This window comes from Pseudomonas taiwanensis, from assembly GCF_013393345.1.
Lineage (GTDB): Bacteria > Pseudomonadota > Gammaproteobacteria > Pseudomonadales > Pseudomonadaceae > Metapseudomonas > Metapseudomonas resinovorans_C.
The window spans coordinates 1-113,611 of the sequence record NZ_QJRF01000048.1 but is presented as its reverse complement, the minus strand read 5'-3'; the positions used below and the strand labels follow the sequence as shown (position 1 = coordinate 113,611).

Below are 113,611 nucleotides of genomic sequence, written 5' to 3'. Positions count from 1 at the left end.
CCCTCGGCCTGCAGCCAGGGGGCCCGCTCCGGGCAAAGCCGCGCGGCTTCGGCCTGGCTGATCAGGGGAAAGAAGTGGGAGTGGATATCGATCTTCATACGGGGTGGAGCTCGTTCAGGGTCCGGTGCCAGGTCTGCCAGTCGCGGCCGGGGTGGATATCACCGCATTGGCTGCAGCGACGCTCTTCCTCGGAGGTGGCGTAGAACTGTTCGTAGACGGGGGGAAGGTCGTTGACGATGCTTTGCAGCTGCATCTCGTAGCGCTTGACCAGGGTGCCGCAGCGGGCGCAGGACCATTGCAGGGCATCATGCATGCCGACCGGGCGCTGGCGCTCGATCACCAGGCACAGGCTGCCGGGCTCGGGGCGCTGGGGGGAATGGATCACATGGGGCGCCATCAGGTAGATGTCGCCTTCCTTCAGCTCCACGCGGTCGTAGCGGCCGCGGTCCCAGATGTTCAGGTAGGCGTTGCCCTTGAACTGGTAGAAGAACTCTTCCACCGGGTCGTCGTGGAAGTCGGTGCGCTGGTTCGGCCCACCGACCACCGTGACCATGAAATCGCTGTCTTGCCAGATCTGCTGATTGCCCACCGGCGGTTTCAGCAAGTGGGCGTTTTCCTCGATCCAGCGATTGAAATTGAGTGGGGGACTGAAGTGGTTCTTGTGCATTGTTCTGTGCTCAGTGGTTGCGGGGGGAGTAGGCGATGGCCTTGATCTCGATGCGCAGGTGCGGGTGCGGAAGCTGGTGTACGGCAACGGTGGTCCGAGTCGGACCGGACTCGTCGAAGTACTCGGCATACACCTCGTTGTAGCCACCGAAGTCATTCATATCGACCAGGAAGCTGTTGATTTCCACCAGGTCATCCAGGCTCGCACCTTCACTGGCGAGGATGTCGCGTATGTTCTCGATCACGGCCCGGGTCTGGGTGCGGATATCCAGGTTGGTGGTGCCCAAGGCATCCACTTCGACGCCTGCGAAGCTGTTGTCCGGGCGGCGCGAGCTGGTACCGGAGACGAAGAGCAAGTCGCCCGCGCGCTTGATGTGGGGGAAGCGGCCACGGGGCTTGGCCTTGCCGGGGACGACGGTGGAGCGGTTGTCGGTCATGAGGGATTCCTTGTGGGCTCGTCGTGAGGTCATGGGCGCACGCTGAAGCTGCTTTCTCCAAAACCGAGGATCTCGACGCTGACATAGGCGCCGGGGTACAGGGCTTCCGCCGCGGTGGCGGCTCCGGCCATCACCAGGCTGCCTGCCGGCAGCACGCATTCAGAGTCGTGCAGCAGGTGCGATGCCTGCACCAGGCTGCGCAGGGGCTGGCCGAGGATGGCGGCAGTGGAGCCGGTCTGGACCGGGCGACCGTCCAGGCGCATGACCACTCCGGCGTTGGCCAGCCCGGCGAAGTCACGGGACCAGGGGCCGACGGTGAGACCGGAGGAAGAGCAGTTGTCGGCCACGACGTCTTCCAGGCTGAACTTGAAGGCCTGGTAGCGCGAATCGATGATTTCCAGCGCTGGGGCCACCGCTTCGATGTAGTCGGCCGCTTCCAGCAGGGTCAGCGGGCGGTCGATGTCCCGGCGAGTCAGGAAGCAGACCTCGGGTTCGACGCGAGGGTGAATGTACCGCGACAGGTCCACCAGGCCGCCGTCCTCTTCCAGCATGGTGTCGGTGAGCCAGCCCCAGATCAGGCTGTCCACACCCATCTGGATCATCTTGGCGCGGCTGGTAAAGCCCAGCTTGATGCCGATGGACTGTTCGCCATCGTTGTAGCGGCGCTGCATGGAGGCGCGCTGGATCCGGTAGGCCTCGTCCAGCGAGAAGGGGGACGTGGCGCTGAATTGCGGCAGGGGTTCGGCGCGGCGCGCGGCCTGGTCGAGGGCGGCAGCGATGCGGGAGATATCGGTGCTCATGGGCGGCTCTCCTGTTCGCGGGCCAGCAGGTCCAGGGCAACGTCGACGATCATGTCCTCCTGGCCGCCGACCATCCGGCGTTTGCCCAGTTCGACGAGGATGTCGAGGGTTTTCAGTCCGTACTTGGCCGCCGCCACTTCGGCGTGGCGCAGGAAGCTCGAATACACGCCGGCATACCCGAGGCCGAGGGTCTCGCGGTCCACCCGCACCGGACGGTCCTGCAGTGGCCGCACCAGGTCGTCGGCGGCGTCCATCAGCCGGTAGAGGTCGGTGCCGTGGTTCCAGCCCAGGCGCTCGGCGGCGGCGATGAACACTTCCAGCGGCGCGTTGCCGGCGCCCGCGCCCATGCCGGCCAGACTGGCGTCGATGCGATCGCAGCCCTCTTCTACGGCGACGATGGAGTTGGCCACGCCGAGGCTGAGGTTGTGGTGGGCGTGCATGCCGGTCTGGGTTTCGGGCTTGAGCACCGCCTTGAAGGCGCGCATGCGGTCACGAATGTCCTGCATGCTCATCGCGCCGCCAGAGTCGGCCATGTAGATGCACTGGGCGCCGTAGCTTTCCATCAGCTTGCCCTGCGCGGCCAACTGCTCGGCCGGGATCATGTGGCTCATCATCAGGAAGCCGACGGTGTCCATACCGAGGCTGCGGGCGTATTCGATGTGCTGCTTCGACACGTCCGCCTCGGTGCAGTGGGTGGCCACCCGCACACTACGGGCGCCAGCGTCGTAGGCGGCTTTCAGGTCATGCACGGTGCCGATGCCGGGCAGCAGCAGCACAGTGAGCCGCGCATGCTCGACCACGTCGGCCGCCGCCTCGATCCACTCCAGGTCGCTGTGGGCGCCAAAGCCGTAGTTGAAGCTGGAGCCTTGCAGGCCGTCGCCGTGGGTGACTTCGATGGCGTCGACCTTGGCCTCATCCAGGGCGCGGGCGATGGCCTGCACCTGCGGGATGGAGTACTGGTGGCGGATCGCGTGGCTGCCGTCGCGCAGGGTTACGTCGGAGATATAGAGTTTCTTGCTCATGCCGAGGCCCCCATTGCTTGCGCCATGCGCTCGGCGGTGGCCAGCGCGGCGGAGGTCATGATGTCGAGGTTGCCGGCGTAGCTCGGCAGGTAGTGGGCGGCGCCTTCCACCTCCAGGAAGATGGAGGTCTTCAGCCCGCTGAAGCGGCCGTGGCCGGGGATGTTCAGGTCGTGGACTTCGTCGAACTGCACCTTCTGCTTAAGGCGATAGCCCGGCACATAGGCCTGCACGGCAGCGGCCATTTCTTCGATGCTCGCCTCGACCTTGGCCTGATCGGCCGCCGCGCTTAGCACGAACACGGTGTCACGCATCATCAGCGGCGGCTCTGCCGGGTTCATCACGATGATCGCCTTGCCCTTGGCCGCCCCGCCGATCACTTCGATGGCCTTGGAGGTGGTCTCGGTGAACTCGTCGATATTGGCGCGGGTGCCGGGACCGGCGGACTTGCTGGCAATCGACGCGATGATCTCGGCGTAGTGCACCTTCGCCACGCGGGACACGGCGGCGACCATCGGGATGGTGGCCTGACCGCCGCAGGTGACCATGTTGACGTTGAGCTGCTGGAGGTTCTGCTCCAGGTTCACCACCGGCACACAGTACGGGCCAATGGCGGCCGGGGTCAGGTCGATCAGGCGAATCCCCGGCTTCTCGCTGCGCAGGAAGGCGTCGTTCTTCACATGAGCCGAGGCCGAGGTGGCATCGAAGACGAAGTCGATCTCGGAGAAGATCGGCAGGCGGGTCAGGCCTTCCACGCCTTCATGGGTAGTGGCCACGCCCAGTCGTGCTGCGCGGGCCAGGCCGTCGGACGCCGGGTCGATACCGACCATGACGCCCATTTCCAGGTGTTGCGCGTTGCGCAGCACCTTGATCATCAGGTCGGTGCCGATGTTGCCGGAGCCGACGATGGCGACTTTGAGTTTCTTGCGCATGGGAACTCCTGTCAGTCCTGTTGGTCGAAGGCGGCGCTGACGCTGCCTAGGCCCTGGATATGGGCAGTGAACACGTCGCCCGGTTGCGCGGTGACCATCGGGCCCAGGGCTCCGGTGAGGACAATGTCGCCAGCCCGCAGGGGGTCGCCCAGGCGGACCATGGTGTCGGCCAGCCAAATGGCGGCGTTGAGCGGGTTGTCCAGGCAGGCGGCGCCGGCGCCGACGGACACCGGCTCGCCGCGCAGGGTCATGCTCATGCCGCAGCGAACCAGATCCAGCTCGGACAACCGCACCGGGCGGGTGCCGAGCACGAACAGTCCGGCAGAGGCGTTGTCGGCGATGGTGTCGACGAGGCGAATGTCCCAGTTGGCGATGCGGCTGCCGACCACCTCGATGGCTGGCAGGGCGAAGGCCGTGGCGCGGATCAGGTCGGCGACGGTGTGGCGTTCGTGGGGCAGGTCGTGCTCCAGGACCAGGGCTATTTCTGCCTCGACCTTGGGCTGGTGGGTGTCCGCCCAGGCGATGGGCTGTCCGTCGCCACGCGCCCGGTCGGCGAACAGCAGGCCGAAGTCCGGCTGGTCGACGCCCAGTTGCTTCTGCACGGCGTGGGAGGTCAGGCCGATCTTGCGGCCCACCGGGCGCAGGCCGGCTTCGATAGCCGCCTGGGTGTTGTAGCGCTGGACCGCGTAGGCCAGGGCGACGGGATCCTGCCCTGGATGCTCTTCCAGGGCGCGCGCGATCAGATCGCGAACCGGGGCGCAAGCCTGGCCGCTGCGTTCCGCCTGGCGCAGGTGGCTGGCCGCTTCGATGAGTGCTGCATGCATGGGGGGCTCCCGGTCAGGCGTTGACGCAGACGGTGGTGGTTTCGGAATAGAAGTCCAGGGAATGGCGCCCTCCCTCTCGGCCGAGCCCGGACAGGCGAGCGCCGCCGAAGGGCGTGCGCAGGTCGCGCAGGAACCAGGTGTTCACCCAGACCATGCCGACATGCAGGCGCCGGGACACCTTGTGGGCGCGCTTGAGATCGCGGGTCCAGACCGCGGCGGCGAGGCCGTAGGCAGAATCGTTGACCCGTGCGACGACTTCGTCGTCGCGGTCGAAGGGGGCGACGTGGCAGACCGGGCCGAAGACTTCCTCGCGCATGCAACGCGCATCGTCGGACAATCCGGTCCAGATGGTCGGTCGCACGTAGGCGCCGTTGTCGCGCTCGTCGCCGAAGCACGGGACGTCGCCGCCGGTGACCAGGGTCGCCCCTTCGCCACGGGCCAGCTCGAAGTAGCCGAGCACCTTGTCGCGGTGCTTGTGGGAAATCAGCGAGCCCATGTCGACGCCCGGTTCGTCGGGGTAGCCGATCTTCAGATTCTCGGCGCCGGCTTTCAGTGCGGCGACGAAGCGTTCGAAGATCGGCCGCTCTACATAAACCCGTTCCGAGCACAGGCAGACCTGGCCGGAGTTGGTGAAGCTCGAACGCAGCACCCCGGCGACGGCGGCATCGAAGTCGCAGTCGGCGAAGACCACGGCGGCGTTCTTTCCGCCCAGTTCGAAGGACACCTCGCGCACGCCCTCGGCGGCAGCCTTCATGATGGTGGCGCCGGTGCGGGATTCGCCGGTAAAGGTGATGGCATCCACATCCGGGTGGCGGGTCAGGAATTCGCCGGCGGAGTTCGGCCCGAAGCCATGCACCAGGTTGAACACGCCCGCTGGAACCCCGGCTTCCTGCATCACCTCCGCCAGCAGCGTGGCGGAGGAGGGCGAGTCTTCCGAGGGCTTGACCACCACCGAGTTGCCGCAAGCAAGGGCGGGCGCCACTTTCCAGGTGAGCAGCAACATCGGCAGGTTCCAGGGCGAGATGATCGCCACCACGCCATGGGGCTTGCGCACGGTGTAGCTGAAGACATCGCTGCCGTCGGCCGTGCGCATCTCGTAATACTCGCCGCCGGCTTGCCGGATCAGTTCGGCGAAGGTGCGGAAGTTATGCACGCCCCGGGCGATGTCCAGGGTCCTGGCCTGCTGCACGGGACGTCCTGTGTCGGCGACTTCGGCGGCGACGAAGTCCTCGAAGCGACGCTCGATACCCTCGGCGACGCGCAGCAGCAGGTCGGCCCGCTGGGTGGCGCTGTAGCCGGCCCAGGGCCCCTGCTGCGCGGCCTTGGCGGCCGCGACCGCCTGGTCCACCAAGGCGGCATCAGCCTCGCAGACCTGGCCGAGCAGGCGGCCGTCGATGGGCGACACATTGTCGAAGGTCCTGGAGGTGGCGACGAACTCGCCGTTCACGAAGTGGCGTAGCAGGGATGGGGGAGTGGACACGACAACCTCCGATTATTGGATTTTCGGAGGAGTCTAGGGATTCGCCGTATAAGCGAATAATAAAAGGATCGCTCTCTGGTATTGCTATCTGGAATGGCTGGATTCAATTCATCTGCATGCCATGCTGCTCCTGCCCGGCCTGATCCAAGCATTCCTGGAACAGCCTCGCCGCCGGCCCTAGTTCGCGGGTTGCAGAGCGGAAGTAGCCGATGTCGCCGAATTGCAGGCGGCTGCCGAGGTCAAGGGTGCCCAGCAGTCCGGCCCCGGTGAACTGACGGGCCGCCTCCAGTGGCATGACGGCCACGGTCTGTTGGTCCTGCATGAGGCTGATGTTGGTCAGGATCGACAGGGATTCCACCACGTTGGTCGGAGGTTCCAGGCCTGCTTCGTCGAACAGCAGGTCGACAGTCCTGCGCAGCAGCGAGTCCCGCGTGGGCAACACCCAGGGGAAGTCGAACAGGGCCTCGAGGCGGATCGGCGCCGTGCTGACCAGAGGGTGACGGGCTCCCGCCACGATCGCCAGTTGCTCGCCGTACAGCACCTTCATCTCCAGCATCGAGGACTCATGGTGCCAGCGCCAGTCATCGGGGACGCGACCCACTACCAGGTCCACCTCGCCCACCGCCAGCGCTGGGAATAGCTGGTCCATCTGGCCCACTCGCAGCGACACCAGCACCTTCGGCGCACGTTGCTTGAGCAGTTGCAGTGCCCGCGGCAGCAGGGAGCTCGATGCGGAAATCAGGGTGCCGACCATCACCTGGCCCGAAGTGCCTTCCTGGTAAGCGTTGACCTCGTCGGTCAGCGAGCGTAGCTCCGCCAGCAGCGACTTCGCCCGCCGCACCACCAGTTCCCCCAGAGGCGTAGCGCTGACGCCGCGGTTGCTTCGCACCAGCAAGGGAGCATCGAAGTAGAACTCCAGCTCATGGATGATCTTGGTGACCGCCGGCTGGGTGAGGTTCAGCGCTTGCGCCGCACGCAGCAACGAACCGCTCTGCAAAACCTGATCGAAGACCACCAACTGGTAGAACTTGAGTTTGCGGGCGACGGACAAGTGAGTGAACTGCATGCGAGGCCTTCATGTGCGGTGACGAAACGGACCATCAGCATCTCATGACTGATGAGTGGACTGGCAAGATGGCCAGGGTTGCCAGGCCGCCTGGTAGCGGTGATGGCGGCTGGCAGGCGCCTGCCACAGAACACCCGAACCTTCATCGACTTCCTGGTGGAGGAGATGAGCCTGGCGGGACTGCATGGGGCAACTGCGTTGCCCAAAGCGAATGAATTCGCCCCCACAGGGGATGGGCGCCTGCCGTGGGCCGGGTGCAGGGTGCGGATTGCTTTTCCTGTGGGGGCGATTTCAATCGCTGAGCAGGTCGAAGGTCTGCCCATCGGGATTGCAGGGGGCAACTGCGTTGCCCAAAGCGAATGAATTCGCCCCCACAGGGGATGGGCGCTTGCCGTGGGCCGGGTGCAGGGTGCGGTTTGCTTTTCCTGTGGGGGCGATTTCAATCGCTGAGCAGGTCGAAGGTCTGCCCATCGGGATTGCAGGGGGCAACAGTGTTGCCCTTGGCGAATGAATTCGCCCCTACAGGGGATGGGCGCTTGCCGTGGGCCGGGTGCAGGGTGCGGATTGCTTTTCCTGTGGGGGCGATTTCAATCGCTGAGCAGGTCGAAGGTCTGCCCATCGGGATTGCAGGGGGCAACAGTGTTGCCCTTGGCGAATGAATTCGCCCCTACAAGGGCATTACATCCGACGGCCAATTCCTCACCGCTTCACTTGCCGCAAGGTCTCATCATCCATGTATTGGATCAGCGCCTGGATGTCCTGCTCGCCCAGTTGCAGGTTGGGCATGGCCACCTGGTTGTATTGCTGGAAGAGACTCGTCGCCAGCGGGTCCTTCTCGGCAAGCATGCGGTCGGGTTCCTTGAGCCAGCGGGTCAGCCATTTCGGGTCGCGCTGGTGGGCTACGCCGAGCAGGTCCGGGCCGACGCCGCGCAGGGCGCCGAGTTCGCCGTCCTGCGGACCAAGGGTGTGACAGGCGCTGCAACGGGTGCGGAACAGTTGCTCGCCATTGGACGGCGGTCGAATGACCGGCGCGTCGGCATAGCTGCGGGCGCCGACGTTGCTCTTGCGCCAGTTCTGCAGTTCGTTGCCGAGCTTGTCCGCGAGGATGTAGGGGTTCTCGAAGGGCGAGACCTTCATCCATTCGCCGGTCGCCTGGTTGCCCACCACCAGGCTGAGGTTGTGTTGCTTGAGGTTGCCGGGATCGTCGCCCGGTACCAGCAGGCCGAGCTTTTCGCGCAACCGAGTGATCTCGTCGTAGTCACCAGTGAGGAATTGCCAGCCCGGTGCGACCTGGAACTTTGTCGCATAGGCCTTGAGCACTTCCGGCGTGTCGTGAATGGGGTCGATGCTGATGGAATAGAAGTGGACGTCGCGTCCCACCTGGTCGCCCAGCAGTTTCTGCACCTGGCGCAGGCGCGCGGTTTCCAGCGGGCAGGTGTCGCCGCAGCTGGTGAAGATGAAGTTGATCGCGACCACCTTGCCCTCGATCAGGTCGTCGAAAAAACGCAGATGCTTGCCGTCCTGGTCGATCAGCCCGGTATTGGGGAAGTAGTCGCGGCCCCAGGGGGCGGATGATGCCGTCTGGCTCGCCGGTGCCAGCCAGAAGCCGGCACAGGCGGTGGCCAGCGCCAGCAGGGCGAGGGCCAGCCAGTGGATACCTGGAATTCGCATAGGCTCTCTCCCTGGGGCGGAGCCGGGCTGGCTCCGCCCCGCTCAGGGTCAGCGGCTGGTCTGGCCGTTGCCGTCACCGGTGCGGAAGGTCGGCAGGGCGACCGAGTCCACGTAGCTCACACCGTCCCAGCTGGGCAGTGGCGTGGGCATCAGCTGGACCTGGCCGGGGTGCTCGATGTCCCAGCGCAGCAGCATGGAGTTGTCCTCATGCTGGGTGTTGTGACAGTGCTCCATGTAGGTTCCGGCGAACTCGCGGAAGTGCACGGCCATTTCCACGACCTGCTGGGTCTCGCTGTCTTCGCCGATGCGATAGACGTCCTTGCGCGCCCACTTTTCCCATTCCGGCGGTGGCAAGCCGCCGCGGCTGAGGATGATGCCTTCCTCGAAGTGCACGTGGATCGGGTGCGACCAGCCGCCGCCACCGTTCTTGATCTTCCAGACTTCGAGGGTGCCGGCACCGCTGTAGCCGGCGGGCGTCGGGCCATTGGCCAGTCGCGGGGCGGCAGAGATGCGTCGCGGGTCCATGTTGTAGCCCTGGCCGCCGTCGGTCTTGATGGTCCAGGGGGTTTCGTCGGTGCCGTTGGAGCGGCCGAACTCGAAGCTGCGGTGGCGCGCCTGGCTCAGCAGCTGGCGATCGCTGGCGTTGTCCGCGTGGAGGGTCAGCGGAATCATCACCTTGCCTTCGGCCTTGCCCGGCTTGGCCGGCTCGTAGTCGGCCGGGTTCATGGCCAGGTCCTGGCCGCTGTAGCTCTGCACGCGCAGTTCGAGGAACTTACCCACCCCCGGATCGCCCTTGTCCCAGGCGGGGCCGTTGCTGGTCTGCTTGATCACCGCCTTGTACTTCTCGGAGAGGATGTCGGCGAGGGCGATCTCCTGCTTCGCGCCTTTGCCGGTTTCATGTTCGAGGACGTTGACGAAGTAGAGCTTGTCCCCGGTTTTGATCCCGTTCTTCGCGAAGTTGACGATGATGTCGTAGCGCTCGGCGATGCCCTGGATGGGCAGGACGCCGAAGTGGTCCTTGAGGTTGCCGTCGTGGTCCAGGTCCATGGTGCCGTCGAAGGGCACGGCGTGCTCCATGATGTTGCCGTCGTTGCCGATCATGTGGAACGGCACCCGCACATAGGAGACGCCCGAGCCTTTGGGGCCCTGGAACTCGCCGCTGGTGCCCTTGATTTCACGCACCACGGCCAGCTTGAGGTAGCGCGAGACGGAGCCGTTGAGGATGCGGAAGCGGTAGCTGCGGGCGCGCACGTCGAACCAGGGTTTGTACTGCCAGTTGACCAGCACCTGGTCGCCGAGGAATCCGTCGGTGTTGAAGGGGTTGAACCAGAGCTGACCCTGTTGATCCCAGGCCTTGTCGGCGACCAGCAGGTTCACGTCGTAGTCGCGGTTGCCCCAGGATTCCGCCGTGCCGCTGGGGAAGCGCAGGTTGACGCCATCGTCGAAGGCTTCGTTACCCCGGTCCACCGCGCTGTAGTAGTTCATCATCGCGGCGTTGCCCTTGTAGACGTTCTGCGCGGTGAAATCGAGCATGTGGTCGTGGAACCAGTGGGTGCTCATGGTTTCGCGCCAGTCGCCGCGAATCTGGATCTTGCCGTTCTGGCAGGTCTTCATGCCGGGATGGGCGTCGTTCACCCAGAGGGTCTCGCCGTCATCGCAGGGGAAGGCCGCGCGTGGGTCGCTGGCGGTGGTGTTGATGGTGTCGTAGCCGGCCAGCTGGATCGGCCAGCGGTAGTCGTAGAACTGACCGGGGAAGAAGAAGGCGTTGGCGTAGCCGTCGCTCTCCGCTGGCGTGTGGCCGTTGTGTTCATGGGTGCTGATGGTGTGCAGGCCGAAACCACGGTTGGCTGCCGGGTCGATGGGCAGCGCGTTGTAGTGGCGGAACAGCACCGGCTGGCCGTAGCGGACCATCATCAGCTTGGGCGGGAAGGTGCCGTCGAAGGTCCACAGGGCGTTGTGGTCCTGCACGGGCATGTTGGGGTGGAAGCGCGGCTGGATGCCACGGGTGGTGCCGTTGGTGTAGGACATGCCGGCGGTGTTGTAGTAGAGCCCACCGGGGCCGAACTCGCCTTCGTTGTAAGCGTGGCGCTGATACTGGTCGCGAACACCTCCATTGGTACGGGCGCCGGCCTGGGCCGTCTTGATTTCAACTTGCGGGTAGAACTCGTTCCAGCGCTGGTGCGACCAGCCCATGCCTGGAGGGCGGCCTTCAGCCGAACCGGCGATCTGCCGATGCAGGAAGTCCTCGATCAGAGGACTCCAGGGGTTGCGGTCCAGGGTGTCGGCATATTGCGCCGGAAAAGGCGACAGACCCGGTTGGCCGAGGAAAGCGTCAAGGTCAGCACCGGACGGCCCGCTGCGCGAGGCATCGCTCGGGTCCTGTTCGGGGGCGGAGCCGATGCTCGGCTCGGGGAACGGGATTGATTGCGGCGGCGAGGTGGGGTCGAGTTTTTCCAGGCCGAACACTTCGAACAGCATCATCTGCTGGCTGAAGGGAAGGGCGCCGAACAGCGGGCTTGGCTTGCCATTGGTGGGGTAGTTGAACGAGGTCTGCCGTGCTGGCGGCAACACGTTGTCGACGCGGGTGGCGTCGCGGTCGCCGATCACCCCGTTGGGCAGTTCGATGGCGCCGGCGTTGGCCGGGGCGGCGGACTCAAGCGCTTCAAGCGCCGCCTGGGAATTCTTCGGCGGGCCGGTGAAGTGCGAGGGGTCGTCCGCTGGCGGCGGCCCGAACAGGTCCAGGGGAACGGCGACCGCGGCGTAGAGATCCAGCGCCATCAGTGCACCGATGAAGAAGCCTGAGGATTTGAAGATCTTCGGAACCCTGTTCAGGGCCTTCGAGATCGCACGCGTATTCCGGGCAGACATACCCACCTCGCTATCGAAGAGAGAGGAACACACCAGAGAGAGAATCGGGCCACCGAATGGGCACGGGAGGGGGCGGAGGTCGACGACGCTGCGGACTGGAATTCAGCAGCGAAGCGGCACGCGACATCAGGTGCGAGGCTGTAGTGGCACGTTGGCCTCGTGGGTAATCCTTTTCTTTGTAACAAGGTGTGTCAATGTGCGGAATGAGGCGTTTTCAGCGAAAGGTCAAAATGCTGGCATAAGCGGTAGAAGCCCCAAGAATGGGGGTTTCAGCGTATGTAAGGGCGCTTGTTGGGATTCACTTGGCGCGGCTTTTTGGGCGTGCCGGAATTCTGTCTTGGGCAGAGGTAGCGTTCTTTAAGCCGGTTCAGATGACAGGGGGAAAGCCTGAACTTTCCTCGGAGAGGGGTTATCCACCAAAGGGACAAGGCTTTTCGCAACGCGAGGATGACAACATGAAAATGCCATGCGCCCTGGGCGCCTGCCTGCTCCTGCTGGCGCCGTTCGGAGCCAATGCCGCCTGTACCACTGATGAGGCAGCGGCCAAGGCCGAACAGTTGGCCGCCAAGGTCAAGCAGGTGACCGAGAGCAATCCGCAGAAGGCCCGCGAGATCAACGAAGAGATGAAGGCGCTGAAGCCCGAGAGCCAGACCAAGGGTAGCGAGGACGAGTGCGCCATATACGACAAGCGCATGAAGGAACTGGATGAGGCGGACAGGAAGGCCGAGCAGGATTAGACCGCTGTAGGAGCGGGGGGGACGCCGAGTTCGTGCTTGCGAACAGTCCGAGCTCGGACTGTTCGCGAGCAAGCTCGCTCCTACAGGTCGGTGCAGCGGTCAGGTGCCGAACGCTTCAATGCGCCCCGGCGCCCTTCACCAGGTCGCTTTCATTCCACTCCGTGTAGACACAGGCATCGGCCGCGGCCCAGCGCAGCATGACCGGCGCGCCGGGTTGCAACGGCGCGGTGGTGCCGGAAAGCTCCTTCAGGGTCAGGCTGGTGCCGCCTGCGGTGATCACGCTGCAGGTCAGGCTTTCGCCGAGGAAAACGGTTTCCGCGACCTTGGCCTGGATCTGGTTCCAGCCGGCGGCCAGGGGTTCGCGAGCGGCCTGTTCCGGGGTCAGCACCAGGGCTTTTTCCGGGCGCACCATCAGGACCAGGTCCTGGCCGTCGCGCAGGCCGGCGGTGGGGCGGATGGCCAGGCTCTGCCCTTCGAAGCTGGCTGCGGCGTTGCCCTGTGCTTTCACCTTGAGGAAGTTGGAGTTGCCGAGGAAGGACGCTACGAATGCGTTCGGCGGGCTCTGGTAGAGGTCGTAGCCGCTGCCCAGGCCGACGATCTTGCCGTGGCTGAAGATGGCGATGCGCTGGGACAGACGCATGGCTTCTTCCTGGTCGTGGGTCACGTAGACGATGGTGATGCCGAGGCGGCGGTGCAGGTGGCGCAGCTCATCCTGCAGGTCTTCGCGGAGCTTCTTGTCCAGGGCGCCCAGGGGTTCGTCCATCAGCAGGATGCGCGGCTCGTACACCAGCGCACGAGCGATCGCCACACGCTGCTGCTGGCCACCGGAGAGTTGGGCCGGGCGGCGCTGGGCGAACTTGTCCAGCTGCACCAGCTTGAGCATGGCCTCGACGCGACGCTCGCGTTCGCCGGCGGCCTGCTTGCGGATGTCCAGCGGGAAGCCGATGTTGTCGCGCACGTTGAGGTGCGGGAACAGCGAGTAGCGCTGGAACACCATGCCGATGTCGCGCTTGTGCGGCGGCACGTTCACCAGGGATTTGCCGTCCACGAGGATTTCGCCGGAGGTGGGCGTCTCGAAGCCGGCCAGCATCGACAGGGTGGTGCTCTTGCCTGAGCCGCTGGAGCCGAGGAAGGTGAGGAATTCGCCGTCCTGGATGTCCAGGGAAATGTTGTCCACAGCGGCGAAGTCGCCGTAGTGCTTGTTCAGGTTGCGCAGGCTGACCAGGGTCTTGTTTTCGCGGGTGTCTTGGATCACGGCACTCATTTTCTTACCTCGGCGCTCAGGCGCTTGCAGGGTTGCGCCGGCGCAGCACGGCGGCGATCACCATTACCAGTACGGACAGGCCGATCAGCAGCGTCGAGGCGACGGCGATCACCGGGGTCAGGTCCTGGCGCAGGGTGGTCCACATTTTCACGGGCAGGGTCTGCAGGGTCGGGCTGGCCATCATCACGCTCAGCACCACTTCATCCCAGGAGACCAGGAAGGCGAACAGCGCACCGGCCATCATGCCGGGGCGGATCGCCGGGAAGGTCACCTTGAACACCGCCTGCAGGCGTGAGGCACCGCAGATCACCGCGGCATCCTCGATGGACTGATCGAACAGCTTCAGCGAGTTGATGATCGAGATGATGGTGAAGGGCAGGGCGACGATCACGTGGCTGACCACGAAGGAAAACAGCGTCCCGGTGTAGCCCAGCTTGAGGAACAGCGCGTACACGGCCACGGCGATGATCACCAGCGGCACGATCATCGGCAGGGTGAACAGGCCGTAGAGGAACTCGCGGCCGGGGAACTTACCGCGCACCAGGGCGAATGCGGTGGGCAGGCCCAGGGCCACGGAGCAGATCGTGGTCAGCACGGCGACCTTGAGGCTGGCCAGGGCCGACTCCATCCACTCGGCGTTGGAGAAGAACTGTCCGTACCACTTCAGCGTCCAGCCCGGCGGCGGGAACACCAGCCACTGGGAGGAGCCGAAGGACAGCAGCACGATGAACAGGATCGGCAGCAGCAGAAAAGCCGCGATCACGCCCGTCGTGAGGTACAGGCCGACGCGCAGGCGCAGGCCCATGGCATTGGGTGACAGCAGCATGGCTTACCTCGCAGTGCTAGAAGCCACCGGCGATTCCGGCTGCAGCTTCAGGTAGAGGTAGAACAGGACCAGGGTGATGGCGATCAACAACGCGGCGGCGGCACTGGCCAGGCCCCAGTTGAGGAACGACTGCACCTGCTGGACGATGAACTCCGGCAGCATCATGTTCTGCGCGCCACCCAGCAGGGCCGGGGTGACGTAGTAACCGAGGGACATGACGAAGACCATCAGGCCACCGGAGAACAGACCCGGACGGCACAGCGGCAGGAACACCTTGGTGAAGTTGGTCCAGGGGCTGGCCCCGCAGATCGAGCCGGCCTGCAGCACCATCGGGTCGATGGCCGACATGGTGGCCTGCAGCGGCAGCACGATGAACGGGATCATGATGTAGCTCATGCCGATCACCACGCCGGTGAGGTTGTGCACCATCTCCAGCGGCTGGTCGATGATGCCCAGCGCCATCAGCATCTTGTTGATCACGCCCGAGGCTTGCAGCAGCACGAGCCAGGAGTAGGTGCGTGCCAGCAGGCTGGTCCACATCGACAGCAGCACGATGTTCAGCAGCCAGCGACCCCAGCCACGTGGCACCAGGGTGATCACCCAGGCCAGCGGGAAGCCCAGCAGCAGGCTGATCAGGGTCACCAGGCCACCGACCGCGAAGGTGTTGAACAGCACGCGGGCATAGGCCGAGTTGGCGAACAGCTGCTCGTAGTTGCCCAGTCCCGGCGTGGGTTCGAGCACGCCGCGCAGCAGCAGGCCGATCAGCGGAGCGAGGAAGAACAGGCCGAGGAACAGCAGCGCGGGAATCAGGTTGCGGGCGCCGCGCCAGCGCAGGGTGGTCTCGTTGACTTGGTTCATCGACGCAGCCTTGGAGTCAGTACCCGTGGAAGCGCGGGCTGCGCCTCCACGGGTCTTGGCCGGCGAGTCGGGCTGAATGGCAGCCATCTTCACTTGACCAGCCATTCGTTCCACCGCGCGGCGATTGCCGGGCCGTTCTTGGCCCAGTACGCATAGTCGAGGGTGATCTGATCCTTAGCGTAGGCAGTGGGCAGGTTGGGGGCGAGGTCTTCCTTGAGCTGGCCGACGCTGTCGACGTTCACTGGGGCATAGGCGGTGAGGTTGGCGAACTCGGCCTGGCCCTTGGCGCTGCTGGCGTTGGCCAGGAACTTCATGGCCGCGTCCTTGTTCTTGGCGCCTTTCGGGATGACCAGGAAATCAGCCATGACCAGGTTCTGCTTCCAGCTCACGCCAACCGGTGCGCCGTCCTGCTGCAGGGCGTAGACGCGGCCGTTCCAGAACTGGCCGAGGGTGGCTTCACCGGAGGCAAGCAGTTGCTGGGATTGGGCGCCGCCGCCCCACCAGACGATGTCTTTCTTGATGGTGTCGAGCTTCTTGAAGGCGCGGTCCAGGTCCAGCGGGTAGAGCTTGTCGGCGGGCACGCCGTCGGCCAGCAGCGCCAGTTCCAGCACGCCGGGGCTCGGCCATTTGTAGAGGGCGCGCTTGCCCGGGTAGTTGGCGGTGTCGAACAGCGAGGTCCAGTCCTGCGGGGTCTTGCCGCCGACCTTGCCCTGGTTGTAGCCGAGCACGAAGGAGAAGAAGAAGGAGCCGACACCGTGGTCGGAAACGAAGCGCGGGTCGATCTTGTCGCGCTGGATCACGCCGAAGTCCAGGGGTTCGAGCAGGCCTTCAGCCGCGGCACGCAGGGCGAAGTCGGCCTCGACGTCCACCACGTCCCACTGGACGTTGCCACTTTCGACCATGGCCTTGAGTTTGCCGTAGTCGGTAGGACCGTCCTGCACAACGCGAATGCCGCTGGCTTCGCTGAAGGGCTCGGCCCAGGCCTGTTTCTGCGCATCCTGGGTGGTGCCGCCCCAGCTCACGAAGCTGAGGTTGTCGGCGGCGAGGGCAGCGGTGCTGGTCGCGGCCAGGAATGCTGCGGCGAGTACCGCGGTTGCACGTTTTTTGAACACCATCTTGCTTGCCCTCATTGTTGTGTTTGTACGCAAGCGGGCTTCGCTTTCTACCCGCTTATCAGGAGCAGGGACCCCAGTGGCTGGGGCTTCAAGGGCGGCCGGGACGGGAGGCAGTTCCCGGAAAATTATCTCGGCCTACGGAATGTCATATTATGGTATTCCAAACTTTCTGCAAGTCCTCCGCGAGGGAGTGGGTGACGAGTGGTTGGGGGAGGGCATTTCACCGGGCGCTGGGGGCAGCTGCGCCGCCCTTGACGAATGAATTCGCCCCTACAGGGATGCGTTCGAGGCAGGTCGATTTTCGTAGGTTGCGGCTGAGCCGTGCGAAGCCCAACGTGCCGGCGTTGAGGATCGTTTCGTTGGGCCTCGCTGCGCTGGGTGCCAACCTACGGCAGGCCTTTGGCCTGCTCAGCGAATGAATTCGCCCCCACAGGACTGTGCTGTGGGTGAGCAGGGAGTCACCCCTCTCCTCTTCAGGGAGAGGGGCCGGGGGAGAGGGCAGCCCTTCGGCCTGCTTTGCGATTGAAATCGCCCCCACATGATTGTGCGATGGGAACGAAGTGAGTCAGCCCTCGAACGGCAACGTCTCCACCACTTCCAGGTCGTAGCCGGTCAGGCCCGCGTATTTCAACGGTGCGCCGAGGTGGCGCAGTTTGCCCACGCCCAGGTCCTGGAGGATCTGCGCGCCGGTGCCGACTTCGGAATAGATGCGCGATTGCGAGCGGCTGAACTGGCGGCGTGGCTGAGTGAGTTGCGGCACACGTTCCAGCAGGGCCTGGGAGGATTCGTTGTTGGCCAGTACCACCACCACGCCACGGCCGGCTTCGGCCACTTTTTCCAGGGCGGCCCAGAGCGTCCAGTTCTTCGGCCCCGTGTATTCGGCACCGACCAGGTCGCGCAGTGGGTCGATCACGTGCACCCGCACCAGGGTGGGTTCATCGCGATGGATATCGCCCATCACCATGGCCATGTGCACGCCGCCTTCGATGCGGTCTTCATAGGTGACCAGACGGAAGGTGCCATGCACGGTGGGCAGGTCGCGCTCGCCGATCCGGGTGACGGTGTGTTCGGTGCTGAGGCGGTAGTGGATCAGGTCGGCGATGGTGCCGATCTTGATGCCGTGTTTCTCGGCGAAGGCTTCCAGGTCCGGGCGACGCGCCATGCTGCCGTCGTCATTCATCACTTCAACGATGACCGCGGCCGGGGTGAAACCCGCCAGGCGCGCCAGGTCGCAGCCCGCTTCGGTGTGTCCGGCGCGGGTCAGCACGCCGCCTTCACGAGCGCGCAGGGGGAAGATGTGGCCGGGTTGTACCAGGTCGTCGGGCTGAACCTCGGGAGCCACTGCGGTCAGCACGGTGTGGGCGCGATCGGCGGCAGAGATGCCGGTGGTCACGCCCGTTGCGGCTTCGATGGAAACGGTGAAGGCGGTGGCAAAGGCGCTGCCGTTGGCCGGCACCATCTGTTCCAGGCCGAGGCGTTCGCAGTGCTCGTCGGTCAGGGTCAGGCAAATCAGGCCACGGGCTTCGCGAGCCATGAAGTTGATCGCGGCGGGGGTGCACATCTCCGCTGCCAGCAGCAGGTCGCCTTCGTTCTCGCGGTCCTCGTCGTCCACCAGCAGGACCATCTTGCCCTGGCGGAAGTCTTCGATGATTTCTTCGATGCGATTGAACGGCATGGCGTGACACCTGACTGGATCAAGGGGAAAGGTTTCTGGTATACCATAATACCAATTTAACCGGAACAGCAGAGGTCAACATGAAGGCTTACTGGATCGCCCACGTCGATGTGACGGACCCGGAACGCTACAGCGAATACACCCGGCGCGCCCCGGCGGCGTTCGCCCGATACGGCGGCAGGCTCCTGGCCCGTGGCGGCCGTTCGCAGGCGATGGAAGGCCGCACTACTCCCCAGCGTAGCGTGGTGATCGAGTTCACTTCCTACGAGCAGGCGCTGGCCTGCTACCACTCGGCGGAATACCAGGAGGCCTGTGGATATCGTCAGGGCGTGGCAAAGGCGGAGGTGATCATTGTGGAGGGGGTGGAGCCGTAGGTTGGTGCTCGACCTAATGTGGGAGCGACTTCAGTCGCGAAGCGGCCCGCAGGGCCGCCAGCTTCGGAAATCGCGAATGAATTCGCTGTGTCTGCATTAAGTGTTGCAAGTAGCTGCATTGCCCGTAGGAGCTGGCTTGCCAGCGAATGGCTCCTTTTCGCTAGCAAGCTAGCTCCTACAAGGCGCCTGGACCGACTATTGAATGCTGGCAACAGCTAACGCAGACATAGCCAATAAATTCGCTCCCACAGTCGCATCACATGTGGTTTCAGCGGATGAAATGAATCTTCCCGGTATCGTCATTGCCCATGTAGATGCCGTACACCCCCGCCTCGCGCTCCTCGATATAGCGCTCGAGAATCTGCCGGATGGCGGGGTAGTAGATGGCGTCCCAGGGAATCTCCTCGGGGGCGAAGAAACGGTAGGCCATGGTTTCCGGGCCGTGCTGGCCGGTCACTTCCACGGCGATGGCGCGGAAGATGATGTAGACCTCGCTGATCTTCGGCACGCTGAAGATGGAGTAGGGCGAGACGATCTCGGCGCGCACGCCGCTCTCTTCCCAGACCTCGCGCAGGGCCGCTTCCTCGGTGGTTTCGCCGTTTTCCATGAAGCCGGCGGGGAGCGTCCAGGTGCCGGGGCGCGGTGGGATGGCGCGCTGGCAGAGCAGGTACTTGCCGTCCTGCTCGATGATGCAGCCGGCGATGACCTTCGGGTTTTCGTAGTGGACGTAGCCGCAGCCCGCGCACACCAGTCTTTCATGGGTGTCCCCGGCAGGACGCTGGCGGCTCAGGCCGCCGCTGCCGCAACCGGGACAGAAACGCGGGGCGGGCATGGCGTCAGCGCCCTATGCGCGGCTCTTTGAGGGCGATCGGGTTGGCGATGTCGCGCACCTTGCCCGGTTCGTCCTGCTTGGACTTGAGGTAGTCCAGGGCCACCTTGGCGGCGGCGCGGACGTGGTCCACCGACGCCTGGTGGGCGGCCAGCGAGTCGCCGCTCTTGATGGCTTCGACGATGCGTTCCATTTCCTTGTTGCTGGCGCCGCGACGGTTCTCCTGGGACACGGAGGTGGCGCGCAGGTAGCTGATGCGGGCCTGCAACTGGCGCAGCTGGGTGGCGGCGATATGGTTGCCGGAGCCTTCCAGCAGCACGTCGTAGAAGCCCTGGACCGACTCCAGCACCTGCTGCAGGTCGCCTTCCTCGAGGGCCTCGCGGTTCTCCGCCAGGGCCTTCTCCAGGGCGCGGATGTCTTTGGCCTTGGCGTTGAGGGTGAAGAGCTGGACGATCAGGCCTTCGAGCACGCAACGCAGCTCGTAGATGTCGCAGGCGTCTTCGAGGGTGATGATGGCCACGCGCGGACCCTTGGCATCGGCGAACTCCACCAGGCCTTCCGACTCCAGGTGACGCAGGGCCTCGCGTACCGAGGTGCGGCTGACGCCCAGGCGGTCGCAGAGGTCGCGTTCCACCAGTCGGTCGCCGGGCAGCAGCTGGAAGTTCATGATGGCGCCCCGCAGCTTGTCGAGGACGATCTCGCGCAGGGTGACGGGATTGCGGTTGACCTTGAAGCTGTCGTCGAGGGGCAAGCGTTTCATGTGGTCCGCTCTGGTTATGGCTGTCCGTAGGAAAAACGAAGGAGCACCACGGGGTGCTCCATCATCAGGTGGTGCCGGCGGTCAACCCTGTGCCTCTGCATCGGCCTCGGCGAAGGCTTCGCGGGCGATGCGGAAGCTGTCGACTGCCGCCGGCACACCGCAGTAGATGCCGACTTGCAGAAGGATCTCGCGGATCTGCTCGCGGGTCAGGCCGTTACGCAGGGCACCGCGAACATGCAGCTTCAGCTCGTGGGGGCGGTTGAGCGCCGAAATCATCGCCAAGTTTATCATGCTGCGTTCTTTCAGCGATAAGCCGTCCCGGCCCCAGACATGGCCCCAGCAGTACTCGGTGACCAGCTCCTGCAGCGGGCGCGTGAAGTCGTCCGCGTTCTGGATCGACTTGTTCACATAGGCCTCGCCCAGCACCTGGGTGCGGATTTCCAGGCCCTTTTCGTATTTCTCGTTGCTCATCGTGGGCTCCTTTTTGCTGTAGGAGCTGGCTTGCCAGCGAAGGCTCCTGGAGCAGGTTCGCGAGCAACCTCGCTCCTACAGGTATGGGAATAAAAAAGGGCCGCTGTCGAGAGTGGCGAGCAGCGGCCCTGAAGGTGACTCAGGAAATCTCCGGCAGGGCGCCGAGCTTGCCCTTGTGGTAGACCATCGGCGTGACCTCGTCCTTGGGCAAAATCAGGTTCTTCACCGCCCCGACGATGATCGCGTGGTCTCCGCCGTCGTACTCGCGCCACAGCTCGCACTCGATGATCGCGGTGGCCTTGGAGAGCAGCGGGTTGCCCAGCTCGCTCAGTTGCCAGTCGATACCCTTGGCCTTGTCCTTGCCCTTCTTGGCGAAGGCGTAGGCCTCGGCCTGCTGGTCGGAGCAGAGCAGGTGGATGGCGAACTGCTTGCTGTCGCGCAGGATCGGGTAGGTGTCCGAGGCGTAGTTGGGGCAGAACAGCACCAGGGCCGGGTCGATGGACAGGGCGCTGAAGGCGCTGGCGGTGATGCCGACGATGTCCCCTTCGGCGTCCAGGGTGGTGACCACGGTGACGCCGGAGGGGAAGGAGCCCATCACTTCTTTGTAGATGCCGGGTTCGATCATGGTGGTGCCCTCTCAGCGCATCACGAAGGGGTCGGGCATGGGAGCCTGCGAGAGGTTGATCCACACCGTTTTAAGCTCGGTGTAGGCCAGCACCGAATCGATGCCGCTCTCGCGGCCATAGCCGCTGTTGTGGAAACCGCCGATGGGCGCCATGGCCGAAACCGCGCGGTAGGTGTTGACCCAGATGATCCCGCTGCGAACGTCACGGGCCATGCGGTGGGCACGGCCCAGGTCGCGGGTCCAGATGCCCGCGGCGAGGCCGAACTGGGAGTCGTTGGCGATGGACAGGGCTTCTGCCTCGTCCTTGAAGCGGATGACCGAAGCGACCGGGCCGAAGACTTCTTCCTGCATGATTTTCATCGAGTTGCTGTCGCACTCGAACAGCGTCGGCTCGTAGTACCAGCCTTCGGCATCGATCGCCGGACGCTTGCCGCCCATGCGCAGGCGCGCACCTTCGGCGAGGGCGTCGGCCACCAGGCCTTCCACCACGGCGAGCTGCTGCGCGGTGGCCATGGGGCCCATCTCGCTGCTGTCGTCCTGCGGGTTGCCGATGCGGATGCGCTGGGCGCGGGCGACCAGGCGTTCGACGAATTCATCGTAGATCTCGTCCTGCACCAGCAGGCGCGAACCGGCCACGCAGCTCTGTCCGGAGGCGGCGTAGATGCCGGCCACGGCGCCGTTGATGGCGCTGTCCAGGTCGGCGTCGGCGAAGATGATGTTGGGCGACTTGCCGCCCAGCTCCAGCGACAGCTTGGCGAAGTTCTCCGCGCTGCTGCGCACCACGTGGCGCGCGGTGGCGGCGCCGCCGGTGAAGGCGATCTTGCGCACCAGCGGATGACGGGTCAGTGCCGCGCCGGTGCTCGGACCGAAACCGGTGACCACGTTGACCACGCCCGCCGGGATGCCGGCTTCAAGGGCCAGGCGTGCCAGTTCGAGGATGGTCGCCGAGGCATGCTCGGAAGGCTTGAGGACGATGGTGTTGCCGGCGGCGAGTGCCGGGGCCAGCTTGATCGCGGTGAGGTAGAGCGGGCTGTTCCACGGGATGATCCCGGCGACCACACCCAGCGGCTCGTGCACGGTGTAGGCGAACAGCTCGGGCTTATCCAGCGGCAGGGTGCCGCCTTCCAGCTTGTCCGCGAGGCCGGCGGTGTAGTGGAAGAACTCCGGCAGGTAGCCGACCTGGCCGCGGGTTTCGCGGATCAGCTTGCCGTTGTCGCGGCTTTCCAGCTGGGCCAGATGTTCCTTGTTTTCGGCGATCAGGTCACCCAGGCGGCGCAGCAGTTTGCCCCGCGCGGTGGCGGAAAGGCCGCGCCAGGCCGGGTTCATGAAGGCCTTCTGGGCCGCCTGCACGGCACGCTCGACATCCGCCTCGTCGGCATCGGGCAGTTCCGCCCAAGGCGCGGCGAGCGCCGGGTTGAGGCTTTCGAAGGTCTTGCCGGACAGCGCATCGACCCACTGGCCGTCGATGCACATCTGGAAGCGTGCGAGCGTCATGCGACGATCCCCTTTGCTTGGTTCTGTAAGGTCTGCGCCTGCTGGAGGAAATCCAGCAGCATCTGGTTGACCAGACGCGGCGACTCCACCGGCATCATGTGCCGTTGCTCGTCGAGCACCGCCACCTGGGCACCGGGAATGCGCTCGGCCAGTTGCCGGGCCATTTCGGGCGTCGAGCCCGGGTCCAGTTCGCCGGTGGCGACCAGGGTCGGCACCTGGATGCTGCCGAGGTCGTCGACGCGGTACATGTCCTGGGTGGCGAACAGCTCATAAGTAGTCAGATAGCCCTGCGGATCGTTGCTGGCAAGGGTCTGGCGAATGGCGGCGATCTGCGCCGGGTTGGCTGCCTGGTACTCGCGGCTGAACCAGCGCGACAGGGCCGCTTCGGCGTTGGCGTCGGGGCCGTGTTCGGCGGCCTGGCGGGTGCGTTCGATCACCCCGGCGCGCTGTTCGGCGCTGCGGTTGAACACGCTGTTGAGGATCACCAGCCCTTCAATCTGCTGCGGGTGGTGCAGGGCGAATGCCCGCGCCACCAGTCCACCCATGGAGAAGCCGATCACGGTGGCCCGCTCCAGCTTCAGGTGCTCCAGCAGTTCGCGCAGCTGCTCGGCATAACCCACCAGCCCGGTGCCCGATTCCGGACGCGGGCTGGCGCCGTGGCCGAGCATGTCGTAGGCGATGACCTGGAACTGCGGGGCCAGGCCAACGATCTGGCCGCCCCACATTTCCTTGTTCAGGCCGACACCGTGGATCAGCACCACGGGGTGGCCTTGGCCGGTCGCCAGATAACTGGTGCCGGCCGGTGTGCGTTCAGCGGTGAGCCGAATCATGGATCGCTCCTGCACAAGCCTTGGGATTACTGGGCCTGCTCGGCAGCCAGCTCTTCCAGATCGATGTAGCGGTTGCCGATGCGCGGGTGCAGGCGGCCACCGTCGGCGGCGCCCAGCACGACGATGATTTCGTCGGCACGCGGTGCGTCTTCGATCTGCATTTCAAGGGTGATGTAGTGGGAACGCAGGCCTTCGTCGTCCTTGTGCATCATCGGGATCTGGATAGACGTGCCCGGGCCGCCGCGCTTGTTGGTGAAGCTCAGGTAACTCTTGGCGTTCACTGCCTGGCGGTAGTGGTTGCCGAAACGCAGGGTGTGGATAACCGCGGACGCGTGCTCGATCTCACCGTCGGCGCCGACCACAGCGGCCTTGCCATAGGCTTCGATCTTCGCGGCACCGCCGATGGCGGCGGTCAGACGCTCGACCATCATGGCGCCCAGATCGGAGCAGTTGGCGCGGATTTCGGGCTTGAGGTCTTCGACGAAGCCACGGCCGAGCCACGGGTTCTTCATCACCACGGCCAGACCCACCATGGTCACGGGCTTGTCAGTAGCCTTGCCGCCTTCGATGAAGGTCTCTTCCACGTAGCTGACGATCTTGCGAATTTCGAAGCTCATTGGGCTCTCCTGGGTTGGGAAGTCTCTTGCTGTCTGATGGTATACCATAATATTGAATATGCAAGAGCCAGCCACCGGGGGAGGATGGGGCTCGGCGACGGAAGGTCATCTGGAGAAGGAGGAAGGCCAGGAACGCCGCGCCATGGGGGCGGTAGAAGGGCCGCGAAGGATACGGGAAAACATGGAATACCGTAATACGAGATTCCGTGGCGATATAAGCCAAGACGTCGTTGGGAGATTTAGATGTGGGGGCGAATTCATTCGCTAACCGGACCGTAGGTCCCGCCGAGAGATTTTTCGGGGGCCGCTGCGCGCCCCTTCGCGAATGAATTCGCCCCCACAAGGAGAAGAGGGCTTTTGTAGGTTGTGGCTGAGCTACGCGAAGCCCAACGGACGGAGTTTCCCCGGACGTTGGGCCTCGTTCCTCGGACCAACCTACGGCCGGCCTCCGAATGAATCGGGTTACAAAAGCTGCAGATCGCGCGCGAGACTACGTCGCATCACCCAGTGGTAAGTGAGCGCCGGCACCACCAGCCCTACCACCCAGGCCAGGTCGACACCGTCCAGAGCGTTGGCGATGGGGCCGACATAAAGGGTGGTGTTCATGAACGGAATCTCCAACAGGATCGCCAGCAGGAAACTGCCGCAGGCCACCAGGTTGACCCGGCCGTAGCGGCCGTCCAGGTCGAAGATATCCGCCACGCAGTAGTCGCCTTTCCTCAGGCAGTAGTAGTCCACCAGGTTGATGGCGGTCCACGGGATGAGGAAGTAACTCATGAAGAAGATGAAGTTCAGGAAGTAGCTGATGAAGTCTTCCTGGCTGATGGTGCACAGCGCGGTGGCGATCACGCTGATCGCCAGCATGAAGAGGCCCCGTACCCTCGGTGTCACCTGCAGGCGGGCGAAGGGCTCGATCACCGTGACCGTCGACATGAATGCGCCGTACAGGTTGAACACGTTGATCGCCACCTGGCCGTAGAGGATGAAGGCGAACAGCGGCAAGGCGGCGCTACCGAACAGCAGGGCGAGGTGACTGCCGACATTATCGGAGAAGCCGTCGATGGCCACGCTCAGGATGGCGCCGAGGATCATCATCCATGCCCCACCGGCCACGGTGCCGGCATAGCTGAACCAGAACACCCGCGACATCGGGGTATTGCCCGGCAGGTAGCGCGAGTAGTCGGCGACATAGGGGGCGTAGGACAACTGCCAGGTCACCGCGATGCTCACCGCCACCATGAACTTCGACAGCGAGAAGCCCGCTGGCGACCACTGTCCATCGGGAATCGGCAGGCCCAGGGCTAGCGCGGTGGCGACCAGGAAGACCAGCACTGATAGCAGTGACAACACCTTCTGCAAGCGATGGATCAGCCGATAGCCATAAAGCGCCACTACGAAGCACAGCGCCCCGATCAGGTAGATGTTGGCGTCGCCGCCCAGCGGACTCACCGACTCGATGGCCTGGGCCGCCAGCAGGGTATTGCTGACGAAGAAGCCGAGGTAGATGAGCATCACGAACAGCAATGGCAGCACGGCACCGATCACGCCGAACTGGGCGCGGCTCTGGATCATCTGCGGGATGCCCAGCTTCGGCCCCTGGGCCGAATGCGAGGCCATGAAGATGGCGCCGATCAGTGAGCCGAGGATGATCGCCACGGCGCTCCAGAACAGGTTCAGGCCGATGACCACCGGCAGCACGCCAGAGGCGATGGTGGTGATGTTCATGTTGGCGCCGAACCAGATTGTGAACAGCGAGCCTGGCTTGCCGTGGCGCTCGTTCTCGGGGATGAAATCGATGCTTCTTCTCTCAACGTGCATGGCGATCACTCCTGTTCACGGCGCGGCAGGCCGAGTTCGGTCTGCAGGCGGGCGATGGTGGCGACGAACTGATCGGGGCGATGGGCGAACTGGTCCGGCTCGGTGGGGCGGCAGGAGTGGTGCGCTTGCGCGTTCAGTGCCTTCAGGAACTGCTCGGTGGAGAAGAGTTCGATGGCGTAGACCCAGTTGGCCATGATCAGCAGGGCGGCGTTGTGGGCGGCTTCCGTGGTGCTGGTGCAGGCGTCGGCGATGAGGTCGACGCCGTAACCCAGGGCGAAGGCGTCGAGTGCCGTGGCCAGCACGCAGGCGTCGGTGAGCACGCCGCTGATTGCCAGTCGGCGCACGCCTAGTTGGCGCAACTGCTGGTCAAGGTCGGTGCGGTGGAAGGCGCTGTAGCGCGGTTTATCGATCACCCGTTCGCCCGGTACGGGTGCCAGGCGCTCGATGATTTCCACCTGCTGGGTGCCGGCGCGGTAGCTGAGCGGGCGCCCGGTGGCATCCAGTGGTTCGCCCGGCGGCAGGTCGCTGCCGTCCGCCGCGTTGATGTGGCGGGTGTAGATGACAGGCGTGCCTGCACGCCGGGACGCGTCCAGCAAGCGGCCGGTGTTGTGGATAACTTGATCGAAGCCATGCAGGGGGAAACCATCCTCCTGCTGCATGTCGATGACGAGGAAAGCTCTGTCTGTGTTCATGAGCAACTCTTGTTGTTGTTTGGCCATGAGTGCGCGGCAACAGGCAGCATCGGCCGGGCGCACGAAGGCACCATGGCGCGACGACGCGGTGTCGGACGCGGGCGAAAATCAGCGTTGAGAGTTGATCAGCAGACTATCTGCCAGAAGCCGTTCTGCTTGGCGGTGACGGAGGAGCGCAGGCGCTTGAGGAAGAGATGGGCGGGCGTCCACTTGCCGCGCAGGTAGGCCATGGCGGCCCCGGGCAGTGGCTTGCGGGTGCAGAGGGTGATGCCAGTCTCGTACATGGCGTTCGACCACCTGTGGATGGGTGAAAAGCGGCCGGATCGCCCGACCCGGCCGCTTGCAGCATAAATCAGCGGAACGCCGGCACCACGTGCTTGATGAAGAGTTCCAGGGACTTCTTCTTCTCCGCGTGGGAGAGGCTGTTGTCGGCCCAGAAGCTGAACTCGTCCACGCCCAGTTCCTGGTAGTGACGAATGCGCGTGATCACTTCTTCCGGGGTGCCGATCATGGTGTTCTTGCGGATGTTCTCCAGCTCGAACTCCGGGCGGTCCTTGAACTTCTCTTCCGGGCTCGGCGGCAGGATGCCGTTGACCGGGGTCTGCTTGTTGCCGAACCAGGCATCGAAGGTGCGATAGAAGCGCGAGATGGCCTTGGCGCCGACTTTCCAGCCTTCGGGGTCGTCCGCGCTGTGCACATGGGTGTGACGCAACACCATCAGTTGCGGGCGCGGCACGTCCGGGTTGTTGGCCAGGGCGGCCTCGAACTTGTTCTTCAAGTCCACCACTTCCTCGTCACCCTTCATCAGCGGGGTGACCATCACGTTGCAGCCGTTGGCCACGGCGAAGTTGTGGGAGTCCGGGTCGCGGGCGGCGATCCAGATCGGCGGGTTGGGCTTCTGGATCGGGCGCGGCGAAGAGGTGGAGGTGGGGAACTTCCAGATTTCGCCGTCATGGGCGACATCGCCCTGCCACAGGGCCTTCACCACCGGAACCATTTCACGCAGGGCCTGGCCGCCGCTGGTGGCGGGCATGCCGCCGGCCATGCGGTCGAATTCGTACTGGTAGGCGCCACGGGCGAGCCCGACTTCCATGCGGCCGTTGCTGATCACGTCCAGCAGGGCGCACTCACCGGCAACGCGGATGGGGTGCCAGAAGGGCGCGATGATGGTGCCGGCGCCCAGGCGGATGGTGGTCGTGCGGGCAGCCAGGTAGGAGAGCAGCGGCATGGGGCTCGGCGAGATGGTGTATTCCATCGCATGGTGTTCGCCGATCCAGACAGTACTGAATCCGCCGGCCTCGGCCATCAGCGTCAGCTCGGTCAGATCTTCGAAGAGCTGGCGGTGGCTGATCTGCTCGTCGTAGCGCTCCATGTGCACGAACAAAGAGAATTTCATGTCGCTTACCTCGAACCTTTTTCTGCGTGGCCACGGAGCGGCCGCTGCGGTGGGGTGGCGCCGCCAGAGGCCTTCTGACCCGTTCGGCGGCTTGCTGGATATTGGTATACCATAATACGGAATATCTGCAAGGTCTTTCCGCCAGAACAACCTTGCCGTGGGAATCGCCGAGTGCCCCCAAGCGTTGGGCCTCGTTCCTCGGACCAACCTACGGCAGGACTGTGCCAGAGGCGGGGCGACAGTCACCCCTCTCCTCTTCAGGGAGAGGGGCCGGGGGAGCGGGTTGCCACAGGCTGGCTCGACGCTCGGCTATTTCGCGAATGAATTCGCTCCCACAGGCAAAGGCAGGACTGCGTCCTGCATGGCGAATGAATCGCCCCCCCGATTCGCAGGCAAAAAAAGCCCCCAATCAAGGGGGCGGGAATCAAAGCACACATCAACTTGATGTCAGGCGAAGGCCTGCAGCGCGCCCATCTTGCCGCGGCAGTAGATCATCGGGATCACCTCCTGCTCGGGAACGATGAGGTTCTTCACCGCGCCCACCAGGATGGCGTGGTCGCCGCCTTCGTATTCGCGCCACAGCTCGCACTCGATGATGGCGGTGGCATTGGCCAGGATCGGGTTGCCCAATTCGCTCAGGGTCCAGTCGATGCCCTGGGCCTTGTCTTTGCCTTTCTTCGCGAAGGCGTAGGCCTCGTCGCGCTGGTCGGCGGAAAGCAGGTGGATGGCGAAGCGCTTGCTCTTGATCAGCACCGGGTAGGAATCGGAGCTGTAGTTGGGGCAGAACAGCACCAGGGCCGGGTCCATGGAGAGGGAGCTGAAGGCGCTGGCGGTCAGCCCGACGATCTGCCCGTCGTCATCCAGGGTAGTGATGACGGTGACGCCGGAAGGGAAGGAGCCCATGACTTGTTTGTAGGCATTGGTGTCGATCATTTCGGGGTACCTATCGGGAGCAAGTGGCTGCGACCGGCAGCGCATCTGTGTCTGATGGTATACCGTAATACTTTCAATGCAAGTGGAATTTTTCCTGGGTCTTCGCGTGCCCGACGAACGTTGCAAGGTGCGCTGTAAGCCAATGAATACGGGGCATTGGCAAGATGTGGTGGATCGATTCAGCTGCTCAGAAGCGTCCTTTCAGTACAGTTTGACGTCCAAAAAAGCCTTGTCTGAGTCTTGGAATACCATAATATGGTCTTCGCTTTCGGGTGGCCGCCACTGTCGTCACAACTCCCGATTGCGCCCCTTCGTGGCTTTTCTACAAAGACAATAAGCAAGGCAAGACGATGTCCGAGAATTCCCAGCAGACGCTGATCGAGAACCATACCGTCGACTATGTGCCGCCCGCCGAGCGTCACGGCAAGGCCCGTGACCTGTTCACGCTCTGGTTCAGCACCAATATCGCTCCACTGCCGATCGTCACCGGGGCCATGGTGGTCCAGGTGTTCCACCTCGACCTGCTCTGGGGCCTGCTGGCCATCGTGCTGGGTCACATGATCGGTGGTGTCTTCATTGCATTGGCTTCCGCCCAGGGGCCGCAGATGGGCATCCCGCAGATGGTCCAGAGTCGTGGCCAGTTCGGTCGCTACGGGGCGCTACTGATCGTGCTGTTCGCGGCGGTCATCTATGTCGGCTTCTTCATTTCCAACATCGTCCTGGCGGGTGAGTCCATCCACGGCATTGCCCCCTCCGTGCCGTTGCCAGCCGCGATCATCATCGGCGCCATCAGCGCCACCGCCATTGGCGTGATCGGCTATCGCTTCATCCACACCCTGAACCGCATCGGCACCTGGGTGATGGGCGGCGCGTTGCTGGCCGGCTTCATCACCATCTTCTGCAGCGAGCTGCCGGCCGACTTCTTCAGCCGCGGCGGCTACAACCTGTCGGGCTTCCTGGCCACCATCTGCCTGGGGATCATCTGGCAGCTGAGCTTCTCGCCGTACGTCTCCGATTACTCGCGTTACCTGCCGGCCAGCATCGGCATCGGCAAGCCGTTCTGGGCCACTTATTTCGGCGCGTGCCTGGGCACCATCCTGTCCTTCAGCTTCGGTGCGGTGGCCGTGCTGGCGACGCCCGAGGGAACCGAAGCCATGGCGGCGGTGAAGCAGGCCACCGGTGTGCTCGGTCCGGTGCTGATGGTGCTGTTCCTGCTCAACATCATCAGCCACAACGCCCTCAACCTGTACGGCGCGGTGCTGTCCATCGTCACCTCGATCCAGACCTTCGCCGGCAACTGGACGCCAAGTATCCGCGTGCGGGTAATCCTGTCCGCCGTGGTACTGGCCGGCTGCTGCGTCATGGCGCTGGGCGCCTCGGCCAACTTCATCTCCCACTTCATCGGCCTGATCCTGGCGCTGCTGCTGGTCCTGGTGCCGTGGGCCACCATCAATCTGGTGGACTTCTATCTGATCAAGCGCGGGCGCTACGACATTGCGTCGATCTTCCGGGCCGATGGCGGCATTTACGGTCGCTTCAACCCGCACGCCATCACCGCCTACTTCATCGGCATCCTGGTGCAACTGCCATTCGCCAACACTGCGCTCTATGCCGGGCCCTATGCCAACTACATCGAGGGCGTGGACCTCTCCTGGCTGGCCGGTTTGCTGGTGACCGCGCCGCTATACTACTGCCTGGCCACCCGCAGCAAAGCAGAACCGACTGCAGACCTCAGCCTGGCCGAATGATCGCTTGAGGTAGCCCTTCAGCAACGCCCCAACCTGCCCGGCAGGTCGGGGCGTTGTGCTTTCCGGGGAGCTGCCGAGGGAGATCGAACAGACGCCCCTGCAAGTCGCCAGCCGTCAGCTAGCTTTTACTGATCATGTCCACAACAACGGAGAAGGTCATGGCGAAGGGCAAGAAGAAGGCGTCCGGAAAAGAAGCGGCGGAACAGGAAAGTCTGGGGCGCAAGGAGTACGAGAGCGAGCTCAAGCGCCTGCATGTGGAACTGGTGAAGCTCCAGCAGTGGGTGGTGGACCAGGGACTGAAGGTGTGCATTGTCTTCGAAGGGCGCGACGGCGCCGGCAAGGGCGGGACGATCAAGGCCATCACCGAACGGGTCAGCCCTCGGGTGTTTCGTGTAGTAGCGCTACCGGCGCCGACCGAGCGGGAAAAATCCCAGATGTACATACAGCGCTATCTGGCGCATATGCCGGCGGCCGGTGAAATCGTGATCTTCGACCGCAGCTGGTACAACCGCGCCGGTGTCGAGCGGGTCATGGGCTTCTGCACCGAGGAGCAAACCCACAAGTTCCTCACGGTCACGCCGCTGTTCGAGAAGATGATGGTCGAGTCCGGAATCATCCTGATCAAGTATTGGCTCGAGGTGAGTGCCGAGGAACAGACCCGCCGGCTCAAGGACCGCATCGACGACGGGCGCAAGGTCTGGAAGCTGTCGCCCATGGACCTCAAGTCATACGCTCGCTGGGACGACTACACCCGTGCCCGCGACGACATGTTCGCCGCCACCGACTCTTCGTGGGCGCCCTGGTACATGGCCAATTCGGAAGACAAGCGGCGCGTACGGCTGAACATCATCAACCACCTGGTCAAGCAGATCCCCTACAAGGACCTGACCCGCGACCAGAAGGTGGAGTTGCCCAAACGCGGCAAGCTGGGCAAGTACAAGGCCGCGCCTTATCCATTCCGGTTGGTCGACGAGGTGTTCTGATTCCGCCGCCCTGGGCGGCGAAGGCGGTGTGTCATGAGGTCGATGCGTTGCCTGCTGTTGCTGGTGTTGGCCGTGTTGATGCTGGCGCGGGGAGCCTGGGCTGAGGAGCTCCCTAGCGCGGAGCTGAGCAAGGCCGAGGAGGCGGAGGTCGATGCCTTGGTGCTTCCTTTGCCCAAGGCCTGGAAAGGGGACTTCGAGGGCATGCGCGAGCGACGCCTGGTGCGCATCCTGGTGCCCTACAGCAAGACCTTCTTCGCCGTGGATCGGGGACGCCAGCGGGGCATCGCCTACGAGATCGGCAAGGCGCTGGAGGCCTGGCTGAACAAGAAACACCCCAACAAGAACAAGTCCTTGCAGTGGCGTGTCGCGTTCATTCCGGTCGGTCGCGGCGAACTGCTTTCCAAACTCGTCGAAGGGGAGGGCGACATTGCCGCTGGCGGTCTGTCGATCACCGACAAACGCCAGCAACTGGTGGACTTCACCGCCCCCTTCGCCAGTGGCGTGCGTGAAGTGGTGGTCACCGGGCCGAAGAGCGTGAAGATCGAGACGCTGGATGACCTCGCGGGCAAGGAGGTGATGGTGCGGCCATCCAGCAGTTACTACGAGCACCTGATCGAACTCAATGCCAGTTTCCGGGAAAAGGGACTGGAGCCCATCGTGATCAAGCCGGCGGACGAGAACCTGGAATCCGAGGACCTGCTGGAGATGGTCAACGCCGGCCTGATCAACGCGGTAGTGGTAGACCGCTACATCGCCGAGACCTGGAAGAGCGTGCTCGTCGACCTGGATATCCATGTGGACATGCCCGTCCGTGACGATATCCAGCTCGCCTGGGCCATCCGCAATGAGAGCCCACAGCTCCTCAAGGTGCTGGACGGGTTCGTCAAGACTCACAAGCTGGGGACCACCTTCGGCAACAGCCTGCGCAACAAGTACGTGAAGAACAGCAAGGAGCTGTTCGATGCCACCGATGAGGAGGAGTTGAAGCGCTTTGCCGCGCTGGTTGGCATTTTCGAGAAGCACGCCGGGACCTACGACTTCGATTACCTGATGTTGATGGCCCAGGGTTATCAGGAATCCCAGCTCAACCAGAGCGCCCGCAGTCATCGTGGAGCGGTCGGGGTGATGCAGTTGCTGCCCAGCACGGCAGCCGATCCCAGTGTGGGAATAGCGGAGATCGACAAGGACGCCGACCGCAATATCGAGGCGGGCAGCAAGTACATGCGGTTGCTGGCCGACAAGTACCTGAACGACCCCGAGCTGACCCCGGTGAACCGCACCTTGATGGCCTTCGCTGCCTATAACGCGGGGCCGGGCAACCTGCGCAAGTTCCGGCGGCTGGCGGAGAAGTCGGGGCTGGACAAGAACGTCTGGTTCGGCAACGTCGAACACGCCGCCGCGCGCCTGGTGGGGCGCGAGACGGTCGACTACGTCGGCAACATCTACAAGTACTACGTGGCCTACAAGCTGGCGCGGGACAAGGAGATGGCGAAGGCCCGGAAGTCCTGACTCAGATGGTCACGGCGGTGCCGCTGATGCTCACCATCAGCATGCTGCCGTTCTGGCCGACCACCTCGTAGTCGATATCGATGCCGACCACTGCGTTGGCACCGAGCTTCTCGGCACGCTCGGACAATTCCTCGAAGGCGATTTCACGGGCTTTGGCCAGTTCCTTCTCATAGGCGCCGGAGCGGCCGCCGATGATGTCGCGGATTCCGGCGAACAGGTCACGGAACACGTTGGCGCCGAGAATGGCTTCGCCGACCACGATGCCTTTGTACTCACGAATGGCCCGGCCTTCGAGGGTGGGGGTGGTGGAGAGGATCATGTGGCACTCCTTGACTGGTTTGAAGTGCGTTCAGTGTAGGGGGTGATTTCGACTGGAACTGTGTAGGAGCGAGCTTGCTCGCGAAAGATCGAGCGCACGATGTTCGCGAGCAAGCTCGCTCCTACAAGTCGAATTCCAGCCAATGAAAAAGGGCGGGCACCCCGTTCGGGATGCCCGCCCTTGTTCGTTGCGCGACTCAGACCAGGGTCAGGGTCACGTCGATGTTGCCGCGGGTGGCGTTGGAGTAGGGGCACACGATGTGGGCCTTGTCCACGATGGCGCGGGCTTCTTCACGGTCCAGGCCAGGGATGTCGATGCGCAGCTCCACCTCGATGCCGAAGCCGGTGGGGATGGCGCCGATGCCCACGATGCCTTCGATGGAGGTATCGGCCGGCAGCTTGTGCTTGTCGCGGGCAGCGACGAATTTCAGAGCGCCGAGGAAGCAGGCCGAGTAGCCGGCTGCGAACAGTTGTTCGGGGTTGGTGCCTTCGCCGCCGGCACCGCCCAGCTCGCGCGGGGTGGTCAGGCTGACGTCGAGTACGCCGTCGGAGGAGATGGCGCGGCCGTCACGGCCGCCAGTGGCTTCTGCGTAGGCGCGGTACAGAACGTTTTCGATGCTCATGATGGTTTCCTTTTCAGTCGGTATGGATTGCGTGGTGTGCGTGGGTGGTCGGGTTATCTGGATCAGCCGTCGTGGTTGATCAGCCATTCCGGGTACAGCGCGCCGCTGCGGCGGCTGTCCGGCTTGCCGGTGTCGGCGAAGCTGGCGGAGGAGAACGCGAGGACGGCGGTGAAGGTGATCAGGGCTTTCATGGCGATTCTCCTTGGTTGTTTGTTCGTTAATGTTTTGCGTACTAAGTTGTTTGGTGAGGCAGAAGTTAAGGCTGATTTATTTTGCGCGCAAGATATTTTTTAGAGCATTTCGCGCTAATGCCATTCCGTGGTGGGTATAAGCGTCTGGAATGCGCCTTGGGTGAGATAGGGGGGCCCAAGAGGCCGGGTTATGCTGCGTGCCGCCTTCCCGTCTGGTGGTCTATATGAATGGCAGCGGCCCTCCATGGGCTTTGTCGTTGTAACAACAAGATTTTTGGCGCTTCTTAATGAAATATGAGCGGCGATAAACGTATTGTGGTTTCTATAAATACAAACTCGCCTGCTACCTGGAGTTGAATCCATGCATCCCCGCGTACTTGAGGTAACCCGGCGCCTGGTGGAGCGCAGTCGCGCAACCCGCGAGCGCTACCTGGCGATGATCCAGAAGGCGGCCAGCGATGGTCCGCAGCGCGGCAAGCTGCAGTGCGCCAACTTCGCCCATGGAGTGGCTGGCTGCGGCGGCAGCGACAAGCAGCGCCTGCGCCTGATGGAATCGGCCAACGTGGCGATCGTCACCGCCTACAACGACATGCTCTCGGCCCACCAGCCCTATGAGGACTACCCGGAAAAAATCCGCCAGGCCCTGCGTGATATCGGTTCGGTAGGGCAGGTGGCCGGTGGGGTTCCGGCGATGTGCGACGGGGTCACCCAGGGCGAGCCGGGCATGGAGCTGGGCATCGCCAGTCGCGAGGTGATCGCCATGTCCACCGCTGTGGCGCTGTCTCACAACATGTTCGACGCGGCGCTGTTCCTCGGTATCTGCGACAAGATCGTTCCTGGCCTGATGATGGGCGCGCTGCGCTTCGGCCATCTGCCGTCGATCTTCGTCCCCGCCGGCCCGATGCCGTCAGGCCTCTCCAACAAGGAGAAGGCCGAGGTGCGCCAGCGCTACGCCGAAGGCAAGGCCAGCCGCGACGAACTGCTGGAATCGGAAATGCGCGCCTACCACAGCCCCGGCACCTGCACCTTCTACGGCACCGCCAATACCAACCAGATGCTTATGGAAGTGATGGGCGTGCACCTGCCAGGCGCATCCTTCGTCAATCCGAATACGCCGTTGCGCGAGGCCCTGACCGTGGAAGCGGCGCGCCAGGTGACGCGCCTGACGAAGCAAGGCGGGCAGTTCATGCCCATCGGCGAGATCGTCGACGAGCGCGTGCTGATCAACGCCATCGTGGCCCTGCACGCCACCGGCGGTTCCACCAACCACACCCTGCACATTCCGGCCATTGCCCAGGCCGCCGGCATCCAGCTGACCTGGCAGGACATGGCTGAGCTTTCCGAGGTGGTGCCGACCCTGGCCCACGTCTATCCGAACGGCAAGGCCGATATCAATCACTTCCACGCGGCGGGCGGCGTGGCCTTCCTGGTGCGCGAATTGCTCGATGCCGGCCTGCTCCATGAAGACGTCAACACCGTCGCGGGCCCCGGTCTGCGTCGCTACACCCAGGAGCCTTTCCTCGAGGAGGGGGAACTGGTCTGGCGCGAAGGTTCGGGCAAGAGTCTGGATGACAACATCCTGCGCCCGGTGGCGCGCCCGTTCTCGCCGGAGGGTGGGCTGCGGGTCATGGAAGGCAACCTGGGGCGCGGCGTGATGAAGGTTTCCGCCGTGGCCCCCGAACACCAGGTGGTGGAGGCCCCGGCGCGGGTCTTCCACGACCAGCAGGCGCTTGCCAGCGCCTTCAAGGCAGGCGAGCTGGACCGCGACCTGGTGGCGGTGATGCGCTTCCAGGGGCCGCGCAGCAACGGCATGCCCGAGTTGCACAAGATGACGCCCTTTCTCGGCGTGCTGCAGGACCGTGGCTACAAGGTGGCCCTGGTCACTGACGGACGCATGTCCGGCGCCTCGGGCAAGATTCCCGCCGCCATCCACGTCTGCCCGGAGGCTTTCGACGGCGGCCCGCTGGCACGTGTGCGCGATGGTGATCGGATACGCGTGGATGGCACCACTGGAACCCTGGAAGTGCTAGTGGACGCCGCCGAGTTCGCATCACGCGAGCTGGCGCCGTGGGACCTGGAACCGAACATCGGCACCGGACGCGAACTCTTTGCCTTCATGCGCGAATCCTTCAGCACGGCGGAGCAGGGCGCCAGCGCCTTCACCCGCAATCTGGAAAGCCTCAAGTGAACCTGGCGCTGGTGGGCGACATCGGCGGCACCAATGCCCGCTTTGCCCTGTGGCGTGAGCAGAAGCTGGAGTCGGTGCGCGTGCTCGCCACGGCCGACTTCGCCGGGCCGGAAGAGGCCATCAGGCATTACCTTGCCGGCCTTGGATGTGGGCCGGGCGATATCGGCACCCTGTGCCTGGCTGTGGCCGGGCCGGTGGATGGCGAGCAGTTTTGCTTCACCAACAATCACTGGAAGCTCGACCGCTCTGCGCTCTGTCGGACGTTGCGGGTGGACGAGCTGTTGCTGATCAACGATTTCTCCGCCATGGCACTGGGCATGACCCGCCTGCACGCGCACGAAAAGCTGCAGGTCTGCCCGGGAGTCGCCGACCCGGATTCCCCGGCAGTGGTGATTGGCCCTGGAACCGGACTTGGCGTCGGTATCTTGCTGCCGCTGGGTGAGGGGCGCTGGAAGGCGTTGCCGGGGGAGGGTGGCCATGTCGACCTGCCCATCGGCAATTTGCGCGAGGCAACCCTGTGGCAGCAGCTGCGTGACCAGCTCGGTCACGTCAGTGCGGAAAGCGTGCTCAGTGGCAATGGCCTGCTACAGCTCTATCGAGCCGTCTGCGCAGTGGATGGCCATGCGTCCCGTCTGGCTTCACCCGCCGAAGTGAGCGCGGCGGCATTGGCGGGGGAGCCAATCGCTGAAGACGTGCTGGAGCTGTTCTGCAGTTGGCTAGGCCGGGTTGCCGGCAACATCGTGCTGACCCTTGGCGGCCGTGGTGGCGTCTACATCGTCGGCGGCATGGTCCCGCGCTTCGCCGCGTTCTTCCAGCAGAGCGGCTTCGCGCGCGCCTTCGCCGACAAGGGCCGAATGAGCGGTTACGTCGAAGGCATTCCGGTGTGGCTGGTGACCGCCGAACATCCCGGTTTGGAAGGGGCGGGCGTCGCCCACCAGCAGAGATCGTGATGTTCCCTGGTAGGTTGGGCTTCGCTTAGCTCAGCCTCAACCTACGGACGGTTCGTCATCCGCCGGGTAGCGGCTGGCGTTGAGGCTTTCCTTGATCTTGCGCAGATGCGGCTGGAAGTCGACGCCACGGCGCAAGGTCATGCCGGTGGCGAGGACGTCGAGCACGGTGAGCTGGATGATGCGCGAGGTCATCGGCATGTAGATGTCGGTGTCTTCCGGCAGCGGGATGTTCAGGCTCAAGGTACAGGCCCTGGCCAGCGGCGAGCCGGCTGCGGTGAGGCCGAGTACCGAGGCGCCGTTCTGCCGGGCCAGGCGCGCGACTTCCACTAGCTCGCGGGTGCGGCCGGTGTAGGAAATGATCACGAACAGGTCGCCCGTGTGGGCCACCGAAGCCAGCATGCGCTGCATCAGCACATCGGAATGGGCGGACACGGCGAGGTTGAAGCGGAAGAACTTGTGCTGCGCGTCCAGCGCCACCGAGGACGAGGCGCCGAGGCCGAAGAAGTGGATCTGCCGGGCCTGGATCATCAGGTCCACGGCGCGGCTGATCAGCTGTGCGTCGAGGCTTTGCAGGGCGCTGTCCAGGGAGGCGATGGCACTGCCGAAGATCTTTCGCGTGTAGGCCTCGGGGCCGTCGTCGGCGGCGACCGCCTGGCTCACGTAGGCGGCACCGCTGGCCAGGCTCTGGGCCAGCTGCATCTTCAGTTCCGGATAGCCGTTGACGCCGAACGAGCGGCAGAAGCGGTTCACCGTGGGCTCACTGACCTTGGCCGACTGGGCCAGCGCCGCGATGCTGTAGCGCGTGGCCTGTTGCGGGTCGCGGAGGATGACTTCAGCGACCTTGCGCTCGGCCTTGTTGAGTTCGTCGAGGCGATTCTGGATCTGCTCCAGCAGGTTGTGCACGCGGTCCATTGGGTTTCCTGGAAAGGGGCCTGCAATCGGTGGCCTATCGTACTGAGCGTGCCCAGGGGGAGCCACCGCAATCTCGGATGTCGATAAATGTAGTTTTATTACTACATTTTGTCTTGCTGCGAGGCAGGGCTGGGTGTATTCATAGGCTCATGTTTGATAGAAGAACAAATATCATGGCCTCACAACCTGTCGAACCCTGCACCCTGGCCTTGTTCGGCGGCCTGGGTGACCTGGCACTGCGCAAGCTGTTCCCCGCGCTCTATCAACTGGATCGCGCCGGCCTGCTGCCGGCCGATACGCGCATCCTCGCGCTGGGGCGGGACAGTGGCGATCCGGCCCTGCACATCGCCGCCATCGACGAGCAATTGCGCCAGCGCGTCCCGGCCGGTGACCTGGAACAGGAAGCCCTGCGGCGCTTCTTCGCGCGCCTCGACTACCTGTCCATGAACTTCTTCGACGCCGAGGCCTACCCGAAGCTGGCCGAGCGCATCGGCCCGGTGCCCCAGTTGATCGCGTATTTCGCCACGCCAGCCTCGGTGTATGGCGCCATCTGCGCCGGCCTGGCCGCCGCAGGGCTGGCCGAACGCACCCGCGTCGTGCTGGAGAAACCCATCGGCCACGACCTGGAGTCGTCGCGGGTGGTGAACAACGCCGTGGCGGCGCACTTCCCGGAAGACCGCACCTACCGGATCGACCACTACCTGGGCAAGGAGACGGTGCAGAACCTCATCGCCCTGCGCTTCGCCAACAGCCTGTTCGAGACCCAATGGAACCAGCACCACATCTCCCACGTGGAGATCACCGTGGCCGAGCAGGTGGGCATCGAGGGGCGCTGGGGCTATTTCGATGAAGCCGGGCAACTGCGCGACATGATCCAGAACCACCTGCTGCAGCTGCTCTGCCTGATCGCCATGGACCCGCCCAGTGATCTCTCCGCCGACAGCATCCGCGATGAAAAGGTGAAGGTGCTCAAGGCGCTGGCGCCCATCGGCGTCGAACAACTCAGTCAGCAGGTCGTGCGCGGCCAGTACGTGGCTGGAAACATCCTCGGCAAGCCGGTCCCCGGCTACCTGGAGGAGGACAACGCCAACACCCACAGCGACACCGAAACCTTCGTCGCCCTGCGTGCGGAAATCCGTAACTGGCGCTGGTCCGGCGTGCCCTTCTACCTGCGTACCGGCAAGCGCATGCCGCAGAAGCTTTCGCAGATCGTCATACACTTCAAGGAACCGCCGCACTACATCTTCGCCCCCGAGCAGCGGCCGCTGATCAGCAACCGCCTGGTCATCCGCCTGCAGCCGGACGAGGGCATTTCCCTGCAGGTTATGACCAAGGAACAGGGCCTGGACAAGGGCATGAAGCTGCGTAGCGATCCGCTGCAACTGAGCTTCTCCAACACCTACCGCAGCGCGCGGATTCCGGACGCCTACGAACGGCTGCTGCTGGAAGTGATGAAGGGCAACCAGAACCTCTTCGTGCGCAAGGATGAAATCGAGTACGCCTGGACCTGGTGCGACCGGCTGATCGCCGGCTGGCGGCAGCAGGGCGACGCACCCAAGCCTTACGCGGCGGGAACCTGGGGGCCGGTGGCCTCCATCGCATTGATCACCCGTGAGGGCAGGAGCTGGTATGGCGATCTGTAATCTCGACCTGCCGCCGCAGGTCACCGGGCTCAGTCTCGGCAGCCCGGAACAACTGGCCGGAGAGCTGGCCATCACCGTCGCCAACGCCCTGCGTGATGCCGTCGACACCCGTGGCTCCGCCGTGCTGGTGGTCTCCGGTGGCCGCAGCCCAGTGGCCTTCTTTGAGCGACTTTCCGCAGAGGATCTGGATTGGTCGAAGGTGACCGTCAGCCTCGCCGACGAGCGCTTCGTGCCGGTCAGTCACACCGATAGCAACGAAGGCCTGGTACGTCGCCACCTGTTGCGTGGAGACGCCGCCGATGCGCGGTTGCTCGGTCTTTACCGCAGTGCGCCGACTCTCGATGAGGCGGCGCGCCTGGCCGACGCGGCACTGGCTGAACTGGGCGCCATCGACGTGCTGGTGCTCGGCATGGGCGAGGACGGTCACACCGCATCGCTGTTCCCCGGCAGCCCGACCCTGGAACAGGCGCTGCGCAGCGATTGCCCACAACGTTGCCTGTCGATGCTGGCACCCAGCGTGCCGCGGCAGCGCCTGACGCTGACGCTGCCGCTGCTGCACAGCGCCCACCTGACACTGCTGGCGGTGCAGGGCCAGGCCAAGCTGGCCACTCTGGCTGACGCGCTGGCGGGCGATGACGTGGCGGCAATGCCGATCCGCGCCTTCCTCCGTCGTCCACTGGAAATCCACTGGTGCCCTTGAGCCCGAAGGAACACCCATGACCAGCCCTCCCAGCAATCGGACGACCAGTCGCGAAGCCGTGCCGAACATGGCTGACAAGGCCGCCCTGATCGACATCCTCTGCGGCGCGGCGCGCATCCTCCCGGTGATCACCATCGAACGCGAGCAGGATGTCCTGCCGCTGGCCGATGCCCTGGCCGCCGGTGGCCTGCATACCCTGGAAATCACCCTGCGCTCGGAGCACGGCCTCGCCGCTATCCGCACCCTGCGCGAGCAGCGCCCGGAACTCTGCGTCGGCGCCGGTACCGTGCTGGACGAATGGATGCTCGCCGAGGCCGAGGCCGCCGGCTCGCAGTTCATCGTTACCCCTGGCTGCACCGCGGAGCTGCTGCGTGCGGGTGTCTACAGCCCGTTGCCGCTGTTGCCCGGCATCAGCAGCGCCTCGGAAATCATGCTCGGCTATGCCCTGGGTTACCGCCGCTTCAAGCTGTTCCCGGCAGAAATCTGCGGCGGCGTGAAGGCCCTCAAGGCCTTCGGCGGTCCCTTCCCGGGAATTCGCTTCTGCCCCACCGGCGGCGTGACCCCCGACAACCTGCGCGACTACATGGCACAGCCCAATGTGATGTGCGTGGGCGGCACCTGGATGATGGACAAGGACTGGATCCGCAACGGCGACTGGCAGCGCATCCAGGAAACCACAGCAGCGGCTTTGGAGCTGTTGCACTGAGGTCGGGCCTTGCTCGTTCCGCTTCTGTGTGGGGGCGAATTCATTCGCGAAGGGGCACGTAGTGCCCCCACGAGGCTGAGGGCAGACCTGCGGCCTGCTTAGCGATTGAAATCGCCCCCACAGGATTTCCACCACCCCTCGACACCGAATCCCATGCGGGAACAGATTCCGCCAAACGGTTTGCTGAAACGATTTACCAAGCGACAGAATCAGGCTAAAACCGATCCCCAGTGGTTACGAACCAGAGGAAAGTCCAATGACCGACAACAACAACCTCGATGCCCTGTTCCCCACTGCCGGGCAGATTCCCGAGCGCTACCGTCCCGGTGAGCCCATCGAACAGCGCGAATACCTGGTCAACGGTGAGCTGCTGCGCTGGGACGGCCCGGTGGCCACGGTGCGCAGCCCGATATTCCTGGCTGGCGACAAGGGTGACGAGCAGGTGGTGCTCGGCAGCACGCCGTTGCTGGATGCCGATGCCGCGTTGGCCGCGCTGGAGGCCGCCGTTGCCGCCTACGACCACGGTCAGGGTGCCTGGCCGACCCTGCGCGTGGCTGAACGCATCCAGCATGTGGAGAAGTTCCTCGCCCGCATGCGCGAACAGCGCGAGGCAGTGGTCAGGTTGTTGATGTGGGAGATCGGCAAGAACCTCAAGGATTCCGAGAAGGAGTTCGACCGCACCTGCGACTACATCGTCGATACCATCGAAGCGCTCAAGGAGTTGGATCGACGCTCCAGCCGCTTCGAACTGGAGCAGGGCACCCTCGGTCAGATCCGCCGCGTGCCGCTGGGCGTGGCCCTGTGCATGGGGCCCTACAACTACCCGCTGAACGAGACTTTCACCACGCTGATCCCGGCGTTGATCATGGGCAACACCGTGGTCTTCAAGCCGGCCAAGTTCGGCGTGCTGCTGATCCGTCCGTTGCTGGAGGCCTTCCGCGACAGCTTCCCGGCGGGCGTCATCAACATCATCTACGGCCGTGGCCGCGAGACGGTTAGCGCCATCATGGCCAGCGGCAAGGTGGATGTGTTCGCCTTCATCGGCACCCACTCTGGCGCCGCCGACCTGAAGAAGCTGCACCCGCGCCCACACCGCCTGCGCGCGGCGCTGGGCCTGGACGCCAAGAACCCCGGCATCGTCCTGCCGCAGGTGGACCTGGACAACGCGGTGAGCGAAGCCATCACCGGCGCGCTGTCCTTCAACGGCCAGCGCTGCACCGCGCTGAAGATCCTCTTCGTCCATGAAGACGTGCTCGAACCCTTCCTCGACAAGTTCTGCGCCCGGCTCGCTGCACTCAAGCCCGGTATGCCCTGGGACGACGGCGTGGCCCTTACGCCCCTACCCGAGCCGGGCAAGGTCGATTACCTCAATGCGCTGCTGGAGGACGCCGTTGCCAAGGGCGCGAGGGTGGTCAATCCAGGTGGCGGCAGTCACCGGCAGAGCTTTTTCTATCCCGCCGTGCTGAGCCCGGTAAGCCCGGACATGCGCCTCTACAACGAAGAACAGTTCGGCCCGCTGATCCCGGTGGTGCCGTATCGCGAGGTGGAGGAGGTGATCGACTACGTGCTGCATTCCGACTACGGCCAGCAGCTCAGCCTGTTCGGCAACGACTCGGCCCAGGTCGGCCGGCTGGTGGATGCCTTCGCCAACCAGGTGGGGCGGATCAACATCAACGCCCAGTGCCAGCGCGGCCCGGACACCTTCCCCTTCAACGGCCGCAAGAACTCGGCCGAAGGCACGCTGTCGGTACATGACGCCCTGCGCGTGTTCTCCATCCGCACCCTGGTGGCGACCAAATTCCAGGAAGACAACAAGGCGCTGGTCAGCGAGATCATCCGCAACCGCGAGTCGAACTTCCTGACCACGGATTACATTTTCTGAGGACTCGCGCAGGTACTCCCTTTCCTTGTGGGGGCGAATTCATTCGCTATGCAGACCGAAGGTCTGCCCCAGGGGCACTTCGTGCCCCTTAGCGAATGAATTCGCCCCCACAGAAAAGCCATAGCCCCGCTGCCTAGAACGGAGATCCCAATGCCCCGCCCCATCAGCCGCGACACCCGGCTCTGCATGTCCCTGTCCGGCCGCCCCGGCAATTTCGGCACGCGCTTTCACAACTACCTCTACGAAGTCCTGGACCTGGACTTCGTCTACAAGGCCTTCACCACCACCGACTTGCCGGCGGCCATCGGCGGCATTCGCGCCCTGGGCATTCGCGGTTGTGCGGTGTCCATGCCGTTCAAGGAGGCCTGCATTCCATTGCTGGATGAGCTGGACGCCTCGGCTTCGGCCATCGACTCGGTCAACACCATCGTCGCCGACAACGGCCGGCTGAAGGGCTACAACACCGACTACAGCGCCGTGGCCAGCCTGCTGGCGAGCCACGCAGTGCCGAGCGACATCCGCTTTGCCGTGCGGGGCAGCGGCGGCATGGCCAAGGCCGTGGCCAGCGCCTTTCGCGACAGTGGTTTCCGCCACGGCACGATAGTCGCTCGCAACCCGGAAACCGGTCCGGCGCTGGCTCGTGGCTGTGGATATCTGTGGCGGGCGGAGCTGGGCGACGAGAAGCCGCAGATGTTGGTCAACGTCACCCCACTGGGCATGGAAGGCGGCCCGGAAGCTGACACCCTGGCCTTCACCCGCGAGCAGGTGGAAGCGGCCGATTGGGTTTTCGATGTGGTGGCGCTGCCGGTGGAAACCCCACTGATCCGCCTCGCCCGCGCGCTGGGCAAGCCGGTGATCACTGGCGCTGAAGTCATCGTGCTACAGGCCGTGGAGCAGTTTGTGCTCTACACCGGCGTGCGGCCCGAGGCGGAGTTGATCGAGAAGGCGGCAGAGTTTGCGCGGTGGTAGCGGGCCGAAGCTTTTGTAGGTTGGGCAGAGCGCAGCGAAGCCCAACAATACCAGCTCACATGACGTCCTCTACGTTTCGTTTTTAGACGTGAGTTCGAGGAAAAAGCATCTCTCGATGCAGTCGCCTTATAAGAGATGGATGGAAAAGCGAGGCCAGGCGAGCCTGGCCTCAGTGTTGCTTTAGAACGCAAAACTCATGGAGGCGTAAGCGGTTCTCGCATTGGCGTCATTGCGTAAGGTGTAGCTGTATCCGGTACCCAAGGTCAGCGCACCGCTCTGGTAGCGTAATCCAAGCGTTCCTTCATAACTGTCCCGCCCAGGGACCACACCACGAGTCGCGAAGTTGGTCCCGCCATTCAGGAATGTGCTGGTGACACTGGTGCGGTCACCGACATTGTCGTACCACCCCATAAGGGTTGCCTCTGGCAGCAAGGTACCTGGGCCTGCCGCGTAGCGGCCCGTCAGCTTCAGTCCGGCTCCTAGTTCACCACTCTGATAGCGAGTTGAGTTCACTCGCAATGCGGCCGAGCTGCCTTTCTCCGAGTAGCCGTCCAGCCGCACTTCCGAATACCGAGCGGCCACGCGAGGTTCCAACGTCATGCTGTCCTGCATGGGGAATCGATAGCCTGCCAGGAGGGTCGCGCCAAATTCGCGGCCGTCACCTTCACCTTTGGCCCGGGTGCCAGCGATATAGCGACGGTGATCGTTTTCGAGCCAGCCGAGGGTCAGGTCGCCGGAGACGAAGAAGCGGCCCCAGTGGTGATTACCAAAAAGTCCAAAGAGATGTCCGCGGCTATCCAGCTTGTTTCCGTTGTGGCTGGAGGCATCGCCGCGGTAGTGACCGTAGGCCAGGCCAGCAATGCCGTTGCTGCCGATGCCCCAGTCGATGCCGACTGCAATCCCGCGATTGTCCAGGTCAAAGCCGCGGACGCCCTGGCGGGTGCCACTTTTCAGCTTGCTGCCGATCACCTGGACCCAGGGCTGGACGCCTTCCCTGACGAGGCTGCTGTCCGGGCGGTCGAGAAGGGAGGCTTCGAAGCGACGCAACCCATCCAGAGCGCCCAGAGGCGCGACGCCGTTGGCCTCAGGCGAGAGCTGCTCGGCGATGCGCGTGGTCTGCAATGTGTCGCTGTTGGCCAGGGCCTGGAATACCGGGTCATTCGAATCGAGCTGACCCAGTTGAGTTGAAAAGGCCAGCATGGCGTTCTGGGCATTAAGAGAGGCGCCAGAGTAGGCCACCAAGTCGGCCGCGGCCTGGCCCTGTAGCGGGGCCACCTCAGCGCTGAGGATGCCATTGTCCAGGCTGTAGCGGTTGATCTGCAGCAGGCCTGAGGTACTGACAACCTGGAAATCCTCGGAAGTCAGCGAAGTGTCTTCAGTGTCCAGCGGCGAGGCGCCCAGGTGGTACCAATTGCTGGCTTGGACGAGTTGATAGCGCTGTGTGTCTGCCAAACTGAAGTCATTGGGCGTTGGGGTAACGAGCACGCTGGCACCCGCGCCGGCGTAGACGCTTCCCTGCACATCGAGATAGGGGCGAGCGGTATCTGTGCTGGTATTGAGCATCAGCTCCAGTTGACCGGCTTCTTCGATGTAGAGGCTTCCAGTAAGGGTTCCGTGGGGGCGAGTCAGAGTCAGCTTGCCGTCGATTATGTTGAGAAAGTTCGTATCGATTCGGGATGCGTCCAGTGTGCTGTTTCCATAGACCCGGACAGCTCGCAAGTGATCTAGGTCGCCATGTACCGAACCGCCGATAAGGTCCAGTTGTTGAGTACCAGTGCCCCTGAAGGCCACGGGAGCTTCGATCATGCCCTCGTGTTGCACTGTGGTGGCGAAGAGATCCGTCATTTCCACAGCGACGTTGTCGGAGCGGATCGTGCCGAAGTTGTTCAGTACTGCGCCGTTATCGATTCGGACCGCGATGGCACCCGCGCCGGTGGCGTCTGTGGCGCTGATGGTCCCCGTGTTGTCGATGCGTTGATTCTCCAGAATTACATCGTCCCAGACATGCAAACCAATCGAGTTGGAGCCGCTCGCTTGGATCAGTCCGCTGTTGCTGAGGCTACCGAGGCGGGAGTTAATGATTTCGATCGTCGCTGTATCAGGGCCGCTCGCGCTGATGGTCCCTTCGTTTGTGAATCCGCCCAGGATATTGGAGACGTACACCGAGACAGCGGGTAGGTCAGGGTAGCGCTGGTTGCTCTGCTCGATCAGGCCCTTGTTGATGAATTGACCATCCACCTGCGCAAGGGAAACCGACACATTGGCGTCGTCGATGTTCGAGGTGATCAGGCTGGCGTTGTTGACGACGTTACCGCCGACGTGACTGCCGCGTTCAAGGAACAGAGTTCCATCAAGAATCTTCGAGTGGCTGCCATCCAGAAACATATCTGCGTCGTTGACCAGGTTCCCCGCGACCGAGCCATAGAGGACGGTGGCGGCGTCTGCGTTCGACGTGATGGAGCCCACTAGTCGCAGGTCTCCGTCATAGTGTTGGGTCAGGACGTTGAATTTGGAATTGCTGATATCCAGCACCGTCGATGCCTGAACAGCAGTGGGCAACAGGGCAGTGGCAATGGCTATCGCCAGGTAGTGTTGGGTAAATCTGTCGGGCATTTGAGCCTCCTTGCGAACGAACGGTGGTGTCGAACGCCGGGGAGGCTAGTGATCTTGCGAGGGGGCGGCCTAGAGGCCGGTGAGGGGGCTGATGCAAAAAGGACGGTTCCCAACAGGAGGCGTCCTTTTTCTCAGAATCCGGTCATGAAGGGCTGACAGAGATTGGGCAGCGGCCTACAAGCTAGGGTCGGACGCCCAATCCCGGCTCAACCCTCCGGCAGATTCGCGTAGATCTTTTCCAGCGTGCCGTTGAGCTTGGCGATCTGGGCTTCGGTGAGGTCCTTGAAGCTGTTGGTGAAGATGTGCGCGGTGTTCACCTGGATCTCTTCCACCATGTGCCGGCCCTTTTCGGTGATGGTCACCTGGGTGACGCGGCCGTCGTTGCTGCAGGGGGCGGTGTCCACCAGGCCGTCATCCTTCATGCGGTAGACAATCTTGGTGACGGTGGAGAGCTTGGCGATGGCGTGCTCGGAGATCTCCGAGATGCTCGACTGGCCGTTCTCCTTGAGGATGAAGAGGATGCGCCAGCGCGGGATGTCCAGGTCGATCTTCTTCAGGGTCTTTTCCATGGCCATGTTGTAGCGGCCATAGACGCGGGCGATCCAGTAGAAGGGGAATTCTTCCTTCTTGAAATCGTCGCTGGCGGGGTTGTAGCGGTTGAGGCGCTTTTTCGGGGTGCTCATGCGAGTGGGGCAAGGTTCGTGCTGACAGGGGGAGAGTTATAGGGGGTTGCGCGTGGGCTGTCGACAGCCATCTGTAGGCGGCTTGATCCCGGTCAGCAGGACAGGCCGCTCGAAGAAGCGGCCTGCCCCTGTCAGCCATGCAGGAATCGCTGGGCCAGGTCGAGCTGGGAATTGGCCAACTGGTGCAGTTCCTGGCCGATCTGGGTGCTGCGCTGGGCCTGGCCGGCGCTCTGTTCGGCAAGCCCGGCGATCCGTGCGATCTGCCGGCTGACCTCCTCGGCCACCTGCCCCTGTTCCTCGATGGCCGTGGCCATCTGCAGGCTCATGCCGCTGATCTGGCCCGCTTCATCCTTGATGCGCCGCAGGGCTTCGCGCACGTCCTCCACATCGGCGCTGGATTGCTGCGCCGCCTGCTCGCCCCGTTGTGCGGTGGCCAGGGCCTGGGTGCTGCCGCTGCGCAGGCGTTCGATGGACTGCTGGATCTGTCCGGTGGAGTCGCGGGTGCGCGAGGCGAGGGTACGCACTTCATCCGCCACCACTGCGAAGCCACGACCGGACTCGCCGGCGCGGGCGGCCTCGATGGCGGCGTTCAGCGCCAGCAGATTGGTCTGCTCGGCGATGCTCTGGATCACCTCGGCAATGCCGCTGATGGAATCGATGGACTCGGCGAGCTGGCCGACGGCCTGGCCGATGTCTTCCACCGATCCGCGCAATGCCTGCATCGACACCTGGCTCTGACTGGCCAGCCGCTCGCCGTCACGGGCCAGGTCGTCCACCGCCTGGGTGGCGCCGGCACTGTGCTGGAGATTGCGCGACAGCTCCTGGATGGTGCTGCTCATCTGCTGGATCGCCGCCGCCGACTGCTCGGTTTCTTCCAGCTGGCGTTCCAGCTGGCTGGCCTCGCTGGCTACCAGGGCCGAGGATTCTCCGGCGCGGCTGCGCAGGATGTCGCCGTTGATATGGATGCGCGCCATCACCGTGCGCAGGCGCAGTTGCAGGTTGCCCATGGCCATGTCCAGCAGTGCGTCAGCACCGCCTCGCGGGCTGTAGGCCGGTGCCAGCAACGGATCGCTATAGACCTGTGGATAACTCGCCAGGCCCCGGGTCGCGCCGCGTTGGCGTACATGGGCGGCTTGCAGGCTGATGGCACCAAGCCCGCCGAGCAGGGCCAGGCCGAGGCCAGCGTTCAGTTGACCGGTCAGGGTGGTGATGGCCAGCACCAGGGCGGTCATTGCGGCGACGCTGTGTTCGCCCAGCAGGCGCAGCGCCTGTGTCGCGGTGGGCTCGGCCGGCTTGCCCTGGCGCAGGCGCGCATAAAGGGCGTCGGCGCGCAGGCAACTGGCGCGGTCCATGGGGTGATAGACGGTGCCCAGGGCCACCAACTGGTCGCCCTCGAACAGCGGAACCACGTAGAGGTCGCTCCAGAACACGCCCCCTTCCTGGTGGCGGCCCATCAGCGGACCGTTCCACGGCACCCCGGCGCGCAGCGTTTGCCACATGCGCTCGATGACCACGGCGGGCATGCCGGGGTGGTTGATGCTGCTGAAGGGCTGGTTCAGCAGCTCTTCGCGGCGGTAACCGCACATGTCCAGGTAGGCGTCGTTGCAGTGCAGCAGGCGGCCTTCCGGGTCGAGGCGGGAAATCGGGGGCTCCGCGAAAGCCGGGACGGCCTGCGGGGAGGGAGATGGTTTCATGTTGTCCTCCTTGAACGGGCCCGACCTCGCGGCCGGGCCTAAGCATCGTCAGCTCGCGAGCATCTCCTGGTGCTTGCTGGCCAGGCCCAGGTAGGCCTCGATCACGCGCGGGTCGTCGGCCAGCTGGGCGGCGGGGCCCTGCATGGCGATCTGGCCGGTTTCCAGCACGTAGGCGTAGTCGGCCACACGCAGTGCGGCGCGGGCGTTCTGCTCCACCAGCAGGATGGAAACTCCCTGCTGGCGCAGGGTGGTGATGATGCGGAAGATCTCGCGGGTGATCAGCGGCGCAAGGCCCAGGCTGGGTTCGTCCAGCATCAGCAGCTTGGGCTTGGCCATCAGCGCACGGCCCACGGCAAGCATCTGCCGCTCGCCGCCGGAGAGGGTGGCGGCCAGTTGGTCGCGGCGTTCCCACAGACGCGGGAACAGGTCGTAGACCTCCTTCAGCGTTTCGCCATGGTCGCGTTTGCCGCTGCGGTGGCGCTGGAAGGCGCCCAATAGCAAGTTGTCTGCCACCGTCATGCTGCCGAACAGTTCGCGCTTCTCCGGCACCAGGCCGAGGCCGCGCGACACCATCACTTCCACTTCCGGCACCGCTTCCAGGCTGCCGTCGAACGCGACCCGGCCACGGGAGCCGAGCACACCCATGATGGCGGAGAGCAGGGTGGTCTTGCCGGCGCCGTTGGGGCCGATCACGGTGACGATCTGCCCCTGGCCGACCCGCAGGCTGGCGTTGGACAGGGCTTCCACCTTGCCATAGGCGACGCTCAGGTCGCTGACTTCCAGCACCGGGTTGGCGGCGAGGTTTTCCGGCTGCTTCAGGTCTTGAATCGGCATGTTCATCACTCAGCACCTCCGAGATAGGCTTCCAGCACCGCCGGGTCTTTCTGTACGTCGGCGGGCAGGCCGTAGGCGATGCGCTGGCCGAACTCCATCACCACGACCCGGTCCACCAGGCCCATGACGAAGTCCATGTCGTGCTCCACCAGGAGGATCGCCATGCCTTCGCTGCGCAGACGGCTGAGAAGCACGCCAAGGGCTTCCTTCTCCTTGTGGCGCAGGCCGGCGGCGGGCTCGTCGAGCAGCAGCAGGCAGGGGTTGGCGCAGAGCGCGCGGGCAATTTCCAGGATGCGTTGCTGGCCCAGGGCCAGGCTTCCGGCTTCCACGTGCAGGTAGTCACCCAGGCCGACGCGCTCCAGCTGGCGACGGGCTTCGCCCAGCAGTTCCGCTTCCTCGGCGCGGTCCAGGCGCAGGGAGGCGGCGAGCACGCCCTTGTTGCCGCGCAGGTGGGCGCCGATGGCGACGTTCTCCAGCACGCTCATTTCCGGCAGCAGCTTCACATGCTGGAAGGTGCGGCTCATGCCCATGCGGGCGATCTCGCGGGAGGGGATGCCGTTGATGCGCTGGCCACGGAACAGCACGTCGCCGGAGGTGGGGGTGTCGACGCCGGACAGCTGGTTGAACAGGGTGCTCTTGCCGGCGCCGTTGGGGCCGATCAGGGCGAGGATTTCCCCGGCGCGCACGTCCAGGTTCATCTCGTTGTTGGCCACCAGGCCACCGAAGCGGCGCGTCACGTTGCGGGCTTCCAGCAGCACTTCACCGGCGGCAGGCAGCTCGCGGCGCGGCAGCTCGGCGGCGGCATCCACGGCCTTGAACGACAGGCGCGGTTTCCAGGCATCCGGCACCAGGCGCAGCAGCAGGGGCCAGAGGCCGCCCGGCGCACGTTGCATCAGCAGGATGATGAGCAGGCCGAAGACGATCACCTCGTAGTTGCCGGTGCTGCCGAAGAGGTGCGGCAGCAGATCCTGCAGCCACTGCTTGAGCATGGTCAGCACGCCCGCGCCGAGCAGTGCGCCCCAGACGCTGGCCACGCCGCCGATCAGCGCCATGAACAGGTAGTCGATGCCCATGTGCAGGCCGAAGGGCGTGGGGTTCACGAAGCGCTGGGTATGGGCGTAGAGCCAGCCCGACACAGCGGCGAACAGGGCGGAGATGAGGAAGATCACCATCTTTGCGCGGAAGGTGTTTACGCCCATCGACTCGGCCATCAGTTGGCCGCCCTTGAGGGCGCGGATGGCACGGCCTTCACGGGAATCCAGGAGGTTCTGGGTGATCAGCATGGCGCAGAGCAACACCGCCCAGATCAGGTAATAGATCTCCTCGCCCTTGTTCAGCTCCCAGCCGAACAGCGAGATCGACGGCAGGCCGCTGACGCCGGTGTGGCCGCCGAGGGATTCCAAGGTGCCGAACAGGTAGTAGAGCGACAGGCCCCAGGCGATGGTGCCGAGCGGCAGGTAATGCCCGGAAAGCTTCAGGGTCAGTGCGCCTAGCAGCAGGGCCACCGCGCCGGTCAGCACCAGTCCCACCAGCAGGGTCAGCCAGGGCGATGCGCTGGCCCAGGCCAGCCAGCCCGGCAGGTCCTGCACCGTGGTCAGGTAAGCGCTGGTGTAGGCGCCGAGGCCAACGAAGGCGGCCTGGCCGAAGCTGGTCATGCCGCCGACGCCGGTGAGCAGCACCAGGCCGAGCACCACCAGCGTGTAGAGGCCGATGTAGTTGAGCAGGGTGACGTAGTAGGGCGGCAGCACCAGCGGCGCAACGCCGAGCACGGCCACCAGGGCGAGGATCAGGTAACGCGGTTTCATTCATCGTCCTCCACGTGACGGCTGGTGAGGGAGCGCCAGAGCAGGAAGGGGATGATCAGCGTGAAGACGATGATTTCCTTGTAGGTGCTGGCCCAGAACATCGAGAAGGCCTCGATCAGGCCAACGCCCAGTGCGCCGAGGGCGGCCACCGGGTAGCTCACCAGGCCGCCGATGATGGCGCCGACGAAACCCTTGAGGCTGATGACGAAGCCCGAGTCGAAGTAGAGGGTGGTGATGGGGGCGATGAGGATGCCTGACAGCGCACCGATGAAGGTGGCGAGGGCGAAGGTGGCCTTGCCCGCCAGGGTCGGCGAGATGCCCATCAGCCGAGCGCCCAGGCGGTTCACCGCGGTGGCGCGCAGGGCCTTGCCATAGAGGCTGCGCTCGAAAAACAGGAACAGGCTGATGATGAGCGCCAGGGACACGGCGATCACCCACAGGGTCTGGCTGTTGAAGGTCACGGGGCCTAGGGTCAGGCCGGCCTCGGAGAAGGGCGCAGTGCGCGCGCCTTCTGGGCCGAACATCAGCAGGCCGAGACCGACCATGGCCACGTGCACGGCAATGGAGACGATCAGCAGCACCAGCGAGCTGGCCGAGGCAATCGGCTGGAACACCAGGCGATAGAGTTGCGGACCCAGCGGCACCACCAAGGCCAGCGTCAGCAGGGCCTGGACCGCCATAGGCAGTTCGGCCAGCGGCAGGTTGCGCACCAGGCCAACCATGGCCAGGGCGTAGGCGAGCTTGGGGATTATCCGTTTCGGGAAGCGGAAGCCGCGGCTGGCGCGGGTCGCGTCAAACAGGTCCATGGCGCAGTCCGCCAGGGTCAGGCCGAGCAGCAGCCAGACCAGCGCGGTGGGTTGGCCAGCCTGGAGACTGGCCATGGCCAGGGCGCCGTAGGTGACGAACTCGCCCTGGGGGATCAGCAGGATGCGCGTGACGGTGAAGACCAGCAGGAGCGACAGGGCCAACAGCGCGTAGATGGCGCCGTTGGTGATGCCGTCCTGGCCGAGCAGCAGGGCTATCTGGAGATTCATGGTGGGAACTCATGTTGCGGTACGTAGGGTGGATGACGCTTTTTTCATCCACCATCTGTGCTTGATCCGGACTCCATAGGGTGGACATCAACAGCGATGTCCACCCTATGGAGTGCCTTTCTGTGGGGGCGAATTCATTCGCCAAGGGCGGCGTAGCTGCCCCTGTGGAATCCGAAGGGCGGACCTTCGGCCCGCATAGCGATTGAAATCGCCCCCACAAGGATCAGTTGTGGCCGAGCAGGGTCCAGGTGCCGTTCTTCACCTGGATCAGCTCACGGCCACGCTCGTCGAAACCGCTGTGGTCTTCCGGGGTCATGTTGTAGACGCCCTGGGTGGCAGGCAGCTCGTGGCTCGACTCCAGTGCGTCACGCAGGGCGGCGCGGAACTCCGGGGTGCCCGGTGCGGCTTTGGCGGCGGCCAGCGGAATGGCCTTCTGCAGCAGCAGGCCGGCGTCGTAGGTATTGGCGCCGAAGGTGGCCGGCTTGCTGCCGTTCAACTTCTCGTAGGCGGCCACGTACTCACCGGCGACCTGCTTGGAGGGATGGCTGTCGGGGATCTCGTCCAGTACCAGCATCAGGCTCGCGGCAAGGATGGTGCCTTCCACCTTCTTGCCGCCGAGCTTGAGGAAGTCCGGCAGGGCGGCACCGTGGGTCTGGTACATCTGGCCGCGATAACCCTGGTCGAACAACGTGGTCTGCGGCAGCACCGCAGCACTGCCCGGCGCGGCGACCAGTACGGCGTCAGGACGGGAGGCCAGTACTTTCAGGCTCTGGCCGGTGACGGAGGTGTCCTGGCGCTGGAAACGCTCGTTGGCCACCAGCTTGATGCCGTGTTCGGCGGCCAGCGCGCCCATCACCTTGGACCAGTTCTCGCCGTAAGGATCGGCGGTGCCGATGAAGCCCAGGGTCTTCACGCCGCGTGCGCCCATGTCCTCCACCAGGGCCTTGGCGATCAGGTCATCGTTCTGGGTGGTCTTGAACACCCACTTCTTCTGCTCGTTCATCGGCAGCACCACCGAAGCGGTACCTACCGGCGCCAGCAGCGGCACGCCGGCTTCGGCGACGAACTGGATGACGCCCATGGCATTGGGCGAACCGCTTGGGCCGATGATGGCGTCGACGTTTTCTTCGCTGATCAGCTTCTTCAGCGCCTTGACGGTGGCGGTGGGATCGCTGCCGTCATCCAGGGGGATGTACGTGACCTTCTGGTCCCCGGCCTGGGTAGGCAGCAGCGGCGTCGAGTTCTTCTGGGGAAGCCCGACCAGGGCGAGGGGACCGGTGGAGGAGGTGATGACACCGACTTTCACATCGGCCTGGGCATTGGCCAGGACGGCGGCGCTGAGGAGCAGGGTGGACACGGCTTGTTTGAAGAGCATGACGTTCTCCGAGGGTTGCAAGGCTATTCGAGAGGCAAGGATCCGCAGGTAGCGCCAGGTCCTTGTGGACACCGGTGCACGGATGGCTTGCCGCCTTTTTGTTGTTCTGGCGCCTGGTGGCGCTACCGGCGGGTATCCCGCTCGGCGGGAAGCGAAATTGCAGCTCCCGTGCCAGAAAACCTGCGCCATGCCGGTGCAGCGCCGAGGCAGCCCCGTTGAGCCCTCCCGCTTTCTCCTCGAGTCAGTGCTTGCTGACTCTCCCCTCGGACCTTTCTGCAAACCGACTTCATGCCAGTGGCAATCGGCTTTTCAGCGTCTTTTGCAGGGCGTTGTCCTGGCTGATTCTTGTGGTTTTTCAGGCTAAAAATTCGCTTATTTATCGCCAAAAATCCGCAATAAATTTCAAATATTCCGTTCGATAATCGCTCACTTTGAAGAGGGTGCTACGCGTGATGAATTTCGATGTGTGCGATGTGAATAATTCCTATATCAATTATAAATAATTGAAAATAAAGACTTTTCCATGTTGTTTTGCGTGAAATATCCATTTCCATGCTGTTACCTAAATGCACGGAAGTGGTGCTCTGTTACGTGAAAATGCACCTAATCTACACACTCATTTTCCAGTGATAATTCAATTGACATTTCACGTAATTCTTTCGATTCTGGATTTACGCAATCGACACCCCCGGCGGGGCAGTCGAGCACCAACAAGAACGCCAATGGGTGATGCAAATGACGATAGTGGTCGAGAGGCTGGAGCTGGGTGGCGCGGGGCGAACCGTGATGGTGAAGGACACCATCGATATCGCCGGCCATCCGACCCGCGCTTCCAGCCGTGCGCTGGAAGAAGCGCCCGACGCCGTGCGCCATGCCGATGTGGTCCAGGCACTGCTGGATGCCGGCTGCCGCATCACCGGCAAGACCAGCCTGCATGAGCTGGCCTTCGGCACCACCGGCCTCAACGCCTGGACCGGCACTGCGGAAAACCCGCGTTATCCCGGCCGCGTGCCCGGTGGTTCCTCCAGTGGTTCGGCTGCCGCCGTCGCTGCCGGTCTCTGCGACTTTTCCCTGGGCACCGATACCGGCGGTTCGGTGCGTGTACCGGCCGCCTGCTGCGGTGTGTTCGGCCTCAAGCCCACTTTCGGCCGTATCAGCCGCGCCGGTGTGATGCCGGCACAGACTTCCCTGGATTGCGTCGGTCCCTTCGCTGCCAGGATCGATCTGCTGATCGAGGCCATGGCTGCCATCGACCCTTCCTTCAGCGTGCTGCCTACCGTCAGCGGCATTCGTCTCGGCGTCGTGCCGGTCGAGGCCGATCCGGAGGTGCTGTCCGCCCTGGATGCCGTGCTGGACGCCTCCGATTTCGAACTGTGCAAGGCGCCGCTGCCGGGCATGCAGGCCGCCTACGACGCCGGCCTGGCCATCATCAACCGGGAAACCTGGAACGCCTGCGGTCACCTGGTGGAAAGCGGCCTGGTGGGCGCGGATGTCGCGTCCCGCCTGCTGGCCGCCAGCAAGACCACCGACGCCGACCTGAAAGAGGCCGAAGCCATTCGCGCCGCCTTCACCGCCGAAGTGGATGCCGCGCTGGCGCGTTACCCGATCCTCGCCCTGCCGACCATGCCGAGCTACCCGGCCCTGGTGACGGAGGCCGCCGACACCCGCGCGGCCATCGGCATGACCGCATTCGTGCGGCCGTTCAACCTCACTGGCCACCCGGCACTGAGCATTCCCTTCGAGGGCACCTCGAAGCTGCCGGTGGGCCTTCAACTCGTTGCCGCCAAGGGCGCGGACGAACTGCTGTTGGCAGTCGCCCGCGAGCTCGTGCGGCGCCTCGAACAATAACCAAGAAGCCCACCAGGAGAGCCCCATGTCTTCGCTAAGCGAGCTGGATTACCAGCGCCCCACCCCGATTACCGCGAGTGAAGGATTCCAGGCGCTGCTCGCCGACATCCGTGAGCGTGCCCGGCGCGAGGAATTCGACCGGCAGAAATTCATTTCCCAGGACGTCATCGAGCGCTTCAAGGAGCTCGGCGTCTACCGTGCCCTGGTGCCCACCCGCTTCGGCGGCGACCAGCGCTCGCCCATGGAGTTCTGCCAGATGGTGGAGGACATCTCCGCCGCCGACGGTTCCGCCGGCTGGGTTGCCAGCTTCGGCATGAACCCGGTGTACCTCGCGGCGCTGCCCCTGGCGACCCTGGAAAAGGTCTATGCCAACGGCCCGGACGTGGTGTTCGCCGGTGGCATCTTCCCGCCGCAGCCGGCTGCCTTCGTCGAGGGCGGGCTGGAAGTGAACGGGCGCTGGAAATTCTCCAGTGGCTGCATGGGCGCCAACCTGATCGGCGTCGGCATCAGCCCGAAGAACGGCGACACCGTCGGCCTGCCGCGCCTGGCGGTGATGCCGCGCGAGAAGGTGAAGATCGAGGAAACCTGGGACGTGATCGGCCTGATCGGCACCGGCAGCCATGACGTGGTGATCGAAGGCGTTGTCGTGCCCGAAGAGTGGACCTTCGTCCGCGGTGGCCCAGCCAACCTTGACGAGCCGATGTTCCGCTACCCGTCGCTGTCCTTCGCCACCCAGGTGCTCTCGGTGGTCGGCCTGGGCGTCGCTCGCGCCGCCCTGGATTACCTCTCCGGTATGGCCACCGGTCGTTTCTCCGTCACCGGCGCCCCGGCCCTGTCCGACCGCCCGCTGGCGCAGATGCAGATGGCCAAGGCCGAAGCCGAACTGCGCGCCGCCCGCGCCTGGTTCTACGAGGCGATGGAAAACGCCTGGGCCAGCCTGCTGGCCGGCGACCCGGTGAGCGTCGAGCAGACCAACCTGCTGCGCCTGTCCTCCACCCACGCCACCCGCGTGTCCGCCGAAGTGGCGCGTACCGCGCAAATGCTCTCCGGCATGACCGGCGTGTACCGGGACAACCCGTTGTCGCGCTTCGTCAACGACACCCTGGTGGTCACCCAGCACGCCTTCATGGGCGACATGACCTACCAGAACGCCGGCGCGATCTTCTTCGGCAACAAGCCGCTGCCCGGCTACCTGTGAATTCCAACTGACTGATCGGTGATTTCGATGAGCGATAAGAAAGCCCTGCGCGTCCTCTTCTGCATGGGTATCAACCAGAACTTCTTCGACGCTCCGCGCGAGGAACAACTGCAGGTCTGGGCAGCCTTCAGCGAAATGTGGAACGGCATCCACGACCTGCCCGGCGTGAAGGTATTCGGCAACATGGACGACGACCAGAGCATGGTCGGACCAAGCACCGGCTACCCCTGGACCACCTACCTGCTGGCCGACGTACCGGACATCGAGACCGTGCACGCCGCCTGCAACCTGTTCCGCACCACGCCGGTAGGTGATGGCACCTACAAGCTGTGGCGCTACGCCAAGGTCGAGGCCCGCACCGGCCGCGAACTGATCATCCAGCGCGCGTGACCGCCATGACCGAAGCCCTTGAGCAACGCCTGCGCCAACTGGAAAGCGAACACGCCGTGCGCGCCTGCATGAACCGTTACATGGAGCTGTGCGACGCACTGGACGCCCGCACGCCCCTGGACGAACTGGCCGGCCTGTTCACCGCCGATGCGGTGTGGGAAGGCAAGGGCGCCAAGTACGCCAAGAGCTTCGGTGGTTACCAGGGCCGCGAGGCGATCCGCGCCATGTTCGCCACCTACATGGTTGAGCCGGCGCACTTCGCCCTGAACGTGCACTTCCTCTGCTCCGAGCTGATCCGCGTCGAAGGCGCGGAAGCGGTCGGCAGCTGGGTGATGTTGCAGACCTCCACCTTCGCCAGCGGCGCCTCGCACCTCAACGCGGCGCGCCTGACGGTGAAGTTCCGCGAGGAGGAGGGCGCCTGGCGCATGGCGCATTTCCAGACCGAGAACCTGTTCAGCCGTCCGGTGGAGGCGTGGAACAGCGACGCGCACCTGCCGGTTCCGGGCAAATGAAGACACCTGCCTTTGTGTAGGAGCGAGGGGGACGCCGAGTTCTTGCTCGCGAAAGGGGAGCGACCGGGGTTCGCGAGCAAGCTCGCTCCTACGGAAGCCGCCAACAAGAAATTTTGTAAGTCGGCGCCTTGCGTCGACGAGGAGTGATCGTGACCAACCTGATCGAAACCGTGAACCTGGCCAGCTCGCCGGCCGACCTGGTGCTGCACGACCGCGTGCACACCTCCCTCTACACCGACGCCCGCATCTTCGACGAAGAGCTGGAAAAGGTCTTCTACAGCACCTGGATCTGGGTGGCCCACGCCAGCGAGATTCCGGAAGGCGGCAGCTACAAGAGCACCTACATCGGCAAGCAGCCGGTGATCGTCGTGCGCGACCGCAAGAAGGACGTGCACGTGCTGCTCAACCGTTGCCGCCACCGTGGCGCAACCGTTTGCGAACACAAGAAGGGCAAGGCCAACAGCTTCGTCTGCCCGTACCACGGCTGGAGCTATGCCCTGGACGGCAGCCTGCGTGGCGTGCCGCACCCGGAGAGCTATGCCGACTGCCTGGACAAGGGCGAGCTGCCGCTGGTGAGCCTGCGTGTCGAGGAATACAACGGCATGATCTTCGCCACCTTCAAGGACGACATCGAGCCGCTGGTGGACTTCCTCGGCCCAGCCAAGAAGTGGATCGACCTGTTCATGAAACAGGGTGCCGGCTACGGCGTGAAGGTTTCCGGTGAACACCGCTTCCGCTTCCCCGGCAACTGGAAGATCCAGCTGGAAAACACCACCGACGCCTACCACTTCCCGCTGGTGCACAAGTCGTTCCTGTCCTCGGTGGACGAGCAGACCCTGGAACTCTTCGACTTCGTTAAGGGCCCGGGCTACGTCGAAGACCTCGGCAACGGCCACAGCGTGATGGTGATGATCCCCGAGCTGGTGGACCTGGAAGCCAACCTCGACCAGCCGATCCCCGAGCGCTTCGAGGCCCTGGCCGAAGAGCTTCGCGCCGAAGGCATCGAGGAGCAGCAGGTGCGCCGCATCGTTCGCGCCGTCGGTGGTTCCGGCTTCAACCTCAACCTGTTCCCCAACGTGGCCTGCTCCATGGCCTTCTTCCGCGTGCTGCAGCCGGTCGCGGTGGACGAGACCGAGATCCACCACGCCGTGATCACCATGGACGGCGGCCCGGCCGTGGCCAACCGCTACCGCCTGCGCCTGCACGAACACTTCCAGGGCCCCATGGGCTTCGGCACCCCGGACGATTCCGAGGCCTGGGAGCGCGTGCAGAAGGGCGCCCAGGCGGGTACCGACCTCTGGATCATGCTCAACCGTGGCCTGCCCGGCGAGAAGCCGAGCGAGGACGGGCTGATCAGCGACGTGAGCGCCGAGACCGGCATGCGCGCTGCCTACCAGCAGTGGAAAAAGATGATGTCGGTCTGACCCTCATCCGCCTCTCTCCCGCCAGCGGGAGAGGGGCAAGGGATGGCGTCGCCACGAAACGCACTATTTGAGAGAAAAACCATGAACCTTGAACTGCTCAACCACGTCAGCGCCTTCATCTGGCAGGAAGCGGACATGCTCGACCACGGCGACTTCGACGCCTGGTTGAACCTGTGGACCGAGAAGGGCACCTACATCATCCCGATCGATCCGAACGAGACCGACTTCGAGAACACCCTGAACTACGCCTACGACGACCATCACATGCGTCAGCTGCGCGTGCAGCGCCTGATCGGTGGCGAGTCCATCTCCACCAGCCCGCGTGCCCGTACCGTGCGCGCCCTGTCGCGCTTCCGCGTGCTGGGTGAGGAAGACGGCGTGGTGACCGTGCGCTGCGCACAGAACCTGCGGGAGTTCCGCAAGGACGTGCTCAAGCACTACACCGCGGACATCACCTTCCAGCTCAAGCGCGAAGGCGACTGCTTCAAGATCCAGCGCAAGCTGATCCAGCTGATCAACTCCACCGATACCCTGGCCGGTATCGGCTACATCCTGTAAGGGCGCCGCCATGAGCCAGATTGCACTCGTCACCGGCGCCGCCCAAGGCCTCGGCCTCGCCATCGCCAGCCGCCTGTTCGCAGCAGGTTACGCCGTGGTGATCACCGACCTGTCGCTGGAAGGCGCCCAAGCCGCCGCCGACAGGCTCGACCCCAGTGGCGAGCGCAGTCTGGCGCTGAAGCTCGACGTGGCCAGCAAGGCCGACTTCGAGCTGGCGCTGACAGCGACCCTGGAACGCTTCGGCGCCCTGCACGTGGTGGTGAACAACGCCGCCATGACCATGACCACGCCGGTCATGCAGATCAGCCCCGAGGAGTTCGACCGCGTCCTCAGCTTGAACACACGCAGTGTCTTCGTCGGCTGCCAGGTATTCGGTGCGCATATGGCGGCGGCCGGCTACGGGCGCATCGTCAACATGGCGTCCCTGGCCGGACAGAACGGCGGCACCGCCACGGGCGCGCACTACGCCGCGTCCAAGGGCGCCATCGTCACCCTGACCAAGATCTTCGCCAAGGAGCTGGCGGCCAATGGTGTGACTGTCAATGCCATCGCGCCGGGGCCGATCGAGTCCCCGGCGGTACGTGCGGCAGTGCCGGCTGAACGCATGGAAGGACTGCTGGCCAACATCCCGGTCAAGCGCCTGGGCGATGCCGATTTCCTCGGAGACCTGGTCGTGCAGTTGGCACGCCCGGAGGCCTACTTCACCACCGGGGCGACCTGGGATGTGAACGGCGGACTTTTTATGCGCTGAGTGCGCAACCTGACAAAGCAGTGTCGTGCGTGCAGTGCGGCAAGTAACAACGAAACAGAACAATCAGCACCTACGAGGGTGCGGGAAGGCCGGTATGAGTGAGCAAGTGTTGAATCTGGTGGTCCGCAAGCGGGTGGAGCAGGGCGAGGGCGTAGTGATCCTCGACCTCGCCGACCCATCGGGCAAACCCCTGCCGGCGTTCGAGGCCGGTGCCCATGTGGATATCCACCTGAAGTCCGGCCTGGTGCGCCAGTACTCCCTCTGCGGTGACCCGGCCAACGCCTCCGTCTATCGCCTGGGCGTGTTGCGCGACCCGGCTTCCCGTGGTGGTTCGGTTGCAGTCCACGAACTGCTGCAGGAAGGCAGCGAGGTCGCCATCGGCGCACCGCGCAACCTCTTCCCGCTGGCTAGCGGCGCGAGCCGTTCGATCCTCATCGGCGGTGGCATCGGCATCACCCCGATGATCGCCATGGCCCACGAACTGACCGCGAAGGACAGCGCCTTCGAGCTGCACTACTGCGGCCGCTCACGCAGCCGCACTGCCTTCCTCGACGAGCTGGAAAGCGCCGATTTCGCCGCCTGTGTGCATACCCACTTCGACGACGAGGCCGCCGAGCAGAAGCTCGACCTGCCCGCCGTGCTGGGCCAACCAGCGGCCGATGTTCACGTCTATGTCTGCGGCCCCGCCGGGTTCATGGACTGGGTGATCGCCGAAGCGGGCAAGGCCGGTTACGCCGACGATCACATTCACCGTGAGTACTTCCAGGTGGAAGTGGACGCCAGCGGCGACAGCTTCGAAGTGGTCGCTCAGCGCAGTGGCAAGACCGTGCAAGTGGCCGAGGGCCAGAGCATCGTCGACGCCCTTGCCGGTGTGGGCATCAAGATCGAGATTTCCTGCGAGCAGGGCGTCTGCGGGACTTGCCTGTGCGACGTGCTGGAAGGCGAACCGGACCACCGCGACGTTTACCTGACTGATGAAGAGAAGGCCGCCAACGACCAGATCCTGGTCTGCTGCTCGCGAGCCAAGTCGAACAAATTGGTGCTGGACATCTGACAGCAGAGGGGCAAGACCATGGTCGATACCAATGGATTCCGTAATGCCATGGCGCTGCTGGGCGGCGCCGTTTCAGTCATCACCACCGATGGCGCGGCGGGCCGCTGGGGCTTCACCGCCTCGGCGGTGTGCAGCGTCACCGACCAGCCGCCGACGCTGCTGGTGTGCATGAACCGCTCTTCGTTCGCCAATGGTCATTTCAAGCAGAACGGTGTGCTCAGCGTGAACGTGCTGACCGCCGAGCTGAAGGAGATATCCGCCGTGTTCGCCAACCGCGAACTGGACTCCGATCAGCGCTTCGCCCGCGCCAGCTGGAGCACCCTGGAGAGCGGTTCGCCGTTGCTCGACGATGCCCTGGTGAGCTTCGATTGCCGCATCGCCCAGGCCCATGAAGTGGGCTCGCACACCATCTTCTACTGCGAGGTGCTGGGCATCCGCCACGGCAAGAACCAGGAAGGCCTGGTGTATTTCAACCGCGCCTACCACCGCCTGGGCGACGCCTCGCGCTCGGCTTGCTGATTTGGGTTGGCCATGTAGGAGCGAGGGGGACGCCGAGTTCTTGCTCGCGAAAGATCGTTGCGGGGGTGTTCGCCAGCAAGCTGGCTCCTACGGCGAACTTCGTAGGTTGTGGCAGAGCGCAGCGAAGCCCAACGCGCGGTGTTGCAAAGAATTTCGGAGTCATTCCGGAATATCGGATGAAGTTGTAATTAATCCGTTTAAAAGTTTTACCCATAACTAAAAAACGAGGGCGCCCGTACATGTTCGGGTGGCGGGCCTTGCTACAACTTTTTTGCAGTAAGTGGTTATAAAAACAACAGCGTGGATTAACTGCCGAAGTTGCACTTCTTGCTCATTAATCTGCTCCCACTCGATGTGCCTTGCATGCACATGTAAGAAAGGATCACTTCCATGTTTCAGAAAAGCTGGCTGGCCAGCGGCGTAGCTGCCGCAGGCCTGATGGGGATGCTCATGCCGATGTCTGCTCAGGCAGACTTCGTGAAGGATCGGCAAATCAGCCTTGGCCTGCGTAACTTCTATATCGATCGTGACTTCAAACAGGATGATGCGCCGAAATCGCGTATCGGAAGTTGGACTCAGGGGTTCGATTTCCGCGCTATTTCCGGATATACCGAAGGCACTGTGCAGTTCGGTCTGGATGTATCCGGGCAATATGCCTATCGCCTGGACGGTGGTGGCGGTCGCGGCCCGGACACCATCATTCCTTACGACGACAGCAAGGGTGAGCAGGTGCGCGATTATGGCCGCGCCGCGCTGACCGGAAAGATGCGTTACTCCAAGACCGAATTGAAGGTCGGTGAACATCGCCCGATGCTGCCGGTGGCTTTCTACGACGATTCCCGCCAACTGATCACCACCTTCCATGGCTTCCTGCTGGAATCCCGTGAAGTGGACCGGCTGACACTGACCGGTGGCCGCTTCACCGAGATCAGCAGCCGTGAGTCGTCCAACCGCGAAAAGATGTACCTGTTCAATGGACCGGACATCAAACGCCGGAGCGACGGCCTGAACTTCGGCGGCGCCACCTACGCCTTTACCCCGAGCCTCACCGCCAGCTACTTCTACGGCCAGCTGGAAGACATCTACCAGCAGCACTACCTGGGCGCGACCCACACTGCTGACCTCGGCGGCGGTTATGGCCTGAAGACCGACCTGCGCTACTTCGACAACAGCGAAGACGGCAAGGCGCTCTATGGCGATATCGACAACCACTCCTATGGCGCCATGACCACCGTGCGCAAGGGGCCCCACGCCATCGGCGTCGGCTACCAGCGCATGCTCGGCGAGAGTGTTTTCCCGACGCTGAACGGCTACGCGCCGCAGCCGTACCTGGTGAACTGGTCCACCGTCGGCTTCGTCAAACCGAACGAAAGCTCCTGGCAGCTGCGCTACGACCTCGACTTCGCCGCCTACGGCGTGCCTGGTCTGAAGCTGATGACCCGTTACCTGCGAGGCACCGGCATCGACCGTGGCAACAACGCGCTGGACCAGAACGTCGAGAGCGAACGCAACCTCTACCTCAGCTACGTGGTGCAGAGCGGCGCGCTCAAGGGCGTCGGTTTCGAGTGGCGCAACATCGACGTCAAGACCCGCTACGGCAACGGCAATGCCTCGGGTCCGGACTATCAGGAGAACCGCCTGATCACCACCTACACCTTCAAGTTCTGACCCAACCGGGCCGGCCGGAAACGGTCGGCCCACCTTTTCGTACCTGGCAGCGAGACCCCGATGCGACTCTACGAACTCATCACCTTCACCCTGCGCGTGCGCACGCCGGCCGCGGCACTGGCGCGCCTGGAATCGACACTGGCCGAGGCGGCGCCGGGCTGCACCTTGGTGGGTTGCTGGGCCTCGGAAATCGGACCGCTGAACCAGATCGCCGTCCTGCGTGGCTTCAGCGACGAGAACGCGCGGCAGACCGAGCGCGAGCGCTTCCTGCTGGCGCGGGATGCGTTTGGCATCGAAGAGTTCATGCTCGACATGAAGGTGGAGAACTACACGCTGTTCCCCTTCCTCGAACCCCTGGCGTCGGGTGCCCATGGGCCCTTCTACGAACTGCGTGAATACAACCTGATTCCTTCCGGCCTGACGCCCACCCTGGAAGGCTGGAAGAAAGCCGTCGGCCCGCGCACGGGTGAAGGTTATTCACAGGTTTATGCGGCCTTCTACGCCACCGACGGACGTACGCCGCGCTACCTTCACATCTGGCCCTACGCGACCCTGGAACAGCGCCTCGACGTGCGCAAGCGGGCCGTCGAGGACGGCGTCTGGCCCCCGGAAAACTCCGGTCCACAATTGCGCGAAATGCATTCCACCGCCTACCTGCCGGCGAAGTTCTCGCCCTTGCAGTAGGCGAATCCTTTTTAGCTTTACCTCAGCCCGTTCCACTCCTTTGCGGGCTTTTTTTCTTGTTGTAGGGGCGGTCGCTTTTTTGTGGGGGCGAATTCATTCGCTATGGGCAGCGCAGCTGCCCCGAATATTCCAAGGGCAGACCTGCGGCCTGCTCAGCGAATGAATTCGCCCCCACAAGGTGTCCGCTGTTCAGCCGATATGCCCTTCGGCCAGCTCTTCGATAAGCGCCAGGCAATGGGTCAGCGCTGGAGAGGCGTCGCCCACGCGGCGACTGATGATGATGGGTGAGGTGGCCTGGGCTTCCTGCAGGCTGGCATAGCCGATGTCGATGCGGTGCAGCACTTGCACTGAGGCCGGCACCAGGGTGATGCCGATGCCGGCGGCGACCAGGCCGATGGCGGTCTGCAGTTCGTTGGTCCATTGCGCCACTTCGATCTGCAGGCCATAGGCGGCGAACAGTGACAACACATGGTCGGCATAGCTCGGCCGCGGGTTGCCCGGATAGAGCACGAAGGGCTCCTGGGCGAGGTCGGTGAGACTCACCGGGCCAGGCAGCAGCGGGTGTCCGGCGGGAAGGGCGGCTACTAGCGGGTCGAGGGTCAACACCTCTTGCTGGATGGCCGGATCGTTGATGTGGATGCGGCCGAAGCCGACATCGATGCGGCCGGCCTTGAGGGAGTCCACCTGTTGCAGGGTGGTCATCTCGGAAAGGCCCAGCTCCAGGCCGGCATCGCTGCGCAGGCGGCGGATCAGGTCGGGTAGAACACCGTAGAGGGTGGAGGGCGCGAAGCCGATACCGAGCCAGGCTTTTTCGCCCGACCCAATGCGGCGGGTATTGTCACAAACCTTGCCCAGTTGCTCGAGCAGGGTGCGGGAATGCTCGTGGAAAAAGCGTCCGGCTTCGGTCAGGCGCAGGGGTCTGCCACGGTCCAGCAAGGCCACCCCGAGTTCCTCCTCGAGCTGCTGGATCTGGCGGCTCAACGGGGGTTGAGCAATGTGCAGACGCTCGGCGGCACGGGTGAAATTGAGGGTTTCGGCAAGCGCCTGGAAGTAGCGCAGATGGCGAAGCTCCATGGTGACTCCGGGGCGGTGGCTGTGCGAGGTATTCGATACCCTGTGGGTATCGTGCTAGACAAACTCTATATTGGACCCCGCGATTTGTCGCGGCCACTATCGGGACCAGATGAAACGAACCTGATGGGTATTGAAGTGAGCCAAGTCCTGATCGAAAGCGTCGAGACGATCATCGTCGACCTGCCGACCATCCGCCCGCACAAGCTGGCCATGCACACCATGCAGAACCAGACGCTGGTGGTGATTCGCCTGCGCTGCTCCGATGGCATCGAAGGCCTCGGCGAGTCCACCACCATCGGTGGCCTGGCCTACGGCAACGAGAGCCCGGAAAGCATCAAGCAGAACATCGACAGCCACCTCGCTCCGCTGCTGATCGGCCAGGACGCCAACAACATCAACGCCGCCATGCTGCGCCTGGACAAGGCCGCCAAGGGCAACACCTTCGCCAAGTCCGGCCTGGAAAGCGCGCTGCTGGATGCCCAGGGCAAGCGCCTCGGCCTGCCGGTGAGCGAGCTGCTCGGTGGCCGCGTGCGTGACGGCCTGGAAGTGGCCTGGACCCTGGCCAGCGGCGACACCGCCAAGGACATCGCCGAAGCCGAGCACATGCTGGAAATCCGCCGCCACCGCATCTTCAAGCTGAAGATCGGTGCGGGCGAAGTGAACCGCGACCTCAAGCACGTGATCGCCATCAAGCAAGCCCTGGGCGACAACGCCAGCGTGCGTGTCGATGTGAACCAGGCCTGGGACGAGTCCGTCGCCCTGCGTGCCTGCCGCATTCTCGGTGACAATGGCATCGACCTGATCGAGCAGCCCATCTCGCGCATCAACCGTTCCGGCCAGGTGCGTCTGAACCAGCGCAGCCCGGCGCCGATCATGGCCGACGAATCCATCGAAAGCGTCGAAGACGCCTTCAGCCTGGCCGCCGACGGCGCCGCCAGCATCTTCGCCCTGAAGATCGCCAAGAACGGTGGCCCGCGTGCCGTGCTGCGCACCGCGCAGATCGCCGAAGCGGCCGGTATCGCCCTGTACGGCGGCACCATGCTCGAAGGCTCCATCGGTACCCTGGCGTCGGCCCATGCCTTCGTCACCCTGAAGCAACTGACCTGGCACACCGAGCTGTTCGGGCCGCTGCTGCTGACCGAGGAAATCGTCAGCGAAGCGCCGGTCTACCGCGACTTCCAGCTGCACGTGCCGCGTACCCCGGGCCTTGGGCTGGCCCTGGACGAAGAGCGCCTGGCGTTCTTCCGCCGCAAGTAAACAGGAGACCTTTCCATGCTGTTCCACGTGAAGATGACCGTGAAACTCCCGGTCGACATGGACCCGGCCAAGGCTGCCAAGCTCAAGGCCGACGAGAAAGAACTGGCCCAGCGCCTGCAGCGCGAGGGCAAGTGGCGTCACCTGTGGCGCATCGCCGGCCACTACGCCAACTACAGCGTCTTCGACCTCGCCAGTGTTGAAGAACTGCACGACACCCTGATGCAGCTGCCGCTCTTCCCCTACATGGAGATCGAGGTGGACGGTCTCTGCCGCCACCCGTCATCGATTCACGAAGACGATCGCTGATCGATTCGCGCCCGATAACAACAAGATGAGGAAATAGCCATGACTATCAAACTGTCCAGCAACGAAAGCGTCCAGAAGTTCTTCCAGGAAGTGAGCGGCTTCAACAATGACCTGGGTAGCCAGCGCATGAAGAAGCTGGTGAACCGCATCCTGGTCGACTCCATCAAGATCATCGAAGACCTGGAAGTCACCACCGAAGAGTTCTGGAAAGCGGTGGACTACTTCAATCGCATGGGCGCCCGTGGCGAAGCTGGCCTGCTGGTTGCCGGCCTCGGCCTGGAGCATTACCTGGACCTGCTGCTGGATGCCCAGGACGAGCAGGCCGGCCTGACCGGCGGCACTCCGCGCACCATCGAAGGCCCGCTGTACGTGGCCGGCGCGCCGCTGTCCGAAGGTGAAACCCGCATGGATGACGGTACCGATGCAGGCACCGTGATGTTCCTGCAGGGCCAGGTCAAAGACGCCGATGGCAAGCCGATTGCCGGTGCTGTGGTCGACCTGTGGCACGCCAACACCAAGGGCACCTACTCCTACTTCGACACCACCCAGTCGGACTACAACCTGCGTCGCCGCATCGTCACCGACGCCGAAGGCCGCTACCGCGCCCGCAGCATCGTGCCGTCCGGCTACGGCTGCCCGCCGGATGGCACCACCCAGGAAGTGCTGAACCACCTGGGCCGCCACGGCAATCGTCCGGCGCACATCCACTTCTTCATCTCCGCGCCGGGTTATCGCCACCTGACCACCCAGATCAACCTGTCGGGCGACGAATACCTGTGGGACGACTTCGCCTACGCCACCCGTGATGGCCTGGTGGGCGAGATCCGCTTCACCGAAGACGCCGCCGCTGCCGCCGCTCGTGGCGCCGTGGACCGCTTCGCCGAGATCGACTTCGACTTCCAGCTGCAGTCGGCTCCGAGCCCGGAGCAGGAAGCCATCCGCGACCGCGTTCGCGCCGAAGCCTGAGTCCCCGAATCGGCGGGGGAGGCTGGTTCCCCCGCTGTTTGAGCCGGCCATTTTGGCCGGCTTTTTTATGGGCGGTTGTTTAGCCTGGATCGGTCGTCTGGGCGTCGTCGAACTCCGCTTCCCTCACCCCAACCCCGCTCTGCGCCCCGGCCAGTTCGCTTCGCGCCCTGGCGCTCATCGGCACCGAAAGCGGTGCTTTCGAAAGCGTGCCTCTTCGCCCCAGAGGGAGAGGGGGCTGTCCGTGCAGGATGGCTGGTGAGTGCCCGGCGCGAGTCACCCCTCGCCCTCCGGGAGAGGGGCCGGGGGTGAGGGTGGTTGATCGCCCGCTCGATTTCGCGAATGAATTCGCTCCCACAAACGCAGGACAAACTCCCCGGATAACCATCCCCGACTATCCGGATTTCCCGGTTCCTCCGATTGCCGCCTAATCGACGGACAACCCTCGGAGGTCCCCATGACCCGCCCCAGCGATCCGGCCGAACTGGCCGCCTATTACGACGTGCAATACAACGCCCGCGCCAGCGTCGAGGACTACGACCGGTACCCGCGCCAGTACCGCGCACTGAGCGACGACGCCCACGCCGCGCTGCGCTGCTTCAAGGACGTGTCTTACGGTCCGGGCGCCGCCGAGCAGCTGGATATCTTCCCGGCCGCGCAGCCGAATGCCCCGGTGCTGCTGTTCATTCACGGCGGCTATTGGCGCGCGCTGTCCAAGGCCGACTCGGCTTTCATGGCGCCAGCCCTGACGGCGGCTGGCGCCTGCGTGGTGGTAATGGATTACGACCTGGCCCCGGCCGTGACCCTCGATCACATCGTCGACCAGACCCGCCGCGCGCTGGCCTGGCTGCATCGGCATATCGTCGAGTTCGGCGGTGACCCGCAGCGGCTGTATGCCAGCGGCAGCTCTGCCGGCGGGCATCTGACAGCAATGCTCCTGGCCGGCGGCTGGCAGGGGAGTTATGGCGTGTCGGACAACGTGCTGTGCGGCGCACTGCCCATCAGCGGGCTGTTCGACCTGCATCCGTTGCTGGAGACCCATATCAACGGCTGGATGGGGATGGACGAAGTGGCGGCGCGGCGCAATAGCCCGGCCTTCCATCTGCCGACGCAGGGGGCGGAACTGGTGATCAGTTACGGGGCGCTGGAGACGGCGGAGTTCGCTCGCCAGTCCCATGACTTCCTAGAGGCCTGGTGCGCGAGCGGGCTGCCGGGGCGCTTTGTCGAAGCGCCCGGCAAGAACCATTTCGATGTGGTGCTGGAGTTGGGGCAGCCGGGGACGCCGTTGTATCGGGCGATGTGCGAATTGATGGAGTTGTAGCAGACCCTTTGTGGGGGCGATTTCAATCGCTGAGGGGCACGCAGTGCCCCTGATGGCAGACCTGCGGTCTGCATCGCGAATGAATTCGCCCCCACAGGAAAAGCAGCCCACAGGACATCCACCGGCAGCAGTGCTCGTCAGAACAGTGCCAATGTGTAATTGAGGATCAGGCGGTTCTCGTCGATGTCGGTGCGGTAGTTGGAACGCGCGGTGACATTACGGATGCGCACGCCCAGGCCCTTGAGCGAGCCGCTCTGGATCACGTAGCCGATGTCCAGGTCGCGCTCCCAGTCCTCGCCTTCGAAGCCCTTGCCGGTGTCGACGTTGTCGCCCTTGATGTAGCGCAGGGTGGTGGTCAGGCCGGGGATGCCGAGGGCGGCGAAATCGTAGTCGTGGCGCACCTGCCAGGAGCGCTCATCCGCCGAGGCGAACTCGTAGGTCGGGACTTCGTTGCCCAGCGGGGTGATGTTGGCGAACACCTTGGGGAAGCCCTGGTCGCCGTACATGCCCTGGTAGCCGACGAAGAAGGTGTGGCCGCCACGCTTGGCCGAGAACAGGGAGTAGAAGGCCTGGTTGTCGACTTCGCCTATCAGCTTCTTGCCGTCTTCGTTGGAGTCGTAGAAGCCGGCATTGACGCCCAATACCCAGTCGCCCACAGGTTCGGCGTGCTTGAGGCTAATCAGGCGCTGGTCGTAGATGTCTTCCAGTTGCGCATACCAGGCGCCGACCGTGGTGCGGTTGCTGTTGAAGGCGTAATCCGCGCCCGCGTAGTTGAACGCATCGCTCGAGGCTTGGCGCTGCGGCTGGAAGCCGATCTGGGCCTGGATCTTGTCGTCGCCGGCCTCGTTGCGCAGGCTGGTGCCAGTCAGATGGCCACCTTGCAGGGTGAGGCCGGCGATCTCGCTGGAGGTGACGCTGGCGCCCTGGTAGCTGGGCGGCAGCAGGCGGATGTCGCTGAACATCAGCACCGGCAGGTTGGGCTGCAACTCACCCACTTTCAGCTCGGTTTTCGACACGCGCATCTTCCCGGCCACGCCCAGGCGGCTGTAGTCGTCGGCGGCCTCGCCATCTTCCTGCACCGGCAGCAGGCCGGTGTTCACCCGGTCGGGGCTGCTGTCGAGCTTGATACCGAGGGTGCCGATGGCATCGATACCGAAGCCCACGGTTCCCGGCGTGTAGCCGGACTTGAAGTTGAGGATGAAGCCCTGGGCCCATTCCTCGGCCTTGGACTGTTGGTTCGGACCGACGATGTCGGAGAAATCGCGGCTGAAGTAGTAGTTGCGCAGCTGCAGGGTGGCGGTGGAGTCCTCGATGAAGCCGGATTCCGCGGCCAGCGCGCTGAGGGGAAGGGTGCTCAAAAGGAGGGGTAACGCACGGGACTTGTAGATCATCGCAAGGCTCTTCTTCTTCTGGTTTTTGGGCGCAGCCGTCCGCCGCCGGCATGTTGCGAAGCCGGCGGGAGGCGGGTTGCGTCGGGGTTGCCGGTCCGTCGTGACGACGGACCGGGCGGGTCGGGGCGGTGCTCTAGACGCCCAGGTATCGGTGGGAAAGCTCGGGGGCAGCCGCCAGCTCCGCTGGCGTGCCCTGCCAGACCTGGCGGCCCTTCTCGATGATGTGATGGCGGTCCACCACTCGCGCCATCTCCTTGAGGTTCTTGTCGATCACCAGGATGGTCTCGCCCTCGGTCTTGAGGGTGGCCAGGCAGTTCCAGATGGTCTCGCGGATCACCGGCGCCAGGCCTTCGGTGGCTTCGTCGAGGATCAGCAACTGCGGGTTGGTCATCAGCGCGCGGCCCACCACCAGCATCTGCTGCTCGCCGCCGGAGAGGGTCTTGGACAGTTGCTCCTGGCGTTCCTCCAGACGCGGGAACAGTGCGTAGATGCGCTTGAGGTCCCACTTGCCGCCCTTGCTGGCGGTGGCCAGCAGGTTCTCCTTCACGCTCAGGGTGCCGAAGGCGCGGCGGCCTTCCGGCACCAGGCCGAGGCCGGCCTGGGCGATGCGGTAGGGCGTGGCGCCGCGCATCTCCTTGCCGTGGATGCGGATGTTCCCGGCGCTCGGCTTGAGCAGGCCCATGATGGATTTCACCGTGGTGGTCTTGCCCATGCCATTGCGGCCGATCAGCGACACCACTTCGCCCTGTTCGATCTTCAGGTGCATGTCGAACAGTACCTGGCTCAGGCCGTAGCCGGCCTGCAATCCACTGACTTCAAGCATGTTCTTCCCCCAGGTAGGCGGCGCGGACCTGCGCGTTGCTGCGGACTTCTTCGACGGAGCCGGTGAGGATGGTCTGGCCGTAGACCAGCACGGTGATGCGGTCGGCCAGGGCGAACACGGCGTCCATGTCATGTTCCACCAGCAGGATGGCGTAGCGCCCCTTGAGCGACATGAGCAGCTCGGTCATGCGCGCGGATTCCTCGGCGCCCATGCCGGCCATGGGTTCGTCCAGCAGCAGCACCGAGGCTTCCTGGGCCAGCGCCAGGGCCAGTTCCAGCTGGCGGCGTTCGCCGTGGGACAGCTCGCTCACCCGGTCTTCGGCGCGATGGCCGAGGCCGACCTGCTCCAGGTAGCCGCGCGCCGGGTCCAGCAGGCTGCGGTCGCGGGACAGCGGTTTCCACATGCCGAAGCTCTTGCCTTCGCGGGCGGCGATGGCCACGGCGACGTTTTCCAGCAGGCTGAAGTCCGGGTAGAGCTGGCTGACCTGGAAGGACCGCGCCAGGCCCAGGCGTGGGCGTTCGTGGGCGGGCACATCGGTGATGTCCTTGCCGGCAAAGAGGATCTGCCCCTTGTCCTGACGGATTTCCCCGGCGATCTGCGAGATCAGCGTCGACTTGCCGGCACCGTTGGGGCCGATGATGGCGTGCAGCTCGCCAGCGGCCAGTTCCAGGTTGGCGCCATTGGTGGCCTTCACCGCACCGAAGGCCTTTTCCAGGCCACGGATGGACAGTTGCGCGCTCATGGGTGCACCTCGCGGGTGGTGGCGACAGGGGCGGGCTGGGCGGAGGGCTTGCGCGGACGCTGACGGGCCATCAGCAGGCCGTAGATGCCCTGGCGGCCGAACAGCACGACCAGCAGCAGGAGTGGGCCGAAGATCAGCAGCCAGTGCTCGGTCCACAGGCTCAGCAGTTGCTCCAGACCGAGGTAGACCGCGGCGCCCAGTACCGGGCCGAGCAGGGTGCCGACGCCACCGAGGATGACCATGGCCATCAGCTCGCCGGATTTCTGCCAGGACGCCATGTCGGGGCTGACGAACAGCGCGTAGTTGGCCCAGAGCAGACCGGCCAGGCCTGCACCGAGGCCGGCGATGACGAAGGTGGTGAGGCGATAGCGCAGGGGTTTCAGTCCCAGGCTGATGGTGCGCCTTTCGCTCTGCTTGAGGCCGCGCAGGACGAAGCCGAAGCGCGATCCCACCAGGCGCCGGCAGAACAGCAGCCAGGCCACCAGCAGGCCGACGCAGAGGTAATAGAACTGGTTGGCGTCGTTCAGGTCGAGGCCCGGAACCGTATTGCGCTCGTTCATCAGGATGCCGTCGTCGCCGCCGTAGAGGGACAGTGAGCCGAGGATGAAATAGAGCATCTGGCTGAAGGCCAGGGTGATCATGATGAACTGCACGCCGCTGGTGCGCAGCGACAGGTAGCCCATCACCAGGCCGAGCAGGGCGCAGCAGAGCAGGGCCAGCGGCCAGACCACCAATGCGCTGTTGCTGCCTTCCCAGCCCCACAGCGGCATGCCCTGGGACGTATGGAAGGCGATGATGCCGACCACATAACCGCCCAGGCCGAAGAAGGCGGCGTGGCCGAAGCTGACCATGGCGCCGTAGCCGATCAGCAGGTCCAGGCTGGCGGCGGCCATGCCGTAGATGGCCAGGCGGGTGAACAGGCTGACCAGGAAGGGTTCGTCGAGCAGCGCCGCCAGCAGCGGCATCAGCGCGAAGGTGGCCAGGCAGGCCAGGTCGATAATCAGTCGACGGGACATGGGATTCTCCTCAGGCACGGGCCGGCAGCAGGCCGCGCGGACGCACCAGCAGCACCAGGGCCATGACGATGTAGGCGCTGGCGGAAATCAGGCCGCCGCTCAGTGCGCCGCTGACATCGGCGGGCAGCAGCTGGTCCAGCAGCGGCGGGATGTAGGCGCGGCCGAGGCTGTCGACCATGCCGATCAGCAGGGCACCGACCAGGGCGCCACGTACCGAACCCACGCCGCCAACGACGATGACCACGAAGGTGGTGATCAGCACCTTCTCGCCCATGCCGATCTCCACCGAGAGCAGCGGCGCCGCCATGAATCCGGCGAGGCCGCAGAGCACGCAGCCAAAGACGAACACCAGGGTGTAGAGGCGGCTGATGTTGACCCCAAGGGCACCGACCATCTCGTGGTCGTCGGCACCCGCGCGGATCAGCATGCCCAGGCGGGTGTGGTTGATCAGCAGCCACATGCCGAGGGCCACCAGCAGGCCGGCGCCGATGAACAGCAGGCGGCTGACCGGGTACATCAGGCCGGGCAGCACTTCGACGAAGGTGTTGTACCAGTCCGGTGTCGGCATGGCCGGCGGGCTGCGGCCGAACAGCAGGGTGATCAGCTCGTTGCTGAAGAACACCACGGCCAGCGTCGCCAGCACCTGGTCGAGGTGGTCGCGGTTGTAGAGGCGGCGGATGATCCCGGTCTCGATCACCAGGCCATAGAGCGCGGCACCGGCCAGGGCAGCGAGGCCGCCGAGCCAGAAGGAGCCGCTGGCGATGGCGGTGTAGGCGGCGCAGAACGCACCGACCATGTAGAAGGCGCCGTGGGCCAGGTTGATGACACCCATGATGCCGAAGATCAGCGTCAGGCCGGAGGCGAGCAGGAACAGCAGGGCGCTGTACTGCAGGCCGTTGAGAAGTTGTTCGAGCAACAGCATGGCGAAGTCCTGCGGTGATGGCCCGCCGGGGTGGCCGGCGGGCTGGCGGTTCAGGTCGGGATCAGAGCGCGCACTGGGCCGCGTAACTGTCCACCTGGGCCTTGGCGATGGTCTTCACCGGCACTTCAGTGAGCTTGCCGTCGGCGCCGGCCTGGACCTTGAGCAGGTGCCAGTCGATCACCGCGTGCTGGTTGCTGCCGAAGCGGAAGTCGCCACGTACCGAGTCGAAACGGGCATCTCGCAGGGCGCTGCGGAAGGCTTCGGCGTTCTTGATGTCGCCGTTGGTGGCCTTGAGGGCGGAGCCGATCAGGCGCGCGGTGTCGTAGCCCTGGGCGGCGTACATGGTGGGCGCGCGGTTGTACTTCTCGGTGAACGCCTTGACGAAGGCCTGGTTGGCCGGGTTGTCGGACTGCGGGTTCCAGCCGCTGACCACGTTGACGCCCTCGGCCACGTTGCCGGTGGCGGCGAGCATGCGTTCGTCCATGGAGAACACCGGCACCACCATCGGGATGCTCTTGGCCAGGCCCGAGCTGCCGTACTGCTTGGCGAAGTTGATGCCGCCGCCGCCCGGATGGAACTGGAACACCGCGTCCGGGTTCAGCGAGCGGATGCGCGCCAGCTCCACGGAGAAGTCCAGCTGGTTGAGCTTGGTGTAGATCTCTGTGACCTCACCCTTGAAGGTGCGCTTGAACCCGGCCAGGGCATCGCGGCCGGCCTGGTAGTTGGGCGCGAGGATGACCATCTTCTTGTAGCCCAGGTCGTTGGCGGCCACACCGGCCATCTCGTGGGGTACGTCGTTCTGGTAGGAGGCGGCGAAGTAGTGGGGCTTGCACTGCGCGCCGGCGAGGTTGGAGGGCGCGGCGTTGGTGCTGATGTAGAAGCGGTCGCCCTGGGTGGCGCCGTTGACCACGGCGGCAAGGACGTTGGAGAACATCACACCGGTGTAGAGCGAGATGCCGTCGAGGCTCATGCGGTCGATGATCTGCTTGCCTTTGGCGGGCTGCAGGCCGTCGTCCTCCACCACCAGTTCCACTGGCACGCCGCCGAGCTTGCCGCCTTCCTGGTCCATGGCCAGGCGGAAGGCGTCGCGGGCGTCTTCGCCCAGGTAGCCAGCGGGGGTGGAGAGAGTGGTGATGAAGCCGATGCGCACAGGGTCCTGTGCCAGGACGGGGAGGGAAGAGGCCAGCGCGGCCCCGAGCATCGCAAGGTTCAGGGTTTTTTTCATGGTTACCGCCTTGGTTGCGCAGTGCCGTCGTGACTCGGCCTGCATAGTTGTTGTTTGGGCAGTTGGTGAAGCGGGTGGAGCGTGTTTGTTGTGGTTATGGGCACTCGCCGGGATGGGCGTGCATCGGACCCGTAGGAGCGAGCTTGCTCGCGAACGCGCCGCGCATTCGCCAGCAAGCTGGCTCCTACAAGTTCCTACGGAGGTCGGAGCGGGACCTCAGGTATTGCTCTCGGTGAATTTCTCGAAATACAGGTGGCCGTTGTCGATGCCGTTCTCCGTGAGCCAGGTCTTCACCGACTCGACCATCGGCGGCGGGCCGCAGAGGTACATGTCGAAGGGGGCTTCGCGCAGGGCCGCTGCATCGAAATGCTCGGGGACGTAGCCGCGCTTGCCGTTCCAGTCCTGGCCTTCGTCGCTGATCACCGGCGTGAAGCTGAAGCCTGGGATGCGCTCGGCGTAGCCCTGGATGCGCTCCAGCTCGCAGAGGTCCGCCACCTGGCGCACGCCGTAGAACAGGTGTACCGGCTGGCCGCAGCCGCCGCGTTCGGCGATTTCGTCGAGCATGCCGAGGAAGGCCGAGAGACCGGTGCCGCCGGCTACCAGCAGCAGCGGCTTCTCGATGTGGCGCATGTAGAAAGCACCCAGCGGGGCTTCGAAGCGGATTTCGTCACCCACCTTGCAGCGCTCGCGGATGTAGTTGCTCATCACTCCATCGGGCAGTAGGCGGATGAGGAATTGCAGCTTGTTCTCCGCATTCGGCCGGTTGGCGAAGGAGTAGGAGCGATTCGAGTCCGTGCCCGGCACCTGCAGGCGGGCGTACTGCCCCGGCAGGAACTCCAGCTGCTGGCCGTCGACACCAGCATCCAGATGGAGGATGGCGGTGGTCGGCGAGACCTGCTCCACGAAGGTGACGATGCCGCGCTCCTGCACTGTCTTCGACGCGCCGCAGAGGGCGGAGTCGAAGTCGAAGTAGAAGGACGCATCGGACTGCACGCGGGTCTGGCAGGTGAGCATCTTGCGCTGCTCCAGGTCCTTGGCCGACAAGGCCTCCTCGTCCACGTAGTCCATGGCGTAGCGGCCGGACTCGCAGCGGCCCATGCAGGTGCCGCAGACGCCCTCGCGGCAGTCCAGCGGAATGTTGATGCCGTTGCGCAGGGCGGCATCGAGAAGGATCTCGTTGCCCTGCACGGGGAAGAACAGGGTTTTGCCGTCGGCAAAACTGAAGGCGACCTTGTGGTTCATGGCGCGTACATCCGGGCAATCAGAGGTGGTAGAAATCGAGCACCGAGTTGATGGTGTCGTTGAGCAGGACCATGTGCTTGCGGGTGATCTTCCAGCTCTCACCCACGGGCTTGAGGTGGTAGGTCGCGTGGCCGAAGAACTGCTCGCTCTGGCCCAGGCGGAAGTACAGGGTGTGCCAGTTGGCCTTCACTTCCAGTTGGCCGTCGTCGCGCTCTTTGACGCGCACGTTGCTGATCTGGTGCAGGGTGCGCGGCATCGGGATGGTCGAGGCGGCCTTGCCGGTGCGGATGCGGAACACGCGGTCTTCCAGGCCGGAGCGGTTGCTGTAGTAGATCAGCGACATGCCGCGCTTCGGATCCCGGGTGTACTCGTGCTCGGAGTCCCACTGGGGCAGGTGGTACTCGCACTGCTCGTCGAACAGGTCCAGGTAGGCGTCCCAGTCCTGGGCGTCGCACAGGGCGGATTTTGCGTAGAGGAATTGCTCGATCTGGTATTGCAGCTGCTGGTTCATGCCTGCACCTCCTGCAGTTTCAGGGCTTTCTGGTCCAGGCCCTGGAGCAGGAAGCGCTGCCAGTTGGCGTGCTGGTTCACGTACAGGCCTTCATGGGTGAATTCGGTGCCGGTCATCACCGGGGCGATGCCCAGGGTCTGGCTGTTCGACGTGGCGCCGGTGACCCACTTGCCGTAGCCGCGGGAGATGTCGCTCCAGCGTTCCAGGCGGCCCTGGAAACCGCGCTGCTGTTCGCGGAACTCCACCAGGTCGTCGGGGGTGCCCATGCCGGAGACGTTGAAGAAGTCCTCGAACTGGCGGATGCGGCTTTCGCGGTCGGCGTCGGATTCGCCTTTCACGCCGATGCACTGGCTGATGATCTCGGTCTTGTTCCAGGCCAGCGGACGCACGATGCGCAACTGCGAACTGATCTGGTCCATGAAGAACAGGCTGGGGTAAATGTTCAGGTTTCGCAGGCGGTGCATCATCCACTCCGCCTTGCCCTGACCGTGCTCCTCGACCAGGCGCGGCATCACGGTGGCGTAACCGGGGCGCACGGTAGGGTTGGGCATGTCGCTGAACAGCACGCTGTGGCCGTTGTTGAAGGAGAACCAGCCGTCGTCGGTTTCGGTGTCGCCGGCCCCCAGCTTGCTGTAGTCCAGGGTGCTGCCGGCGCTGCCCTTGCTGGCGTTGACCTGCTGGCGGTGCTGCACGGTGGCCACGTAGTTGTAGTGCACGGTGCTGACGTGATAGCCGTCCAGGCCGTTCTCGTTCTGCAGCTTCCAGTTGCCGTCGAAGGTGTAGGTGGACTTGCCGGGCAGCACTTCCAGCTCACCGGTGGGCGACTGGGCGACCATCATGTCGAAGAACACCTTGGCGTCGCCGAGGAAGTCTTCGAGGCTGTCGGTGCCTGCGACATCGAGGCTGATGAAGACGAAGCCCTTGTAGCTCTCGATGCGTGCCTTCTTCAGGCCACGGGTGGCCTTGTCGAAACCTTCCGGGTACTCGCCCGGTGCCTTGACCTTCACCAGGCGGCCATCGCTCTTGTAGCACCAGGCGTGGAAGGGGCAGGTGAAGGTGGACTGGTTGCCCTTGCCGACGCGGGTGAGGGTGGCGCCACGATGCTGGCAGGCGTTGATCAGCGCGTTCAGCTGGCCGTTGCCGTCACGGGTGATGATCATCGGCTGGCGGCCGGCGCGCAGGGTCATGAAGTCGTGGGCATTGGGGATCTCGCTCTCGTGGCAGGCGTAGATCCAGTTCTTCTCGAAGATCAGCTCCATCTCCAGGTCGAACAGTTCCGGCTCGGTGAACATGTCGCGGGCAATGCGGTACACGCCTTCTTCCGGACGGAAGTCCAGGCAGCCGCTGACGTACTCTCTCCACTGCGCAACGTTCTTATTCGAAGTATTCATGGGTGGCACCTTCCACATCGGGCGAAACAGTGGAAGCCATTAGAAGGAGCCACGGCCCGGCTGGTCTATCCGCTTGGTTGGCGAAGAAACGCCGAAAATTTTGACGGCTCACCGGGCGCTTGAAAGGCCCGGGTGCCGGGGCTTTCAAAGGATTTTTGGCAGTCTGAATAAGCGGATAGCTTTCGCCAAAAAAACGGATGGCCAACAGGTGCCGGAGCGGATTGAAATTCGCCCTCGCCGTGCCGCCCGAGGCCGCAGTAACGGTCTGCGATGCGGGGTAACGCTTTTTCGCGCGGCTAGCAGAAGGGCGCCTGGCGCGCTATCCGGAAAGTTGGTGAAGGCTGTCCGCAGGCTTCGACTTCGGCGTCTTCGGTGCGGTGTCCGGTCAATGGCGGTAACACCCGTGATTCCAACGGGGCATCGGTTCGCTCGCGAGGGGGGAGCAGGACCCTGCCAGGGGGTATCCGAAGCGTTTTTGCCACGCGGCGCCGTGGTGAGGCGGGTTGCTCCGTACTGGGGCGAAGAATCGCTCTGGAACAGGCCTGACGGGCCCTCCAGACAGAGGCGGGTATCCGCGGATTTCGACAATGCTATCCTTTTGTTTCGAATCGCGACGGACCGCAGGGGCGTGGCACGGAGCTTGCCTTGTCCATGTTGACGCGCCGCAGAGCGCGCATCTCCAGAAGCCGTTTTGGGTGCCGCGTGATGAGTACGAAGAACCATCAATTCCGAGACATTTCCGCCGATCGCTACGACCTCGCCGGGGCTCGTTCCTGGATGTCGAACATCTGCGGCCCTCACCACCTGAAGGCTGCAAAGCCCGAGCGGATCCAGTTCCATCACAGCGGCAACGTGCTGCCCTCGATGTCGACGACGATGGGCTACGTCGAGTACGGCACGGACGTCACCATTGGCGTCGGCGACGAGATGAACCTCAATTGCTACAGCCTCAGCCTGCCGCTGGCCGGTGAGCAGGAGCTGGTCAAGTCCGGGCACCTCCTGCGTTCGGATCGCGACTGGGGGGTAATCGTGTCGCCCCACGAGTTCCAGGAACTCACCATCGCCGGTGACTGCCACAAGTTGCAGGTAGCCATTCCCCGCGCCGCCATGCAGCAGACCCTCGAGGGCCTTCTGCAGCGCAGCGTGGACACACCGTTGAGCTTCCAGGCGGAGATGAACGCGGTGGAGGGCGCTGCGGCGTCCTGGTGGCGCATGGCGCGGCACCTGATCGACGAGCTGGAGCGCAGCCGTGACCTCTACGGCCAGCTGTTCTTCACCCGCGACCTGGAAAGCGCGCTGATCAAGGGGCTGATCCTGGCGCAGCCGAACAATTATTCGGAGGAGTTGCGCGGACGGCTGGAGATCAAGCTGCCCCATTACCTGGTGCGGGCGCGGGACTTCATCCACGTCCATGCCCGCGAGGAAATCTGCCTGGAAGACATCGAGCGGGCCGCCGGCGTGTCGCGCTTCAAGCTGTTCGAGGGCTTCAAGCGATATTTCGGCCAATCGCCCATGGCCTACCTGAAGAAGCACCGCCTGACCGCCGTGCGCCAGGAACTGCTGGAAGACCGCAGCGCCCGGAATATCTCGGTGATCGCCATGGGCTGGGGCTTCAACCATCTCGGCCGCTTCGCCAGCGAGTACCGCAAGCTGTTCGACGAAACCCCAAGCATGACCATCCAGCGCCTGGAGGAGCGGCGCGGGCGTTCTCTCTGAAGCACTGCCGCCTGTCGAGAAATGCACGGGTGATTGTCGAACGGTCCTGAAATCAGACGACTACCAGGGGCGAGTCCCTCATTTCCGTCAGGTTCAGGAGAGTGCGACATGAAAATCGACAAACACCCCGTGGTTTCCCGCGAAGAATGGCTGCATGCCCGCGAGGAGCTGTTGCGCAAGGAAAAGGCCTTCACCCGTGAACGCGACCGGCTCAGCGCCGAGCGGCGGGCGCTGCCCTGGGTTCGAATCGAGCAGGTCTACGCCTTCGAGGGACCGGACGGTTGGGAAACCCTGGCCGACCTGTTCGACGGGCGCAGCACCCTGGTCGTCTACCACTTCATGTTCGGCCCCAACTGGAAGGAAGGTTGCCCCGGCTGCTCGTTCCTCGCCGACCACATCGATGGGCCCAACCAGCACCTCAAGCACCACGATGTGACGCTGCTCTGCGCGTCCCGCGCGCCCTTGCAGGAGTTCCAGGCCTTCCGCAAGCGCATGGGTTGGAAGTTCAAGTGGGTGTCGTCCCAGGGCAGCTCCTTCAACCAGGACTTCGGCGTCGCCGCCCGGCCCGAGGACATCGCCGCCGGTACCGCCCGCTACAACTACGGCACCAGCAAGGACCCGGGCGAGGACATGCCGGGCCTCAGCGTGTTCTATCGCAACGACGCGGGGGAGATTTTCCACACCTACTCCACCTACGCCCGTGGTCTGGACCTGCTGGTGGGCGCCTACAACTTCCTCGACCTCCTGCCCAAGGGCCGCGACGAGAAGGAAATCATGGATTGGATGACCTACCACGACCGCTATGAGGACGAGCCCGCCAAGGTGCATAGCTGCTGCGCGGAGTGATTGGGTTGGGCGAACCTGCGGTCCGCATAGCGATTGAAATCGCCCCCACAGGGGAGTCACCTTCAACGCCGCGCTCGACCATTGAGGCATTGCTTCTTGTGGGGGCGAATTCATTCGCCAAGCAGACCGAAGGTCTGCCCTGGGGAGTGTCAGGGGGCAACTGCGTTGCCCTTGGCGAATGAATTCGCCCCTACAGGGGAGTCACCTCCAGCGCCGCGCTCGACCATTGAGGCACCGCTTTTTTGTGGGGGCGAATTCATTCGCGAAGCAGGCCGAAGGCCTGCCCTGGGGAGTGTCAGGGGGCAACTGCGTTGCCCTTGGCGAATGAATTCGCCCTACAGGGAATCACCTCCAGCGCCGCGCTCGACAATTGAGGCACCGCTTTTTTGTGGGGGCGAATTAATTCGCGAAGCAGGCCGAAGGTCTGCCTTGGGGATCCCAAAGGGCAACTGCGTTGCCCTTAGCGAATGAATTCGCCCCCACAAGGTGATCCCGCTCCTTCAGGCTATCGCCGCTGCGGCCAGCTCCGGCTTCTTCGCCCGCAACACCAGCGCGCACAGTGCCGGCAGGAACAGCAGGGTCAACACGGTGCCCACCAGCACGCCGCCAATCAGCACATAAGCCAGGGATGACCAGAACACCGAGAAGGTCAGCGGGATGAAGGCCAGCGCAGCGGCCAGGGCAGTGAGCAGCACCGGTCGGGCGCGGCGTACCGTGGCTTCGATGATGGCCTCGCGCAGGGGGCGGCCGTGGGCCAGTTCCTGGTCGATCTGGTCGGTGAAGATCAGCGTGTTGCGCATCAGGATGCCGCCGATGCCGATCAGCGCCAGGATGGCGTTGAAGCCGAAGGGCTGGTTGAACAGCAGCAGTGCCGGCATGGCGCCGATCAGGCCCAGGGGCGCGGTGGCGAAGACCATGAACATCCGGCTGAAGGAACGCACCTGGAACATGATCACCACCAGGGTCAGCAGGATCATCACCGGGAACAGCACGGCCAGGGCCTTGTTGGCCTTGGCGCTTTCTTCCACCGGACCGCCGATGGTGACCTTGTAGCCGGCCGGCAGCTTGGCGATCAGCGGTTGCAGGTCGGCGTACACGGCCTTTTCCACATCCGGCGGCTGGGTGCCCTTGATGATGTCAGCACGCACTTCGAAGGTCAGTTCGCGGTCGCGGCGCTTGAGGATGGGTTCCTCCATCAGCGGTTGGAAGCGGCCCACCTGTTCCAGCGGCACCGATACGCCAGCGGCGTTGGTAATGGTCAGGCCCTCGATACCGCCGAGGTTTTCCCGCTGGGTGTTCTGCGCACGGACCGTCACGGCCACGGTGCGGGTGCCCTCGCGCACTTCGGTCACCGGGTTGCCGGTGAGCAGGGCGTTGAGCTGGCTTTTCACCTCAACCGGGGTGAAGCCGAGCAGGCGCAGGCGGTCCTGGTCCAGCACCAGGCGATAGGAGCTGCTGCGCTCACCCCAGTCGATGAAGGTGTCGCGGGTCATGGCGTTGGCGGCAACCACGGCACGCACCTCTTCGCTGATCTGCCGCAACTGGTCGAGGTTGGGACCGGATACGCGGAACACCACCGGGAACGGCACCGGCGGGCCGAACACCAGCTGCGTGACGCGCACCCGTGCCGAGGGGAATTCGCCGGCGGCGATGCGCGCCTGCATGCGCTCGCGGAGGGCATCGCGGGCCTTGGAGTCGGCGGTCTGCACGATGATCTTGGCGAAAGCCGGGTCCGGCAGCTCGGGGTTCAGGGACAGGAAGAAGCGCGGCGCACCGCCCCCCACGTAGGCGTCGACCAGTTTGGTCTGCGGTTCTTCCAGCAGGGATTTTTCCACCTCAGCGACCACGGATTCGGTGGCCTTGAAGGCGCTGCCCGGCGGCATATAGACCTCCACCAGCAGTTCCGAACGGTCGGAGTTGGGGAAGAACTGCTTCTTCACGATGCCCATGCCCAGGCCGCTGGTGATGAAGGCCGCCACAACCAGAGCAGTGACCGTCTTGCGGTGGTTCACGCACCAGGTGACCAGGGCCCGCAGGCGCTGGTAGAGGCGGGTGGCGTAGAGCGCTTCATGGCCACCGGCGACGGGTTGGATCTTCGGCAGCAGCTTCACTCCCAGGTAGGGCGTGAAGAACACCGCCACCACCCAGGAGGCGAGCAGGGCGAAGCCGACGATCCAGAAGATGTTGCCGGCGTACTCGCCCGCGCCGGACTTGGCGAAGCCCACCGGCAGGAAGCCGATGACGGTCACCAGGGTGCCGGTGAGCATGGGCGCGGCAGTGGAGGTCCAGGCGAAGGTGGCGGCCTGGATGCGGTCGAGGCCTTCCTCCAGCTTCACCACCATCATCTCGATGGCGATGATGGCGTCGTCCACCAGCAGGCCCAGGGAGAGGATCAGCGCACCGAGGGTGATGCGGTCGAACTCGCGCCCGGTCATCAGCATGATCACGAAGACGATGGACAGGGTCAGCGGCACGGCGGCGGCGACCACCAGGCCGACGCGGAAACCCAGCGCCAGCAGGCTGATCAGCATCACCACGCCGAGGGCGACGAAGAACTTGAGCATGAACTCGTTCACCGCGATGCGGATTTTCTCGGCCTGGTCGGAGACCTTGTCGAACGTCACGCCCAGGGGCAGGCCGGCGTGGATGCGGTCTTCCTCGGCCTGGAGGGACTTGTCCAGTTCAAGACCGTTGAAGTGCGGTTCCATGATCACGCCGAGCATCAGCGCCGGTTCGCCCTGATGGCGGATGCGGTAGCTCGGCGGGTCCTCGTAGCCGCGCTTGACCGTGGCCACGTCGGCGATGCGCAGCAGCTTGCCATTGGCATTGATCGGTACGTTCTCGATCAGATTCAGGCTGTCGAAGGCGCCGTCCAGGCGGATGTACGCGCGTGGGCCGCTGGTTTCGACGAAGCCGGCCGGCGCCACGCCGTTCTGCTTGCCCAGGGCCTCGAAGATCTGTTCGGGCTTCAGACCGAGGGTGGCCAGGCGCTGGTAGGAGAACTCGACGAAGATGCGCTGGGCCTGCTCACCGAGAATGTTGACCTTCTTCACGCCGGGCAGGTTGAGCAGGCTCTGGCGCATGTCTTCGGCCATCTGCACGAGCTGGCGGTGCGGCAGTTGTTCGGCTTCCAGCGCGTAGAGGGCGAAATAGACGTCCGAGTATTCATCGTTGAAGAAGGGGCCGACCACGCCTTGCGGCAAGCGTTTGGCTTCGTCGGAGAGCTTCTTGCGGGTCTGGTAGAAGAGCTGCTGGATGTCGCCCGGCCGGGTGGAGTCCTGGTACTGCAGCTTCATCGAGACGAAGCCGGGCTGGGCGATGGTTTCCACCCGGTCGTAGAAGTCCAGTTCCTGCAGGCGCTTTTCCAGGCGGTCCGCCACCTGTTCCTGCATCTCCCGCGCGGTAGCGCCCGGCCAGGCGGCGGTGATGGTCATGGTCTTGACCGTGAAGGACGGGTCTTCCGCGCGGCCGAGCTTGTTGAAGGCGATGGCGCCGGCGACCAGCGTCGCGATGATCAGGAACAGGGTCACCGCCCGATTGCGTACCGCGAAGGCGGAAAGGTTGAAGCGGCTCATCTCAGTTCTCCAGGGCCAGCGACGGCGCCGGCAGTTCGCGCACGCTGTCACCGGCGTTCAGCAGATGGGCGCCGAGGGCGACGATGCGTTCACCCGGCTGGATGCCGCCTTCCAGTACCGCTTCTTCCTGCTCCAGGCGCACCACGCGCACCGGGCGCAATTCCACCTTGCCGTCCGTCTTGATGACCCAGACGCCGGTGCCCTGGCCCTTGTCGTGCAGGGCGCCCAGCGGCACGCGAACCAGTTGCTGGTGGTCGGCGCCGTCCAGTTGCAGGGTGACGGTGGACCCGATGGCCAGTGCGGAGGAGTCGCCGCCCAGGGTGTAGCGGGCGCGGAAGGTGCGGGTGGTGGTATCCGCTGCGGCGGATAGCTCGCGCAGGGTGGCCGGCACCGCGTCGCCCGAGGCGCCGTAGGGATAGGCGCGGGCTGCGTGGTTGGCGAGGGAACGCTGGGTTTCCGGGATATCGATCACCGCTTCGCGTGCGCCGTCATGGGCGAGGCTGGCGACGATCTGGCCCTCGGCGACGACCTGTCCACGGTCCACCCGTACATCGGTGATCACGCCGTCGCCATCGGCCTGCAAGGTCGAGTAGGTCCGGCGATTCTCCACCTGGGCTGCTTCGGACGTGGCGGCGGCCTGTTCGGCCTGGGCGACCCGCAGGCGCGTGGCGGCCTGGTCGTACAGCTGACGGGAGACCGCGCCCGTGCCGGCCAGGCGGCGATAGCGGGCTTCGTCATCGCGGGCCTGGCGCAGCTCCGCTTCGGCGGCGGTGACGCGGTTACGGGCAGTGCGCAAGGCCAGTTCGAAGTCGGTGTTGTCCAGCACCAGCAGTACGTCGCCGCGCTTCACGCGGGTGCCCGGGTCCACCTTGCGGGCAATCACCTTGCCGCCGACGCGAAAGCCCAGGTCGCTGGCGGTGCGGGCCGCTACCACGCCGGTATAGAGCGCATTCTGCTGGGCGGCCGCTTGTACGTCCGCCGCCAGGACCGCCCGTGGCTGGGGCGCGCTGACCGAGGTATCGGCCTGGCTGTTGCAACCGCTCAGCGCCAGCAGGGCAGCGGGGATCAGGGCGAGTAGGGCAAGGTGCGGGCGATTCATGGAGCGATCCTCGGATTGGGCGGCATCAGGGCGAAGCACCGCAGGTCGAAAATATGATAGGCATAATCTAATTTCGTGTATATATGTCACTCGTCATCTAATTCGTCAGCCCAAGGGCGAAGCGACCAACGGAGGTGCATGCGATGTGCAATGAACAACAAGCAGCAGAGAACGGCCTGGCCTGCGTTGCGCCGTCCGCCGTCAGCCACGACGACTGGCAGGCCCTGGAGTGGCAGCTGATGGTGCTGGCGCTGGAAGCCGAAGCAGCAGGAGACCTGTCATGAACCCGTCGCGCCTGCTACTGGCCATCCTCATGGTGCTGACCGCCATGGGCGAAATCTCCACCCAACTGATCATTCCCGCCCTCGGTGCCCTGGAGCAGGGACTGGGTGCCGACCACGGCGCGAGCCTCGCGGCGCTGTCCGCTTTCGTTGCGGCGTTCGGGCTCGGGCAATTGCTGCTGGGGCCGCTGTCCGACCGGGTCGGCCGCCGGCCGGTGCTGATCGGCGGGCTCAGCCTTTACCTGGCTGCCACCGCCTGGATGTTCCTTGCCGACAGCATGACCGACTTCATTCTCGGACGCGTGGTCCAGGGGCTCGGCGCCTGTGCGGCGCTGGTGCTGGCGCGGGCCATCGTGCGCGATGTATGGAAGGCGCAGGCCGCTCCGGCTCTGGCGCTGACCGTGATCGGCATGCTCAGCGCCATCGCCCTGGCGCCCATGGTGGGCGGACTGCTCACCCAGTGGGGCGGCTGGCACGCGCCTATCCTGGCTTCCCTGACCATTGGCAGCCTGGCGCTGCTGGCGGTGCTGGCCTTCTACCGGGAATCCAACCCCAGCCTCGATCCCAAGACCGGCCACCCGGCGACCCTGGCGCGCAACTATTTCGACCTGCTCAAGCAGCGTTCCAGCCGGGCCCTGGCGTTCACCCTGGCGGGCACCTACGGGGCGATGTTCGCCGTGGTGGCCGGTTCATCGGCTGTCTATATCGGTCTGCTCGGGCTGAGCTCGGCGGAATATGGCCTGGCGTTCGGCGCCACCATTTCCGGACTGATCGCCGGCGCGCTGTTCACCCAACGCAAGATCATGCAACTGGGCCCGCAACGTATCGTCGGTATCGGCGTGAGCCTGGTGGCTGCCGGTGCGCTGACCACCTTGCTGGTCCACGCCACGCTGGGCCTGTCGGTGCTCGGCCTGTCGTTGCCACAGGTTCTGGTGACCCTGGGCGGCGGCATGCTGATTCCGGCTTCGGTGGCCGGCGTGGTCATGCCCAACGCCCACCGCGCCGGACTCGCGGCCGGCTTGATGGGATTCTCCCAGATGCTCGGCGCGACTTTGAGTGGCCTGCTGCTGGGCGTGCTGCAGGATGGCAGCTCCTGGCCGATGGTCGGCGTGCAAGCCGTGTTCGCCGTGGCGGCCATCAGCGGATTCACCCTGATGACCCGCAAGGCACGCAGCGCGGCGGTTTCTGCGGCGGGGTGAGGTCGGTACGCAAGTCAGTATTTTGAATCGCGCTCGCCGCCCGCCATATCGCTCGCGCTACGGCGGCGAGTCGAGCAGGCTGGCGTACTGGCGGATGAGTTGCGCCAGGGAATCGGCTTCGAGCTTCGCGAAGACGTTGGCCCGGTAGGTTTCCACGGTGCGCGGCGACAGCTCGAACTCGCGCGCGATCTCCTTGTTGCTCAGGCCCTGGACGATGCGTTCCAGCACATCACGCTCGCGCCCCGAGAGACGCGCCAGTCGGTCCACGGCCGCCTGGGTCACGGCCTGGCGCTCGCGGCTGGCGATGTGGGTGCGCACGGCGGCCTGCACCGCATCGAGGAAAACATCGTCGTCCGCCGGCTTCTGCAGGAATTCCATGGCGCCGCCCTTGAAGGCCCGGCGGCAGAGGTCGACGTTGGCGTGGCCGGTGAGCATCACCACCGGCAGGTCGGAGGCCTCCGCCAGCCGTGCCAGCACGTCCAGCCCGCCGATGCCCGGCATGCGGATATCCAGCACAACGCAGCCGATGGCCTGCGGCGACAGTGTATCGAGAAACTCCTGGGGATCGCCGAAGCCTTCGCTGCGCAGGCCGACGCTGCGTAGCAACAGCGCCAGGGCGTCGCGCACGGCATCGTCATCGTCAACCAGGTACACCAGCGGCGAGTGTGCAGGAAGGCTCATGCATCGGCTCCGGCGAGGGGCATGCGCAGTGTGAAGCCGGCGCCCCGTGGATCGAGGTTGCGGACGCTGATGTGGCCGTCCATGGCGCCGGCGAGGGTCTCGCACAGCGTCAGGCCCAGTCCCATGCCTTGCGGCCGCGTGGTGTAGAAGGGCTCGAACAGGCGCGGCAGCGAATCGGCGGGAACACCCGGACCGTCGTCGCTGACGCTGAATGCATAGCGGCCGTCTTCGACGCCGCCGCAGAGGGCGATGTTGCGGGTGCCCGGGGCGTCGGCGGCGTTCTGCACCAGGTTGTGCAGGATCTGCTCGAGGGCCACCCGGTCGCCCTTGGGGCGGGCGCCCGGCGAGGCGTTGCGCCAGGTCAGGCGGATGCCGCGGCGCGCCAGTTCCTGTTCGCGCAGGAACAGCAGCGAAGCCGCCAGGGTGTCCGGATCGACCGCGGTGCGCGGTGAAGGCGAACTGGGCTGAACCAGTTCGCGCATGCGCTGGATGATGTCGGCTGCGCGGCGTGCCTGTCCGGCACTGGCGAGCAGGGCCTGGCGGACCGCTGGACGTTCGTCTTCGTCATCCAGCAGGCGCTCGGCGGCCCGTACCTGGGCGAGGATGGCGGTCAGCGGCTGGTTCAGTTCGTGGGCGATGCCCGCCGCCATCTCGCCTAAGGTGCTCAGCCGTGTCATCGCGGCCAGACGCGCTTTCTCCTGCTGTCGCCTGGCATCGGCGCGCGACCGCTGCCAGGCCGCGAAACCGGCCATCAGGAGGCCACTGGCGACCGCCCAGGCCAGCCATTCCAGCCAGGGCCAGTCGGCGGGTGTCAGCAGGCGCCAGCTGTGCAGGGGAAAGGGTTGGCTGACCGCCCCCAGGGGCTTGTGCAGGTCGATCAACCAGCCCAGTGAGTCGGCGCCGGATTGGCGTGCCAACAGGGTGAGCGGACCGGCGCCCACATCCAGCGTCAGCATCGCCAGCGAAGGGGGAAAGTCGCTGGCCGGGATGAGTTGGCGCGCGTCCAGCAACAGGCTCCAGCTCGATGGTGCCACCAGCCAGTAGCGGGCCTCGTCCAGCGGCAGCGTGACGGGGCGCTTCAACTGGCGGGCCTGCTCGACCGCAGCGGCGAAGTTCGGCGGGGCGGCGAGGCTGCCCGCCCAGTTTCCGTCGCGCAGAAAACCCAGGCCCAGCAGTTGCGGCATGGAGGGTTGCAGGCTGGGGAGCAGGCGTTCGGGAATTGGCGGATGCGACAACGCGGCCAGGGTGGCCAGCACGGCTTCGTGCTGCACTGTCTTCTGGCTGAGCATGCGCTGGGCGATGCTGGTGTCCTGGAAGAAGCGCTCATGGCGGTCGGCATAGTCCTGCCAGCCAATCCACGCGGCAACAGGGCAGAACAGCACCAGCCAGAGCAGGAATGTGCGGAGATGGGTCAGGGGATTCACGCGGGGCATCATGCCTGGTCCGTGCGGACGGCGGCCATCCGTAGGGCTACGGAGGATGCATGGAATCCCTTGTGGGGGGCAAGGTGGGGCTCGTCTAGCGCGGGCATCAATCGGGCCTGATCGGGAACTCGAGTGAGCATGGCCGCACCTTCGCCTGCTGGCCACCCCCGGAAGCTGCTGTCGCCCTACAATGCTCCGCATTCCTTTCAAGACCACCAGTCCTGCATCAGGGGGTTCACATGTCTGACGCACAGTATGTTCCGCCCAGGGTATGGCAGCACCTTGCGCCGTCCGGGGGCGAGTTCGCCAACATCAATCGGCCGGTCGCGGGACCAACCCATGAACGCGTGCTGCCGGTGGGCAAGCATCCGTTGCAGCTCTATTCGCTGGGCACGCCCAATGGCGTGAAGGTGACGGTCCTGCTGGAAGAGCTGCTGGCCCTGGGGCATGCCGATGCCGAGTACGACGCCTGGCTTATCCGCATCACGGAGGGTGAGCAGTTCTCCACAGGCTTCGTCGGGATCAATCCCAACTCGAAGATTCCCGTCCTGGTGGATTACAGCCAGGAAGTGCCGATCCGTGTCTTCGAGTCGGGCTCGATCCTGCTGTACCTGGCGGAGAGGTTCGGCCGCTTCCTGCCCACGGACCTGGCGGGGCGTACCGAAACCCTGAACTGGCTGTTCTGGCAGATGGGGTCGGCGCCCTATCTGGGCGGAGGTTTCGGGCATTTCTATGCCTACGCGCCGGAGAAGCTCGAATACCCGATCGATCGGTTCACCATGGAGACCAAGCGCCAGTTGGATGTCCTGGATCGTCGGCTCGCCGAGCACAGCTACCTGGCGGGTGATGCCTACACCATCGCCGATATCGCTGTATGGCCGTGGTACGGCCAATTGGTGCGGGGGAACCTGTATTCGGCAGCGGAATTCCTCTCCGCCCATGAGTACATCCACGTCCTGCGCTGGGCCGAGGAAATCGCCGAGCGGCCCGCGGTGAGACGTGGCAGGCGGGTCAATCGCACCTGGGGTGAGCCGGAAGAGCAGTGCCCGGAGCGTCATCAGGCATCCGATCTGGATTGATCCTCGCCAGGCGGAGGCGAGGGGCGAGCTGACTTCTCAGCGCCCGGTTCCGAATCGTCTGGAAGGTTTGGGCAGATGGCGGGCTCAGAGTTTCCTGCCGCTGCTGGCCACCGTCGGCTTCAACGCCCGCGCCACTTCGCCCTGGATCTTGTAAGCCGGCGCTTCCACCGAGTTGTAGTCGCGGGTGTAGCGCTTGGCGAAGTCCGCCACGCCCCATTCCAGGTACTGCTTCACGTGATGCACTTCGTGGGCCCAGAGGGCGACGTTGTTCTCTGCGTCGTCCTCGTTGCGGAAGACGATCACGTCTACCAGCGTCACGGCCTCCACATCCGGGTTCTGCATCAGGGTGTTGGCGGCGTTCGCCTCGGTGTCGACCCCCACCTTGTAGCGCGCCGTGTCCAGCACCTGCAGGTCGTAGTAGGGCTCAAGCTGTGCACGGATGTGCAGTGGAATGGGATGCAGCAGGGTGGCAGGCATGTTGTTGCGCGATTCCACGATCCACTGTTGCAGGCTGGCAGCGGCCATCTGGTTGACGCCTTCCAGCAAAGGCGCCATGTCTCCCTGGTTACCCGGCGCGCAGAAGCAGGTCACCACACACACCTGCGATTGCCCGCTGGGGCAGGCGAGGGCGGCGGTGGAAACGAAGGGCAGGGCGAGGATGGTCTGAAGCAGGAAACTGCGAAGGGATACAGCGAACAAGGAACCTCCCGGAGGCGCTGACGGAGCGCGCCATTATGGACAGCGGCGGCGGGGATTGGTTGCGCAATTCCCGTCCGGCTGTCGGCGAAGGAAATGGCTGTGTCCGCATTAAGTGTTGCAAGTGGCTGGATTACCCGTAGGAGCTGGCTTGCCAGCGAATGGCCCTGTTTCGCTAGCAAGCTAGCTCCTACAAGGCCCTTGGACCGATGGCCGATCTCTGGCAACAACGCCGGAGTTCGAGTACTACAGCGCCGATTTCGATCCCATGGCCGGAACCGGCTGGGTGGGAATCTGGGGGCCGATTAAGGACTGAAAAGGGGGAGACTCCCGGGTTCCTGCCGGCCTAAACTGAGCGGCATTTTTCGTCAGGCCCCCTGTCCATCCATGCCGAGTACGCAGGTATCCAGTCGTTGCCGAGCGTTGTGGTTCGTCGCGCTGCTGATTGTCAGCGTGTGGCCGCTATTGGGTCACGCCAGCCAACCGGCCGAATACCGTATCGGGGTGGAGCAGGTGGACTACTACCCCATCTACTCCGCAGTGCCGCCAGGCAACGAGTACCGCGGCTATGCCCGCGACCTGCTGGACCTCTTCGCCGCCCGGGAAAACCTGCGCTTCACCTATGTGGCGCTGCCGGTGCGGCGCCTGTCCCACGCCTACTGGACCGGGCGACTCGACCTGATCTTCCCCGACAACCCGCGCTGGGAGGCGGCGCACAAGCCGGCCGGTATCACCTATTCGCAAGCGGTGCTGCAGTTTCAGGACGCCATGCTGGTACTGCCGGAGCGCAAGGGCCAGGCGCGGGCGAGCTTCCGTCGCCTCGGCTTCGTCCGTGGCTTCACGCCGTGGAAATTCCAGGGCGATATCGCTGCCGGGCGGGTGGTCATCAAGGAGGCACCCAATCCCGAGGGACTTATCCACATGGCCATGGCCGGCTATATCGACGCCGCCAACATGGCGCAGCAAGTGGCGAATTTTCACCTCAAGCGCCTGGGACGCGAGGGCGGCTTGGTGATCGAGCCGACATTGCTGCCACTCAGCGACAGCTACTACCACCTCTCCAGCATCCGCCATCCGGAGCTCATCCAGCGCTTCGATGCCTTTCTCCAGCGGGAGCAGGTGGCGATACAGGTGTTGAAGGCGAAATACGGCTTCTGAGTGCGGCGCAGGTCGTCAGGTCAGCTCGAAGGCGTTTATCAACTCCTCCAGAAAGGTGCTCACCAGTTCGCTCTGCCGGGTGGAGTGGCGCACTGCCGCATGGAACTGCACTTCATAGCGAAACCGCTCCGGGTTGAGGGCGCGGAGCTGGTCCAGGTCGACGTGGCTTGCCGCGTAATGCTCAGGCAGGAAGCCCAGGTGCTGGCCGGAAAGAATCAGCAGGGCAGCGCCATCCATGCTGTCGGTAAGTGCAGTCATGCGCTCGATGGAGGTCGGTGCCGGCATTTCCGGAAGCGGGTGGCTGGGCCAGACCCATTCGTGCTCGGCCACGTCCGCATCCTGTAGCGCACCCGCCTGGAGATAGAGGGGGTGGGACGCGCTGCAATAGGCCGCCTGGGTTTCGCGGAACAGGGCCAGGTAGTCGAGGTTGTCGAGGCGCCGCCAGAAATAGCCGATCGCCAGGTCCAGGTGGCCGTTGATGAGCTTCTCTTCGAGAAACGACGACGACAGTTCGGTGAACTGGAAGTACAGCCCCTGGTTGCGCGCGCGCAGGCGTGCGATGGCCAGGGCGATCTTCTTGTTGGCCGTGGGGTCGATCTGTCCCAGCAGTCCGATGTTCAGCGTGCCGGAGAGGGTGCGGTTGATGTGCTGCACTTCCAGGCGAAAGCCCTCGGCTGCGGCCAGCAGGCGCCGCGCCGCGTCGACGAACTGGCTGCCCTTGGCCGTCAGGGCGAATCCGGCCCGGCCACGCTGGCAGAGGCGGAAGCCGAGGCGGGTTTCCAGTGATGCGAGCTGCGCGCTGATGGTGGGCTGCGAGGTGTTCAACGCAGTCTGTGCAGCGGAAATGCCGCCGGCCTCGACAACGGCCAGGAACACGCGGATCAGGCGGATATCCAGTTCGGATACGTTGCCCAGCATGAGGCCTCCGTGGGTGCCTTACATAGAAGGCGATCTATGTGAACAGTTGGCCCGCGCTATTTTACGAGTTCGGCAGGGCACCTAGATTGCTGCTTCAGCGATGGTTCCATCCCCATCAGGATGCCGGGAACAGCCAGATCGCCGGGCGTCATCATAGGGCGCCGCCGAGGACGTTCGCCACAGGGTTCGGGCAACGCCATCTCACCCAACATAGATGAACCCGATGTATGGCTGGCGCCTTGCGTGGCCCGCCGACCGCATCATCACAAGAACAACAGTTCGCTCGACCAGGAGCGAAGGAGCATCCCATGTCAGGGTCCACCCAGCCCGTTCACGCGGCTGACGCCAGCGGCGGATTGGCCATCGAAGGTCACTCGATCGACTACATTCCCGAGTCCGAGCGCCACGCCCGGCTCAGCAGCCAGGGGCCATTCTGGTTCCTTGGTAACTTCCATTTCTTCACCATCTCCATCGGTTTCGTCGGGCCGAGCCTTGGGCTGTCCGCCCTGTGGACGACCCTGGCCGGTGCGCTGGGCATCATGTTCGGCACCTTGTTCATGGCCTTCCATGGTTCTCAGGGGCCGGAGATGGGTCTGCCGCAGATGATCCAGTCCCGCGCGCAGTTCGGTTATCGCGGGGTGGTGTTGGCGTTGATGGCGACCCTGTTCGTGTTCGTCGGCTTCAACGTGGTGAACGTCTCGCTGATCATCGGTGGCCTGAAGAACGTCTTCGGGCTGGAGCCGCTTCCCGTGGCTTGCGCGGTGATCGCTACCGGAGCGCTGCTGTCGATCTACGGCCATGACCTGATGCACAAGGCCTTCAAATGGGCGTTGATGCTGACCCTGCCGCTCTACGCGCTGGTGACCGTCGCGCTCATGTTCGGTGCCGGGCAGACTGAGGTCGCCGAGCCGGCCAGCCTGGGCTTCAGCTGGGTGGCGTTCGTGACCCAGTTCGCCATCGCCGCCAGCTACAACATCTCCTACGCGCCCTATGTATCCGACTATTCGCGCTACCTGCCGAAGAACACCAGCCGGACGAAGTTGATCGCGGCGGTGTTCCTCGGTGCGTCGCTTTCCGGTGCCTGGATGATCGGCCTCGGCGCCTGGCTGGCGCAGCTGCTGCAGGTGTCCGATGCGCTGGTGGCGCTCGACCGCGTGGGCACCGCCGTGCTGCCAGGGCTGGGTCATGTACTGGTGCTGGTTTCGGTGGTCGGCTTCCTGCCAGTGATCGCGCTCAATACCTATAGCGCCATGCTCACCCTGCTGACTGGCATCGATTCGGTTCGCCGTATCAACCCCACGCCGCGTGCGCGGGTGCTGTCGATCCTCGTCATCACCCTGGTGCTGCTCGCCTGCGTGATGTCGATCCGTGGCAACGGCATTTCCATCCTCAACACCTTCCTGGTGCTGATGCTGTACTTCCTCGTGCCCTGGACCGCGGTGAACCTGGTGGACTACTTCTGCGTGCGCAAAGGCCGCTATGCGATCCCGCATTTCTTCACGCCGAAGGGCATCTACGGGGCGTGGCAACTGCGCGGCATCGTCGCCTATGTGGTGGGCTTCGTCTGCATGATCCCGTTCTTCTTCATCTTCGATGCCGCGGCTGGACAGGAAGTCTTCGTCGGACCCATGGCGCGTCTGCTGGACGGTGTCGATATCGCCTGGCTGGTGGGCCTGGTGGTATCCGGCCTGACCTACTTCGTCCTCAGTCGCTCGCTCGACCTGGAAAGCGAACGCCGCATCATCGACGCCATTAGCGAACGCGACATCCTCGAAATGACCCGGGCCGGCGCAAGCCAGGAACCGCGAACCTGACAACAGGGAGTACTGCCCAGTGAACGCATCCCGAAACCTCAAGGTCGCCTGTTGCCAGCTGGCGCCGATGATCGGTGACCTCGCCCACAACCGCCGCATTGCCGAGCGGGCCATCCGCGCAGCTGCGCTGCAGGGGGCACGGGTCGTGGTGCTGCCGGAGCTGGTGCAGAGTGGCTATGTCTTCCATGACCTGGCCGAGGCGCAGGCTTCTGCTGAAGCCGTGGATGGCCCGACGTTGCAGCTTTGGAAGGCGCTGGCTCGGGAGCTGGAAATCGTCATCGTCGGCGGCTTCTGCGAGCGGCTGGATGACCAGCGCGTTGCCAACAGTGCGGCGCTGGTCGACGCCACGGGGCTACGCACCCTGTACCGCAAGGCGCACCTGTGGGATGCCGAGAACGCCATCTTCACCCCCGGCAACGAACCCCCGCCGGTGGTGGAGACCGCCTTCGGGCGGATCGGCGTGATGATCTGCTACGACCTGGAGTTCCCCGAGTGGGTGCGCCTGCCGGCATTGGCCGGCGCGGACCTGCTGTGCGCGCCGGTCAACTGGCCGGACGGTCCGCGCCCACCCATCGAGCGCCCCGCCGAGGTGGTGCGTGTGCAAGCGAACGCGGCGGTCAATCGCCTGTTCATCGCCGCCTGTGATCGTCACGGCAGCGAGCGTGGGGTGAACTGGGTGCAGGGCTCGGTGATTGTCGATCCGGACGGCTACCCATTGGCGGGACCGGCGGAGGAGGGCGGGGAGCAGATCCTCATCGCTACCCTGAATCTGGACGAAGCGCGCAACAAGCGCATCAGCCAGCACAATCACCTCCATGAGGATCGTCGACCTGAGTTGTACGGCGCGGGCGGATTGCTGGAGTGATGGGGGCAATAGTTAGCGGCCCCAGACAGAAAAAAGCCCGCGAAAGCGGGCTTTTCTCTTGGAATTGTCAGTTCGCTGCCTCGTTCGTGGACTGCTCCAGGGCGGCGGCCTGTCGCAGAGGCTGCGCTTCCCTGATGCAGAAGAGGACCATATGGAAATCGCTGCCCCATTCCGATTCGCATTGGCTACGAATCGAGCCGCTGTAACCGGCGACGGCTGCGGCTGAGAGGCGTTGCTCTTCTACGCAATAACTGCGCATGGCATCACCGCTCCACTTCTCCAGGCAATGTGCCTGGATGGCCGATTCGTCGGCCTGGGCGCCAGTCAGGACGCCGATAGCTATGGCTGCGGCGGCGATCAGACGTGTTCTGTGCGACATAGGTACGCTCTCTTCCTTCGAAATGTCGGCCCTCCGTGGCCTGCGAATTACACGATGCAGTGAGATGAAATCCGTGGTTGTGAACAACCGGAGCCCTGACTGCAACTCCCCGTGTGCACAGTGGTGGTGCAGTCTAGTACAGCTCCGCTTGCTTCCCAGATCACCTCGTAGTGGCCCGACGTCCGGTATACGGCAGCGGCGGGAGTAGCGCGCATCTTTCCATGCGAAGACTTCAACTCCCCTAACCTGGATCAATGGTTTTTCATGGGGGGCCGGTGACCGGACAGGCGGCGGCACTCTTTAAAGTGGCGACTTCTGCAGTGCAGTCAGGAACTCGTTTCATCAACCGCAATCTGAGGGGAACGCACACACCCAAGGAGTCACCATGCGTTTCCGCAACACCGCTGCCGTCCTCGCACTGATCGCTGTTCCATTTGCGTCCGCCGTGGCCAAACACGACCACGACGATCACGACGACCTGCTGCGTAATCTGATCTCCACCGGCGCTACCACCGCCTCCAGCTACATCACCAGTGGCGGCGACGATAAGCTCGTAGGCCCGGTGCAGGACGATGCCAGCAGCTTCATCGCCAGCGATGGCGAAATTCGCGGCCCCTATCTCGAGGCCGAGCTGCAACGGATTCGCAGTGCCAACCCGAGCCTGAGCGCGCGCAGTGACCTGGAACTGGCGAGTGCCATCCTGGCGGGTGAATCGCAATAGTCGAGTGGTAGCACTTCGTCGAAACGACGTGGAGGGACAGGGAGGTCCTGCCTCATTTCGTTGCACTCTGAATGAGCCGTTTGGCGGCGTATTCCTTGGAGCGCAGGAGGTCCCGGGCGCGGCCTAGACGGCCTTGCGCAGTGGCGTGCTCAAGGGGCTTTACGCTTCCCGCCGAACGGTCGATCACAAGCCCCCTTGGCTGCCTTTCCATGAGCTATACCCCATCCACATCTTCTGTTCAGATCGTGTGTAGGACCCTGGGGAGAGCAATGAGAGCCAAGCTGGAACAACGATTGCAAAAGCGGCTGGAGGCGTCGCTGCCCGGCCATGTCATCAATTGCGAGATTGGCGCCGATGGCATTTTGGCGCTGACAGTACATTGGCCTGCCTCCGGCGAAAGCATGGCCATTACTGGGATCACAATGCAGTCTTTGATAGGGCGGGAAGTCCTGGAGAATACGGTCGAACAGATCCTGATCGAGATCAGTGCTGCCCGTGGGGAGTTCCCCCTCCTGCTCACCCAGCGGAAAGCGGAATAAAAACGCGTTCAAGGAAGTAAATGGCGCGAGCCCTCCTTCAAGGGCAGCCCCGCCTTGCCCCGCCAGTGCAGCACCTACAACTCCCCTCCCAGCCCCTGCCGCCCCCTGCGGAGCGGATCGGAAACCGCGTCGAGCCAGCAGGATACAGCCGGTGTGTCTACCGTTTCGCCGGTGAGCCAGGACGTCCAGGTTTTCCGGATGTGAATCATTACCTACTGCGACAGCACCCAGCTGCGAAATTTGCTAATCGGTCGTTCATGACCGCGACTTTGCTGATGCGCGAGGTACCACGCGCCGGGTTGCATCACGTCCACATGGACGGGGATGGCCAGCCTGCCATCGCGCAAGTCGGCTTCGACCAGGAATTCCGGCACCACTGCCACGCCTTGCCCGTTGATGGCAGCCTCTATTGCCAGTAGGTAGCTGTCGAAATGAGGCGCGCTTTTCTGCACGAGGCCGGGGAGCCCGATGCTCTCTGTCCAGATCGACGCATCCTCGCTGCACCCCGATATCGCCAGGAATGGAAAGTGTCGTAGCTCCTCGGGTGATGTAATCGCCTTGGCTATCTCTTTCGAGCAGACCGCCACCAGCCGTTCCCGGCGCAGGAGCGTGTAGGTCACATTCGGTCGGTCCGGCGTTCGCGTGTAGATGATCGCCACGTCGGCTCGCGCCGGGTTGAAATCCCAATCCAGCAGGCTGGCATCAAGGCTGACCGCAATGTCGGGCGAGGTTTCCTTGAACGCCTGGAGCCTGGGAATCAGCCACCGAACGGCAACGGTGACGTAGACCTGCACGGTCAACGAAGACAGCGTCTCCCGCTCTCGTATCAGGTCGGTCGTCAGTGCGACGCGATCCAGTGCGTCCTGGATGACCGGAAAATAAAGCTCACCCTTTTCACTCAGCTCGACCCGGCCAGGCAAGCGGCGAAAGAGCGGCGTGCCGAGGTAACGCTCCAGCGAAGCGATCTGATGGCTGATCGCCGACTGAGTGAGGCTCAGCTCCTCGGCTGCGCCCTTGAAGCTTCGCAAACGCGCGGCTGATTCGAAGACCTTGAGCGTCGACAGGGGGGGAAGGTTTCTTGTGGCCATGCTTGCTCGTGACGTTAAAAAAATTCACACGCGGGTTAATTTTGCTCGTTTGCCCCGGGTGCAAGGGATTTTCATACTCGACCCATAAAAACAAACCAGGGGTCAAAAATGAAACCTCGCATACTTGCAACCTCAGCTCTCGTTCTTGCGTTCGGAACCAGTTTTTTGTCGGCGCCTTCTCTCTCTGCGGCAGAGAGGTGCGTACGTGTGCTCGGATACGAGTCAGACGGCGAAAAGCAAACCATGGACCCGGCAGCGCTGATCGGCACCGACAGTGTCTACCACATCCGCGCGGTCTATGAACCTCTGGTCGACCGCAGCAATACGATGATGCCCCTTCCGGCCCTGGCCGAATCGTGGGAGTCCAACGCCGACGCAACGGAATGGACTTTCCACTTGCGGCAGGGCGTGAAGTTTCACGACGGGTCCGCTTTCGATGCAGCGGATGTCGTCTACTCCTACCGTCGCCTGCTCGACCCGGCGGTTTCTCCCGGCGGGTTCTCGACACTCTCCTTCCTCGACTCGGCTGGCATTACCGCCGTCGACGACCACACGGTGCGCTTCAAGGTGAAGTCGCCGGTTGTCGAGCTCCCCATGTTGATCGCGACCAAATATGCGCTGATGGTTCCCGAGGGGGCGAAGGGTGCAGAACTGCGGACCAAGGGCGTGGGTACCGGTCCGTTCATGCAGGAAACCTTTGCGATCAACGGTCCGAAACGCGTCTTGCGGCGTAACCCCGACTACTGGCGCAGCGGCCTGCCGAAGGCCGACTGCATCGAGATCACGACCAGCCTCGAAGCGACTTCCCGGCTTTCGGCGCTGTTGTCGGGCTCCATCGACCTTTCTCTGGTGGTCGACCCGGCCAGCCTGATTACCTTGAAAGGCAATCCGGCGGTCGATCTCGTTTCCACGCCGGGGGCGACCTCGCTTTACCTCGCGGTCTGGACGGACACGCCGCCGTTCGATGATGTGCGGGTACGCGAGGCGATGAAGCTGGTGATGGATCGCCAGGCCATTCTCGATACCGTACTCCTGGGATATGGCGAGGTTGGTCGCGATACGCCGATTCCGCCCAGCTCGCCGCTTAGCGTGCCGACACCGCCAAAAGCGGTCGACATAGAGCGGGCCAAAGCCCTGCTCGCGGAGGCTGGCCATCCTGACGGCATCGCCTTCGATCTTTATACCTCCGACTCCTATCCGGGCATGCTGCTATTGGCGCAGGTCTACGCCCAGATGGCGGAACCAGCGGGGATCAAGGTGAATGTCATCACCTCGCCGGCGGAAGGTTATTGGGACACGATCTGGCTCAAGAAATCGGCCGTGATCTCGTATACCAGCGCCCGCCCGGCAGCAGAGGCGCTGACGCTTTCGCTCAACAGCGCGTCGGAGTGGAACGAGACGCACTGGAAACGGCCGGACTTCGATGCCCTGGTCGTCAAGGCAGGGCAGACCGCCGACGAGCAGGAACGCAATGCGCTCTACCGCGATGCCCAGAGCATCGTCGCGCAGGAGGGCGGGATGATCCTGCCGGTCTTCACCTCGGTCGTGGCCGGGCTGAGAAAGGGCTGTACCGGCTACCAGCCGAATGTCGATGTGAACCGCATCGACTACGCGCAAATCGACTGCGACCAGTAGTCGCCGATCACCCGCTCCACTCTCCCTAATCGAACCCAATCCGCGGAGCCGTATGGCTCCGGGGAGGAGGCTGTGCGAATGACGCTCACCCATCTTTCCAGATTTCTCCAATGCTTCGCCGACGTCCTGGACCGCGATGAGAATCCAGTGGCCAAGGCACATGCGAAACGCCTGCGCACCCTGCGCAAGGACCTTTCGGCGATCCAGCAGGTGCCCGAAGGGCGGGTACCGGTGCAGGCGAGCTGCGAAGCCGAGTTGCACGCCTATGCCGCGCAATGCCCCCTGGCCAGGTCGCTCTCGGAGCTGATGCCGGCGATCCACCTCACCCGCAGCAAGTCGTACCTGGCCAATCCGCCTAGCGCAGATTTCGGAAACAACTACGGCTATGGCGTCATCTGCGGGCCCGACAGCGGACCACCGGCATTGATGAAGGATTCCGACATCTCCTTCGGGCTCATGCTGCTCGGCCCCGACACGCACTATCCGCTGCATAGCCATCCGGCTGACGAGGTCTATTACACAGTCACCGGGCCGTCGTCCTGGCGGGTAGGGAAGGGCCCTTGGTCACCTCGCGCGGATGGCGAAATCATCCACCATCCGTCGTGGATTCCCCATGCCACACTTTCAGGAGACAGACCTCTGGTGCTCTTGTACGTCTGGCAAGGCGACCTCGAAACCGACGCCGCGTTCGTTCCCGATCCCATGGCGTCTGACCTCTCCTCGGCAACCTCGGGACCCAACTCGAAATGATGATTCTCCGGCTTGTCGTCAGTAGAGTCGCGTTGTCGGCCGTCACGCTGCTGCTCGTCTCACTACTGATTTTCCTGATTCTCGAAGCCCTGCCCGGCGACGTGGCGACCCGCATCCTCGGACGTGACGCCACGGCGAAGGCGCTGGAAGTTCTGCGGGATCAGTTGCACCTGGGCGAACCCGCCTTCAGCCGGTATCTGCACTGGCTCGGTGACCTGCTGCATGGCGACCTCGGGGTGTCACTCGCGACCGGACGGCCCATTGCGGACGTGCTCGGCCCGCGCATCATCAACACGTTGCAGTTGTCGTTGCTGGCATTCGCCCTGTACCTGGTCCTGGCAATCGTGCCTGCGGTCATTCAGGCCACGCGTCGGGGCAGCCTGCTCGACAATGCCATTTCGGTCGTGACGCTGCTCCTGCTGTCGCTACCGGACTTTCTGCTGGCGACGATTCTGCTGTTCGTCTTCGCGGTGGCTATTCCGGTGTTGCCTGCGCTGGCGACGGTTTCCGACGCGGGCAGCTGGCTGGACAACCTCCGCGCCATGATCCTGCCGGCGGTAACGCTCGCCATCATCATGGCGGTGTATGCCATCCGCATCCTGCGCGACAGCCTCATCGAGGTGCTTCGCTCGGACTACGTGCGCCTCGCCGAGCTGAAAGGGCTGCGTCCCCTCGCCGTGCTCTGGCGGCATGCCATGCCGAACGCGATCGTCCCCGCGCTGAACGTCACGGCGCTCAACCTCGGTTTCCTGATTGGCGGTGTGGTGATTGTCGAACGGGTTTTTTCCTACCCCGGATTCGGCACATTGCTGATCGATGCCCTGCAGCTGCGTGACCTTCCGTTGATCAAGGCCACCGTGATGATCAGTGCGGCCGTGTACATCGCCGCCAATCTCCTGGCCGACATCTGCGCCATCCTCCTTCAACCGCGCCTGAGGACTGATCGATGAACCTCACCAAAGCCATGCCTGGGCTGCACATGGGCACAATTTCCAGCTGCGTCGGAAAATGGCGGGCGATGCCGGGCGCGTTCAAGGTGGGGTCGATCATCCTCGCCGCCCATGTTCTGTTCGCCCTCATCGGTATGGTCTGGACTCCCTATGGCTACGCGCAGATGGCCACCGGCATCCCGCTTTCCGGCATGTCGTGGCTGCACCCCATGGGCGTCGACCAGATCGGCCGCGATGTCCTCAGCCGCTTCATGTATGGCGCGCACATTGTGCTGACGCTGTCGTTGGCGGGCACCCTCCTGGGCATGATCGCCGGCGCGGCGCTCGGGCTCGTGTCCGGTTATGTGGGCGGCTGGTTCGACGAGATCGTGCAGCGCCTGGTGGAAGCCACCATCAGCGTTCCATTCCTGGCATTGGCGTTGGTGACGATCATCGCGGCGGGGCCTGCCCTGGCCGGTGAACCTGTCCTGATCGTGCTGGTGGTCGGGCTGGTCTACACGCCGCGAATCGCCCGGATCGCACGGGCGGCGGCCATGGACGTTGCCACACGCGAATTTGTCGCGGTTGCCCAGCTGCGGGGCGAAGGCACCTGGTCCATCGTCCTCCGGGAAATTCTCCCCAACACGGCCAACGTACTGCTGGTGGAGTTCTCGCTGCGCGTCAGTTACGCCCCCATCCTCATCGGCGCACTCGGCTTCCTGGGCTTCGGCATCCGCCCGCCGACACCTGAATGGGGCCTGATGATCAGCGAGAACCGAGGCTTGCTCATCGCCTCGCCGGTCACCGTGTTCGGGCCTGGTCTGGGCTTCGCTTCCCTCGTCGTTGGTCTCAATCTCTTTACCGATGGGTTATCGAGAATGCTGGGCCAGCGGTCCGTCGTCGGTTCGTGAGTAACGATTGAGGTATTAGAACAATGACAACGCTTATCGAGATTCGGAACCTTGGCATCGCCTATGGCGGACAAACCGGATGGACCGATGTGGTTGAAGAGGTTTCGTTCGAGATCGCCCGGGGAGAGACTTTCGGTCTCGTCGGAGAGTCGGGCTGCGGCAAGTCCACCGTTGCCTATCGTCTGCTCGGATATGGTTCCCCGAACAGTCGCGTGCAGACCGGCCAGGTTCTATTCGAGGGCCAGGATCTGCTTACGCTCGACGCCAAGGCACTTGCAGGCATGCGCGGCAACCGCATCGCGCTGATACCGCAAAATCCGACCACTGCCCTGAGCCCCGGTATGCGGGTAGGGCAGCAGATTCGCGAGATGATCCTCACCCACCGCGCGCTGCCCAACGGGATATCGATGGTTGACCGCATCAGGGAGCTGTTCGCCCTGGTCGGGCTGCCCGATGTCAGCCGGCGCTATCCCCATGAACTGTCAGGGGGACAGCAGCAACGCGTCACCATTGCCATGGCGGTTGCCTGCAACCCGGACCTGCTGGTGCTCGACGAACCGACCACGGGCCTCGATGTCACCACCCAGCGTCAGATCATCCAGTTGCTGTCGGATCTGAGAAGCCGCATTGGCATGGCGATGCTGTATGTCACCCACGACCTTGCCTTGCTTGCACAGATCGCGGACCGCGTAGGTGTCATGTATGCCGGCAAGCTTGTGGAAGTCGCGCGTTGCGGCACCTTGCTGTCGCATCCCGCTCACCCTTACTCCAGCGGACTGATCGCCTCGATCCCGTCGACGCTGCCCGGCCATAACGGTGCTCGCGGTCTACGCGGGGTCCTGCGGCGCGATCAGATTTCATCGGGTTGCAAGTTCGAACCGCGCTGCGACCACGCAACGGCGACCTGTCGCTCAATTCCGCAGTCCCTGGTGGCCGTTGGTGATGCGCAATCCGTGGCCTGCATGCACTGGTCCGACGTTGCGGTCAAACAGCTTCCGATCTCGTCGAATGTGGTGGCCATCCGCTCGAAACAGGAATCGGAAGCCTTGTTGTCGTTGGACAAACTTTCGCTTTCCTACTCGCGAACGGGCTGGCTCGCCGGGATGTTTGGCAACGTGCCAGTTCCCATCGTGCGCGATATCGACCTTGAACTGCGAGCCGGTGAGGTCGTGGCGCTGGTTGGGGAATCGGGAAGCGGAAAATCTACGATTGCCCGCGCCATCAGCGGTCGGCTCGCCCCCGCGTCGGGCACCATCAATCTGGATGGCCGTCCGTTGTCACCCACGCTTGCCGGCCGAACGGTCCAGCAATTGCGCGAGATGCAGTACATCTTCCAGAACCCGGATGCCTCGCTGAATCCGCGCCGAAGCGTCCGCGCCATTCTCGAGCGGCCGCTGAAACATTTCGGGATCGAGTTCACCCCTGAGACGCTGGTGGCCGCGCTGGAAAACGTGGGTATGCACGCTGACTATCTGGATCGATTCCCTGAACAGCTGTCCGGCGGGCAGCGCCAGCGGATCGCTATTGCGCGTGCCTTGCTGGTGAATCCCAAGCTGCTGATCTGCGACGAAATCCTCTCGGCGCTCGATGTATCCGTGCAAGCGAAGATCGTCGAGTTGCTCCAGTCGCTGAAGGAACTGCATTCCGTCGCCATGCTGTTCATCTCCCATGACCTCGCGGTCGTGCGGCAACTGGCCGACAGAGTCGCGGTGCTCTATCGCGGCGAGCTGATGCAGATGGTGGACACGGATGCGCTCGGCTCCTCGCCATTGCACCCGTATACGGAAATGCTCCTGCACGCGACCCCGGGCCTGCGCAAGGATCACTACGTCCCACGACCCGCGGCAATGCCCAACTCACAGCCCATTCCGGGCAAAGGTTGTCCGCTGGCGGGCCGCTGTCCTCGACAAGTAGGCACGATCTGCGCGGAGCGCCGCCCAATCCCCCAGATGACGCAGTCTGGCTTCATTCGCTGCCATATCCCCGTGGCGGAGCTCGCACAAGGCGCTCAACTTTCTGTGGGGGAGTGAGTCGTGTAGCGGAAGGAGATAGGAGGGGGACAGATTCTTTCTGTCCTCTATTCCTCGTCTGGGGACCGTACCGAAATCGGCTGTGCCAGAGACGTGCGCATAAGAGGTAACGCGGGTTTTGTTCAGCTTCAGCAGCCCAGAAACGAAAAAAGCCCAGTGAGCGAGCCTTGATCTGAGGAAGTTGGAGCGGGCGAAGGGAATTGAACCTGTTTCAAGCGTTGCTCGTTGCTGATCTTTAGAGGGTCAATTAGGGGCTTTCTAATCTTCCTATCTGGTAAGTGTCGACCATTGATGGTCTGTGATTTCGACACTTTTTCGACGCCGCCAAAGTGTCGGGGTCTGATGCCTATGGCGGTTGTTTGGCTCATTAGCGTTACAACGAATGAAGTACCGGCGTACCTCTTCGGCGCCATGTTTACCGGGTGGTCTGACTAGGCTGCTAAATGGTAAACAGTCGCGGCTAGTTCCCGTTCAAGCTGCAAGTGCTCAATCCGACGAGCGTTGGCTAGCACGGATGTAGTCCTTAGCAGCGCCAGGGCCGTGCTGGTCTCTTTTGCTAAACAAGTGGGCTGCAATTGAAACGCAAGCTGAGGAGGCATATGTATGCTTGCTGATATGGCTAGGTTGTTTGTGGAAGCTACTTCAATGCCCTTAGTGTGTCAGTGAAAATGCTATATAGGCCGGCTGGTGTAATTGATGTGGCGTCCAGCGAAGTTGACTTGCTCAGGGATAGCTTTGGTTATTTTTTGGGTAATTCGGCGCTGGCCTTTGTTTTGCTGAGTTTGGTTGATAACTCAGAGATAAAACGAGGTGTTCAAAGTGTTGGTAGTTCACCGTTTTCGGTAGAAATATTTACACTAATTTTCTATTTTTCTGCAATGTTCAGTGCATTGGTTTCTCATTTTTAATTTTCTCTTCGCTCTCCAAAAAAAGTTAGGCCTCACTACATTTGTGCAGCGGTTTCTCTGGTGTATGGATTGGTGATGGGGACTGTAGCTGTCTATGCGGCGATTACTACGATATTTGGTTTCGAGTTTTGGCCTGAGCTGGTCTTGCTTCCGATATGTGTTCTTCCCAATATTTTGATTCCAGTGATGGCTGGTAAAATATATTCAATTGGCTTTTTTATGAGTTTTCTTGCGTGGTGGGGGTGCTTTAAGTCTTATTGGTGTCGTGGTAAAGAGTTCGGTTAGGTAATAAGGAGAGCGGAAGAATTAATTTATATACAAGTTTTCCTTGTGCGTATGGAGAATGGCGAGCAAGGTGTATTTAGAGTAACTAAAATAAATCCGTCCCCTTTTTAAGTATGGTCTGAAGTAGTAATGAATTTCTGGCTGCGTCAGCACTTTCAATTTTGAGCGCCGCCAATTGATCCATAACACTCAAATCAATGTGTCGACTCGAATTGGCTACGGCAGAAGGTGCGGAGGGACTAGGCGGCGCATGCTCAATCGATGAGCTTTCTGTCTTGGAGAGTCTTCAGGAAGGTCACGCCGTCGTCTTCCGCCATGAAGATGTCCTCGCCATCCAGCATATAGGCCTTCAGTAAGGACTCAACTCCGAGGGTTTCATTTCCTAATATCAGCTGGCACTGTCCAAGACGGAAATGCACGAACGGATTCTCAACTCCGCCGGGCGCATTCAGTGCATCCAAAAAGCTGTTGCATGCAAGCTCGTAGTTCATCTTCTGATACTGGGCGTCACCAATGGAAGCAGACAGCCACATGTAGGCCTCCCAGGCCACCTTGGGCTCAAGTAGTAGGTCAAGCGCCTGCGTCCATTGCTCAATGGCGGCATCAAAGTGCTCGTCGTCCATCAGGTCGTTGCCTTTCGTGGAAAGGGCGTCAACCTCGTCGTATATTTTTGGTGGAAGCTCCACTCTATTTCTCCTTCAATCTTGCTTTCAAGAATTCCAGATATTTCTTTTCTTCACCTTGGAAAGGGCGTTTTCCGAAGCTGTCGTACAGACTCTTGAATAGCGCATATGCGAGCTCGAATTCCTCCGCATCGAAATGCACTGTTCCGGCAAGGAGCTGCACGGATGGGTCGGATGCTGCGCCATACATGTCTGCCATTACCGGAATCCATGACTTTGCTTTTTCGTAATTTTTGACATCTCTATAGAAGATGACTAGGCCTCGAGACAGAGACTGGGCGTAATCGTATTCTTTCTTTGGCTCAGGGATGATAGACCACGCTAGTAGGAGTTGTTCTTCAGCTAACGCTATTTTTCCAGACTGCCAGTAGGCTCGCCCTTCTTTGGAATGTTCTTTCAGTGAGCTGAGTTGCTGTTCTGTAAGTGGCTTTTTCATGTTTTATTGCTTCAACGGTGGGAGATAGGTTTCGCCCAGCTTTGCACCGGTTGAATGGGCGGGTCGGGGAGTTCTCGCCTAGGGCGGGTGACGGTGATGCGCAGGCGGCCTTTTGCCTCCAGGCAGCTTACCCCAGGCGGTAGTACGGACTTGGAGTTCCAATTCGACTAGCCGCGCCTAGCCTCTCAAATTTCACCAGCACACTCCTAAACTATTCTCCTTTAGCAGCATTCTCTCGCGCCAACTCTTCACTTAGGTCCAATATTTGAGGGGAAATGTGGTTTTCTATTGCCTTGCGTATTACACCTGCATTCCGACGAAGAGAATAGGCTCGCATTACCCTTATTGGGGCGAACTCAAGTCCTTGCACCTTCGAATGCCCTGTAATGACTGGGATATTGAAATTTATATTCTTCTCGTCTTCGAGCGGAAGGACCCACTTTCCTCCATGATTAATGCGTACGTACTCTCCTAGATATCGGCCAAATACTACGAGCAAGCGCGAAACGTCGTCCTCGCTCATGTTTTCCGACATTAGATCAAAAAGCCTCTCGATTTCTTCGGGTATATCCGAAGATTTGTCTAGCAGAACCCCTCTCTTCGAAGCCTCGCCTTCCAACCACTCAAGTTGGTCGTCCATGGCCATCAGGAATTCATCAAAGTCTTCTCTCGCTTCGGCCTTGTCAATTTTCATTGCCACCTTCTCAATGCGGTATCTGTGGGCCAATGTTGTAGTCAATGCTCGCATTTGTCAGGACATTCAAGTATGTCCGAGCGCTCCCCTTCTCCAATATTCTCCCCACGTTCCAGCCTTCTTTCACCATCTGCGAATCGTTCTGAATTGCAAGTTAATTATACTTTTTTTCAGGCATATCTTCCGGACTTAAATTCAGTCGATCAGATCATCTCTGTGCCCGGCGCGAAGTATACGAACCGACTCGATGAAGTTGTCCAGGTTGTCGAAGTTCACCCATGTCAAAAATCAGGGAAGAACCAGCGAGCGACTCTGAAAGTCTTGTTGTCGTCCAAGTGATCAGCGTTACAGGCAAGAGGCGCTTCGAAGATGGAGGGGGATCGTCGAAGCTCAGGCCGAAAGGCAACGGGCCTCTCCAAGCCATTGAATTCCCGAGGTGGTCACTGCACATGTTGATGCCAGCGAATGAGGGGCGGCCATCGGGAGCGCGCTTTGTCGAAGTACATCTTGGTCGCCTAGAGCATTCCTTTCCACGGATGATAGATGGGCATGCGTCCACCTGGATTCGCTTCACAGGGCCTCTCCACCAAACGCATGAACTACCTCGCTCCCGCCGGAATCGCATGCGTCAAAGGCTACTTTTCCATTCGTTAAAGCGCTCATCTAATATCGATACGATCACCTTGTAGTTGACTTCGCTGTCGGGGACATCCTCAAACCTCTCACAATCTGGAAAGGTCGCTGCAAAGTCTGCAAGATAGAAGTGCTTCCCACCCGGGCGATAATATTGTTGAGTAAATTTATTTCCTATCTCTGTATAGATAGACGGCAATAATGTTTCCCCCAGCAAATCTCTGATTGCACGCATTTTTCCAGAGAAATCGCTCGAAACCTGTGCTGCCTGCAATACATCCCCTCCATTCATAAGAATATGGCGAGATGCTGACCATATGACAAAATACAGGGCAAGTATTCCATCATTGCCTTCCGCTTCGCTTGGGTCAGGGAAGAAGTCGAATGGCTGAACCTGCAATATTTTTTCACCTTCTATGAGAAAATCTTTAAGAATCTCGTCCATTTTTACTCCTGAATCTAATCTTGATAATAAATGCTAGAAAAAGGGTAGTCGTCTTTAAGGTTGAAACTGCTGATTTGATAGTCCAGTTCTTTTTTAAGGGCGCCAGATGGGTCGATTTCCCTTATTCGATTTTTTATCTTTGAAATCTGACTTTCACTCATTTCGTAGCCTGGGTAGTCGAGCAAACTTAGCGCCGAATCTGGATCCTGCCTTATTAGTGTTGGAAATATCTTGAGATAAGCATCAATATAGTCACTAAAACTTACGCCAGAAAGTACCGTTATACATGCTTGCATGACGGATGAATCGAAAGGAGTCAAGAAGCTTCTCATCAATGCTTCGACTACATCGGAACCTTCGCCCAATGGAGCATCGTAGACTAAGTCATGAAATGCCTTGGCGCTCCCCTTATTTCGAGGTGAATTTAGGATTGTCGCCATCTCAGCAAGCCAAACGCCCTTGTCAGTCATCAGATATACCCCTTTAGCCCAGGCTAACATTTGTGCTATTGCCTCATCGTACTTGTCACCGAATTTTGATCGTACATCAGTTATATCCATCATTAGTGCAGCATAGTATCCGGCCTTTCCTCCCTTCATCAGTTTCTCCTGCTGCTTCCTATATTTGTCCGCTTCAGATGAGCTACCCCAGCTTGCACTTCGCTCATGATCACCCTTATCCATTTGTATAGATGGCTTTGATTCTGAACTTACTGACTTTCCATTTACTTTCGTATAAGCGGCGTCCGCGGGCATATGATGTGATTCTCTGCGTGGCTGATAGGAATACCCACCTTTTTTTATATTTCCGTGCCTGCCCCCCCTGTAATTATTTCCAGGAACACCGTTCTGCAAGGGCTTGCATGGGTCCTTCTTGCGTTTTCCTCGCCCCTTACCACCGGATTTACTCTTGGGGACGGCCGCAAGCTTCTCCCCTTCCTTGGTAGTGTTGGCCGTGCCTTCGGCGGCCGCCTTCGCGCCACGCCGTCCGACTTTCCCTGCCGTGCCCAGCCAGCCCGCGAAGGGAATGGCCGAGGCCAAGGACAGGGCTGCGCCCGCATAGTCGCCGCGGGCCAGGCTAACGCCGGCGTTGGCGAGGTCGGCGAATTCGCCAACCCCGGGTATCAGGCCAACGACATCCAGTCCCGTCTGCAGACCGTCCAGTAGCTTATCGCCCAGAACACCCTCTACGGCCACCGGAGGGTTGGAGCCGCCGGCACCGCCTTTGGCGGCCACGACTTCGCCAACGACCCTCCCCACCGTGTTGCCATTGGGGTTGGTGGCGCCGACGGCGCCCTTGCCGAGTTCGGGCTCGAGGTAGTTCGGCAATTTCACGCCGAATTTTTCGGCGAATTTCGTACGGAAATCTGCGTATTCCGCGTAGCTCAACTCAACCTGGGTGGTGACGCTGTTGTCCTGGTAGTTCTGTACTGTCACTCCGCCGGCTGTGCGGTAGGTGCCAAGGGTTCTGCCATTGCCAACGGGTGTCATGCTTTTGCTGACGATGAGGGTTTTTGCCACGACCTACACCCCATTCATCCAGAACTGATCGCCATGGCGGATCAGGTAGCACCCCTCGGCGAGCACGCTGTTGGTGTGTTCCAGTGGGTGGCATTTGCCTTCCACGGTGCCGCTCTTGATGCCCTTGGCAGCACCGGCCGAGTCCCCGAGGGTCTGGGGCGTATAGCTGCGCTTGTAGATGACCACTGGGTGGCCGTTGGCGCGCACGCTGGTGGCCACGCCGGTGCTGGTCTGAAGTTCGGCAGTAACCGGATAGGGCACGGGCGGAATGCTGCTGCCCATCGGGGTTTTGCACACGTCGGGGGCGATACTGACGACCGTCCATTTGCCCTGCTTGCGCGCCATTACGTTGTCGGCCATGTCAGGCGTGCTCCTCGTCGTGGCGTGGGGCGCGGCGGAGGAGGGGTGCACCCGGGTCGGTCTCGAAGCGGGCTTCGAGCACGCGGATGTCCAAGGCGCCCGGCAGGCTGATGCGGTGGGTCATCGCCAGGGTCATGGCGTCGGTGTCGATGCGCAGGGTGTCGGTGAGCATGGGCAGCGGCAGCATCACGCCGTTGTCCAAGCGCAGGAGCACGAAGGGGCGGTGCCCGGGCAACTGGATGTCGCAGCGCCCGTCAACACTCCACAGCGGATCGACCAGGTTGAACAGCTCGATGCGCGCGTCCGGCGTCGGGTATGCAATCTGCTGGTCGCGCGGGGCGCCGTTCCAGTAGGTGAAGTCGAAGTCCTGCGGTAGACCGGGCCAGTGGTTGTCCTCCCACGCCTGGTCGTAGGTGCCGGCCAGGGCCAGGCGCGGTGCCCAGGCGCGGCCGACAACGCCGAAGCCGGCGGGCGTGCGGCCGTAGCTGGCGGCCACGTCGGCCATGGCTGGGGCATCGAGCGGGCTTGCGGGATGGCGAGCGTGCAGCAGACGCTCGATGGGCTCGCCCAGGTGCTCTATCTGCGGCGCAGGTAGGCGCACGAGCATGTCGCCGGTCTGCTGGTAGTGCAGCTTTTCGTGGCGGTACTCCAACCATCCGCAGCCCAGCGGGTTGCTGAAGCAGACTTCGTTGAGCAGATACTCCGGTGACTCGGGGTCGTCGGCATGGCGCGGATTGGGTATCTGGCTGGCGCCACCGAAGGCATGCTCCCAGCGCAGCGGAACACGGGTGGCGGGTTCCGGCTCGGTGAGGTGCCAGCCGATGAGGCCGTGGCGAAACTTGCGCGGGCCGGTGAAGCGCAGGGTCTTGTCCAGCAGCAGGAGCGGGGTGCGCTGTTCGCTGGTGCGGCGCCGGGCCTCCTGCACCTGTATCTGGTGCTCGCGCAGTTCGTCGGCCGTGAGGCGGATACCTCGCGGTCGCGCCGGCAACGGCGGGTCGGGGAATTCGCGCGTGGGACGGGTGGCCGTGATGCGTAGGCCGCCTTCCCAGCTGCCCGCGGGCCGCCCTGTAGGCGCATGCGCGTGACCGACGACGATGACATCGCAGTAGGGCTTGAACGGCGCCAGGTCGCTTTCTTCGAGCACGGCGCTGGTACCGGGTTCGACGTAGTAGGTATCGGCCATGCACAGCGGCAACGGGGCTTGGTCCATGACCACGGCGCGGCATTGGCCGGGCTGGCTTGCGATCGGCTCCAGGCGGTAACCGACCTTCATGGCGATGACGGGATGTTCCTGGCCGTCCGGAGTCAGTGCGCTATAGCTCAGCGCGCCGAACGGCGTGAGGTTGCGGAATTCCATGGCAGCGCTCCCTGCGCTAGTTGAGATCGATGACCTTGCTCGACAGCTGGATGTGGTCGCTGCCCGAGAAGTCGAACTTCACGCCGTTGATGAGCACGGTGCCGTCGGCCTTCATGACCAGGCTGGACTTGCCGACGGTGACGGAGAACTCCTCGCCTGCGGTGGTGCTGTAGGTCTTGCCGACGAGAATCGACTTGTTGATGCCGACCTGTTCCGACTGGCTCAGGCCCACGGACGTGTTCATCGCAGCGCCGACGCTGGTCTGGTAGGCCGCGCCGATGGTGAGGAACTTGGCCATGCCGATGGATTCGGCCTTGGTCTTGGTGATGGTCTCGGTCTTGTGCCCGCCGATGGTGACGCGGCGGTTGCGGCCGATGGCGACGGTCTCGTTCTTGCCCACGTCTTCCTTGCGGTGCCGGCCGATGGAGATGGTCTCGTCGTTGCCGACGTCCTCCTTGCGGTCGTGGCCGATGGAGACGGTTTCATCGTTCTCCACGCGTTCACTGCGGTCGTGGCCGACCTGGGTGGTCTCGTCGTGGTTGACGACGTTGTTCTGGTCCTTCTGGGCATGGATGAAGATTTCTTCCTGCCCAGCCTCGTCCTCGTAGCGCAATTCGTTGAAGCCGCTGCCCTTGTGGGTCTGGCTCTTGAGAGACATCCGCGTCTTGTGCGCCGGCAGCTCGTACGGCGGTCGCTGGTGGGCGTTGTAGGTCCGGCCGGTAATCACCGG

General features: G+C 63.5%; 107 protein-coding genes (1 of these 107 cut by a window edge). 42 read left to right on the top strand and 65 right to left on the bottom strand.

Annotated elements, in window-relative coordinates; translation table 11 throughout:
• The 11 genes from DM872_RS10135 to DM872_RS10085 form a co-directional block, all read right to left on the bottom strand.
• On the bottom strand, positions 1-98 hold the beginning of the coding sequence (locus DM872_RS10135) for an amidohydrolase family protein (RefSeq protein ID WP_179059361.1). It extends 889 nt beyond the left edge of the window; 98 of the gene's 987 nt are visible here — the first part of the coding sequence; it begins with the start codon at positions 96-98; its stop codon lies off the left edge, out of view.
• The gene (locus tag DM872_RS10130; RefSeq protein ID WP_179059360.1) at positions 95-667 is read right to left on the bottom strand and encodes a 3-hydroxyanthranilate 3,4-dioxygenase; all 573 of its coding nucleotides are present in this window, start codon (positions 665-667) and stop codon (positions 95-97) included. Before DM872_RS10130 ends, DM872_RS10135 begins: the two co-directional genes overlap by 4 nt.
• 10 nt (positions 668-677) lie before the next feature.
• A complete protein-coding gene (locus DM872_RS10125; RefSeq protein WP_179059359.1) occupies positions 678-1,103 on the bottom strand; it encodes a RidA family protein in 426 nt (141 codons plus the stop codon).
• Between the two features lie 29 nt (positions 1,104-1,132).
• Complete coding sequence (locus DM872_RS10120; protein ID WP_179059358.1) at positions 1,133-1,903, bottom strand: 2-keto-4-pentenoate hydratase; 771 nt, start codon at positions 1,901-1,903, stop codon at positions 1,133-1,135.
• Entirely contained in the window at positions 1,900-2,925 is a 1,026-nt protein-coding gene (gene dmpG / locus DM872_RS10115) for a 4-hydroxy-2-oxovalerate aldolase (RefSeq protein WP_179059357.1), read from the bottom strand. Before dmpG ends, DM872_RS10120 begins: the two co-directional genes overlap by 4 nt.
• Positions 2,922-3,854, bottom strand: coding sequence for an acetaldehyde dehydrogenase (acetylating) (locus DM872_RS10110; protein ID WP_179059356.1), 933 nt, complete (start codon positions 3,852-3,854; stop codon positions 2,922-2,924). Before DM872_RS10110 ends, dmpG begins: the two co-directional genes overlap by 4 nt.
• A gap of 11 nt (positions 3,855-3,865) precedes the next feature.
• Positions 3,866-4,678: a fumarylacetoacetate hydrolase family protein gene (locus DM872_RS10105; RefSeq protein WP_179059355.1), complete on the bottom strand. Its 813-nt coding sequence runs from the start codon at positions 4,676-4,678 to the stop codon at positions 3,866-3,868.
• A gap of 13 nt (positions 4,679-4,691) precedes the next feature.
• A complete protein-coding gene (locus DM872_RS10100; protein ID WP_179059354.1) occupies positions 4,692-6,158 on the bottom strand; it encodes a 2-hydroxymuconic semialdehyde dehydrogenase in 1,467 nt (488 codons plus the stop codon).
• Between the two features lie 103 nt (positions 6,159-6,261).
• Positions 6,262-7,224, bottom strand: coding sequence for a LysR substrate-binding domain-containing protein (locus DM872_RS10095; protein ID WP_179059353.1), 963 nt, complete (start codon positions 7,222-7,224; stop codon positions 6,262-6,264).
• A 699-nt stretch (positions 7,225-7,923) separates the two neighbouring features.
• Positions 7,924-8,895 (bottom strand): SCO family protein, encoded by a 972-nt coding sequence (locus DM872_RS10090; RefSeq protein WP_179059352.1) that lies wholly within the window; start codon positions 8,893-8,895, stop codon positions 7,924-7,926.
• A 48-nt stretch (positions 8,896-8,943) separates the two neighbouring features.
• Positions 8,944-11,673 (bottom strand): multicopper oxidase domain-containing protein, encoded by a 2,730-nt coding sequence (locus tag DM872_RS10085; protein ID WP_179059393.1) that lies wholly within the window; start codon positions 11,671-11,673, stop codon positions 8,944-8,946.
• A 545-nt stretch (positions 11,674-12,218) separates the two neighbouring features.
• On the opposite strand from DM872_RS10085, the gene DM872_RS10080 reads away from it, so the two are divergent.
• Positions 12,219-12,500 carry a hypothetical protein gene (locus DM872_RS10080; protein WP_256873351.1) on the top strand — a complete coding sequence of 94 codons (282 nt, stop codon included), beginning with the start codon at positions 12,219-12,221 and terminating at the stop codon, positions 12,498-12,500.
• Between the two features lie 115 nt (positions 12,501-12,615).
• Here the strand turns inward: DM872_RS10080 and DM872_RS10075 are convergent, their stop codons facing one another.
• From DM872_RS10075 to ribBA, 5 genes are all read right to left on the bottom strand, one after another.
• Complete coding sequence (locus tag DM872_RS10075; RefSeq protein WP_179059351.1) at positions 12,616-13,764, bottom strand: ABC transporter ATP-binding protein; 1,149 nt, start codon at positions 13,762-13,764, stop codon at positions 12,616-12,618.
• Positions 13,765-13,780: 16 nt separating this feature from the next.
• Positions 13,781-14,590: an ABC transporter permease gene (locus DM872_RS10070; RefSeq protein ID WP_179059350.1), complete on the bottom strand. Its 810-nt coding sequence runs from the start codon at positions 14,588-14,590 to the stop codon at positions 13,781-13,783.
• A 3-nt stretch (positions 14,591-14,593) separates the two neighbouring features.
• Positions 14,594-15,553 carry an ABC transporter permease gene (locus DM872_RS10065; RefSeq protein ID WP_179059349.1) on the bottom strand — a complete coding sequence of 320 codons (960 nt, stop codon included), beginning with the start codon at positions 15,551-15,553 and terminating at the stop codon, positions 14,594-14,596.
• Positions 15,538-16,563, bottom strand: coding sequence for a polyamine ABC transporter substrate-binding protein (locus tag DM872_RS10060; RefSeq protein WP_179059348.1), 1,026 nt, complete (start codon positions 16,561-16,563; stop codon positions 15,538-15,540). Before DM872_RS10060 ends, DM872_RS10065 begins: the two co-directional genes overlap by 16 nt.
• 565 nt (positions 16,564-17,128) lie before the next feature.
• Positions 17,129-18,238: a bifunctional 3,4-dihydroxy-2-butanone-4-phosphate synthase/GTP cyclohydrolase II gene (ribBA, locus tag DM872_RS10055; RefSeq protein ID WP_179059347.1), complete on the bottom strand. Its 1,110-nt coding sequence runs from the start codon at positions 18,236-18,238 to the stop codon at positions 17,129-17,131.
• Between the two features lie 80 nt (positions 18,239-18,318).
• Here ribBA and DM872_RS10050 point away from each other — a divergent pair, with 80 nt between their 5' ends.
• Positions 18,319-18,612 carry a DUF1330 domain-containing protein gene (locus DM872_RS10050; protein ID WP_179059346.1) on the top strand — a complete coding sequence of 98 codons (294 nt, stop codon included), beginning with the start codon at positions 18,319-18,321 and terminating at the stop codon, positions 18,610-18,612.
• A 268-nt stretch (positions 18,613-18,880) separates the two neighbouring features.
• Here DM872_RS10050 and DM872_RS10045 read toward each other — a convergent pair whose 3' ends face one another.
• The 12 genes from DM872_RS10045 to DM872_RS09990 all read right to left on the bottom strand — a co-directional run bounded on the left by DM872_RS10045 (position 18,881) and on the right by DM872_RS09990 (position 29,077).
• A complete protein-coding gene (locus tag DM872_RS10045; RefSeq protein WP_179059345.1) occupies positions 18,881-19,444 on the bottom strand; it encodes an NUDIX hydrolase in 564 nt (187 codons plus the stop codon).
• Between the two features lie 4 nt (positions 19,445-19,448).
• Positions 19,449-20,201, bottom strand: a complete 753-nt coding sequence (locus DM872_RS10040) for a GntR family transcriptional regulator (RefSeq protein ID WP_179059344.1) — start codon at positions 20,199-20,201, stop codon at positions 19,449-19,451.
• Between the two features lie 81 nt (positions 20,202-20,282).
• On the bottom strand, positions 20,283-20,672 hold the full coding sequence (locus DM872_RS10035; protein ID WP_179059343.1) for a carboxymuconolactone decarboxylase family protein: 390 nt from the start codon (positions 20,670-20,672) through the stop codon (positions 20,283-20,285).
• Positions 20,673-20,811: 139 nt separating this feature from the next.
• Positions 20,812-21,297 carry a flavin reductase family protein gene (locus DM872_RS10030; protein ID WP_179059342.1) on the bottom strand — a complete coding sequence of 162 codons (486 nt, stop codon included), beginning with the start codon at positions 21,295-21,297 and terminating at the stop codon, positions 20,812-20,814.
• Between the two features lie 12 nt (positions 21,298-21,309).
• Positions 21,310-22,791 carry an aldehyde dehydrogenase gene (locus DM872_RS10025; RefSeq protein ID WP_179059341.1) on the bottom strand — a complete coding sequence of 494 codons (1,482 nt, stop codon included), beginning with the start codon at positions 22,789-22,791 and terminating at the stop codon, positions 21,310-21,312.
• Complete coding sequence (locus DM872_RS10020; RefSeq protein WP_179059340.1) at positions 22,788-23,621, bottom strand: alpha/beta fold hydrolase; 834 nt, start codon at positions 23,619-23,621, stop codon at positions 22,788-22,790. The genes DM872_RS10025 and DM872_RS10020 overlap by 4 nt, the downstream gene beginning before the upstream one ends.
• Positions 23,622-23,647: 26 nt before the next feature.
• A complete protein-coding gene (locus DM872_RS10015) occupies positions 23,648-24,238 on the bottom strand; it encodes an amino acid synthesis family protein (RefSeq protein WP_077526813.1) in 591 nt (196 codons plus the stop codon).
• Positions 24,239-24,700: 462 nt separating this feature from the next.
• Positions 24,701-26,056, bottom strand: coding sequence for a purine-cytosine permease family protein (locus DM872_RS10010; protein ID WP_179059339.1), 1,356 nt, complete (start codon positions 26,054-26,056; stop codon positions 24,701-24,703).
• Between the two features lie 5 nt (positions 26,057-26,061).
• On the bottom strand, positions 26,062-26,748 hold the full coding sequence (locus tag DM872_RS10005) for a cysteine hydrolase family protein (RefSeq protein WP_179059338.1): 687 nt from the start codon (positions 26,746-26,748) through the stop codon (positions 26,062-26,064).
• Positions 26,749-26,873: 125 nt separating this feature from the next.
• Positions 26,874-27,032, bottom strand: coding sequence for a hypothetical protein (locus DM872_RS10000; RefSeq protein WP_179059337.1), 159 nt, complete (start codon positions 27,030-27,032; stop codon positions 26,874-26,876).
• Positions 27,033-27,100: 68 nt separating this feature from the next.
• Positions 27,101-28,144: an LLM class flavin-dependent oxidoreductase gene (locus DM872_RS09995; protein WP_179059336.1), complete on the bottom strand. Its 1,044-nt coding sequence runs from the start codon at positions 28,142-28,144 to the stop codon at positions 27,101-27,103.
• A 447-nt stretch (positions 28,145-28,591) separates the two neighbouring features.
• Complete coding sequence (locus tag DM872_RS09990) at positions 28,592-29,077, bottom strand: flavin reductase family protein (protein ID WP_179059335.1); 486 nt, start codon at positions 29,075-29,077, stop codon at positions 28,592-28,594.
• 350 nt (positions 29,078-29,427) lie between these two features.
• Here DM872_RS09990 and DM872_RS09985 point away from each other — a divergent pair, with 350 nt between their 5' ends.
• The 3 genes from DM872_RS09985 to DM872_RS09975 all read left to right on the top strand — a co-directional run bounded on the left by DM872_RS09985 (position 29,428) and on the right by DM872_RS09975 (position 33,317).
• Positions 29,428-30,825 carry a purine-cytosine permease family protein gene (locus tag DM872_RS09985; RefSeq protein ID WP_179059334.1) on the top strand — a complete coding sequence of 466 codons (1,398 nt, stop codon included), beginning with the start codon at positions 29,428-29,430 and terminating at the stop codon, positions 30,823-30,825.
• Positions 30,826-30,983: 158 nt separating this feature from the next.
• Positions 30,984-31,808, top strand: a complete 825-nt coding sequence (ppk2, locus tag DM872_RS09980; RefSeq protein ID WP_179059333.1) for a polyphosphate kinase 2 — start codon at positions 30,984-30,986, stop codon at positions 31,806-31,808.
• Positions 31,809-31,841: 33 nt separating this feature from the next.
• Positions 31,842-33,317, top strand: coding sequence for a lytic transglycosylase F (locus DM872_RS09975; RefSeq protein WP_179059332.1), 1,476 nt, complete (start codon positions 31,842-31,844; stop codon positions 33,315-33,317).
• Between the two features lies 1 nt (position 33,318).
• On the opposite strand, the gene DM872_RS09970 is transcribed toward DM872_RS09975, so the two are convergent.
• The 3 genes from DM872_RS09970 to DM872_RS30465 form a co-directional block, all read right to left on the bottom strand.
• Positions 33,319-33,636 (bottom strand): heavy metal-binding domain-containing protein, encoded by a 318-nt coding sequence (locus tag DM872_RS09970; RefSeq protein ID WP_179059331.1) that lies wholly within the window; start codon positions 33,634-33,636, stop codon positions 33,319-33,321.
• A gap of 196 nt (positions 33,637-33,832) precedes the next feature.
• Entirely contained in the window at positions 33,833-34,258 is a 426-nt protein-coding gene (locus tag DM872_RS09965) for an organic hydroperoxide resistance protein (RefSeq protein WP_151132280.1), read from the bottom strand.
• 62 nt (positions 34,259-34,320) lie between these two features.
• Positions 34,321-34,449 carry a hypothetical protein gene (locus DM872_RS30465; protein ID WP_256873349.1) on the bottom strand — a complete coding sequence of 43 codons (129 nt, stop codon included), beginning with the start codon at positions 34,447-34,449 and terminating at the stop codon, positions 34,321-34,323.
• 361 nt (positions 34,450-34,810) lie between these two features.
• On the opposite strand from DM872_RS30465, the gene edd reads away from it, so the two are divergent.
• Both edd and DM872_RS09955 read left to right on the top strand, forming a co-directional pair.
• A complete protein-coding gene (gene edd, locus DM872_RS09960; RefSeq protein WP_179059330.1) occupies positions 34,811-36,637 on the top strand; it encodes a phosphogluconate dehydratase in 1,827 nt (608 codons plus the stop codon).
• On the top strand, positions 36,634-37,587 hold the full coding sequence (locus DM872_RS09955) for a glucokinase (RefSeq protein WP_179059329.1): 954 nt from the start codon (positions 36,634-36,636) through the stop codon (positions 37,585-37,587). The genes edd and DM872_RS09955 overlap by 4 nt, the downstream gene beginning before the upstream one ends.
• Positions 37,588-37,623: 36 nt before the next feature.
• Here the strand turns inward: DM872_RS09955 and DM872_RS09950 are convergent, their stop codons facing one another.
• Positions 37,624-38,490, bottom strand: a complete 867-nt coding sequence (locus DM872_RS09950) for a MurR/RpiR family transcriptional regulator (protein WP_179059391.1) — start codon at positions 38,488-38,490, stop codon at positions 37,624-37,626.
• A gap of 182 nt (positions 38,491-38,672) precedes the next feature.
• Between DM872_RS09950 and zwf the strand changes: the two genes are divergently transcribed.
• The 5 genes from zwf to DM872_RS09925 all read left to right on the top strand — a co-directional run bounded on the left by zwf (position 38,673) and on the right by DM872_RS09925 (position 44,399).
• Positions 38,673-40,142, top strand: coding sequence for a glucose-6-phosphate dehydrogenase (gene zwf / locus DM872_RS09945; protein WP_179059328.1), 1,470 nt, complete (start codon positions 38,673-38,675; stop codon positions 40,140-40,142).
• Positions 40,129-40,842, top strand: coding sequence for a 6-phosphogluconolactonase (gene pgl / locus DM872_RS09940; protein WP_179059327.1), 714 nt, complete (start codon positions 40,129-40,131; stop codon positions 40,840-40,842). The genes zwf and pgl overlap by 14 nt, the downstream gene beginning before the upstream one ends.
• A 16-nt stretch (positions 40,843-40,858) precedes the next feature.
• A complete protein-coding gene (locus DM872_RS09935; RefSeq protein WP_179059326.1) occupies positions 40,859-41,548 on the top strand; it encodes a bifunctional 4-hydroxy-2-oxoglutarate aldolase/2-dehydro-3-deoxy-phosphogluconate aldolase in 690 nt (229 codons plus the stop codon).
• Between the two features lie 256 nt (positions 41,549-41,804).
• On the top strand, positions 41,805-43,430 hold the full coding sequence (locus DM872_RS09930) for an NADP-dependent glyceraldehyde-3-phosphate dehydrogenase (protein ID WP_179059325.1): 1,626 nt from the start codon (positions 41,805-41,807) through the stop codon (positions 43,428-43,430).
• Between the two features lie 150 nt (positions 43,431-43,580).
• Positions 43,581-44,399 (top strand): shikimate 5-dehydrogenase, encoded by an 819-nt coding sequence (locus DM872_RS09925; RefSeq protein WP_179059324.1) that lies wholly within the window; start codon positions 43,581-43,583, stop codon positions 44,397-44,399.
• A 180-nt stretch (positions 44,400-44,579) separates the two neighbouring features.
• On the opposite strand, the gene DM872_RS09920 is transcribed toward DM872_RS09925, so the two are convergent.
• The 7 genes from DM872_RS09920 to DM872_RS09890 form a co-directional block, all read right to left on the bottom strand.
• Positions 44,580-47,012, bottom strand: a complete 2,433-nt coding sequence (locus tag DM872_RS09920; RefSeq protein WP_179059323.1) for an autotransporter family protein — start codon at positions 47,010-47,012, stop codon at positions 44,580-44,582.
• A gap of 206 nt (positions 47,013-47,218) precedes the next feature.
• Positions 47,219-47,695, bottom strand: a complete 477-nt coding sequence (locus tag DM872_RS09915; RefSeq protein WP_077523620.1) for a MarR family winged helix-turn-helix transcriptional regulator — start codon at positions 47,693-47,695, stop codon at positions 47,219-47,221.
• A gap of 131 nt (positions 47,696-47,826) precedes the next feature.
• Positions 47,827-49,389 (bottom strand): methyl-accepting chemotaxis protein, encoded by a 1,563-nt coding sequence (locus DM872_RS09910; protein ID WP_179059322.1) that lies wholly within the window; start codon positions 49,387-49,389, stop codon positions 47,827-47,829.
• 48 nt (positions 49,390-49,437) lie between these two features.
• Positions 49,438-50,229, bottom strand: a complete 792-nt coding sequence (locus DM872_RS09905; RefSeq protein ID WP_179059321.1) for an ABC transporter ATP-binding protein — start codon at positions 50,227-50,229, stop codon at positions 49,438-49,440.
• Entirely contained in the window at positions 50,229-52,028 is a 1,800-nt protein-coding gene (locus DM872_RS09900) for a branched-chain amino acid ABC transporter ATP-binding protein/permease (RefSeq protein ID WP_179059320.1), read from the bottom strand. Before DM872_RS09900 ends, DM872_RS09905 begins: the two co-directional genes overlap by 1 nt.
• Complete coding sequence (locus DM872_RS09895; RefSeq protein WP_179059319.1) at positions 52,025-53,062, bottom strand: branched-chain amino acid ABC transporter permease; 1,038 nt, start codon at positions 53,060-53,062, stop codon at positions 52,025-52,027. The genes DM872_RS09900 and DM872_RS09895 overlap by 4 nt, the downstream gene beginning before the upstream one ends.
• Positions 53,063-53,285: 223 nt before the next feature.
• Positions 53,286-54,437, bottom strand: coding sequence for an ABC transporter substrate-binding protein (locus tag DM872_RS09890; protein ID WP_179059318.1), 1,152 nt, complete (start codon positions 54,435-54,437; stop codon positions 53,286-53,288).
• Between the two features lie 735 nt (positions 54,438-55,172).
• On the opposite strand from DM872_RS09890, the gene DM872_RS09885 reads away from it, so the two are divergent.
• The 11 genes from DM872_RS09885 (at position 55,173) to DM872_RS09835 (ending at position 65,043) form a co-directional block, all read left to right on the top strand.
• Positions 55,173-56,285, top strand: a complete 1,113-nt coding sequence (locus tag DM872_RS09885; RefSeq protein ID WP_179059317.1) for an amidase — start codon at positions 55,173-55,175, stop codon at positions 56,283-56,285.
• 25 nt (positions 56,286-56,310) lie between these two features.
• Positions 56,311-57,483, top strand: a complete 1,173-nt coding sequence (locus DM872_RS09880; RefSeq protein ID WP_077523627.1) for an acyl-CoA dehydrogenase family protein — start codon at positions 56,311-56,313, stop codon at positions 57,481-57,483.
• Positions 57,484-57,510: 27 nt separating this feature from the next.
• Positions 57,511-57,873, top strand: a complete 363-nt coding sequence (locus DM872_RS09875) for an IacB protein (RefSeq protein ID WP_120655102.1) — start codon at positions 57,511-57,513, stop codon at positions 57,871-57,873.
• Between the two features lie 5 nt (positions 57,874-57,878).
• Positions 57,879-58,385, top strand: coding sequence for a nuclear transport factor 2 family protein (locus DM872_RS09870; protein ID WP_179059316.1), 507 nt, complete (start codon positions 57,879-57,881; stop codon positions 58,383-58,385).
• Between the two features lie 149 nt (positions 58,386-58,534).
• On the top strand, positions 58,535-59,809 hold the full coding sequence (locus tag DM872_RS09865; RefSeq protein ID WP_179059315.1) for an aromatic ring-hydroxylating oxygenase subunit alpha: 1,275 nt from the start codon (positions 58,535-58,537) through the stop codon (positions 59,807-59,809).
• Positions 59,810-59,890: 81 nt separating this feature from the next.
• Complete coding sequence (locus DM872_RS09860) at positions 59,891-60,367, top strand: aromatic-ring-hydroxylating dioxygenase subunit beta (protein WP_179059314.1); 477 nt, start codon at positions 59,891-59,893, stop codon at positions 60,365-60,367.
• 10 nt (positions 60,368-60,377) lie between these two features.
• Positions 60,378-61,118, top strand: coding sequence for an SDR family NAD(P)-dependent oxidoreductase (locus tag DM872_RS09855; RefSeq protein WP_179059313.1), 741 nt, complete (start codon positions 60,378-60,380; stop codon positions 61,116-61,118).
• 94 nt (positions 61,119-61,212) lie between these two features.
• A complete protein-coding gene (locus DM872_RS09850; protein WP_179059312.1) occupies positions 61,213-62,172 on the top strand; it encodes a PDR/VanB family oxidoreductase in 960 nt (319 codons plus the stop codon).
• 18 nt (positions 62,173-62,190) lie between these two features.
• Positions 62,191-62,691: a flavin reductase gene (locus tag DM872_RS09845; RefSeq protein WP_179059311.1), complete on the top strand. Its 501-nt coding sequence runs from the start codon at positions 62,191-62,193 to the stop codon at positions 62,689-62,691.
• A gap of 390 nt (positions 62,692-63,081) precedes the next feature.
• The gene (locus DM872_RS09840) at positions 63,082-64,359 is read left to right on the top strand and encodes an OprD family porin (protein WP_179059310.1); all 1,278 of its coding nucleotides are present in this window, start codon (positions 63,082-63,084) and stop codon (positions 64,357-64,359) included.
• A 60-nt stretch (positions 64,360-64,419) separates the two neighbouring features.
• The gene (locus tag DM872_RS09835) at positions 64,420-65,043 is read left to right on the top strand and encodes an NIPSNAP family protein (RefSeq protein WP_179059309.1); all 624 of its coding nucleotides are present in this window, start codon (positions 64,420-64,422) and stop codon (positions 65,041-65,043) included.
• Positions 65,044-65,232: 189 nt separating this feature from the next.
• On the opposite strand, the gene DM872_RS09830 is transcribed toward DM872_RS09835, so the two are convergent.
• Positions 65,233-66,117 (bottom strand): LysR family transcriptional regulator, encoded by an 885-nt coding sequence (locus tag DM872_RS09830; protein ID WP_151132313.1) that lies wholly within the window; start codon positions 66,115-66,117, stop codon positions 65,233-65,235.
• A gap of 135 nt (positions 66,118-66,252) precedes the next feature.
• On the opposite strand from DM872_RS09830, the gene DM872_RS09825 reads away from it, so the two are divergent.
• The 4 genes from DM872_RS09825 to DM872_RS09810 all read left to right on the top strand — a co-directional run bounded on the left by DM872_RS09825 (position 66,253) and on the right by DM872_RS09810 (position 69,964).
• Positions 66,253-67,374, top strand: coding sequence for a muconate cycloisomerase family protein (locus DM872_RS09825; RefSeq protein ID WP_179059390.1), 1,122 nt, complete (start codon positions 66,253-66,255; stop codon positions 67,372-67,374).
• 15 nt (positions 67,375-67,389) lie between these two features.
• Positions 67,390-67,680, top strand: a complete 291-nt coding sequence (catC, locus tag DM872_RS09820) for a muconolactone Delta-isomerase (RefSeq protein ID WP_028628792.1) — start codon at positions 67,390-67,392, stop codon at positions 67,678-67,680.
• A gap of 39 nt (positions 67,681-67,719) precedes the next feature.
• Positions 67,720-68,646, top strand: coding sequence for a catechol 1,2-dioxygenase (catA, locus tag DM872_RS09815; protein WP_179059308.1), 927 nt, complete (start codon positions 67,720-67,722; stop codon positions 68,644-68,646).
• Between the two features lie 454 nt (positions 68,647-69,100).
• Entirely contained in the window at positions 69,101-69,964 is an 864-nt protein-coding gene (locus DM872_RS09810; protein ID WP_179059307.1) for an alpha/beta hydrolase, read from the top strand.
• A 137-nt stretch (positions 69,965-70,101) separates the two neighbouring features.
• Here the strand turns inward: DM872_RS09810 and DM872_RS09805 are convergent, their stop codons facing one another.
• From DM872_RS09805 to antA, 9 genes are all read right to left on the bottom strand, one after another.
• Positions 70,102-71,355, bottom strand: coding sequence for an OprD family porin (locus DM872_RS09805; RefSeq protein WP_179059306.1), 1,254 nt, complete (start codon positions 71,353-71,355; stop codon positions 70,102-70,104).
• Positions 71,356-71,488: 133 nt separating this feature from the next.
• Positions 71,489-72,178, bottom strand: a complete 690-nt coding sequence (locus DM872_RS09800) for an ABC transporter ATP-binding protein (protein WP_179059305.1) — start codon at positions 72,176-72,178, stop codon at positions 71,489-71,491.
• Entirely contained in the window at positions 72,171-72,920 is a 750-nt protein-coding gene (locus DM872_RS09795; protein WP_179059304.1) for an ABC transporter ATP-binding protein, read from the bottom strand. The genes DM872_RS09800 and DM872_RS09795 overlap by 8 nt, the downstream gene beginning before the upstream one ends.
• Positions 72,917-73,936, bottom strand: a complete 1,020-nt coding sequence (locus tag DM872_RS09790; protein ID WP_179059303.1) for a branched-chain amino acid ABC transporter permease — start codon at positions 73,934-73,936, stop codon at positions 72,917-72,919. Before DM872_RS09790 ends, DM872_RS09795 begins: the two co-directional genes overlap by 4 nt.
• Positions 73,937-73,946: 10 nt before the next feature.
• Positions 73,947-74,858: a branched-chain amino acid ABC transporter permease gene (locus tag DM872_RS09785; protein WP_179059302.1), complete on the bottom strand. Its 912-nt coding sequence runs from the start codon at positions 74,856-74,858 to the stop codon at positions 73,947-73,949.
• A gap of 61 nt (positions 74,859-74,919) precedes the next feature.
• Positions 74,920-76,083, bottom strand: coding sequence for an ABC transporter substrate-binding protein (locus DM872_RS09780; RefSeq protein ID WP_179059301.1), 1,164 nt, complete (start codon positions 76,081-76,083; stop codon positions 74,920-74,922).
• A gap of 216 nt (positions 76,084-76,299) precedes the next feature.
• On the bottom strand, positions 76,300-77,325 hold the full coding sequence (antC, locus tag DM872_RS09775) for an anthranilate 1,2-dioxygenase electron transfer component AntC (RefSeq protein WP_179059300.1): 1,026 nt from the start codon (positions 77,323-77,325) through the stop codon (positions 76,300-76,302).
• A 19-nt stretch (positions 77,326-77,344) separates the two neighbouring features.
• A complete protein-coding gene (gene antB / locus DM872_RS09770) occupies positions 77,345-77,836 on the bottom strand; it encodes an anthranilate 1,2-dioxygenase small subunit (RefSeq protein ID WP_179059299.1) in 492 nt (163 codons plus the stop codon).
• Positions 77,833-79,227, bottom strand: a complete 1,395-nt coding sequence (gene antA / locus DM872_RS09765) for an anthranilate 1,2-dioxygenase large subunit (RefSeq protein ID WP_179059298.1) — start codon at positions 79,225-79,227, stop codon at positions 77,833-77,835. The genes antB and antA overlap by 4 nt, the downstream gene beginning before the upstream one ends.
• A 705-nt stretch (positions 79,228-79,932) precedes the next feature.
• On the opposite strand from antA, the gene DM872_RS09760 reads away from it, so the two are divergent.
• A complete protein-coding gene (locus DM872_RS09760; RefSeq protein WP_218649199.1) occupies positions 79,933-80,943 on the top strand; it encodes an AraC family transcriptional regulator in 1,011 nt (336 codons plus the stop codon).
• A gap of 108 nt (positions 80,944-81,051) precedes the next feature.
• Positions 81,052-81,789, top strand: a complete 738-nt coding sequence (locus DM872_RS09755) for a DUF899 domain-containing protein (RefSeq protein WP_179059296.1) — start codon at positions 81,052-81,054, stop codon at positions 81,787-81,789.
• Between the two features lie 500 nt (positions 81,790-82,289).
• Here DM872_RS09755 and DM872_RS09750 read toward each other — a convergent pair whose 3' ends face one another.
• Together DM872_RS09750 and DM872_RS09745 are read right to left on the bottom strand one after the other, a co-directional pair.
• The gene (locus DM872_RS09750; RefSeq protein WP_179059295.1) at positions 82,290-85,364 is read right to left on the bottom strand and encodes an efflux RND transporter permease subunit; all 3,075 of its coding nucleotides are present in this window, start codon (positions 85,362-85,364) and stop codon (positions 82,290-82,292) included.
• 1 nt (position 85,365) lies between these two features.
• A complete protein-coding gene (locus DM872_RS09745) occupies positions 85,366-86,463 on the bottom strand; it encodes an efflux RND transporter periplasmic adaptor subunit (RefSeq protein WP_179059294.1) in 1,098 nt (365 codons plus the stop codon).
• 143 nt (positions 86,464-86,606) lie between these two features.
• Here DM872_RS09745 and DM872_RS09740 point away from each other — a divergent pair, with 143 nt between their 5' ends.
• On the top strand, positions 86,607-86,747 hold the full coding sequence (locus tag DM872_RS09740) for a hypothetical protein (RefSeq protein WP_179059293.1): 141 nt from the start codon (positions 86,607-86,609) through the stop codon (positions 86,745-86,747).
• Positions 86,744-87,943 carry an MFS transporter gene (locus tag DM872_RS09735; RefSeq protein WP_179059292.1) on the top strand — a complete coding sequence of 400 codons (1,200 nt, stop codon included), beginning with the start codon at positions 86,744-86,746 and terminating at the stop codon, positions 87,941-87,943. The genes DM872_RS09740 and DM872_RS09735 overlap by 4 nt, the downstream gene beginning before the upstream one ends.
• 57 nt (positions 87,944-88,000) lie before the next feature.
• On the opposite strand, the gene DM872_RS09730 is transcribed toward DM872_RS09735, so the two are convergent.
• Both DM872_RS09730 and DM872_RS09725 read right to left on the bottom strand, forming a co-directional pair.
• Entirely contained in the window at positions 88,001-88,624 is a 624-nt protein-coding gene (locus DM872_RS09730; RefSeq protein ID WP_179059291.1) for a response regulator transcription factor, read from the bottom strand.
• Positions 88,621-90,057 (bottom strand): sensor histidine kinase, encoded by a 1,437-nt coding sequence (locus tag DM872_RS09725; protein ID WP_218649197.1) that lies wholly within the window; start codon positions 90,055-90,057, stop codon positions 88,621-88,623. Before DM872_RS09725 ends, DM872_RS09730 begins: the two co-directional genes overlap by 4 nt.
• Positions 90,058-90,287: 230 nt before the next feature.
• On the opposite strand from DM872_RS09725, the gene yghU reads away from it, so the two are divergent.
• The gene (yghU, locus tag DM872_RS09720) at positions 90,288-91,127 is read left to right on the top strand and encodes a glutathione-dependent disulfide-bond oxidoreductase (RefSeq protein ID WP_179059289.1); all 840 of its coding nucleotides are present in this window, start codon (positions 90,288-90,290) and stop codon (positions 91,125-91,127) included.
• Positions 91,128-91,211: 84 nt separating this feature from the next.
• Here yghU and DM872_RS09715 read toward each other — a convergent pair whose 3' ends face one another.
• Positions 91,212-91,826 (bottom strand): eCIS core domain-containing protein, encoded by a 615-nt coding sequence (locus DM872_RS09715; protein ID WP_179059288.1) that lies wholly within the window; start codon positions 91,824-91,826, stop codon positions 91,212-91,214.
• Positions 91,827-92,210: 384 nt separating this feature from the next.
• Here DM872_RS09715 and DM872_RS09710 point away from each other — a divergent pair, with 384 nt between their 5' ends.
• Positions 92,211-92,981 (top strand): substrate-binding periplasmic protein, encoded by a 771-nt coding sequence (locus tag DM872_RS09710; protein ID WP_179059287.1) that lies wholly within the window; start codon positions 92,211-92,213, stop codon positions 92,979-92,981.
• Positions 92,982-92,996: 15 nt separating this feature from the next.
• On the opposite strand, the gene DM872_RS09705 is transcribed toward DM872_RS09710, so the two are convergent.
• Positions 92,997-93,899, bottom strand: a complete 903-nt coding sequence (locus tag DM872_RS09705; protein WP_179059286.1) for a LysR family transcriptional regulator — start codon at positions 93,897-93,899, stop codon at positions 92,997-92,999.
• A 308-nt stretch (positions 93,900-94,207) separates the two neighbouring features.
• Between DM872_RS09705 and DM872_RS09700 the strand changes: the two genes are divergently transcribed.
• Positions 94,208-95,713, top strand: a complete 1,506-nt coding sequence (locus tag DM872_RS09700; RefSeq protein WP_179059285.1) for a purine-cytosine permease family protein — start codon at positions 94,208-94,210, stop codon at positions 95,711-95,713.
• Between the two features lie 19 nt (positions 95,714-95,732).
• A complete protein-coding gene (locus tag DM872_RS09695; protein ID WP_179059284.1) occupies positions 95,733-96,578 on the top strand; it encodes a nitrilase family protein in 846 nt (281 codons plus the stop codon).
• A gap of 67 nt (positions 96,579-96,645) precedes the next feature.
• Here DM872_RS09695 and DM872_RS09690 read toward each other — a convergent pair whose 3' ends face one another.
• Positions 96,646-96,957, bottom strand: coding sequence for a hypothetical protein (locus tag DM872_RS09690; protein ID WP_179059283.1), 312 nt, complete (start codon positions 96,955-96,957; stop codon positions 96,646-96,648).
• 385 nt (positions 96,958-97,342) lie between these two features.
• Between DM872_RS09690 and DM872_RS09685 the strand changes: the two genes are divergently transcribed.
• Complete coding sequence (locus DM872_RS09685) at positions 97,343-97,678, top strand: DUF2388 domain-containing protein (RefSeq protein ID WP_179059282.1); 336 nt, start codon at positions 97,343-97,345, stop codon at positions 97,676-97,678.
• Between the two features lie 269 nt (positions 97,679-97,947).
• Complete coding sequence (locus DM872_RS09680) at positions 97,948-98,217, top strand: hypothetical protein (RefSeq protein ID WP_179059281.1); 270 nt, start codon at positions 97,948-97,950, stop codon at positions 98,215-98,217.
• A 212-nt stretch (positions 98,218-98,429) separates the two neighbouring features.
• Here the strand turns inward: DM872_RS09680 and DM872_RS09675 are convergent, their stop codons facing one another.
• Complete coding sequence (locus DM872_RS09675; RefSeq protein WP_179059280.1) at positions 98,430-99,305, bottom strand: LysR substrate-binding domain-containing protein; 876 nt, start codon at positions 99,303-99,305, stop codon at positions 98,430-98,432.
• Between the two features lie 207 nt (positions 99,306-99,512).
• On the opposite strand from DM872_RS09675, the gene DM872_RS09670 reads away from it, so the two are divergent.
• The 5 genes from DM872_RS09670 (at position 99,513) to DM872_RS09650 (ending at position 105,560) form a co-directional block, all read left to right on the top strand.
• Entirely contained in the window at positions 99,513-100,940 is a 1,428-nt protein-coding gene (locus tag DM872_RS09670) for an ABC transporter substrate-binding protein (RefSeq protein ID WP_218649196.1), read from the top strand.
• A gap of 78 nt (positions 100,941-101,018) precedes the next feature.
• Positions 101,019-101,690, top strand: a complete 672-nt coding sequence (locus tag DM872_RS09665) for a dimethylsulfonioproprionate lyase family protein (RefSeq protein ID WP_179059278.1) — start codon at positions 101,019-101,021, stop codon at positions 101,688-101,690.
• Entirely contained in the window at positions 101,687-102,640 is a 954-nt protein-coding gene (locus DM872_RS09660; protein WP_179059277.1) for an ABC transporter permease, read from the top strand. Before DM872_RS09665 ends, DM872_RS09660 begins: the two co-directional genes overlap by 4 nt.
• Positions 102,637-103,530, top strand: coding sequence for an ABC transporter permease (locus DM872_RS09655; protein ID WP_218649194.1), 894 nt, complete (start codon positions 102,637-102,639; stop codon positions 103,528-103,530). Before DM872_RS09660 ends, DM872_RS09655 begins: the two co-directional genes overlap by 4 nt.
• Before the next feature lie 23 nt (positions 103,531-103,553).
• Entirely contained in the window at positions 103,554-105,560 is a 2,007-nt protein-coding gene (locus tag DM872_RS09650; RefSeq protein ID WP_179059276.1) for a dipeptide ABC transporter ATP-binding protein, read from the top strand.
• A gap of 1,447 nt (positions 105,561-107,007) precedes the next feature.
• Here the strand turns inward: DM872_RS09650 and DM872_RS09645 are convergent.
• The 8 genes from DM872_RS09645 to DM872_RS09610 form a co-directional block, all read right to left on the bottom strand.
• A complete protein-coding gene (locus tag DM872_RS09645) occupies positions 107,008-107,439 on the bottom strand; it encodes a tetratricopeptide repeat protein (RefSeq protein ID WP_179059275.1) in 432 nt (143 codons plus the stop codon).
• 1 nt (position 107,440) lies between these two features.
• On the bottom strand, positions 107,441-107,872 hold the full coding sequence (locus DM872_RS09640) for a hypothetical protein (protein WP_179059274.1): 432 nt from the start codon (positions 107,870-107,872) through the stop codon (positions 107,441-107,443).
• Positions 107,873-108,083: 211 nt separating this feature from the next.
• Positions 108,084-108,566, bottom strand: a complete 483-nt coding sequence (locus DM872_RS09635) for a hypothetical protein (protein WP_179059273.1) — start codon at positions 108,564-108,566, stop codon at positions 108,084-108,086.
• A gap of 628 nt (positions 108,567-109,194) precedes the next feature.
• A complete protein-coding gene (locus DM872_RS09630) occupies positions 109,195-109,644 on the bottom strand; it encodes a hypothetical protein (RefSeq protein WP_179059272.1) in 450 nt (149 codons plus the stop codon).
• A 14-nt stretch (positions 109,645-109,658) separates the two neighbouring features.
• The gene (locus tag DM872_RS09625) at positions 109,659-111,164 is read right to left on the bottom strand and encodes a hypothetical protein (protein ID WP_179059269.1); all 1,506 of its coding nucleotides are present in this window, start codon (positions 111,162-111,164) and stop codon (positions 109,659-109,661) included.
• Positions 111,165-111,167: 3 nt separating this feature from the next.
• Complete coding sequence (locus tag DM872_RS09620) at positions 111,168-111,524, bottom strand: DUF4150 domain-containing protein (RefSeq protein WP_179059271.1); 357 nt, start codon at positions 111,522-111,524, stop codon at positions 111,168-111,170.
• A gap of 1 nt (position 111,525) precedes the next feature.
• Positions 111,526-112,881: a DUF2169 family type VI secretion system accessory protein gene (locus DM872_RS09615; protein WP_179059270.1), complete on the bottom strand. Its 1,356-nt coding sequence runs from the start codon at positions 112,879-112,881 to the stop codon at positions 111,526-111,528.
• Positions 112,882-112,897: 16 nt separating this feature from the next.
• Positions 112,898-113,611: bacteriophage T4 gp5 trimerisation domain-containing protein (locus tag DM872_RS09610; RefSeq protein WP_444860447.1), on the bottom strand; the 714-nt coding region annotated here is incomplete at its 5' end.

Coding starts and splice junctions, on each gene's coding strand:
- DM872_RS10130 (WP_179059360.1), bottom strand. CDS start 667: ATGCACAAGAACCACTTCAGTCCCCCACTCAATTTCAATCGCTGGATC.
- DM872_RS10125 (WP_179059359.1), bottom strand. CDS start 1,103: ATGACCGACAACCGCTCCACCGTCGTCCCCGGCAAGGCCAAGCCCCGT.
- DM872_RS10120 (WP_179059358.1), bottom strand. CDS start 1,903: ATGAGCACCGATATCTCCCGCATCGCTGCCGCCCTCGACCAGGCCGCG.
- dmpG (WP_179059357.1), bottom strand. CDS start 2,925: ATGAGCAAGAAACTCTATATCTCCGACGTAACCCTGCGCGACGGCAGC.
- DM872_RS10110 (WP_179059356.1), bottom strand. CDS start 3,854: ATGCGCAAGAAACTCAAAGTCGCCATCGTCGGCTCCGGCAACATCGGC.
- DM872_RS10105 (WP_179059355.1), bottom strand. CDS start 4,678: ATGCATGCAGCACTCATCGAAGCGGCCAGCCACCTGCGCCAGGCGGAA.
- DM872_RS10095 (WP_179059353.1), bottom strand. CDS start 7,224: ATGCAGTTCACTCACTTGTCCGTCGCCCGCAAACTCAAGTTCTACCAG.
- DM872_RS10090 (WP_179059352.1), bottom strand. CDS start 8,895: ATGCGAATTCCAGGTATCCACTGGCTGGCCCTCGCCCTGCTGGCGCTG.
- DM872_RS10085 (WP_179059393.1), bottom strand. CDS start 11,673: ATGGCGCTGGATCTCTACGCCGCGGTCGCCGTTCCCCTGGACCTGTTC.
- DM872_RS10080 (WP_256873351.1), top strand. CDS start 12,219: ATGAAAATGCCATGCGCCCTGGGCGCCTGCCTGCTCCTGCTGGCGCCG.
- DM872_RS10075 (WP_179059351.1), bottom strand. CDS start 13,764: ATGAGTGCCGTGATCCAAGACACCCGCGAAAACAAGACCCTGGTCAGC.
- DM872_RS10070 (WP_179059350.1), bottom strand. CDS start 14,590: ATGCTGCTGTCACCCAATGCCATGGGCCTGCGCCTGCGCGTCGGCCTG.
- DM872_RS10065 (WP_179059349.1), bottom strand. CDS start 15,553: ATGGCTGGTCAAGTGAAGATGGCTGCCATTCAGCCCGACTCGCCGGCC.
- DM872_RS10060 (WP_179059348.1), bottom strand. CDS start 16,563: ATGGTGTTCAAAAAACGTGCAACCGCGGTACTCGCCGCAGCATTCCTG.
- ribBA (WP_179059347.1), bottom strand. CDS start 18,238: ATGCCGTTCAATCGCATCGAAGAAATCATCGAAGACTTCCGCCAGGGC.
- DM872_RS10050 (WP_179059346.1), top strand. CDS start 18,319: ATGAAGGCTTACTGGATCGCCCACGTCGATGTGACGGACCCGGAACGC.
- DM872_RS10045 (WP_179059345.1), bottom strand. CDS start 19,444: ATGCCCGCCCCGCGTTTCTGTCCCGGTTGCGGCAGCGGCGGCCTGAGC.
- DM872_RS10040 (WP_179059344.1), bottom strand. CDS start 20,201: ATGAAACGCTTGCCCCTCGACGACAGCTTCAAGGTCAACCGCAATCCC.
- DM872_RS10035 (WP_179059343.1), bottom strand. CDS start 20,672: ATGAGCAACGAGAAATACGAAAAGGGCCTGGAAATCCGCACCCAGGTG.
- DM872_RS10030 (WP_179059342.1), bottom strand. CDS start 21,297: ATGATCGAACCCGGCATCTACAAAGAAGTGATGGGCTCCTTCCCCTCC.
- DM872_RS10025 (WP_179059341.1), bottom strand. CDS start 22,791: ATGACGCTCGCACGCTTCCAGATGTGCATCGACGGCCAGTGGGTCGAT.
- DM872_RS10020 (WP_179059340.1), bottom strand. CDS start 23,621: ATGATTCGGCTCACCGCTGAACGCACACCGGCCGGCACCAGTTATCTG.
- DM872_RS10015 (WP_077526813.1), bottom strand. CDS start 24,238: ATGAGCTTCGAAATTCGCAAGATCGTCAGCTACGTGGAAGAGACCTTC.
- DM872_RS10010 (WP_179059339.1), bottom strand. CDS start 26,056: ATGCACGTTGAGAGAAGAAGCATCGATTTCATCCCCGAGAACGAGCGC.
- DM872_RS10005 (WP_179059338.1), bottom strand. CDS start 26,748: ATGAACACAGACAGAGCTTTCCTCGTCATCGACATGCAGCAGGAGGAT.
- DM872_RS10000 (WP_179059337.1), bottom strand. CDS start 27,032: ATGTACGAGACTGGCATCACCCTCTGCACCCGCAAGCCACTGCCCGGG.
- DM872_RS09995 (WP_179059336.1), bottom strand. CDS start 28,144: ATGAAATTCTCTTTGTTCGTGCACATGGAGCGCTACGACGAGCAGATC.
- DM872_RS09990 (WP_179059335.1), bottom strand. CDS start 29,077: ATGATCGACACCAATGCCTACAAACAAGTCATGGGCTCCTTCCCTTCC.
- DM872_RS09985 (WP_179059334.1), top strand. CDS start 29,428: ATGTCCGAGAATTCCCAGCAGACGCTGATCGAGAACCATACCGTCGAC.
- ppk2 (WP_179059333.1), top strand. CDS start 30,984: ATGGCGAAGGGCAAGAAGAAGGCGTCCGGAAAAGAAGCGGCGGAACAG.
- DM872_RS09975 (WP_179059332.1), top strand. CDS start 31,842: ATGAGGTCGATGCGTTGCCTGCTGTTGCTGGTGTTGGCCGTGTTGATG.
- DM872_RS09970 (WP_179059331.1), bottom strand. CDS start 33,636: ATGATCCTCTCCACCACCCCCACCCTCGAAGGCCGGGCCATTCGTGAG.
- DM872_RS09965 (WP_151132280.1), bottom strand. CDS start 34,258: ATGAGCATCGAAAACGTTCTGTACCGCGCCTACGCAGAAGCCACTGGC.
- DM872_RS30465 (WP_256873349.1), bottom strand. CDS start 34,449: ATGAAAGCCCTGATCACCTTCACCGCCGTCCTCGCGTTCTCCTCCGCC.
- edd (WP_179059330.1), top strand. CDS start 34,811: ATGCATCCCCGCGTACTTGAGGTAACCCGGCGCCTGGTGGAGCGCAGT.
- zwf (WP_179059328.1), top strand. CDS start 38,673: ATGGCCTCACAACCTGTCGAACCCTGCACCCTGGCCTTGTTCGGCGGC.
- pgl (WP_179059327.1), top strand. CDS start 40,129: ATGGCGATCTGTAATCTCGACCTGCCGCCGCAGGTCACCGGGCTCAGT.
- DM872_RS09935 (WP_179059326.1), top strand. CDS start 40,859: ATGACCAGCCCTCCCAGCAATCGGACGACCAGTCGCGAAGCCGTGCCG.
- DM872_RS09930 (WP_179059325.1), top strand. CDS start 41,805: ATGACCGACAACAACAACCTCGATGCCCTGTTCCCCACTGCCGGGCAG.
- DM872_RS09925 (WP_179059324.1), top strand. CDS start 43,581: ATGCCCCGCCCCATCAGCCGCGACACCCGGCTCTGCATGTCCCTGTCC.
- DM872_RS09920 (WP_179059323.1), bottom strand. CDS start 47,012: ATGCCCGACAGATTTACCCAACACTACCTGGCGATAGCCATTGCCACT.
- DM872_RS09915 (WP_077523620.1), bottom strand. CDS start 47,695: ATGAGCACCCCGAAAAAGCGCCTCAACCGCTACAACCCCGCCAGCGAC.
- DM872_RS09910 (WP_179059322.1), bottom strand. CDS start 49,389: ATGAAACCATCTCCCTCCCCGCAGGCCGTCCCGGCTTTCGCGGAGCCC.
- DM872_RS09905 (WP_179059321.1), bottom strand. CDS start 50,229: ATGAACATGCCGATTCAAGACCTGAAGCAGCCGGAAAACCTCGCCGCC.
- DM872_RS09900 (WP_179059320.1), bottom strand. CDS start 52,028: ATGAAACCGCGTTACCTGATCCTCGCCCTGGTGGCCGTGCTCGGCGTT.
- DM872_RS09895 (WP_179059319.1), bottom strand. CDS start 53,062: ATGAATCTCCAGATAGCCCTGCTGCTCGGCCAGGACGGCATCACCAAC.
- DM872_RS09890 (WP_179059318.1), bottom strand. CDS start 54,437: ATGCTCTTCAAACAAGCCGTGTCCACCCTGCTCCTCAGCGCCGCCGTC.
- DM872_RS09885 (WP_179059317.1), top strand. CDS start 55,173: ATGACGATAGTGGTCGAGAGGCTGGAGCTGGGTGGCGCGGGGCGAACC.
- DM872_RS09880 (WP_077523627.1), top strand. CDS start 56,311: ATGTCTTCGCTAAGCGAGCTGGATTACCAGCGCCCCACCCCGATTACC.
- DM872_RS09875 (WP_120655102.1), top strand. CDS start 57,511: ATGAGCGATAAGAAAGCCCTGCGCGTCCTCTTCTGCATGGGTATCAAC.
- DM872_RS09870 (WP_179059316.1), top strand. CDS start 57,879: ATGACCGAAGCCCTTGAGCAACGCCTGCGCCAACTGGAAAGCGAACAC.
- DM872_RS09860 (WP_179059314.1), top strand. CDS start 59,891: ATGAACCTTGAACTGCTCAACCACGTCAGCGCCTTCATCTGGCAGGAA.
- DM872_RS09855 (WP_179059313.1), top strand. CDS start 60,378: ATGAGCCAGATTGCACTCGTCACCGGCGCCGCCCAAGGCCTCGGCCTC.
- DM872_RS09850 (WP_179059312.1), top strand. CDS start 61,213: ATGAGTGAGCAAGTGTTGAATCTGGTGGTCCGCAAGCGGGTGGAGCAG.
- DM872_RS09845 (WP_179059311.1), top strand. CDS start 62,191: ATGGTCGATACCAATGGATTCCGTAATGCCATGGCGCTGCTGGGCGGC.
- DM872_RS09840 (WP_179059310.1), top strand. CDS start 63,082: ATGTTTCAGAAAAGCTGGCTGGCCAGCGGCGTAGCTGCCGCAGGCCTG.
- DM872_RS09835 (WP_179059309.1), top strand. CDS start 64,420: ATGCGACTCTACGAACTCATCACCTTCACCCTGCGCGTGCGCACGCCG.
- DM872_RS09830 (WP_151132313.1), bottom strand. CDS start 66,117: ATGGAGCTTCGCCATCTGCGCTACTTCCAGGCGCTTGCCGAAACCCTC.
- catC (WP_028628792.1), top strand. CDS start 67,390: ATGCTGTTCCACGTGAAGATGACCGTGAAACTCCCGGTCGACATGGAC.
- catA (WP_179059308.1), top strand. CDS start 67,720: ATGACTATCAAACTGTCCAGCAACGAAAGCGTCCAGAAGTTCTTCCAG.
- DM872_RS09810 (WP_179059307.1), top strand. CDS start 69,101: ATGACCCGCCCCAGCGATCCGGCCGAACTGGCCGCCTATTACGACGTG.
- DM872_RS09805 (WP_179059306.1), bottom strand. CDS start 71,355: ATGATCTACAAGTCCCGTGCGTTACCCCTCCTTTTGAGCACCCTTCCC.
- DM872_RS09800 (WP_179059305.1), bottom strand. CDS start 72,178: ATGCTTGAAGTCAGTGGATTGCAGGCCGGCTACGGCCTGAGCCAGGTA.
- DM872_RS09795 (WP_179059304.1), bottom strand. CDS start 72,920: ATGAGCGCGCAACTGTCCATCCGTGGCCTGGAAAAGGCCTTCGGTGCG.
- DM872_RS09790 (WP_179059303.1), bottom strand. CDS start 73,936: ATGTCCCGTCGACTGATTATCGACCTGGCCTGCCTGGCCACCTTCGCG.
- DM872_RS09785 (WP_179059302.1), bottom strand. CDS start 74,858: ATGCTGTTGCTCGAACAACTTCTCAACGGCCTGCAGTACAGCGCCCTG.
- DM872_RS09780 (WP_179059301.1), bottom strand. CDS start 76,083: ATGAAAAAAACCCTGAACCTTGCGATGCTCGGGGCCGCGCTGGCCTCT.
- antC (WP_179059300.1), bottom strand. CDS start 77,325: ATGAACCACAAGGTCGCCTTCAGTTTTGCCGACGGCAAAACCCTGTTC.
- antB (WP_179059299.1), bottom strand. CDS start 77,836: ATGAACCAGCAGCTGCAATACCAGATCGAGCAATTCCTCTACGCAAAA.
- antA (WP_179059298.1), bottom strand. CDS start 79,227: ATGAATACTTCGAATAAGAACGTTGCGCAGTGGAGAGAGTACGTCAGC.
- DM872_RS09760 (WP_218649199.1), top strand. CDS start 79,933: ATGAGTACGAAGAACCATCAATTCCGAGACATTTCCGCCGATCGCTAC.
- DM872_RS09755 (WP_179059296.1), top strand. CDS start 81,052: ATGAAAATCGACAAACACCCCGTGGTTTCCCGCGAAGAATGGCTGCAT.
- DM872_RS09750 (WP_179059295.1), bottom strand. CDS start 85,364: ATGAGCCGCTTCAACCTTTCCGCCTTCGCGGTACGCAATCGGGCGGTG.
- DM872_RS09745 (WP_179059294.1), bottom strand. CDS start 86,463: ATGAATCGCCCGCACCTTGCCCTACTCGCCCTGATCCCCGCTGCCCTG.
- DM872_RS09740 (WP_179059293.1), top strand. CDS start 86,607: ATGTGCAATGAACAACAAGCAGCAGAGAACGGCCTGGCCTGCGTTGCG.
- DM872_RS09735 (WP_179059292.1), top strand. CDS start 86,744: ATGAACCCGTCGCGCCTGCTACTGGCCATCCTCATGGTGCTGACCGCC.
- DM872_RS09730 (WP_179059291.1), bottom strand. CDS start 88,624: ATGAGCCTTCCTGCACACTCGCCGCTGGTGTACCTGGTTGACGATGAC.
- DM872_RS09725 (WP_218649197.1), bottom strand. CDS start 90,057: ATGCCCCGCGTGAATCCCCTGACCCATCTCCGCACATTCCTGCTCTGG.
- yghU (WP_179059289.1), top strand. CDS start 90,288: ATGTCTGACGCACAGTATGTTCCGCCCAGGGTATGGCAGCACCTTGCG.
- DM872_RS09710 (WP_179059287.1), top strand. CDS start 92,211: ATGCCGAGTACGCAGGTATCCAGTCGTTGCCGAGCGTTGTGGTTCGTC.
- DM872_RS09705 (WP_179059286.1), bottom strand. CDS start 93,899: ATGCTGGGCAACGTATCCGAACTGGATATCCGCCTGATCCGCGTGTTC.
- DM872_RS09700 (WP_179059285.1), top strand. CDS start 94,208: ATGTCAGGGTCCACCCAGCCCGTTCACGCGGCTGACGCCAGCGGCGGA.
- DM872_RS09690 (WP_179059283.1), bottom strand. CDS start 96,957: ATGTCGCACAGAACACGTCTGATCGCCGCCGCAGCCATAGCTATCGGC.
- DM872_RS09685 (WP_179059282.1), top strand. CDS start 97,343: ATGCGTTTCCGCAACACCGCTGCCGTCCTCGCACTGATCGCTGTTCCA.
- DM872_RS09680 (WP_179059281.1), top strand. CDS start 97,948: ATGAGAGCCAAGCTGGAACAACGATTGCAAAAGCGGCTGGAGGCGTCG.
- DM872_RS09675 (WP_179059280.1), bottom strand. CDS start 99,305: ATGGCCACAAGAAACCTTCCCCCCCTGTCGACGCTCAAGGTCTTCGAA.
- DM872_RS09665 (WP_179059278.1), top strand. CDS start 101,019: ATGACGCTCACCCATCTTTCCAGATTTCTCCAATGCTTCGCCGACGTC.
- DM872_RS09660 (WP_179059277.1), top strand. CDS start 101,687: ATGATGATTCTCCGGCTTGTCGTCAGTAGAGTCGCGTTGTCGGCCGTC.
- DM872_RS09655 (WP_218649194.1), top strand. CDS start 102,637: ATGAACCTCACCAAAGCCATGCCTGGGCTGCACATGGGCACAATTTCC.
- DM872_RS09650 (WP_179059276.1), top strand. CDS start 103,554: ATGACAACGCTTATCGAGATTCGGAACCTTGGCATCGCCTATGGCGGA.
- DM872_RS09640 (WP_179059274.1), bottom strand. CDS start 107,872: ATGAAAAAGCCACTTACAGAACAGCAACTCAGCTCACTGAAAGAACAT.
- DM872_RS09635 (WP_179059273.1), bottom strand. CDS start 108,566: ATGAAAATTGACAAGGCCGAAGCGAGAGAAGACTTTGATGAATTCCTG.
- DM872_RS09630 (WP_179059272.1), bottom strand. CDS start 109,644: ATGGACGAGATTCTTAAAGATTTTCTCATAGAAGGTGAAAAAATATTG.
- DM872_RS09620 (WP_179059271.1), bottom strand. CDS start 111,524: ATGGCCGACAACGTAATGGCGCGCAAGCAGGGCAAATGGACGGTCGTC.
- DM872_RS09615 (WP_179059270.1), bottom strand. CDS start 112,881: ATGGAATTCCGCAACCTCACGCCGTTCGGCGCGCTGAGCTATAGCGCA.